Genomic DNA, 112,112 nt, shown 5'->3' with positions numbered 1-112,112 from the left:
CTGCTGGGCCCGGAAGCCCCCGAAGCCCCAGCAGAGCCGAAGGGGGGCGCGGCAGCCTCCGCAGCCCCGGCAGAACCGACAGGTGCGGCAGCCCCCTCAGCACCGAAAGGACCGGCTGGCCCAGGCCCGACAGCTCCCGCACTCACCCCCGCCTCGCCGGCGCCGGCAGGCCCCGGCACGCGCACGTGCCCCTCCCCGTCCGGCGTCGTGTCCACCCGGCCCCCCGGCCCCCCGGCGGGAGCCAGCCGCAGGGCCGATTCGCCGATCCGGAGCAGCGCCCCGGGGGCGAAACGGACCGCCCGGTCGCCCACGCGCGTGCCGTCCAGCGTCGTGCCGTTCGTGGAGTCGAGGTCGGCGACCGAGACGCGGCCGTCGGCGCTCACCGTCACCGCGCAGTGCAGCCGGGAGACGTCCGGGTCGTCGAGTGGTACGTCGGCGTCGGCGGAGCGGCCGATGCGGATCTCGCCGCCGTGCAGGATGTGGACGCCGCCGGCGTCGGGGCCGGCGATCACCTGGAGCTGGGCCGGGGCGTCGTCCAGCTCGGGATGCGGCTCCGGCTCGCCCGGCGCGCCGACGGACAGCACGGCACCGTCGGTCAGCGGGGGCTCGCCGAGCGTGCAGCGCTGGGCGTCGAGCCGCTGCTCCCCGGCGTACAGCACCGGGGTGCCCGAGCCGTCACCGCCGAGGACCACCTGGGCGAGCCCGGAGGCCACCGCCGCGAGCGCCGTCCCGGCGGGTGCAGTGACCAGCACGTCGCAGCGCGCGGCGCGGTCCCGGGCCGGAGCCGCCAGGCCCTGCGGGTCTACGACGGTCAGCCGGATCTGCATCGCCGTCAGCGGTCCCTTCTGCCCGGGCGCGGAGTCCCCCCACCCCGCCCCAGCACGTCGGCCAGTACTGCACGCATCCTCGCACCTGCCACTGACACCGCGCCCCTCGCTCCGGAAGAAGTGATCTTGATTGGTCGGCTCTGCCCGCAAAAGTGCCTGACAGATGACCCACTGACGATCACTTGAGATCGGTCACGCTCACTCTCGGCAACCCCGAGACCGAGGTGAGCGTCTTTCCTTCGAACGCGTGCGAGAACGCATACGTAAGACCCACAGAACGACGACACCCCGGTCCCCGGCGGCACGGCACTACAGTGGGTCGGACAGGCCAGCAGGCAAGGCAAGCACCAGGGAGCGCATGACGTGCGGCCGGTAGGCAGCAAGTACCTGCTCGAGGAGCCGCTCGGACGCGGCGCCACGGGCACCGTCTGGCGAGCCCGCCAGCGCGAGACCGCGGGCGCCGAGGCGGCCGTGCCGGGACAGCCCGGCGAGACCGTCGCGATCAAGGTCCTCAAGGAGGAGCTGGCCAGCGACCCGGACATCGTCATGCGGTTCCTCCGGGAGCGCTCCGTCCTGCTCCGGCTGACCCACCCGAACATCGTCCGGGTCCGTGACCTGGTGGTCGAGGGCGATCTGCTGGCGCTGGTCATGGACCTCGTCGAGGGCCCCGACCTGCACCGCTACCTGCGCGAGAACGGGCCCTTCAGCCCCGTCGCCGCGGCCCTGCTCACCGCCCAGATCGCCGACGCGCTCGCCGCCAGCCACGCCGACGGCGTCGTCCACCGCGACCTCAAGCCGGCGAACGTGCTGCTCCAGCAGTACGACGGGCAGATGCACCCGCTGCTGACCGACTTCGGCATCGCCCGCCTGGCCGACTCCCCGGGCCTGACCCGCACCCAGGAGTTCGTCGGCACGCCCGCGTACGTCGCGCCCGAGTCCGCCGAGGGCCGCCCGCAGACCTCCGCCGTCGACATCTACGGCGCCGGCATCCTGCTGTACGAGCTGGTCACCGGCCGCCCGCCGTTCTCCGGCGGCTCCGCCCTGGAGGTGCTGCACCAGCACCTGAGCGCCGAGCCGCGCCGCCCCTCCACGGTCCCCGACCCGCTGTGGACGATCATCGAGCGCTGTCTGCGCAAGAACCCGGACGAGCGGCCCAGCGCCGTGAACCTCGCCCGTGGCCTGCGCGTCGTCGCCGAGGGCATCGGGGTGCACGCGAACTCCGCGCAGATCGCCGCCGCCGAGGGCGTAGGCGCGCTCCTGGTGCCCGACCCGGCGCCCGCGCCCGTGCCCGACATGTCCGGCGGGGGCGACGCCGACCCCACTCAGGTCCTCCCGCAGGGCGCGGGCTCGTACGACCCGAACGCCGCGACCAGCGTCATGCCGCACACCGGCGGCCCGGCCGGCGCCGCCGACCCCACCGCCGTACTCCCGAACCGGGGCGCGGCAGACCCGACCGCCGTCATGCCGCCGGTCCCGCCGGGCTCGCCCGGCCACCCCGGTCAGCAGGGCGGTCCCGAGGACCCGCACCCCTGGCAGAACCAGCTGCGGGCGGCCCGCGACCGCAACGAACAGACGCAGGTCCAGTACCTCGACCCGAACGAGGACCCGCTGCGCCGCCGCCCCCACCGGCAGGTCCAGCAGCCCCCGCGCCGCCAGGCACCCCCGCCCGGCCCCGGCTACGGCCATCCGCAGCAGCAGCCCCAGCAGTACGCCCCCCAGCCCCAGCGGCCCCAGCCGCCGCAGCGCTACGCCCCGCCCGCACCGCCGCCCCAGCCCCAGCAGCCGCAGCGGCCCCAGCGCGAGCCCCGGCAGCCCCGGCAGCGCAGCGCCAACCCGATGCGGATCCCCGGGCTCGGCTGCCTGAAGGGCTGTCTCTTCACGATCATCATTCTGTTCGTCGCCGGCTGGCTGATCTGGGAGCTGAGCCCGCTCCAGGAGTGGATCGGCACCACCAAGGGCTACTGGGACCAGCTCACGGACTGGTTCAGCACGGTGACCGGCTGGATCGAGAAGGTCGGCGGGAGCGGTTCGGGCACGAACTGACCCGAACCACCCGGCGGGGTTGGTGATTTGTCGACACCTGGCGGGTGATTTCTGCCTCCGCAGTGAAGGTTGGCTCTCCGGACGCGTAGTTTTAGCGACAACACGCGTCGGTAGGAGCAGCCTTGGCACGGAAGATCGGCAGCCGGTACACCGCCCACCAGATCCTGGGGCGGGGCAGCGCCGGCACGGTGTGGCTGGGCGAGGGTCCCGAGGGCCCCGTCGCCATCAAGCTGCTGCGCGAGGACCTGGCGTCCGACCAGGAACTCGTCGGGCGCTTCGTGCAGGAGCGGACGGCGCTGCTCGGCCTGGAGCACCCGCACGTGGTGTCGGTGCGCGACCTGGTCGTCGACGGCAACGACCTGGCGCTGGTCATGGACCTCGTCCGGGGCACCGATCTGCGCACCCGGCTGGAGCGGGACCGGCGCCTCGCGCCCGAGGCGGCCGTCGCGATCGCGGCCGACATCGCCGACGGGCTGGCGGCCGCGCACGCCGCGGGCGTCGTGCACCGGGACGTGAAGCCGGAGAACGTCCTCCTGGACATGCAGGGCCCCCTGGGCCCGGGCGGCTCCCACCGCGCGCTGCTGACCGACTTCGGCGTGGCGAAACTCATCGACACCCCGCGCCGGACCAAGGCCACGAAGATCATCGGCACGCCCGACTACCTCGCCCCTGAGATCGTCGAGGGCCTGCCGCCCCGCGCCTCCGTCGACATCTACGCACTCGCCACGGTGCTCTACGAGCTGCTGGCCGGCTTCACCCCGTTCGGCGGCGGCCACCCGGGTGCGGTCCTGCGCCGGCACGTCACGGAGACGGTCGTCCCGCTGCCCGGCATCCCGGACGAGCTGTGGCAGCTGCTCGTGCAGTGCCTGGCCAAGGCGCCGGCCTCGCGGCTGCGGGCCTCGGAGCTCGGGGCCCGGCTGCGGGAGCTGCTGCCGATGCTGGCGGGCATGCCGCCGCTGGAGGTGGACGAGCCGGACACCGAGTCCGCCGAGGAGGCGGACCGGGAGGAGCAGCCCGCCAGGCCGGCACCGGCCGAGCGGGTCCGGCGGCGGGGCGCGGTCCCCCTGGTGCCGGGCGCGAAACCGGCCGACTCCAACCGGGACACGCACACCTCGATGCGCGTACCGGCCCCCGACGAGCTGGCCGGGGGCGCGCACGGCACGGCCCGGGCCCCGCGCGCGGCGGGCACGCCCCGGCCGGGCTCGGCCCGCAACCGCGCCCTCGCCCGGCGCCGCCGCGTGGCCCTCGGCGCGGGCGCGGTCGTCCTGGCGGCGGCGGTCGGCATAGGGGCGTGGCTGTCCACCTCGGGCGACGACGCGAGCGCACCTCCCCAGGACACGAAGAACTCGGCCCCCCAGTCCCCCTGACCCCCCGGGTCCCTTCCGATCCGCACCGGCCGGCCCGGACGCCCGGCGATGGCCGCCGGGCGGAGCCGTTACGCTGGAGGGCGTGGCAGTCGTCGATGTATCCGAAGAGCTCAAGTCCCTCTCCTCGACCATGGAGTCGATCGAGGCCGTTCTGGACCTCGACAGGCTGAGGGCAGACATCGCCGTGCTCGAGGAGCAGGCGGCCGCGCCGTCCCTGTGGGACAACCCCGATGAGGCGCAGAAGATCACCAGCAAGCTGTCCCACCTCCAGGCCGAGGTGCGCAAGGCGGAGGCGCTGCGCGGTCGTATCGACGACCTCGCCGTTCTCTTCGAGATGGCCGAGGAGGAGGACGACCCGGACACCCGCGCCGAGGCCGAGTCCGAGCTCGTCGCCGTCAAGAAGGCGCTGGACGAGATGGAGGTCCGCACGCTCCTGTCCGGCGAGTACGACGCCCGTGAGGCCCTGGTGAACATCCGGGCCGAGGCCGGCGGCGTCGACGCCGCCGACTTCGCCGAGAAGCTCCAGCGCATGTACCTGCGGTGGGCCGAGCAGCGCGGCTACAAGACCGAGATCTACGAGACGTCGTACGCGGAGGAGGCCGGCATCAAGTCGACCACCTTCGCCGTCCAGGCGCCCTACGCGTACGGCACGCTCTCCGTCGAGCAGGGCACGCACCGGCTGGTGCGCATCTCGCCCTTCGACAACCAGGGCCGGCGGCAGACCTCCTTCGCGGGCGTGGAGATCCTGCCCGTGGTCGAGCAGTCCGACCACGTCGACATCGACGAGAGCGAACTGCGCATCGACGTCTACCGGTCCTCGGGCCCCGGTGGCCAGGGCGTGAACACCACCGACTCCGCGGTGCGCATCACCCACATCCCCACCGGCATCGTCGTCTCCTGCCAGAACGAGCGCTCGCAGATCCAGAACAAGGCGACGGCCATGAACGTGCTCCAGGCCAAGCTGCTGGAGCGGCGCCGCCAGGAGGAGCAGGCCAAGATGGACGCCCTCAAGGGCGACGGCGGCAACTCCTGGGGCAACCAGATGCGTTCGTACGTGCTGCACCCGTACCAGATGGTCAAGGACCTGCGCACCGACTTCGAGGTCGGCAATCCCGAGGCAGTTTTCAACGGTGAGATCGACGGTTTCCTCGAAGCCGGAATTCGCTGGCGCAAGCAGCAGGAGAAGTAAGTTTGTCGACAAGGCAACTGCCGTCCTCGGTGCGGCAGTTGCCTTGTCCGTGCCCGCTTCTGTGCCCTCATGTCTGGGTTTTACATCACACTCACAGGGTCAGACTCCCGGCATTACCCCCGTACTTGGACATGGCGCCCGCAAACGCCCTTGACGTGCCTTTGAAAAATGGGAAGGGTAAAGCGCGGCATGCGTGTCTCTGGGGCGCATGTGAACCGGGGGGCTCTTTCACTGCAGCTACCCCCGTCGAGCACAGCTCCAAACGCTGCCTAATGACGATGAGCTACTGGGGGTAGCAACCACATGACGAAGAAGACGCGGATCCGTGTCGCGCGGATAGCGGCCGGTGCCGTGATCGCCGCCGGCGCCTCGCTGACCGCCGCCGGTGCCGCATCCGCCGCGGAGACCGACAACTGCCTGCTGGGCATCCTGTGCGCCGACGAGTCGCCGGCCCCGACCCCGACCCCGCCGGTTCCCACCGAGCTCCCCACCGACCCGCCGACGGACCTCCCGACGGACCCGCCGTCGACCGAGGAGCCCACCGACGAGCCGACCGAGCCCACGGACGAGCCCACCGAGCCGACCGAGGACCCGACGACCCAGCCGACCGCCCCGGGCAACGGGAACGGCGGCGGGAACGGCAACGGCGGCGGCAACGGCAACGGCAACGCCAACGGTGGCGCCAACGGTGGCGGCAACGCCGCCGACCCCGACGGCGGCACCTCGCCGCAGGAGGAGGGCTCCTCCTCCCTCACCGACACCGGCTCGGACGCCACCCCGGCGGCGCCGCAGGCCCAGGGCAACGGCCAGGAGCTCGCCGAGACGGGTGCCGCGCAGACCACCTTCCTGGTGATCGGCGCCGCCACCATGATCGCCGGCGGTGTCGGCTTCCGCGTCCTGCCGCGCCTCATGGGCGGCCGCGGCGGGGCTGCCGCCTGACGGTAGCCGCGTCCGCACGGACGGTAGGCACAGCGCAGCGCCGAGGGCCCGGAGCGAAACGCTCCGGGCCCTCGGCCGTGTCTTCGTGTTTCCCGGTCTTTCAGACCGCCGAATACGTCGCTAGGCGGTTTGGTGCGCCAGTAGTGCTACCGCGGCGATCAGCACCGTGAGCAGGGCGATCAGCGCCATCGGGTTCAGACCCGCGAGGAAGTTTTCCTGTTGCAGCCGCTCGCGGTTCGCACGGCACACGGGGCACCGGCCCTCGCTCACGGGCGCCGCGCAGTTCGCGCACACCAGCCGGTCGTACGTCATGCGCTCGCCCTCCTTGCGCCGGTTCCTTGTGTGTAACGCTCGCGGTGGTGCGAACGTTCCCTCTCCACTGTGCCAGGTTCCTCCGGAGGGTGCGCGGGTCGCTCCCAGAGGGGTGGTTGCTATTGTCGCGCGGCTGCGGGCCGCATGTGGCTCGTCGCGCAGTTCCCCGCGCCCCTTGAGGGGCGTGGTACTCACCGGCAGAAAAAGGCACAAGTCCTCCACAAGCACCACCGGTGACTGCGGTCTGCTGCCCGGTTCGCGTATGGTCACGCTCATCTACCCCCGGCGACCCGTGGTGCATCCGTGATCCGATTCGACAACGTCTCCAAGGTCTACCCCAAGCAGACCCGCCCCGCCCTCAGGGATGTCTCCCTGGAGGTCGAGAAGGGCGAGTTCGTCTTCCTCGTGGGGTCCTCCGGCTCCGGAAAGTCCACCTTCCTGCGGCTGATTCTCCGCGAGGAGCGGTGCAGTCACGGGCAGGTGCACGTTCTGGGCAAGGACCTCGCGCGCCTGTCCAACTGGAAGGTTCCGCAGATGCGGCGCCAGCTGGGGACGGTGTTCCAGGACTTCCGCCTGCTGCCGAACAAGACGGTCGGCGAGAACGTCGCCTTCGCGCAGGAGGTCATCGGCAAGTCGCGCGGCGAGATCCGCAAGTCCGTGCCGCAGGTGCTCGACCTCGTCGGGCTCGGCGGCAAGGAGGACCGGATGCCCGGCGAGCTGTCCGGTGGTGAGCAGCAGCGTGTGGCCATTGCCAGGGCCTTCGTCAACCGGCCCAAGCTGCTCATCGCCGACGAGCCCACCGGCAACCTCGACCCGCAGACCTCCGTCGGCATCATGAAGCTGCTCGACCGCATCAACCGGACGGGCACGACCGTGGTGATGGCCACGCACGACCAGAACATCGTGGACCAGATGCGCAAGCGCGTCATCGAACTGGAGAAGGGCCGCCTCGTCCGCGACCAGGCCCGCGGTGTCTACGGCTACCAGCACTGAGACCGCACCAGAGAGTCACGGAAAGGCATAACCCCTCGCCATGCGCGCCCAGTTCGTCCTGTCGGAGATCGGCGTAGGTCTCCGCCGCAATCTGACGATGACCTTCGCGGTCGTCGTCTCCGTCGCCCTGTCGCTCGCCCTGTTCGGCGGGTCGCTCCTGATGAGCGACCAGGTCAACACCATGAAGGGCTACTGGTACGACAAGGTCAACGTCTCGATCTTCCTCTGCAACAAGAGCGACGCCGAGTCCGACCCCAACTGCGCCAAGGGCGCGGTGACGGACGACCAGAAGAAGCAGATCAAGTCCGACCTCGACAAGATGAACGTCGTCCAGGCGGTCACCTACGAGTCGCAGGACCAGGCGTACAAGCACTACAAGGAGCAGTTCGGCGACTCCCCGCTGGCCAGCTCCCTCACGCCGGACCAGATGCAGGAGTCGTACCGCATCAAGCTGAAGGACCCGCAGAAGTACCAGGTCATCGCCACCGCCTTCAACGGCCGGGACGGCGTGCAGTCCGTCCAGGACCAGAAGGGCATCCTGGACAACCTCTTCAAGCTGCTGAACGGCATGAACTGGGCCGCGCGGGCGGTGATGGCGCTGATGCTGGTCGTCGCGCTGATGCTGATCGTCAACACCGTGCGCGTCTCGGCGTTCAGCCGCCGGCGCGAGACCGGCATCATGCGCCTGGTCGGCGCCTCGGGCTTCTACATCCAGGCGCCGTTCATCATGGAGGCCGCGGTCGCCGGGCTGATCGGCGGCACGCTCGCGTGCGGCTTCCTGCTGATCGCCCGGTACTTCCTCATCGACCACGGACTGGCCCTGGCCGACCAGTTGACACTGATCAACTTCATCGGCTGGGACGCCGTCCTGACGAAGCTGCCGCTCATCCTCGCGACGAGTCTGCTGATGCCGGCGTTGGCCGCGTTCTTCGCGCTGCGCAAGTACTTGAAGGTGTGACGCATAACAAGAGGGGCCGTGCGGTCAACAAGCCGTACGGCCCTTTCCCTTGTCCTAGACTCACCGCCATGTCAGGTCGTGACCCGTTCTGTCAGCCCCGTCGCACGCGCCGCGGGGCCGCCCTGACATTGATGTTCGCGAGCGTGCTCGTCGCGGGCGCGGCCACGGGATCCCTCCCGCAGGCCGACCGGAAGTCGGCGGCGGACGAGGTGCGTTCGGCCGCCCCGGCAGGGCACCACGCGGACGTCACCAGGGCGGCCGAGGAGGCCATGGCGGACGGCAAGTCCGCGGTGGAGGCCGCGAAGCGCGCCGTCAGCCGCAGCGGGGACCGCTGGGGCGCCGTCTACTCCCAGGGCGAGTACGAGGAGTTCGAGGAAACCCTCGACGGCCAGTACACCGGCGTCGGCCTGTGGGCGCGCAGCGCACGCGACGGCCGTATCGAGGTGACGAAGGTGCGCGCCGGCTCGCCCGCGGCCACCGCCGGGATCCGCCCCGGAGACCTGCTGCGCAGCGTCGACGGCGAGAAGACCGACGGGCGGCCCGTCACCGAGGTCGTGGCCATGCTCCGCGGGGACGCCACCGACGCCCCCGCCGGCACCACCGTCCGCCTCGGCCTGGAGCGGGGCACGCGCGCGTGGACCGAGACCGTGCGCCGGGCCCAGCTGTCCACGGACTCGGTCGCCGTTCGAAAAGCCGCCGGCTCGGTCACCGTCATCCGGGTCGACACCTTCACCAAGGGCTCCGGCGACCAGGTCCGCGAGGCCGTCCGGCAGGCCCCGCCCGGCGCCGGGATCGTCCTCGACCTGCGCGGCAACTCCGGCGGCCTGGTCACCGAGGCCGTCACCGCGGCCTCCGCGTTCCTCGACGGCGGCCTGGTCGCCACGTACGACGTCGACGGCGAGCAGCGCGCCCTGCACGCCGAGCCCGATGGTGACACGACGAGACCGCTGGTCACGCTCGTGGACGGCGGGACGATGAGCGCGGCCGAACTCCTCACCGGCGCCGTCCAGGACCGCGGACGCGCGCTCGTCGTGGGGTCCCGGACCTTCGGCAAGGGCTCGGTCCAGATGCCGAGCCGGCTGCCCGACGGCTCCGTCGCGGAGCTGACCGTCGGGCACTACCGCACCCCTTCCGGCCGCGCGGTCGACGGCCGGGGCATCACGCCCGACCTGGACGCCGACGAGGGCGCCCTCCAGCGGGCGGAGACCGTACTGCGCGGTCTGGCCGGTCCCTCGTAATCGACTTCCCGCGAGCCCCCTCCGTAGTGCGAAAATGGGCGGCACTATGGCTAAGGAAAAAGGGCGCAAGCTGATCGCGCAGAACAAGAAGGCGCGGCACGACTACCTCATCATCGACACCTACGAGGCCGGTCTGGTCCTCACCGGCACCGAGGTGAAGTCGCTGCGCCAGGGACGGGCGTCGCTGGTCGACGGCTTCGTACAGATGGACGGGCACGAGGCGTGGCTGTACAACGTGCACGTGCCCGAGTACAGCCAGGGCACGTGGACCAACCACAGCGCGCGGCGCAAGCGGAAGCTGCTGCTGCACCGCGAGGAGATCGACAAGCTGGAGTCGAAGTCGCAGGAGACGGGTCACACCATCGTGCCCCTCGCCCTGTACTTCAAGGACGGCCGTGCCAAGGTCGAGATCGCGCTGGCGAAGGGCAAGAAGGAGTACGACAAGCGCCAGACGCTCCGCGAGAAGCAGGACCGGCGCGAGGCCGAGCGGGTGATCTCGGCGGTGCGGCGCAAGCAGCGGGCGTAGGCCCCCGGGGGCCCCTGGGAATACGCTGGCATCGACCCGCGTTGGTCACGTACGATGGCACCTGCGCCTCACAGCGGGTGCAAGCCCCTCTCGCGGGGGCGACGATTGAAAAATCAACATGGGGATGATCGGTTTCGACAGCGGCTGTCGAAGCAGGGGAAGCGTGTCGAGGAAGCGGCCATGATCTCGTAAACCACAGGCCGAAAAAAATAATCGCCAATTCCAAGCGATCCATCTCCCAGGGCGAGCTCGCCCTCGCTGCCTGATCTTCAGGTAGCGAGCAGCGGCTCCCCTACTTAAGGGAGTGTCAGCCCGGGGGTGTTCCCGACCCGGATCCTGGCATCATTTAGGGAACTAAACCTTGATCCCGGTCACGGGGTGAAGAGGGAAACCACACAGTGACTGGGCCCGTCGGAGACTTGTCGGCGTGATCTCCGGGGCCGAGAAAAGCACAGCCGACTGCACACGGAGAAGCCCTGATTCCACACCGTTGGACGCGGGTTCGATTCCCGCCATCTCCACTCATCCCATGTGGGCACAGGCCCCGTCGCTTCGAGCGGCGGGGCTTTTGTCATGCGCGGATGTCATGCGCGGGTGTCCCGCGCGGACACGGAAGACCGGGTGGTCCGCCGGGTCGGCACTGCCGTCCGCACTCACCCTAGTGTGAGCCCCATGCGCGCCCGGCCCGTTGTGGTGTGCCGCCCCATATCGAGGCGCCGTTCACGCTTCTACGGTCCGTCGGCATGACACACACCAGGACCCACACAGGGACACGCACCAGAGCCGCACGCCGTCCTCTCCTCCTCGCGACCCTCCTGGTCGCCCTCCTCGCCGCTTTACTCACGCCGGGCCGAGCGGAGGCCGCCTCCCTGCAGGAGGTCACCGGGTTCGGGACCGATCCCGGTGCCCTTCGCATGTTCCGGTACGTGCCTGACGGCCTGCCCGCCGGGCGGCCCGTCGTCGTCGCGCTGCACGGATGCACGCAGAACGCCTCCGGCTACGGCACCGGCAGCGGCTGGATCCAGCTCGCCGACCGCTGGGGCTTCTCCGTCGTGCTGCCGCAGCAGCAGACCGCCAACAACGCGTCGAGTTGCTTCGACTGGTTCCAGAGCGGGGACATGCAGCGCGGGCAGGGCGAGGCCGCCTCGATCGCGCAGATGGTCGACCGGCAGCTCGCCGACGTCACCGGTGACGCCTCGCGCGTGTACGTCACCGGGCTGTCCGCCGGGGGCGGTATGACCGCCGTGATGATGGCGGCGTACCCGGAGAAGTTCGCCGCCGGCGGCGTCGTCGCGGGACTGCCGTACGGATGCGCGCAGGCCGCCGGGTCGCCGTACGTCTGCATGTATGTCGGCGCCACCCAGACCGCGCGGCAGTGGGGCGACCGGGTGCGGGCCGCCCGGCCCGGGTACGGCGGCCCCTGGCCCACGCTGACCGTGTTCCAGGGCACGGCCGACTACACCGTGAAGCCCGTCAACATGACCGATCTGGCCAAGCAGTGGACCGACGTCCACGGGGCCGACCAGACGGCCGACGTCAGCGACACCGTGGCCGGGTATCCCCACCAGGTCTTCGAGGACGCCGATGGGCACGCCGTCGTGGAGACGTACAGCATCAGCGGCATGGGACACGGGCAGCCCGTCGATCCCGGGAGCGGGAGCGAGCAGTGCGGGACGGCGGGGGCGTACATCCTCGACGTGAACCTGTGCGCCGCCTACCGGCTCGGACGGGCCTGGGGCCTCGGCTGAACCGAGCACGGCGCCGCGTGTCAGGCGTCGCGCGGCGCCGTGCTCGCCCGTTCCGTCAGCCGCGGTGCCAGCAGGGTCGCCTCCGGTACGTCCGTGTCGCCGCCCAGTTTCCGCATCAGCAGCTCCACCGCCCGCGTGCCCACCTCCGCCGACGGCAGGGCGACCGAGGTGACGGGAGGAGCAGGACGTCGTGGTCGTAGCCGCGCGCTGTCGTCACGACCGACACCGCGAACCGCATGACCACCGGGACGTGGATGCCGGCTCTCAACGGCACCACCAGCGCCAGCACGTTCGCCTTGCTGCCGGCCAGCGCACGGGCGCCCGCGTGCACGCACGGGCGCCCGGCAGCCCGAAGAGACGGCGGTACGCGGTGAGTTGCGGCATGCGCCCACCGTCACCCGGAGGCGACCGGGCGGTCCAACACCTGTTCCGTGCGGAATCACGCACCCGGGTTGTAGGACTGGCGGTAAATGTTCGCTGCCTGTTCTTCATACAGCGATATGGAGAGTCCTTAATCGCGCATGGAAAAGATGCTCAACGGGGAAATCCTTCACTCTTTTGCCGCGCATCCGCCGAAGTGGGCCGACGTTAGTCGGTACATGACCGAGGCGACCAGGAAAGAAGGCTGGGCGGTAACGCTCGGCCCCTACACCTACATTCCCGCTCCAGCACACTCGTCGGCCACCGTCAACGGCACGCTCACCAAGGGCGGTTGCCCGGTCGCGCTCCAGGTGACCGAGCCGGTTCTGCGCGCTTTCATCGACACCATGAGCGTGCTGGAAAAGGATCTCGCCCGGCGGTGGATCAGTGCGACGGAATGGCCCGCTTTCGCGCTCGCCGAATAGTCGGGCCGCGCTATGTACGACAAAGGTTTCGAGGGCACCGGCCGGCACCGGGCGCCCACCCGGGACTTCGTGACCCCGCTGACGCCCCCGGATCCGACCTGGGACCCGGCGGAGGAACTGGCGTTCATCCTCGAGGAGGCGCTCGGGGAGCAGGAGGCGAGGATCCCCGCCCCGCGTGACGCGGCACCGGCCGCCCCCGCGGACCCGGCCCCGGGCGAGCGCATGCAGCGGCTCCAGGACATCACCGAGGAACTGCCGCCCGTGCGGGAGGTGCACCGGCGGCACCGCAAGGTCCGGACCCGCAGAGCCCCCCGCGTGCTCCGCACGACCAGCTTCCTCATCGCCGCCCTGACGGCCGTCATCGCCTCCGCGGTGGGCCTCCTGAGCGGCATGGTCGCCTACGACCCGCTGCGCCTGGTCGCCGCGTCCCCCGCGGAGCGCAGCCTGCGCACCTGGTGGCCCCTGCTGGTGTACGGGCCCTGGCTGGTGGCCTCCCTGTCCGTCCTGCGGGCCGCGCTGCACCAGCGCCGTGCCGTGCACTCCTGGTGTGTGGTGCTGGTCTTCTCGTGTGTCGCCGTGCTGCTGTGCGTCGTCCAGGCGCCGAGGACCGTCCTCGGTACCGCGGCCGCTGCCCTGCCCGGACTGGCGGCGCTGGCGTGCTTCCAGCAGGTCGTCCGCCAGATCACGCTGACGCGCCCGCCTGTGCGTACGGTGCCCCGGCATCGGCTGGGGCAGGTGCCGTCGAGGGAATGTCGCGGTGGGGACGGCCCGGGGGGTCAGGTGGCCGGGGCGGGCCAGTGTGCGGGTGAGGGCGACGGCGAGGGGCCCGATAAGGCCGCCGGGGGCTGCGGGGGCACGTCGCCGCTGTAGGTTCACGGCATGTCCGGCCACCTCGATCCCCGACTCCTGCGTGCCTTCGTCACCGTCGCCGAGGAACTGCACTTCACCCGTGCCGCGGTGCGTCTCCACACGGCCCAGCAGGCGCTGAGCCGGGACGTGTGACGGCTGGAGCGGGAGCTGGGCGCCGAGTTGTTCGTGCGGACCACCCGGCGGGTGACGCTCACGCCCGACGGAGAGCGGCTGCTGCCGTACGCCCGCCGCGTGCTCCAGGCGCAGGAGGAGCTGCTCGGCGCCTTCGACCAGGCCCGGCCCCTGCTGGTGGACCTCGACTCGCCGGGGCTGGCCACACCGCGCCGCGTGCTGCACCGGGCCCGTGAACTCGCCCCCGGGCACGAGCTGATGGCCCGCTACGAGAGCGGCCTGACCGGGGCCGCCGGGGAGTTGCTCGCGGGCCGGCTGGACGCGTCGTTCGGACGGTTCGCCGGACTGGACCCGGTGCTGCGGGCCGGGCTCGACCACCAGCCCGTGCGGTACGAGCCGATGGCGGTCGTGCTGCCGGAGGACCACCGGCTGGCGTCGCTGGCTCGGGTGCCGCTCGCCGAGCTGGCCGGCGAGACCGTCTACGCGGGCGCCGGCAATCCCCGCACGCCGGAGTGGACCGGCCTCGCTCGGCTGCTGTTCGAGGGACGGGGCATCGAAATCGCGCCACCGGCGCCACTGGCCGTCGGGGAGGAGGAGTTCCAGCGGATCATGGCCCGTACGCGTCACCCGGTCCTGGCCGTCGTGGGCTTCCCGGCCCTGCCGGCGACGGTGTCACGTCCCCTGGTCGATCCCGTTCCGCTCTCTCCCGTGTCGCTGGTGTGGCGCAGAGGTTTGAGGCACCCCGGGCTCGACGCGCTGCGGCGGGCGGCGGCGCGGCTCGCGGCGGAGGAGGGGTGGCTGCAAAGGCCCGTCGGAGGGTGGGTTCCGGCCACCGATGATGTCCTCATGGTGTCTCGCGACTGACACGATTCGGCACGCCGTCAACACACAACCTCCGCGTGCGCTACATTCGACGTCTGGGCACGGTGTGGTAATGGGGGCGCTTGGGACGGGTTGGGGACCCGGTCCGAACGACGGGTGCTCAGGTCGCAAGCGCACCTGAACCATCCCGTGGGGGGAAGTGCGTGCGTGTGGAACCGTGGCGAGAAGACGCCCAACCCGAATGGCCCGAGGTCGCAGCGGCGACCGGTGAACTCCTCGCGGACGGCAGAGCCCGGGACCGGAGAGCCACCCAGGTCTTCTCCGGCGGCGACGTCCAGATGACGGGCACGCGCCCGTCCGCCGGCACGGACGTGACGGAGATACTGCGCGGCATTCCCCGGCAGAGCGAGGGCGAGGCCGACTCGTACGCTGCGGGTCCCGGTACCCGGCCGGCCGTCCGCGACCCCTGGCAGGAGGACGTCGGCCCGGTCGGGCACGCCCGGGCCGGGCATGCTCACGACCCGCACGAGGTCACCGTCCAGCTCGACGCCGTCCAGCTCGGGGACGGGTTCGTACGGCAAGCCAAGGAAGGCACCGGTGCGGGCACCGCCGACCGGCCCGTCTTCGTGGACGAGTCCGGTCGCCGCAGCCGTCGCCTCCGCCGGATCGGCATAGCCATCGCCCTGGTCTGCGGGGTCTACGCCGTCGTCATCGTCGCCACGGTGCTGTCGGGCAACTCCAACGCCCCCTGGCTGCCCGTGCCGGGCCAGCGGGAAGGCCGGCCGGCCGGGCAGGTCGACACCCCGCCGCAGCCCACGGAGTCGGCCCCGGCCGGTGACACGGGCGTCACCGTCCCGGGCAGCGCGCCGGCGACCGACGAGGCCACGGCACCTGCGTCCGGCCCCAGCGCCCTCGAACCCGCGGCCTCCGCGGGCCCGGGCCGTTCCGGCACGACCGCCAGGCCCTCGCCGACGGCGACCCCGACCGCACCGGCCCCGGGGAAGGGCGTGACCGACCCGACCCCGACCAAGCCGGCGGACCCGCCGACCACGCCGACGACCGACCCGACGCCGACGGTCGAGCCCACGCCGGAACCGACCGAGCCCACGGGCGCCGGCGACGGCGGCGGCACCGACACGGTCGCCGAAGGCCCGCCCGAGACGCCGCCCGTCGCCCAGCCACCCGTCGCGGAGCCGCCCGCCGCGGAGCCGCCCGCCGCCTAGAGGGTGTCCGCAAAGCCCCGCCTGCCCTGCGACGCCCGGCACGCTCCCCCAAGCTTTTCGCGCAACAGGGGGTATCCCCAGAGCACGCACCGAACGCCGCAGGGCCCGCCCTCCGGGCGGACGACGGGACTTCGCGGACACCCCATGGGCCCGGCGCGAGGCCGGCGTCCGCCGCGTCCGCCCTCAGGGGAGATCCGGGGGAAGGGCGCTCCGGCGCCCCAGATCTCAGGCCCAGAGCTCCTGGTCCCGCTGGAGCGGAGGGACCTGATGACGCCGCTGAGCATGCCGGCACCGTCCCCGCACCACCCCGTCCCCGCAGCACTTCGTCCCCGCAACACCCCGGAGTACCACCACCCATGGCATCCCATACCCGCCGTTCCGGGCCCGCGCCGCGAGCCCGTGGCGGCTCCAGGCGCCGCCTGCCCCTGCGCCTGCTGCTACCCCTGCTCGTCCTCGTCGCGCTGATGGCCATGCTCATGCTGCGCGGTTACGTGCACAGCGAGATCCTCGCCGACCACCGGGTCCGGCCGCCCGCCGCCACCGACCAGGTGCCGGAGAAGATCATGAACGGCGGCCCGGTCATCGATACCCGCAGCGGCCGCACGGAGAGCCTGCGCGTGCCCGACCGCCGTCTGGTCCTCACCTTCGACGACGGCCCGGACCCGATCTGGACGCCGAAGGTCCTGGACGTACTGAAGGAGCACGACGCGCACGCCGTCTTCTTCGTCACCGGCACCATGGCCTCGCGCTACCCGGACCTGGTCCGGCGCATCGTCGAGGAAGGCCACGAGGTCGGTCTGCACACCTTCAACCACCCCGACCTGTCCTACCAGTCCAAGAAGCGCATCGACTGGGAGCTGTCCCAGAACCAACTCGCCCTCTCGGGCGCGGCGGGCATCCGCACCTCCCTCTTCCGGCCGCCGTACTCCTCCTTCGCCGACGCCATGGACAACAGGTCCTGGCCGGTGACCGAGTACATCGGCCGCCGCGGCTACATCACCGTCGTCAACAACACCGACAGCGAGGACTGGCGCAAGCCCGGCGTCGCCGAGATCGTCCGCCGTGCCACGCCCAAGGGCGGCAAGGGCGCGATCGTCCTGATGCACGACTCCGGCGGCGACCGGCACCAGACCGTCGCGGCACTGGACCGCATGCTGCCCGACCTGCGCGAGCAGGGTTACGCGTTCGACAACCTCACCGAGGCCCTCGACGCCCCGAGCGCGCACTCCCAGGTCACCGGCCTCGACCAGTGGAAGGGCACGGCGTGGATCTTCCTGGTCCAGGCCTCGGAGCACCTCACCGACGGGCTGGTCGTCGGCCTCGCGATCGTCGGCACCCTCGTCATCGGCCGCTTCGTGTTGATGCTGCTGCTCTCCGGGGTGCACGCACGCCGGGTGCGCCGCCGCGGCTTCCGCTGGGGAGCGCCGGTCACCGAACCGGTGTCGGTCCTGGTCCCGGCGTACAACGAGGCCAAGTGCATCGAGAACACGGTCCGTTCCCTCGCCGCCAGTGACCACCCCATCGAGGTCCTCGTCATCGACGACGGCTCCTCCGACGGCACGGCACGGATCGTAGAGGCCATGGGCCTGCCCAACGTCCGGGTGGTCCGCCAGCTCAACGCGGGCAAGCCGGCCGCGCTCAACCGCGGTGTGGCCAACGCCCGCTACGACCTGATCGTGATGATGGACGGCGACACGGTCTTCGAACCGTCCACCGTGCGTGAACTGGTGCAGCCCTTCGGCGACCCGCGGGTGGGCGCGGTAGCGGGCAACGCCAAGGTCGGCAACAAGGACACCCTCATCGGCGCCTGGCAGCACATCGAGTACGTGATGGGCTTCAACCTCGACCGCCGCATGTACGACGTCCTGCGCTGCATGCCGACGATCCCCGGCGCGGTCGGGGCGTTCCGCCGCAGCGCGCTGGAACGGGTCGGCGGCATGAGCGACGACACGCTCGCCGAGGACACCGACATCACGATGGCCCTGCACCGCGACGGCTGGCGCGTGGTCTACGCGGAGAACGCCCGTGCCTGGACCGAGGCGCCGGAGACGGTCCAGCAGCTGTGGTCCCAGCGCTACCGCTGGTCGTACGGCACCATGCAGGCCATCTGGAAGCACCGCCGGGCCCTGGTCGACAAGGGCCCCTCGGGCCGCTTCGGCCGTGTCGGCCTGCCGCTGGTGTCCCTCTTCATGGTCGTGGCGCCCCTGCTGGCCCCGCTGATCGACGTGTTCCTCGTCTACGGCCTCGTGTTCGGCCCCACCCAGAAGACGATCACGGCGTGGCTCGGCGTCCTGGCGATCCAGGCGGTCTGCGCGGCCTACGCCTTCCGACTAGATCGTGAGCGCATGACCCACCTCGTCTCCCTGCCCTTGCAGCAGATCCTCTACCGACAGCTCATGTATGTCGTCCTGCTCCAGTCCTGGATCACCGCCCTCACCGGCGGCCGGCTGCGCTGGCAGAAGCTGCGGCGCACCGGTGTCGTCGACGCGCCCGGCGGCGGCCCCGTGCCGCGCCAGCGGTCCCAGAGCAGCGGCGAGCGGAGGCCGGTGGCATGACCCACGGAAACTCGATCCCCACGTCATCGGCGGCGTCCGGCATGCCGGGGCCGCCGTCGTACGGCATCCCGCAGCAGCGCACGACGGATCCCGCGGCCACGGGCGAAACTGCCCCGGACACGGCGCCGCGCCAGGGCGGCGGCCGTGACCGCTACCTGGACCTGCTGCGCTCGATCGCCCTGGTCCGTGTCGTCGTCTACCACCTGTTCGGCTGGGCGTGGCTGACGGTGCTGTTCCCCTCGATGGGCGTGATGTTCGCGCTGGCGGGCTCCCTGATGGCGCGCTCGCTGAAGCGCCCGGCGCTCGGAGTGATCCGGGGCCGGATCCGTCGGCTCCTGCCCCCGCTCTGGGCGTTCGGCGTGGTGGTGCTGGCGATGATGTTCGCGGGCGGCTGGAACCCGCTGAAGGACCCGGACCACGGAGGCACCTGGGGCCTGATCGACCTGGTCAACTACGTCTTCCCTGTCGGCGCCCCGCCCTTCCCCTGGCACCTCGGCGCCAAGTCCGGCCTGCTGGAGGACACCTGGGCGGTGCAGGCGGCCGGTCCGCTGTGGTACCTGCGGGCCTACCTGTGGTTCGTCATCGCCTCCCCGCTGCTGCTGTGGGCGTTCCGCCGGGCACCGTGGCCGACGCTGCTGGCGCCCCTGGGCCTCACGGCGGTCGTCGGCACGGGCCTGGTGAAGATCCCCGGCGAGACGGGCAACGCGGTGACGGACTTCGCGGTCTACGGCGGCTGCTGGGTCCTGGGCTTCGCCCACCACGAGGGCCTGCTCAAGCAGATCCCCCGCTACCTGTCGATCTCCTGCGCGGCCCTGCTGATGGCCTTCGGCCTGTGGTGGGCCTCCGGCCACCTGGGCCCCGACGGCTGGGACCTGAACGACATCCCCCTGGCCCAGGCAGCCTGGTCCTTCGGCTTCGTGGTCGTCCTGCTCCAGTACTCCCCGTCCTGGCGCGCACTCCCGGGCCGCCTCGCCAGGTGGGACGGACTCGTGACCCTCTCCAACAACCGGGCCGTCACGATCTACCTCTGGCACAACCTCCTCATCATGGCCACGGTCCCGATCCTCGACCTCCTCTACGAACTGCCGTTCCTCCAGGGCGATGGCGCGGTCTCCGCCCTGGACACCACGTACACGATCTGGATGTTCGTCCTGGTCTGGCCCCTGATCGGCGCGGCGACCCTCGCGTTCGGCTGGGTCGAGGACGTCGCGGCGAAGCGGAAACCCCGGTTGTGGCCGAAAAGTGAGCCTCGGGTGAGGGTTCGTGGCAGCCGGAGGCGCTCGGCATCCGGAAGCTAAGCTGACCCGTCATCGGCGGGGGCGGACGATGAGCGGCCCTTTCCGAGGGGTTCCTTTTCGGTCCAGGTGAGAGAACGACAGTGACACAGGCACGGACAGCACAACCGGCCGGACCGCGCGCGCCGGTCTTCGGGCTGATCACGCCCGAGGACTGGTACCGCATTCCGCTCCTGCCCGCCGACCGCCGCGAGGCGTCCGTGAGCGCCCTGGTCAAGCGGCAGTTCGCGGGCGTCGACGACCAGCCCGTACTGCGCCGCAAGGCCGAGGAGCAGCTGCTCGGCACGGCCGACGCCGCCGTCCAGCAGGGCGGCGTGGTGCTGTACCTGTCGTTCCTGGAGGCCGGTGGCATCCCGCTGTCGGCGTCCCTGCTGGTCTCCCGCCTGTACGAGAGGTTCGACGGCCTCGACGCCGTCGCCGCCCTGGCCGGCTCCGGCGAGGTCACGCTGGAGACGCTGCCCGCCGTGGGGCGCGTGGCCCGGCTGCGGCGGCAGGAGCGGACGAAGCAGTCGCGCAAGCTGGGCTCCGAGTTCGAGGACACCGTCGTCGAGTACTTCGTGCCGGTCCCGGACCGCGACGAGGTGCTGATGCTGACGTTCAGCACACCGCTGGAGCCGATCGCGGACGCCATGGTGGAGTTGTTCGACGCGGTGGCCGGAACCTTGCGCTGGCAGCACCGCCAGGAGGAGCGGACGGGGGAGGAGCGGGAGTGAGCGGGAAGCTCAGGGTCTCGACCCAGGATCTCGAGACGGCCGGAACCGGCCTGCGGACGGTGGCGACCGAGCTGGAAGGGCTCGACAAGCTCATGGACGCCTACGACCGCCGCACGGTCGGCCACCAGGGGCTGCACGACCGGCTGCAGGAGTTCTCCGACGGCTGGGACGACAACCGCAAGAAGATGATCGAGGAGATCCAGGGGCTCGGGACGATGGCCAAGGAGGCCGGGAAGGCGTACACCGCGCTCGACACCGCGCTGTACGACGCGCTCACGGGCAAGGGGAAGAAGAAGTGACCCGCCCCGCCGACCACCGGTGGGAGGTGCTGGGCGAGAGCGGTGACCCCGTGCCCGGCGACGTCACCGACATGAAGGCCCTCGCCCGCCGGTTCACGGCCACCGCCGAGACCATCACCAAGACCGCCGACGCGCTGCGCCGGATCGGCAACCTGGAGAGCTGGGACTCCGAGGCCGGCCGCGCCTTCGCCGAGAAGGCGAACGACACCGCCAAGACCGTGAGCAAGGCCTACGACCGCTACGCGGACGCCGGAGTCGCCCTCAAGGACTACTCCACCGACCTGGAGACCATCCAGGAGGAGGCGGACAAACTCCTCAGCCAGGCGGAGACCAAGCACAACAGCCTCTCCACCGCCAAGTCCAAGGCGGACAACCCGCCGAAGGGCACCGACGACGCCGGGCAGGGCAAGCTCGACAAGGCCGTCACCGACCTCCAGGAGGGGCTGGACGGGCTGCGCGGCCAGCTCGACAAGCTGAAGACCCGTCACAAGGAGGCCGGCGACAAGGCCGCCAAGCGCATCCACGACACCACCGAGGGCGACGGCCTCAACGACGGCTGGCTGGACGACCTGCGCGACACCCTGAAGATGGTCAGCGACATCGCGGGAGCCATCGCCGCCGTCTGCGGGGTGCTGTCCCTGCTCGTCGGCTGGATCCCCGTCATCGGACAGGCCCTGGCCGGAGTGCTCGGCACCATCGCCCTGGTCATGACGGCGGTCTCCCTGGTCTGCCATGTGCTGCTCGCCATCAACGGCGACGGCTCCTGGGGCGACGTGGCGATCGACGCGCTGGGCCTCGCCACGTTCGGCATCGGGCGCGTCTTCTCCGCGGGCGGCAAGGCCGCCGCCACCGTCGGCCGCAGCCGCGTCTGGACGGCGGCCACGCAGTACGTGCGCGGCTGGAACCCGGGCATGAGTTCGGCCGCGCGCCGCGCGCTCGTCGAGTCCATGGTCGGGGCACGGGCCGGAGCACGCCCCGGGGCGGCCCTGCCCGACGTGGGCCTGCGGGCGGCCTTCCGCGGCCTGCCGAGCTCCTTCGCGGACGACCTGGCGAGCATCCGGGGCAACTGGCGGGACCTGTTCAAGGTCGGCGACAACCTCTCGGCGGCCCGCGACGCCTACAACGCCGCCGGAGCCCGCGGCCTGGCGAGCATGTACGCGGGGCCGGGCATGGTCGACGAACTCGCGCGCATCAAGAACATCGACCCGGCGGACCTGCGGTTCATCGGCACGCCCGACGCGTTCAAGCAGGCCATGGCCTACAACGCCATCGGTCTCGGCGGCACCGGGACGGGCGCGGCCTCCGACACCAACAGCTTCGTCGGCCTGTTCGGCGGCGAGCCGGAGATCGACGTCACCGGCCCGGACGCGTCCCTGGCCGGACGGTGAGCCCGGCCATGACGAACCCGGCGGACTGGCGGGAGTGCCGGGTGGCTCTGCCCCGCCCACCAGAACTGGCTGGTCCTGGACCTGCGCAGCGAGGAGCCCGAGACGTGGGCGCGCACCCTGGCCGAACAGCACCTCGGCGGTGACGTCCCCGAGCCGTGGCGGGAGGCCTTCGCGGCGGACCTGCTCTGGTACTGGGGCGCGGCGGTGCGGCAGGGCGCCCTGTGCGCGGCGGTCCTGGCACCCCAGGACGGACCCGTCGTCGCCGGTTGCACGGTGCGGGAGCTGACCGTCCCGGCGGAATCGCGGACCGTGGCCGCCTTCCGGGCCGAGGCGGAACGCGCGGAAGGCCCGTACTTCGGCGGGGAGCAGATCCTCACCGAGGTGGAACTGCCCCTGGGACCGGCCCTGCGCGTGCACCGCCAGGAGCCGACGGAGCCGGACGCGGACAGCGGAACCATCGTGGAGGGAGTGGCCCACTACGTCCTGCCGCGGCAGCACCCCACCGCGCTGGAATGCCGGCTGCTGTGGACGTCCCTGGGGCTCGGCGCGGAACTCGTCAAGGTCGCCGACGAACTGGCGGGCTCACTCCGCCTGGCGTGACGGGGCGGAACCCCGGCGCCTGCCGAACACATCCCCCAGCCCGAACCGCTCCCAGGGGACCATCGCCAGCGGCATCCAGCTGAACCCGACGGCGAACACGGCCACGACGGTGGTGAGCTGAGCCGGGAGGAACCACCCCAGCTGGGCGACGAGCAACGCCACGACCAGCAGGCAGACGTCGAACGCCAGCACGGCCAGCACCTTGCGTGCCGCGGCTCCCGGGCCGACCCGGGGCGTGTCCTCGTTCCCCCGCACCATGCCGAAGAGGATCACCGGCAGCATCAGCCCGGTCAGCCCGCCGCTCGCGATGCCTCCTACGACCAGGGCGTTGTTCCCGTCGTCGGGCACGATGCTCGACAGCGGGGCCGCGTCCACCGCCCCGCCCAGCAGGGCCACGGCCGCGAACGCGCCGAGCGTCGCCGTCGCCAGCACGAGGAGCATGCCCGCTCCGAAGGCCACGTTTGCGGCAAAGGAGCGCTGCGGACGCCGCGCCTCAGGCCGTTCGGCCCCCGACTCAGCGGACATGGACTCTCCCCTTCCCGTGTGGGGTCCGCTAGAGGATAACGGGGCCCCGTTCCGCGGGCTTTCCCGGTGTGGAAAACTGCCCGGGTTGCGCATGTGAACAACTGTGCCCAGTGGGCGGTGGGGGAGCGGTGAGATGAGTAAGCGGCAGACACAGAAGATGCTGCGGCTGATGGCGAGCGGAGAACCGGTCGAGCTCACCAGCCCGATGGCGTCCGTGAAGAAGCTCGCCCGGCTGGCCTTCGTCGCCCAGCAGTTCGGCTACGAGTACGCGGATGTCCGGCAGAGCAGCGGCCGCAACGGCGCGCTCACCATGCTGATCCTGCCCGACCCCAGCCCGCAGGCCCGGGCCCGGGCCGCACAGAACTGGGCGCAGTACCCCAATGCGTCCGACGGCGTCTCCCTTCCGCCGCTCGTGCCGGACGCCTTCGAACTCCTCAAGGCCCGCATCAACTTCGACCTCACCGGCAAGAACGCCGAGAAGCGCATGGGCTACGGGGCGCTCGGCGTCACGATCGGCTGCGTGGTCCTCGCCTTCCGGTCCGGCGGTGAGTCCTTCGATTTCATCGCGGCGGGTGTGGTGTGGCTCGTGATCATGGCGATCCTCGGCATCGGGCTGCTGGTCACGCGCAAGCGCAACACCAAGTTCGCCGCGCGCCTGCAGGCGGCCGGCTTCATGCCGGTGACCGAGGAGAACGGACGGGTGCGGTACCTGCCGCCCGGGGCGCAGACGCCCGGGCACGGCAATCCGTTCGGGGGAGGGCCGTACGGCGGCGGGCAGGCGGCCGGGACGCCGGGGTACGCGGGTGCGCCGGGGCAGCCGGGCGGGATGCCTGCTCCGGCCGCGGGCGCCCCCGCGGGTTACGGACAGCAGGCGCCGGGGCCGTATGCCCAGCCGGCGCCGGGCCCGTACCCCGGGCAGCCGGCCCCCGGCCCATACCCCGGGCAGCATGCCCCCGGCCCGTACGGAGGTCAGCCCGCCGCGGGGCCGTACCCCGGGCAGCATGCCCCCGGTCCGTACGGAGGTCAGCCCGCCGCGGGCCCGTACCCCGGGCAGCCCGCCCAGGGCCCGTACCCCGCGCAGCCCGCCCCCGGCCCATACCCCGGGCAGCCGGCGCCGGGCCCGTACGGAGGCCCGCCGGCCCCCGGCCCGTACGCCCAGCCCTACCCCCAGCAGCAACCGCCTCACAGCGGGCAGAATCCTCCCGGGCAGCCCCCGCAACGCTGACAGACGCCACCGAACCTCTCATCCCGCCCCAGGCCGGGGTGAGAGCAAAGTTCCCTCGCGGTCACCCGCTGGCACAGTCACGAAACGCGTCCTCCCTACCTTCGGGATTCAGCACTCACAGAACGACCGAGTCCCGGAGCAAGTGGAGGCGTCATGACAGGCCCTGGCACGGCACCCGCACCCCCGAACAGGGGCGGACGCTGGATCCAGCACTGGGATCCGGAAAACGAGACCTTCTGGAAGGAGACGGGCGAGAAGATCGCCCGCCGGAACCTCTTCTTCTCCGTGCTCTCCGAGCACATCGGGTTCTCGATCTGGACCCTGTGGTCCGTTCTGGTCCTCTTCATGGGCCCGGAGTACGGGCTGACCCCCGCCGACAAGTTCATGCTGACCTCGATGGTCACGCTCGTCGGCGCCGTCGTCCGCGTCCCCTACACCTTCGCCGTCGCGATCTTCGGCGGCCGGAACTGGACGATCATCTCCGCCGGCCTCCTCCTCGTCCCGAGCGTCGCCGCGTTCATGGTGATGGAGCCGGGCACCTCCTTCTCCACCTTCCTCCTCGTCGGCCTGCTCGCGGGCATCGGCGGCGGCAACTTCGCCTCCTCGATGACCAACATCAACGCCTTCTTCCCGCTGCGGAAGAAGGGCTGGGCCCTCGGCCTGAACGCGGGCGGCGGCAACATCGGCGTACCGGTGATCCAGCTGGCCGCGCTCGCGATCATCGGGGCCGGCGGCGGGCCGCGCGTGCTGCTCGGGATCTACATCCCGCTGATCCTCGTCGCCGCCGTCATGGCCGCGCTCTTCATGGACAACCTCGAGAACGTGAAGAACGACACCGGTGCCGCCAAGGACGCCGCGCGGGACGCCCACACGTGGATCATGTCCTTCCTCTACATCGGCACCTTCGGCTCGTTCATCGGATACAGCTTCGCTTTCGGGCAGGTCCTGCAGAACCAGTTCGGACGCACCCCGCTGGAGGCGGCGTACGTCACCTTCATCGGTCCGCTCCTCGGCTCGCTGATCCGGCCCCTGGGCGGCTGGATGGCCGACAAGTACGGCGGCGCGAAGATCAGCCTGTGGAACTACGTCGGCATGGGCGTCGCCACGGCGGTCCTGATCGGTGCCTCGATGCAGAAGTCGCTGGCGCTGTTCACCACGGCGTTCGTGGTGCTGTTCGTGCTCAGCGGGCTCGGCAACGGCTCGACGTTCAAGATGATCCCGGGCATCTTCCAGAACAAGGCCCTCGCCAAGGGACTGCAGGGCGAGGCGGCCGCGGCCTACGGACGCCGCCTCTCCGGCGCCTCCATGGGACTCATCGGCGCGGTGGGCGCGCTCGGCGGCGTCGGCATCAACCTCGCCTTCCGCCAGTCCTTCCTCTCCTACGGTTCCGGCACCGGGGCGTTCGTCGCCTTCCTCGCCTTCTACGCGGTCTGCTTCGCGGTCACCTGGTCCGTATACCTTCGCCGTACGACCCCCCTGGTACCCGCCACGACGGCGACCTCGGACGCGGAGCCGCAGCTCAGCTACGCCAAGGTCTGACGCTGTGCTGACCCGGGGGACAACCCCCGGACCCCCGGCCGAAGCCCGCAGCCGTCGATCCGGCGGAGAGCGGCATCGGTAACACCGTCGACATCATGCCGATCCGAGCCTGTCACGAGCCGTTGACAGGCTCGATCGGCATGTAGGTACGCCGTACCCACGAAGTACGACGACTCGAGTGCGGGACGAGAGCCATGTACGAGGAAGAACAGCGACCGGACCACGGGCCCCTGGCGGGTTTCACCGTGGGTGTGACGGCCGCGCGCCGGGCCGATGAGCTGGGGACGCTGCTCCAGCGGCGCGGTGCCGCCGTCATGCACGCCCCTGCCCTGCGGATCGTGCAGCTCGCCGACGACAGTGAACTGCTGGGCGCGACGAAGGAGCTCATCCGCCAGGTGCCGGACATCGTGGTCGCCACGACCGCGATCGGCTTCCGGGGCTGGGTCGAGGCCGCCGACGGCTGGGGGCTCGGCGACGATCTGCTGTCACGGCTCGGCGGCGTGCGGATCCTCGCGCGCGGGCCCAAGGTGAAGGGCGCGGTCCGGGCCGCCGGGCTGACGGAGGAGTGGTCGCCGTCGTCGGAGTCCATGGCCGAGGTGCTCGACCGGCTGCTGGAGGAGGGCGTCGACGGGCGGCGCATCGCGATCCAGCTGCACGGTGAGCCGCTGCCCGGGTTCGTGGAGGCGCTGCGCGAGGGCGGGGCCGAGGTCGTGGGCGTGCCCGTCTACCGGTGGATGCCGCCGGAGGACATCGCCCCGGTGGACCGCCTGCTGGACGCGGCGGTCTCCCGGGGCGTGGACGCCCTGACCTTCACCAGCGCCCCGGCCGCGGCCTCCCTGCTCTCCCGGGCGGAGGAGCGCGGGATGCTCCCCGAGGTGCTGGAGGCCCTGAGCCACGACGTGCTGTCGGCCTGCGTGGGCCCGGTCACCGCCCTGCCGCTGCAGTCCCGCGGCATCGACACGATCCAGCCCGAGCGCTTCCGGCTCGGCCCCCTGGTCCAGCTCCTGTGCAAGGAACTGCCCGGCCGGGCCCGCGCGCTGCCGATCGCCGGGCACCGGGTGGAGATCCGCGGCCACGCCGTCCTGGTCGACGGCGACCTCAAGCCCGTGCCGCCCGCCGGCATGTCCCTGCTCCGCGCCCTCTCCCGCCGCCCCGGCTGGGTGGTCGCCCGCGCGGAACTCCTGCGCGCCCTGCCCGGCTCCGGCCGCGACGAGCACGCGGTCGAGACGGCCATGGCCCGTCTGCGCACGGCCCTCGGCACCCCGAAACTGATCCAGACGGTGGTCAAACGGGGGTACCGCCTCGCCCTGGACCCGGCGGCGGACACGAAGTACGCGGACGCGTGAGCGCGTCCGCGGGTTGAGCGGGATACCGCCACGCGAAGCCGTCCCTGACACGAGCGGCCCGTGCGAGGGGTTTCCGGCGCGGGAGTGGGCAGGCACTGTAAGAGGGAACGGTTTCCCAGCCCTCTCACTGGCACCTCACCGAACCCTCGCGACCGGGGTGCACCCCTAGGCGGTGACAGGCACATGGCACTGGGTACGGCCACGGCCCCGTACGAGCTGCGCTTCGATGCCGGACGGATCTGCCTCGACCTGCTCTCCACCACGCATCCGGAGGAACGGCTCGGCTCCGTGGACGTGCTGCGCGCCTGGATCACCGGCTCCGGGCTGGTCCCGGCGGACACCGCCCTGGCCCACGCCGACGCCGCCTGGCTGGTCGCCTTCCGCGAACTGCGCGGCCAGGTCGACCGGTTGGTGCGCGGCTGGCCCGGATCCGGAGCCCGGGCCTACGACTTCGCGCTCGCGCGCGTCAACGACCTCGCCCGTACCGCGCCGCCCGCCCCGCGCGCGGTCCGCGGGGGAGACGGCGAACTCGTACGGCGGTTGGACGGCCCGCCCGGTTGCCCCGCCCTGCTCGCGGCCGTCGCCCGGGACGCCGTGGACCTGCTGACCGACCCCGTCGCCCGCGCGGCCCTGCGCCAGTGCGAGGGCGACAACTGCCCGATCGTGTACCTCGACACCTCCCGGGGGCGCAGGAGGCGCTGGTGCTCCAGCGAGGTCTGCGGGAACCGCGAACGGGTCGCCCGGCATCGCCGCCGCGCGGCACTCACTCGCGCTTAAGTCCCTTTTGCCCCTCGGATCAAGACCATTGGGTGGTCGCCGCCCCCAATTCCCCTGTCCTAAATGCGACTTCCGTGGACGCGCTGTCGAAGTGATTTCGATTACATGCCGTTTACCTACGCACCCGTAGGGAAAGCCTGGCTTGATCTCGTCGATGTGGCGGAAATGTAAAGAATGCGGGGTGGGAATGTGCTCCCATGTCCCCCTCGTCACGTCACTTCGAAGAAATCTGTCACGCCACTTTGAACGCTCAACACCTCGCGTCCGTACGGCATGGGGAGCGACCGACTGGGGGAACCCCCGGACACCGGAGGTGGGCGTGCGCAAGGATTCCGTCGTGGCCAATGAACGTGCACCGAGGGCCCGACATCGCATGTCCCAGCCCTCGGAACCCGACGAGGAGCTGATGCGTGCGCTCTACCGCGAACACGCCGGACCCCTGCTTGCGTATGTCCTGCGCCTGGTCGCCGGAGACCGGCAGCGCGCCGAGGACGTCGTGCAGGAGACGCTCATCCGTGCCTGGAAGAACGCCGGTCAGCTCAATCGGGCGACCGGATCGGTACGCCCCTGGCTGGTGACGGTCGCCCGGCGCATCGTCATCGACGGCCACCGCAGCCGGCAGGCCCGGCCGCAGGAGGTCGACCCGTCGCCGCTGGAGGTCATCCCCGCGGAGGACGAGATCGACAAGGCGCTGTGGCTGATGACTCTGTCGGACGCACTCGACGACCTGACCCCCGCCCACCGGGAGGTGCTCGTCGAGACGTACTTCAAGGGGCGTACCGTCAATGAGGCGGCCGAAACCCTGGGCATACCCAGCGGAACCGTCCGCTCCAGGGTGTTCTACGCCCTGCGTTCGATGAAGCTGGCACTGGAGGAGCGGGGGGTGACGGCGTGATGAGTGTTTACGGGGGTAACCAGGGGTTCGGTACGGGAGGCATGGGTATGTCTGGACCCATGCAGGGATCTCCGGTGCCGAACGAGCACGAGACCGTCGGCGCCTACGCTCTCGGCATCCTCGACGACGCCGAAGCAACCGCTTTCGAAGCCCACCTCGCGACCTGTGAATGGTGCGCCCAGCAGCTCGACGAGCTGGCCGGCATGGAGCCGATGCTCGCCGCCCTCGCCGACCTCCCCGGTTCCGGCAGCACACCCGCGATCGGCGAGTCGCTGTCCGCGAAGCCCCGGCCGCGCCTGGTGGAGAAGCTGGTCGACGAGGTCGCCGACCGCCGCGCCCAGAAGCGCCGCCGCAGTTTCTACATGGTGGCCGCGGCCGGCGCGCTGATCATCGGCGGCCCCTTCGTCGCGGTCGCGACGAACAGCGGCGGTGACGGCGGCGGCGCGGAGAACCGCCCCCTCGCGGCCAGCCCCGCCAAGGAAGCTTTCGACGGCATCTCCGACAAGATCTCGGCCACCGACCCGAGCACCAAGGTCACCGCGACGGTCGCCCTCCAGAAGAAGGACTGGGGGACGGGCGTGGTCACGGAGCTGAAGAACGTCAAGGGCCCGCTGAAGTGCGCCCTCGTCGCGGTCGGCAAGAACGGCGAGCGGGAGACCCTGTCCTCCTGGTCCGTCCCGGAATGGGGCTACGGTCTGCCGGACGCCAAGTCCGAGAAGGCCAAGGAGCCCCTGTACGTCCAGGGCGGCGCCGCCTTCGAGCCGAACGAGATCGATCATTTCGAGGTAGTGACCTTCGACGGCAAGCGGCTGGTCGAGGTCGACGCGTAGCCTTACCGGGTCCCCTTCGCGTACGGTGGACGGCTGCCCAGCACGTCAGAAGGGGGCCCGGTGGCCGCTCAGGCTCAACAGGAAACCGCGCTCGACTCCCTGAGAGACAGAGAGATCAGCGTCGAACAGGAACACCTGGACCGGGTGTACCGGCGCCTCGAGGAGAAGATCCACGAGGCCGAGTTCCTCATGAACGACGCGGCCCAGCGCGGCCAGGTCGGCACGCCCGGCGCGCTCGCCGAGCGGGACGCCCAGGTCTTCCGGGCCGGCATACACCTCAGCCGGCTGAACAACGAGTTTGAGGACTTCCTCTTCGGCCGCATCGACCTGCTGCGCGGCAAGGACGGCAAGAAGGGCCCCGACGGCGCGTACACCGCCGTGGAGCCCGCCGAGGGCGCGGTCCGGGAGGACAACACCGCCGACATCGCCGAGACGCTGCACATCGGCCGCATCGGCGTCCTCGACCAGGACTACGCCCCGCTGGTCATCGACTGGCGGGCCCCGGCCGCCGCCCCCTTCTACCGGTCGACGCCCGTCGACCCCGGCCGGGTCGTCCGCCGCCGGGTCATCCGCTCCAAGGGCCGCAAGGTGCTCGGCGTCGAGGACGACCTGATGCGCCCCGAGCTGACGGCCTTCCTCGACGGCGACGAACTGCCCGTCATCGGCGACGGTGCCCTGATGGCCGCGCTCGGCCAGGCCCGCAGCCACACCATGCGCGACATCGTCGCCTCCATCCAGGCCGAGCAGGACCTGGTCATCCGCGCCCCCGCCGCCTCCGTGACGTACGTCGAGGGCGGCCCCGGCACCGGCAAGACCGCCGTCGCCCTGCACCGCGCGGCCTACCTCCTCTACCAGGACCGGCGCCGGTACGCGGGCGGCATCCTGATCGTCTCGCCGACCCCGCTGCTCGTCGCCTACACCGAGGGCGTGCTGCCCTCCCTCGGCGAGGAGGGCCAGGTCGCCATCCGCGCCATCGGTTCACTCGTCGACGGCGCCGAGGCCACGCTCTACGACTCCCCGTCCGTGGCCCGCGCCAAGGGCTCGTCCCGCATGCTCAAGGTGCTGCGCAAGGCCGCGCGCGGAGCCCTGGAGCTGAACGATTCACCGGCCCGGCTGCGCGTGGTCGCCTTCGGCCGCCGCCTGGAGCTGGAGGCCGAGCAGCTGGCGGACATCCGCCGCGCCGCCCTCGGCGGCACCGCCCCCGTCAACCTGCTGCGTCCCCGCGCCCGCAAGCTCCTCCTGGACGCCCTGTGGGAGCAGTCCGGCGCGGCCGGCCGGCACACCGACCCGGAGCTCGCCGCCGAGCTGCGCTCCTCCTTCGACGAGGACATCACCTCCGAGGACGCCTTCATCGCCTTCCTCGACGCCTGGTGGCCGGAGCTGACCCCGGCGGCCGTCCTGGACGCCATGGCCGACGAGCGGCGCCTCGGCCGCTGGGCCCGGCGGATCCTCAACCCCGGCGAGATCCGCAAGGTCGCCCGCTCCCTCAGGCGCGACGGCCACTCGGTGCACGACATCGCGATGCTCGACGAACTCCAGGCCGTCCTCGGGGCCCCGGCCCGGCCCCGGAAGAGGCGCGAACTCGACCCGCTCGACCAGCTCACCGGCCTGGAGGAGCTGATGCCGGTGCGCGAGGAGTCGCAGCGCGAGCGTGCCGAGCGCCTCGCGCAGGAGCGCACCGAGTACGCGCACGTCATCGTCGACGAGGCCCAGGACCTCACCCCGATGCAGTGGCGCATGGTCGGCCGCCGCGGCCGGCACGCCACCTGGACGGTCGTCGGCGACCCGGCCCAGTCCTCCTGGTCCGACCCGGACGAGGCCGCCGAGGCCCGCGACGAGGCCCTCGGTACCCGCCCGCGCCGCCGCTTCGAACTCACCGTGAACTACCGCAACCCGGCCGAGATCGCCGAGCTCGCCTCGAAGGTGCTGGCCCTGGCCATGCCCGGCTCCCCGTCCCCGAAGGCGGTCCGCTCCACCGGCGTCGAGCCGCGCTTCACGGTCGTACGCGACACCTTGGCCGAAACCGTCCGTGCCGAGGCGGCCCGGCTGCTGGAGCGCGTCGACGGCACGGTCGGCGTGGTCGTCGCCATGCAGCGCCGCGAGGAGGCCCGGCGCTGGCTCGCCGGGCTCGGCGACCGGGTGGTGGCACTCGGCAGCCTGGAGGCCAAGGGCCTGGAGTACGACGCGACGGTCGTGGTCTCCCCGGCGGAGATCGCCGACGAGTCCCCGGCCGGTCTGCGTGTGCTCTACGTCGCACTGACCCGGGCCACCCAGCAGCTCACGGTCGTCTCGGCGGACCGGGACGAGCCGGACGCGGCGGGAGTACCGGACCTGCTCAGGGACTGATCCGCCCGTCCGGCGGGACCGCGCCCCGATACCCAGTTGCCGGCGAAATGAACTCCCGGTACGGGAATGGCCTTACGGGATCTGTTTGTTAGCCTGGACGTGGCACCGGCCCGATCCAAGCCCCCGGGCCCAACCATCGTCGCTACGAGCGACCACTTGCCGCGAGGCGAGCATGGCGGGTCGGTGCCACCTGACTTCCGAAGAGACCCACGTCCATATGTGACGTGGGTCTCTTTTTGCTGGCCTGTTCCGCGAACAAAACGTTCGCAATCGAGGGTGGCTACCTGCTACTCAGCGGTAGGTGCGACGATCGGACGGCACAACTCAGCGTCAGGTGAAAGCAGAGGAAGTCGGCCATGGCAACGGCGCCCAGCGTCTCCTACTCGATGACGGTCCGGCTGGAGGTGCCCGCGAGCGGAACCGCCGTCTCGCAGCTCACCACCGCCGTGGAGTCCTCCGGAGGCTCGGTGACCGGCCTCGACGTCACCGCATCCGGTCACGAGAAGCTCCGTATCGACGTCACCATCGCGGCCTCGTCGACCGCGCACGCGGACGAGATCGTCGAGGAACTCCGCGGCATCGAGGGCGTCACGCTGGGCAAGGTCTCGGACCGGACCTTCCTCATGCACCTCGGCGGCAAGATCGAGATGGCGTCGAAGCACCCCATCCGCAACCGTGACGACCTGTCCATGGTCTACACGCCGGGCGTGGCCCGCGTCTGCATGGCGATCGCCGAGAACCCCGAGGACGCCCGCCGCCTCACCATCAAGCGCAACTCCGTTGCGGTCGTGACGGACGGCTCGGCCGTGCTGGGCCTGGGCAACATCGGCCCGAAGGCGGCCCTGCCGGTCATGGAGGGCAAGGCGGCCCTCTTCAAGCGGTTCGCCGGCATCGACGCCTGGCCGATCTGCCTCGACACCCAGGACACCGACGCGATCGTCGAGATCGTCAAGGCGATCGCCCCGGGCTTCGCGGGCATCAACCTGGAGGACATCTCCGCCCCCCGCTGCTTCGAGATCGAGGCCCGGCTGCGCGAGGCCCTCGACATCCCCGTCTTCCACGACGACCAGCACGGCACCGCGATCGTCGTCCTCGCCGCCCTCACGAACGCCCTGCGCGTCACGGGCAAGGCGATCGAGAACATCCGGGTCGTCATGTCCGGCGCCGGCGCGGCCGGTACGGCCATCCTGAAGCTGCTGCTGGCCGCGGGCGTCAAGAACGCCGTCGTCGCCGACATCCACGGCGTCGTGCACGCCGGCCGCGAGGACCTGGTGGACGCCGCCCCGGACTCGGCGCTGCGCTGGATCGCCGACAACACCAACCCCGAGGGCCTCACCGGCACGCTCAAGGAGGCCGTGCGCGGCGCCGACGTCTTCATCGGCGTCTCGGCCCCGAACGTCCTGGACGGCGACGACGTGGCCGCCATGGCCGACGGCGCCATCGTGTTCGCGCTCGCGAACCCGGACCCCGAGGTCGACCCGGCAATCGCCCGTCAGACCGCGGCTGTTGTGGCCACCGGCCGTTCCGACTTCCCGAACCAGATCAACAACGTGCTGGTCTTCCCGGGTGTCTTCCGCGGTCTGCTGGACGCCCAGTCCCGCACGGTCAACACCGAGATGATGCTGGCCGCCGCGACCGCCCTGGCGGACGTGGTGACCGAGGACGAGCTGAACCCGAACTACATCATCCCGAGCGTCTTCAACGACAAGGTCGCGGGCGCGGTCGCCGGAGCGGTCCGGGAGGCCGCGAAGGCGGTCGGCGCGGCGGCGACGACCTCGCAGCCGTAGGGCGACAGCCCTGCGGCCGCTGTGAGGATTGCCACGACTGGCCTGGCAACGGCGCGTCGGGGAACCCGACCCCTTGGGCCGCCCTCTATCGTGTCGGCCAGGCTCAGGCCCTCTTCGTGTGACTCCCAAGGGTGTTCTCACGACTCCTGCGGGTGCCGGATTGGCTTTCCCGCCGCAGGTAGAGGCAGGATGCGTCCCTGGGCGCGAGGGTCTGGCGACGGACCCGGGTCCGGGGACTCACGGAGGACCCTGGCAGCATCGGCTTCGATCTGACGCCTCAACGGCAAGATGAACACGGGAGTAACAACATGAACCGCAGTGAGCTGGTGGCCGCGCTGGCCGACCGCGCCGAGGTGACCCGCAAGGACGCCGACGCCGTGCTGGCCGCGTTCGCCGACGTGGTCGGCGACATCGTCTCCAAGGGGGACGAGAAGGTCACCATCCCCGGCTTCCTGACCTTCGAGCGCACCCACCGTGCCGCTCGCACCGCCCGCAACCCGCAGACCGGCGAGCCCATCCAGATCCCCGCCGGTTACAGCGTGAAGGTCTCCGCGGGCTCGAAGCTCAAGGAAGCCGCGAAGGGCAAGTAACCCTGCCGTTCGTACGCCCATGGTGTGCGAACCACAGTGAGTGACATCAAAGGGGCGGCCACCCGAACCGGGTGGCCGCCCCTTTGGCGTCACTGCCTGCGCCGCTACCCGAGCGCCTTGCCCGGCAGCTCGACCTTCGCACCGAGCTCCACGAGCTTCTCCATGAAGTTCTCGTAGCCGCGGTTGATCAGGCCGATGCCGTGGACGCGGGACGTGCCCTGGGCCGCCAGCGCCGCGATGAGGTACGAGAAGCCGCCGCGGAGGTCGGGGATGACCAGATCGGCGCCCTGGAGCTTGGTGGGGCCGGAGACGACGGCCGAGTGCAGGAAGTTGCGCTGGCCGAAGCGGCAGTTCGAGCCGCCCAGGCACTCGCGGTAGAGCTGGATGTGCGCGCCCATCTGGTTCAGGGCGGAGGTGAAGCCGAGGCGGGACTCGTAGACCGTCTCGTGGATGATGGACAGGCCCGTGGCCTGGGTCAGGGCCACCACCAGCGGCTGCTGCCAGTCGGTCTGGAAGCCGGGGTGGACGTCCGTCTCCAGCGCGATGGACTTCAGCTGGCCGCCGGGGTGCCAGAAGCGGATGCCCTCGTCGTCGATCTCGAAGGCCCCGCCCACCTTCCGGTAGGTGTTCAGGAACGTCATCATCGAGCGCTGCTGGGCGCCGCGGACGTAGATGTCGCCCTCGGTCGCCAGCGCGGCGGACGCCCAGGACGCGGCCTCCAGGCGGTCGGACAGGGCGCGGTGGTTGTAGCCGCCGAGCTGGTCCACACCGGTGATGCGGATCGTCCGGTCGGTGTCCATCGCGATGATGGCGCCCATCTTCTGAAGGACGCAGATCAGGTCCTCGATCTCCGGCTCGACAGCCGCGTTCGAGAGCTCGGTGACGCCCTCGGCGAGCACCGCCGTCAGCAGCACCTGCTCGGTCGCGCCGACGGACGGGTACGGCAGCCGGATCTTCGTGCCCCGCAGGCGCTGCGGGGCCTCCAGGTACTGCCCGTCCGCCCGCTTCTCGATCCGCGCACCGAACTGCCGCAGCACGTCGAAGTGGAAGTCGATGGGCCGGCCGCCGATGTCGCAGCCGCCGAGACCCGGGATGAACGCGTGGCCGAGGCGGTGCAGGAGCGGGCCGCAGAAGAGGATCGGAATCCGGCTCGAACCCGCGTGGGCATCGATGTCAGCGACGTTCGCGCTCTCCACGCGCGTCGGATCCATCACCAGTTCGCCGGGTTCGTCCCCCGGACGGACCGTCACGCCGTGCAGCTGCAACAGACCCCGTACGACCCGTACGTCACGGATGTCCGGAACATTGCGGAGGCGGCTCGGGGCGCTGCCCAGCAGCGCTGCCACCATTGCCTTCGGTACGAGGTTCTTCGCACCGCGGACACGGATCTCGCCCTCCAGCGGGGTTCCGCCGTGGACAAGCAGGACATCGTCGTTGACGGTCATGAATCTCGCGTTCCGTGGAGTCGGGCAGGGGCCAGGAGGGAAAGGGTAATCGCCCTCCACCCCCCTTCCGTAAGCCTGAGTCAGACCCAGCCACGTCATAGCTCTGTCACAACACGAACGGTTCCGTGCCGGGCACGTGGGGTCACGGTCACGTCCGTGCGCCCGGGACGCATCGGTGTGCCCCTGAGCTGCGTTCACCCGCGCCCCCGCATTGGCTCCCCAGAGGGAGGGAAGATGCGGGATCATGTCTGGCATGACCGAGGTGTCCTCGCTCACAGGGCGGCTGCTCGTGGCCACGCCCGCCCTGGCGGACCCGAACTTCGACCGCGCGGTGGTGCTGCTCCTCGACCACGACGAGGAGGGCTCTCTCGGTGTCGTCCTCAATCGCCCCACTCCGGTGGACGTGGACGACATCCTGGAGGGCTGGGGGGATCTCGCCGGCGAGCCCGGCGTCGTGTTCCAGGGCGGCCCGGTGTCGCTGGACTCGGCCCTCGGGGTCGCCGTCGTCCCCGGCGGGGCGTCCGGGGAGGCCGCGCCGCTGGGCTGGCGCCGGGTGCACGGCGCGATCGGGCTGGTCGATCTGGAGGCCCCGCCGGAACTGCTGGCCTCTGCCCTCGGCTCCCTGCGGATCTTCGCCGGATACGCCGGCTGGGGCCCCGGTCAGCTGGAGGACGAGCTGGTGGACGGCGCGTGGTACGTCGTCGAGTCCGAGCCCGGCGACGTGTCCTCGCCGTCCCCGGAGAGACTCTGGCGCGAGGTGCTGCGCCGCCAGCGCAACGAGCTGGCGATGGTGGCGACGTACCCGGACGACCCTTCGCTCAACTGATGGCTGTGACCTTCAGTACCCTTGGGCCTATGAGCACTCTCGAGCCCGAGCGCGGGACTGGTACGGGGACCCTCGTAGAGCCGACGCCGCAGACCTCCCACGGTGACGGTGACCACGAGCGCTTCGCCCACTACGTCCAGAAGGACAAGATCATGGCGAGCGCCCTCGACGGCACCCCCGTCGTGGCGCTGTGCGGCAAGGTCTGGGTGCCGGGCCGCGACCCGAAGAAGTACCCGGTGTGTCCCATGTGCAAGGAGATCTACGAGTCCATGGGCTCCGGCGACGACGACAAGGGCAAGGGCGACAAGTAGGCCCGGCCCGCGTGGCGTAAGCCTCCAGGGTGTGTTTCGCGCGCCCTGGGGGCTTTTGTGCTGTTCATGCAGACCCTAGAAGGACTGACATGACCGAACTGATTCCGAAGCCCCGCGGCGTCGTCGCCGCCACCGGCGAGGTGCGGCTGACGGCGCACTCCCGGCTCTGCGCCTGCACCGGGACGCAGGGCGTCGGCCACTGGCTGAGCACCGTTCTCCGGCAGGCCACCGGCCTGCCGTTGCGCGAGGGGCGGGAACTCGACGACGCCGGCGGCATCGGGCTCCGGCTCGCCCCCGGGCTCGGTCCCGAGGAGTACCGCCTCGTCAGCGACCGGAACGGCGTCCTCATCGAGGGCGGCAGCGCGGCCGGTGTCTTCTGGGGCGCCCAGACGCTGCGGCAGCTTCTCGGCCCCGACGCGTACCGCAGGGCCCCGATCAGTCGCGACCGCGCCTGGGCCGTGCCGTACCTCACGATCGAGGACGCCCCCCGATTCCGCTGGCGCGGCCTGATGCTCGACGTCGCCCGGCACTTCATGCCCAAGGAAGGCGTCCTGCGCTCTCTCGATCTGATGGCGGCGCACAAACTCAACGTCTTCCACTTCCATCTGACGGACGACCAGGGCTGGCGCATCCAGATCGAGCGGCATCCACGGCTGACCGAGATCGGCTCCTGGCGGGCGCGGACGAAAACCGGCCATCGGGCCTCACCCCTGTGGGACGAGAAGCCGCACGGCGGCTACTACACCCAGGACGACATCCGGGAGATCGTCGCCTACGCCGCCGAGCGGCATATCACCGTCGTCCCCGAAATCGACGTGCCCGGCCACTCGCAGGCCGCCATCGCCGCGTACCCGGAACTCGGCAACACCGACGTCATCGACACCAGCACCCTCTCCGTATGGGACACCTGGGGGATCAACCCGAACGTACTCGCCCCCACTGACAGCACCCTGCGCTTCTACGAGGGCGTCTTCGAGGAAGTACTGGAGCTGTTCCCGTCGGAGTTCGTCCATGTCGGCGGCGACGAATGCCCCAAGGACCAGTGGCGGCGGTCCGCGACCGCCCAGGCGCGCATCAGGGAACTCGGGCTCGCCGACGAGGACGAGCTCCAGTCCTGGTTCATCGGGCACTTCGGCAACTGGCTCTCCGCGCGCGGGCGCCGGCTGATCGGCTGGGACGAGATCCTTCAGGGCGGCCTGGCCGACGGCGCGGCCGTGTCCTCCTGGCGGGGCTACGCCGGGGGCATCGCCGCCGCCCGGGCCGGCCACGACGTCGTCATGTGCCCCGAGCAGCAGGTGTATCTGGACCACCGTCAGGACCCGGGCCCCGACGAGCCGGTACCGATCGGGTGGGTGCGCACCCTGGAGGACGTCTACCGGTTCGAGCCCGTGCCGCCGGAGTTGACGCCCGAGGAGGCCCGGCACGTGCTCGGCACCCAGGCCAACGTGTGGACCGAGGTGATGGAGGACCACGCACGCGTGGACTACCAGACGTTCCCCCGGCTCGCGGCCTTCGCCGAGGTCGCGTGGAGCGCCCTGCCCGCCCCGGCGGAACGGGACTTCGCCGATTTCGAGCGCCGCATGACCGCCCACTACCGGCGGCTCGACGCCCTCGGCGTCGCCTACCGGCCACCCGCGGGTCCGCTGCCCTGGCAGCGGCGTCCAGGGGTGCTGGGCCGCCCGAAGGACGGCCCGCCGCCCAGCCGGTAGCACCGGGCCGCCGCTACCGAACAGCTCGAACAGGCCACGGAAAAAGCGCACAAGAGTCACCGAAAGTGCCAATCGGAACGCACTGGTGAACCCGTGAGAAAACGGACCATCTCGCCGGTGAGGTGGGCGAATGCCTCCTAGCGGACCCGTGTCCTCGGCTCTCGCCAAGATGTGCCAGAGTTGCCACGTCCGCCCTGTCAGCACGTACCGTACGGCAGCACAGGTGGGACCAGGTGGGGCAGCGGGAAGGGGCAGCCGGTTTGACCACGCACACACCGCAGGCGGCGCAGGCCGTCACGCTGCCCACGACGCTGGACGAGGCCGTCGCGGCACTCACCGCCGTGCCCGCCGCCGTGCCCGTCGCGGGCGGCACCGACCTGATGGCCGCCGTCAACTCCGGGCAGCTCAGGCCCGCCGCCCTGGTGGGACTCGGCAAGATCAGCGAGATCCGCGGCTGGCAGTACCTCGACGGACACGCGCTGCTCGGCGCGGGCCTCACGCACGCGCGCATGGGCCGCCCCGACTTCGCGGCCCTGATCCCGGCGCTCGCCGCCGCCGCGCGCGCCGCGGGCCCGCCGCACATCCGCAACGCGGGCACCCTGGGCGGCAACATCGCCTCGGCCGCCCCCACCGGGGACGCGCTGCCGGTGCTGGCCGCCCTGGAGGCGACCCTGATCATCGCGGGCCCGGGCGGGGCCCGCCGGGAGATCCCGGTGTCGCACCTGCTGGCCGGGATGGACATGCTGCGCGCCGGCGAACTCATCGGCTACGTGCGCGTGCCGCTGCTGCACGCCCCGCAGGTCTTCCTGAAGGCGACCGGCCGTACCGGCCCGGGGCGCGCGGTGGCGTCCGTGGCCCTGGTCCTGGACCCCGCGCGCCGGGGAGTGCGCTGCGCGGTGGGCGCCATAGCGCCGATGCCGCTGCGGCCCCTGGAGGCCGAGCAGTGGGTCGGCCGGCTCATCGACTGGGACAACAACCGCGCGCTCGTGCCGGAGGCGCTGAGCGCCTTCGGGGAGTACGTCGCCGCGGCCTGCATCCCCGACGCGGCCCCGGCCGAGGACGGCTCCGTACCGCAGCTCCCGCCCGCCGTACTGCACCTGCGGCGCACCGTCGCCGCGCTGGCCCGACGAGCACTGGGGAGGGCGCTGTCGTGACCGACGACCAGCACGGAGAGGGCACGCCCCGGGGCGGGAGCCGCTGGGACCCGCTGCCCCAGGGCGAGTACGACGACGGCGCCACCGCCTTCGTCGAACTCCCCGAGGGGGGCGTCGACGCCCTGCTGGCCGCCCACAGTCCCCTCGCCGCGCCCGGCCACGGCTACGTACCGCCGCAGATTGCGGTCGATCCCGCCACGACCGCCGGAACCGACCCGGCAGCGGCCCCCGGCGCGTGGCCGGTGCCCGGCGCGCCCGTCGACGGCGCCCAGTGGCACGACCCGCACGGCGCCCACCAGCAGCCCGGGCACGACACGGGGGAGCAGTCGTACGGCTCACAGGCGCCGTACGGATCCGGCACGCCCTACGGCTCCGACGCGCAAGCAGGGCGGCACGGCGCGAACGACCGCTTCACGTACAACCCGGGCGCCACCGGGCAGTGGAACTTCGAGGAGGCCGCGGCGGCGGAGACCGCGCCCGGCCATGACGTGACCGGGCAGTGGTCCATCCCCGTCGCCGGGGGCGACCTCCCGGACGAGTCGGGCGAGTTCACCACGTCCTCGCTGGTCGAGCAGTGGGGCGGCACCCCACCGCCGACGCTGCCGGGCGGCGCGCCCGCACCGTGGGCGACCCAGGCGGCGGGCCGGCCGTGGGGCCGGCAGGTCCCGCAGGACACGGCGGGGCAGGAGCAGACCGGCCCGGGCTATCCGCACGAGCAGGGCGGCGGGCACGGTTCCGGAAACGAGCAGGGACACGGGCAGGGACACGGGCAGCCGGGTGCTGCCGGACCGGCCTCCGAGTACGCACCGGTTCCGGGCGCGCGCAGCGCCCACGCCACGGAGCAGCAGCCCGCCGGGCCCATGCCGCAGGAGGCGGACCCGACGGCCGGCCACGCCCCGGGAGCGACCGACGGCACCGGTCACGCGCCGCAGCGGCCGGAGGTTGCAGGGCAGACGCCGGAGGCGTCCGGCTTCGACGGCCACGGGCGGGAACCGTCCGGGTTCGACGGCCATGGGCAGGAGCCGTCCGGGTTCGACGGTCACGCGCAGGAGTCGTCCGGGTTCGACGGCCATGGGCGGGAGTCGTCCGGGTTCGGCGGTCACGGGCAGGCAGCGGCCGGGTCGGGTGGTCATGGACCGGAGCTGTCCGGGGCGGGCGGCCACGGGTCGGAGATGCCCGGTGCCGGTCACGCACCCCAGCCGTCCGACGGCGCCGATCACGCGGCGGAACAGCCGGAGTTTGCCGACCACGGGTCGGATCCGTCCGCCTTCGCCGGCCACCGCCCGGAGCAGCCGGCTTTCACCGACCACGGTTCGGACCCGCACGGCTTCACGGAGCACGGCCCGGAGCCGCACGGCGTGCCCGGTCAGGACCCGGAGTCGCAGGGTGTGGCCGGCCACGGCTCGGATCCGCACGGTGCAACCGGCCACGGCTCGGACCAGTCCGCCTACGCGGACCACGGTTCGCAGCCGTCCGCGTTCGCCGACCACCGCCCGGAGCAGCCGGCATTCGCCGACCACGGGTCGGACCCGCACGGCGTGCCCGGCCACGGCCCGGAGTCGCACGGGGTGCCCGGCCACGGGTCGGAGGCCTCCGGCCCACCCGGACGCGGTCCGGAGTCGCAGGGCGCAACCGGCCACGGGCCGGACCAGTCCGCCTTCGCGGACCACGGCTCGGAGCAGTCCGCCTTCGCGGACCACGGCTCCGAGTCGTCCGACTTCGCCGAACACCGCCCGCAGCCGCACGCCTTCACCGACCACCACGGTCCCGAGCCCTCCGGCTCCCCCGGCCACGGCCCGGACCAGTCGGGCGCGCCCACCCCCGGCCCCGAGCCCTCCGGCCCGCCCGGACACGCACCGCAGCCCCCGGGCCCTGTCGGTGAGCCGACCGAGCACCACCCCGGGGCAGCCGCGAACAATCCCGAACGGTCCGCCTCCCCCCAGCCGTACGCCGAGGCCCCGGAAGAGACCTCCGGAGAGCCCGCGCACGACGAGGCGCACGCGGATGCCGCCGCGCACCCGCAGACCGCCCAGGAAGCCTCACAGGACGCTCCCGGCGCCGGTGAGGCCGCAGAGGGCGCTGACGCCCCTGCCGAGCCGTCCGCCGGGACCCTCCCGGCCGAGGCGGACCCGGAGGCCGCCGACGGCGAGACCCCGAACGACCCGGCGCCGCAGGACCCGTCAGCCCTCTCGCAGGACCCGCACGACGCGGGCGACACCGAGGGCGAGGCGTCCCAGGACGCGCCCTCCACCGTCCCGCAGGAGGAACACCCCCTCGCCTCTTTCGTCCTGCGCGTCAACGGCACCGACCGCCCCGTCACCGACGCGTGGATCGGCGAGTCCCTGCTGTACGTGCTGCGTGAGCGGCTCGGACTCGCGGGGGCCAAGGACGGCTGCTCGCAGGGCGAGTGCGGCGCGTGCAACGTCCAGGTCGACGGGCGGCTCGTCGCGTCCTGCCTGGTCCCGGCCGTGACCGCCGCCGGCAGCGAGGTCCGTACCGTCGAGGGCCTGGCCGCCGACGGCCGGCCGTCGGACGTGCAGCGGGCGCTCGCGCGCTGCGGCGCCGTGCAGTGCGGCTTCTGCGTACCCGGCATGGCGATGACCGTGCACGACCTCCTGGAGGGCAACCCGGCGCCCAGCGAGCTGGAGACCCGCCAGGCGCTGTGCGGCAACCTGTGCCGCTGCTCCGGCTACCGGGGCGTGGTGGACGCCGTGAAGGAGGTCGTCGCCGAGCGCCAGGCACACAGCGCGCCCGCCGACGGCGACCCGGACCAGGCCCGTATCCCGCACCAGGCGGGCCCGGGCGCCGGCGGCGTCAACGCGTCGGCCTTCGGCTCGCCCCCGGAACCGCACGCTCCCGATCCGCACGCTCCCGATCCGCACGCCCCGAACCCGCACGCTCCGGACCCGCACACCCCAGACCCTCATGACCAGCCCTACGGCCAGGACGGAGGCCCCGCGTGAGCAACGAAGCAGCCACCGCGCAGGCCGCACAGGCCGCGGAGGCCGCCCCCGCCCCCGAACCGCTGCCGCACGGCCTGGGCGCCTCCCTCCCGGCCGCCGACGCCCGCGCCAAGACGGAGGGCACCTTCCCCTACGCCGCCGACCTGTGGGCCGAGGGCCTGCTGTGGGCGGCCGTGCTGCGCTCACCGCACCCGCACGCGCGCATCGTGTCCATCGACACCTCCCACGCGCGCGAGATGCCCGGCGTCCGCGCCGTCGTCACCCACGAGGACGTTCCCGGCAGCCCGCTGCACGGCCGCGGCACGGCCGACCGCCCGGTCTTCGCCTCCGAGGTCGTGCGCCACCACGGCGAGCCCATCGCCGCCGTCGCCGCCGACCACCCGGACACCGCGCGGATGGCCGCCGCCGCCGTCATCGTCGAGTACGAGGTGCTCGACCCGGTGACCGACCCGGAACAGGCCTTCGAGGCGGAGCCGTTGCACCCCGACGGCAACCTGATCCGGCACATCCCGCTGCGCCACGGCGACCCGGAGGCGGCCGGCGAGATCGTCGTCGAGGGCCTGTACCGCATCGGCCGCCAGGACCCCGCGCCCATCGGCGCCGAGGCGGGCCTGGCCGTACCGCGCCCCGACGGCGGTGTGGAGCTGTACCTCGCCTCCACCGACCCGCACGCCGACCGCGACACGGCCGCCGCCGCCTTCGCCCTGGAACCCGAGCGCGTCAAGGTCGTCGTCACCGGTGTCCCCGGCGCCACGGCCGACCGCGAGGACCAGGGCTTCCAGCTCCCGCTCGGCCTGCTGGCGCTGCGCACCGGCTGTCCGGTGAAACTCACGGCCACGCGCGAGGAGTCCTTCCTCGGCCACACCCATCGGCACCCCACCCTGCTGCGCTACCGCCACCACGCCGACGCCGAGGGCAGACTCGTGAAGGTGGAGGCGCAGATCCTGCTCGACGCGGGCGCCTACGCCGACACCTCCGCCGACGCCCTGGCCGCCGCCGTCGCGTTCGCCTGCGGCCCGTACGTCGTCCCGAACGCCTTCATCGAGGGCTGGGCCGTACGCACCAACAACCCCCCGTCCGGCCATGTGCGCGGCGAGGGCGCCATGCAGGTCTGCGCCGCCTACGAGGCGCAGATGGACAAGATCGCCAAGAAGCTCGGCATCGACCCGGCCGAGGTGCGGCTGCGCAACGCCATGGCGACGGGCGACGTGCTGCCGACCGGCCAGACCGTGACCTGCCCGGCCCCCGTCGCCGAACTGCTCCAGGCCGTGCGGGACTTCCCGCTCCCGCCGCTGCCCAAGGACACGCCCGAGGAGGAGTGGCTGCTGCCCGGCGGCCCCGAGGGCGCGGGCGAACCGGGCGCGGTGCGCCGGGGCGTGGGCTACGGCGTGGGCATGGTGCACATGCTCGGCGCCGAGGGCGCGGACGAGGTCTCCACGGCGACCGTGAAGGTCCACGACGGTGTGGCGACGGTGCTGTGCGCGGCCGTCGAGACCGGCCAGGGCTTCACGACCCTGGCCCGGCAGATCGTGCAGGAGACGCTCGGCATAGACGAGGTGCACGTGGCGCCGGTCGACACCGACCAGCCCCCGGCGGGCGCGGCATGCCACGGCCGGCACACCTGGGTGTCGGGCGGCGCGGTGGAGCGCGCGGCCAAGATGGTCCGTACGCAGCTCCTCCAGCCGCTCGCCCACAAGTTCGGCATGTCCACGGAGCTGCTCCAGATCACCGACGGCAAGATCACGTCGTACGACGGCGTCCTGTCGACGACCGTCACCGAGGCGCTGGACGGCAAGGAACTGTGGGCCACCGCCCAGTGCCGCCCGCACCCGACCGAGCCGCTGAACGAGGCCGGCCAGGGCGACGCGTTCGTCGGCATGTCCTTCTGCGCGATCCGCGCGGTGGTGGACGTCGACATCGAGATCGGTTCCGTACGGGTCGTGGAACTGGCCGTCGCCCAGGACGTGGGGCGGGTCCTGAACCCGGCCCAGCTGGCCGCCCGGATCGAGGCGGGCGTGACCCAGGGCCTGGGCATCGCGCTGACCGAGAACCTGCGCACCCCGCGCGGCCTGATCCGCCACCCGGACCTGACCGGTTACGCCCTCCCGACGGCCCTCGACGCGCCCGACATCCGCATCGTCAGGCTGGTCGAGGAGCGGGACGTCGTCGCCCCCTTCGGGGCGAAGGCGGTCAGCGCGGTGCCGGTGGTGACGTCCCCGGCGGCCATCGCGTCCGCCGTACGGGCCGCCACGGGCCGCCCCGTGAACCGGCTGCCGATCCGCCCGCAGGCGGCGGTGGTCACGGAACGGGCCTGACGCCCGTGCTCGACGGAGTCGTCCTGGTCACCGGGGTGATGGCGGCCGGCAAGTCGACGGTCGCCCAGGCGCTGGCGGAGACCCTGCCGCGAGCGGTGCACGTCAGGGGTGACCTGTTCCGGCGCATGATCGTGTCCGGGCGCGAGGAGTACGCCCCCGGCGCCGGGGACGAGGCCCGGGCCCAACTCCGGCTCCGGTACCGCCTGTCGGCGGCGACGGCGGACGCGTACGCCGAGGCCGGGTTCACGGCCGTCGTGCAGGACGTGGTGCTGGGCGAGGACCTGAGGACCTACGTCGGTCTGGTGCGCACCCGCCCCCTGTACGTGGTCGTCCTGGCGCCGCGCATCGAGGCCGTGGCCGCCCGGGAGGCGGAACGGGGGAAGACCGGGTACGGCGGCGCCTGGACGATCGAGGCGCTGGACGAGGCACTGCACGCTCAAACCCCTCGCATCGGACTCTGGCTCGACACCACGGAACTGACGGTGCGCCGGACGGTGGAGGAGATTCTGGCGGAAAGGCAACGCGCGAGGGTGCTCTGAGCGTCCTGTGGGGTGGACGCGTGTGGTCGCCGGGCGCGCGTCGCTGTTCCGGGGCGTTGTCAGTGGTGGGGCGTACTGTTCTGGGCAGTGGGGGACGGCTGCCGGGCCTGGCCGGGCGGACTGCCGTGCTCCGCCAGGGGACGGTGAGCAAGCACATGCGGGGGAGCCCATGAGTACGACCGACGCCGGTTCCGCGGTGATCACCCTGACCGAGTCCGAGCTGGATCCGTGGGTGACGCACGCGTCGACGCGGCACTGGCTGACCGGGCCCGGCCTGCCGGGCGACAGCGGCGTGCTGAGCTTCGCGGAGCTGGGCCGGGAGGGTCTGCGCACGGTGGCGGACTCGACGGGCGACCCGGACGACCGCATCTCGCCGGAGCTGCGCGAGCAGCTCGTGATAGGCGGACTGCTCGGCCCCGGAGGCCTGGAGACGGAGTCGGTCCTGCTGGACGGCGCGACGGGCGAGATCTCGACGACGTATGTCCTGCACGACCGCCCCGACCTGATGGACCGCCGCCCCCTGGCGCCCTCCCTGCGGACGCTGGTGCGCTTCGCCGAGGCGACGGACGAACTGGCGGGCCTGCGCGGCCAATTCGCCTCCTACGCGGGCCGCTTCGGCCCGAAGGCGGTGGCGGAGGCCTCCCAGCACCTGCTGGCGGTGTTCCGGGACGGGGCGGACGGCGAACCGGCCCCGTTCTGGAAGATGGCGGCGCTGATCCGTCCGCTGTCCCTGGTCGCGGGCCGGGGCGGCACGTCCGGCCTGTCCCTGGACCTCCCGCACCGGCTCCTGGACCAGGAGTTCGGCCCCGGCAAGGTGGCCCGCTTCGAGGACGTCGACTTCCCCGCGACGCTCACGCACGAGCCGACCCGCCGCTTCCTGCGCGAGGTGGGCCTGCCGGAGGAGGCCCACGTCTTCTCCCTGGACACGGACGTCCCGCTGGCAACGCTGGCCGAGTACCACGCCGACACCGACGCCCCGGCGGAACGGCCCGCCGGGGCCCACCGCCTGATACGCCTCGGCCATCTCGTCGAGGACAACAGCCTGGTCGTCGACGGCGCGACGGGCGCGGTCCTGAACTGGAGCGAGCCCGAGGCGACGCTGTCCCCGCTGAACACGGACGTGTCGACCCTGGCCTTCACCCTCTGGCTCCTGCACCGCGAGCGGGCGCTCGACGCCCAGTCGGACCACGAGCTGACGACCGACACGTACGACCAGCTGGCCATGACGATGCTCCAGGTCCTGTCGGCCGTGGACCCGACGGGCGTGACCGCGGGCGGACCGGGCCGCCACTACTGGACGGACGCGTTCCAGGACGAGGCGGGCGGGGTGCTCTGACGGCGCTGCCGTCAGGCGGATCCGGCGGCGCCGCGGCGGCGTACGACGAAGACCAGGCCGCCACCGATCACCGCGGCGGCGGCCGCGACACCGGCGACGAGCGGGGTGCCGTCGGAGCCGGTGGAGGCGAGGTTGCCGCCGGTGGTGCTGCCGCTCGTGGTGCCGCCCGAACCACCCGTCGAGGTGCCGGTCGAGGCCGACGCCGAGGGGGAGGCCGTGGCACCCGTGCCGCCGGCGGCCTGGCCCTCCGGGTCGTTGCCGTTGCCGCCGCTGCCGTTCCCGCCGTTGCCGGAGCCGCCGTCGGCGCCGTCCGAGGGGCTCGGCCCGGGCTCGTTGTCGCTCGGCAGGTCGATGCGAATCAGGGCGGTGTTGTTGGCGCGGTTCGTGTCGTACTCGGGGGCGATGTCGTAGACGGACGACGCCTTGACCTCGCCCTCGGTGTCCTGCGCCGACTTCTCGATCTTCAGCATGAAGGTGTACGCCAGGGACTGGCCCGCGTCGAGGGTCCCGTCCTGCGGCCAGCAGACGTACTCGGGCTTGCCGGTGGTCCCCTGCGGTCCGCTCGGTCCGTCGATCCCGAACGGCGCGCAGTCCTTCGGCACGCCGACGGCGACGGTGCCCGGCGGGATCTGCACCAGCAGGGCCGGGAGGTCGTCGCTCTCCTGGTTCTGCACCCAGCCGGGGCCGTCGTTGCGCAGGGTCGCCGTGACCGACTGCTCCCCGCCGGGCAGTGCCTCGGTGTCCTCGCCGACCGCGACGAGGTCGGCGGTGTTGTCCGCGGTCAGGGTGAGCCGCCGGTAGCTGTCGTCGTACCCCTCGCCCGGCGCCTCACCGGTCGCGCTCGTGCCGTACTCGACGGCCTCCATCAGGGCGTTGTCCAGCGCCTTGAACCGGACGGGGGTGGTGACGGAGGCGCCGGGCTCGATGACCGTGTCGAGCTCGCAGAGCGCCTGCCGCACCTGGTCCTTGACGGTCGAGTAGGTACAGCCCTGCACCTGCTCGGGGAAGTCCAGCCCGCGTGTGAGGCGGACCCGGAAGGTGACTCCGTCCGCGGCGGCCGTGCCCTTGTTGGTGAGGGTGACGGACTTGTCGTACACCTCACCGGGCTTGGGAGTCGCGGCGGGCAGGGCCGACACGACCAGCTCGGGCGCGCCCTCCTCGGCCTGCGCCAGGGGTGCGGCGACAGCGGGACCGGCGACGGCGATCACGGCAGCGGCCAGGACGGCTGCCGAGGGGCGGAGGTGCACGGTGGTTCTCCTCGTCGAAACAGTGGGCGGGACGACCGGAACGTCGGCTACCGGTCATGCCCTGGACACGTGAGAGGCGCTGGGGGTTGTGCGCGACTTCACGAAGCCACGCCCTGAGCTGTGCGCCGAGCCCTGACGCCCGGCGGATTGCCCCGTTGCGCCCTGAACGCGCCCTTCCCCGGTCCCCGACCCGCGCACATGCTCGGGCCATGGGGGAGATAGACGAGTCGAGCATCATCCCGTTACCCGACCCCGACGGACACCGGCAGCGGCCACCGGACGCCCCGCGGCCGTGGGAGAGGACCGACCGGGCCCAGGCCGTGACGGAAGGCGCCACGGGCCCCGAGCCGCCCGCTCCCCCCGAGTGCCCCGACTGCGGACTGGTCGGTGAGCGGCGTGTCACCTACTACGGCGCCCATGTCCTCCTGGAACCGGACATGCGGGTACCCGCACACATGGTGCCCGCCTGGCACCGCTGGTACGTGGACTTGAACGGGACGGCCTGGAACAGCCGCGAGGACGAGCCCGCGCCCGGTGCGGTGTGCCGCGTACCGCATCGCATCGCCTGTCCCGGGCTGAGGATCGAGGAGGTCGGCCTCTGGCGGTGGCTGGACGCCGTACGCGCGCAGAACGCGCGCCGGGCGCGGCGAAAGGCCGACGAGGACACCGGCCCGGCGGCACTTCCCGATGCCGGCTGACGCTTGACGCCTGTGGAGGTCGTGGCGGGATTCGAACCCGCGTAACTCGCTTTGCAGGCGAGCCCCTGAACCACTCGGGCACACGACCGTGTCTGAACTCGGTGCAGTGACCGTAGGCCGGGGCGGGGCGAGGGCTCAAGGGCATCGGGCGGGCTGCAACGCGACTGCCATACGCCGTTCATGAAGGGGGTGGCCGAGAGGAGGGGCGTACGACCAAGGTCCCACGGGGGGACCGTCTCGCGACAGGGGCCAAAGCGCCGCGTGGCCCTTACTCTGACGGTCATGACCGCTCCGAAGCCGCGTGACGCAGATGTCGTGGAAGCCGATGGCCTGACCTCCGTCCCCGCGACGGAAGAGACCGTGCTGGGTCGGACGTATCGGGCGCTGAGCTTCGGCATCGTCTCCGTGGTGCTGCTCATCGCCTTCGAGGCGACGGCGGTCGGTACGGCGATGCCCGTCGCGGCACGGGAGTTGGACGGGGTGCCGCTGTACGCGTTCGCGTTCTCCGGGTACTTCACCACGAGTCTGTTCGGGATGGTGCTCTCCGGCCAGTGGTCGGACCGGCGCGGACCCCTCGGGCCGTTGACGACGGGCATCGCCTCCTTCGGGGCAGGGCTGTTGCTGTCGGGGACGGCCGGGGCGATGTGGGTGTTCATCCTGGGGCGGGCCGTGCAGGGGCTCGGCGGCGGGCTGGTGATCGTCGCGCTGTACGTCGTCGTCGGGCGGGCTTATCCGGAGCGGCTGCGGCCGGCCATCATGGCCGCGTTCGCCGCGGGCTGGATCCTGCCGTCGATCGTCGGCCCGCTCGCCGCCGGCACGGTGACCGAGCACCTCGGGTGGCGGTGGGTGTTCATCGGGATACCCGTGCTCGTCGTCTTCCCGCTCGCGCTCGCACTGCCGCAGATACGCCGCCGCGCCTCCGGACCGGTGCCGACGCCGGATTCGGATCCCTCCGGCCGGCCCCCCTCCCTCAACCGCCGCCGCATCCGCCTGGCCCTGGCCATCTCCCTCGGCGCCGGCCTCCTCCAGTACGCCGCCCAGGACCTGCGCCCGCTCTCGCTTCTGCCGGGCGCGGCCGGACTGGCCCTGCTGGTGCCCGCCGTGCTCGGGCTGCTCCCGCGCGGCACCTACCGGGCCGCTCGCGGGCTGCCCTCCGTCGTGCTGCTGCGCGGCGTCGCGGCGGGGTCCTTCATCGCCGCGGAATCCTTCGTGCCGCTGATGCTGGTGACGCAGCGCGGGCTCAGTCCGACGCTGGCCGGATTCTCGCTCGCCGCGGGCGGTGGGACGTGGGCGCTGGGCTCGTGGGTGCAGTCGCGGTCGCGGTTCGAGCCCTACCGGGAGCGGTTGACGACCGTCGGGATGCTGCTGGTGGCGGCGGCCATCGCCACCGCGCCGAGTGTGCTGCTGGACTCCGTGCCCGTCTGGACCCTGGCCGTCGCCTGGGCCTTCGGCTGCTTCGGCATGGGTCTCGTCATCTCCTCCACGAGCGTGCTCCTGCTCAAGCTCTCCGCCCCCGAGGAGGCCGGCACCAACTCCGCCGCCCTGCAGATCTCCGACGGTCTCTCCAACGTCGTCCTGCTCTCCGCCGGCGGCGCCGCCTTCGCCGCCCTCGGCGGCGGCACGGTCACCCACACCACGACCGGCACCACGGCCTCCCACCCGGCCGCCTTCACCGCCGTGTTCCTGCCGATGGCGGTGGTCGCGCTGGTGGGGGCCTGGGTGACCACCCGGCTGCGGGAGCGGTGAGAAGCCCTGCCGGGCTGTGACGTGGATCCCACCCTGGCATGACCCGGGCTCATCCGCGCATGAGCAGTGGCAGGGCGCCGGTAGGGTGGCCCGGTTGTCATACGTAGCCGAGCCGTCAGGCTCCCTCGAACGAGCCGCCCGACCCCCAACGGAGACCGTGACTACCACCGCCGGCACCAGCTCTGCCTCGCACCACCTGTCCCCGGCGTTCCCCGGCCGCGCCCCCTGGGGTACCGCCAGCAAGCTGCGCGCCTGGCAGCAGGGCGCGATGGAGAAGTACATCCAGGAGCAGCCGCGGGACTTCCTGGCGGTCGCCACCCCCGGCGCCGGCAAGACGACCTTCGCGCTGACGCTGGCGTCCTGGCTGCTGCACCACCATGTCGTGCAGCAGGTCACCGTGGTGGCCCCGACCGAGCACCTGAAGAAGCAGTGGGCCGAGGCCGCGGCCCGGATAGGCATCAAGCTCGACCCGGAGTACAGCGCCGGGCCGCTCGGCCGGGAGTACCACGGGGTCGCCGTGACGTACGCGGGTGTCGGCGTGCGGCCGATGCTCCACCGCAACCGGGTCGAGCAGCGCAAGACCCTCGTGATCCTCGACGAGATCCACCACGCCGGTGACAGCAAGTCCTGGGGCGAGGCGTGTCTGGAGGCGTTCGAGCCCGCCACCCGCCGGCTGGCCCTGACCGGTACGCCCTTCCGGTCCGACACCAACCCCATCCCCTTCGTGACGTACGAGGAGGGGAACGACGGGATCCGGCGGTCCGCCGCCGACTACACCTACGGCTACGGCAACGCCCTCGCCGACAACGTCGTCCGGCCCGTCATCTTCCTGTCCTACAGCGGCAACATGCGCTGGCGCACCAAGGCCGGTGACGAGGTCGCCGCGCGGCTCGGCGAGCCCATGACCAAGGACGCCATCAGCCAGGCCTGGCGCACCGCCCTCGATCCGCGCGGTGAGTGGATGCCCGCCGTGCTGCGCGCCGCCGACCAGCGGCTGACCGAGGTGCGCAAGGCCATCCCGGACGCCGGTGCGCTCGTCATCGCCTCCGACCAGGACTCGGCGCGCGCGTACGCCAAGCTGATCCGCGAGATCACGGGCAGCAAGGCGACCCTCGTGCTGTCCGACGACGCCGGCGCCTCCGAGCGGATCGACGAGTTCAGCGCGAACACCGACCGGTGGATGGTCGCCGTGCGGATGGTGTCCGAGGGCGTCGACGTGCCCCGGCTCGCGGTCGGCGTGTACGCCACCACCATCTCCACTCCGCTCTTCTTCGCGCAGGCCGTCGGACGTTTCGTACGGTCCCGGCGGCGCGGCGAGACGGCCTCCGTGTTCCTGCCGACCGTGCCGGACCTGCTCTCCTTCGCCAACGAGATGGAGCGCGAGCGCGACCACGTCCTGGACAAGCCCAAGAAGGAGGGCGAGGAGGACCCGTACGCCGAATCCGAGAAGGAGATGGAGGAGGCGAACAAGGAGCAGGACGAGGACACCGGCGAACAGGACATGCTGCCCTTCGAGGCGCTGGAGTCCGACGCGGTCTTCGACCGGGTCATGTACAACGGCGCCGAGTTCGGCATGCAGGCCCACCCGGGCAGCGAGGAGGAGCAGGACTACCTCGGCATCCCGGGGCTGCTGGAGCCCGACCAGGTCCAGCTGCTGCTCCAGAAGCGGCAGGCCCGGCAGATCGCGCACAGCCGCAAGAAGCCGGACGAGGAGGCCGACCTGCTCGAAGTGCCCGCCGAGCGGCGGCCGGTCGTCTCGCACAAGGAGATGATGGAGCTGCGGCGGCAGCTCAACACGATGGTCGGCGCGTACGTCCACCAGAGCGGCAAGCCGCACGGCGTGATCCACACGGAGCTGCGGCGCGTGTGCGGGGGGCCTCCGGCGGCGGAGGCGACGGCGGGGCAGCTACGGCAGCGGATCGCCAAGGTGCAGGAGTGGGCTACGCGCATGAAGTGACGCATGCGTCGTACGTATGCGGACAAAGGGCGCCAGTCGGTCTGAGGCGGTGCCCGGATTCTGGACGGAGCCTTCCGCTCAGCGAACTCCCTTCGCTACTGTCCGGCTACGCACACGCCCCGTGGCAGCGCCGCCGCGGAGCGCAGCCGTGAAGCGACGCGGTCCGGACAGGCCGGGCCGCCGGCCGATCGGCGGCCTCTGAAGCGCGTCGCCGACGGGACTCGGTGACGCAACCGCCGACCAGGGGGCCGTCGACCTCACCACTAAGGAGTGGGCGTCGTGACCGCGGAGACCTCCCAGACGCTCGACAGGGGACTAAGGGTCCTCAAGCTGCTCGCCGACACGGACCACGGGCTGACCGTGACCGAGCTCTCCCTCAAACTGGGCGTCAACCGGACCGTGGTGTACCGGTTGCTCGCCACCTTGGAACAGCACGCGCTCATACGCCGTGACCTGGGCGGACGTGCCCGGGTGGGGCTCGGCGTGCTGCGTCTGGGCCGGCAGGTCCATCCCCTGGTGCGCGAGGCCGCGATGCCGGCGCTGCGGTCGCTGGCCGAGGACATCGGCGCGACGGCGCACCTGACCCTGGTGGACGGGGCGGACGCGCTCGCCGTGGCCGTGGTCGAGCCGACCTGGACGGACTACCACGTCGCCTACCGGGCCGGTTTCCGCCACCCCCTGGACCGGGGCGCCGCGGGCAAGGCGATCCTCGCGGCCCGGCAGCACCCGATGACGGACCCGGGCTTCACCCTGACCCACGGGGAGCTGGAGGCCGGCGCGTGCGGGGCGGCGGCTCCACTGCTGGGCGTGACGGGCGTCGAGGGCAGCGTGGGTGTGGTGATGCTGGCGGACGTGGTGCCGGAGCGGGTGGGGGAGAGGGTCGTCGAGGCGGCACGAGAGGTCGCGGACGCGCTGCGCTGACGTGTGCGGCGCGCTGCGCCGGCGTCCTCGGCTGCCTCCTGCCGGGCCCCGGGCGACCTGGGCCTGGCACGATTCCGTGCCCGAGTTAGATTGATCCCGTGTTCTCTCGCCTCACGCGCCCCCAGGCCATCGCCGTCTGTGCCCTGCCCGTCGTGGCTCTGCTCGCCACGGCGGTGTTCGCGCCGCTGCCGTTCTCGGTGGCGCAGCCCGGGCAGACGACGAACGTGCTCGGGAAGAACAAGGGCGCCCCGGTGATCACCATCAAGGGCGCGCCGACCCGGGACACCCCTGGCCAGCTGCGCATGACCACCATCGTGGCGACCTCACCGGACACCCGGGTCTCGCTCCCGGACGTCATCGACAGCTGGTTCCGCACGGACCGGGCGGTCATGCCGCGCGACGCGATCTACCCGAGCGGCGACACCGTCCAGGAGATCGAGCGGCACAACGAGAAGCAGATGAAGGAGTCCCAGGACGCGGCGACGCAGGCCGCGCTGAACTATCTCGGCCTCGACGACAAGGACGTCAAGGTCGGCCTGCGGCTCGCGGACGTGGGCGGGCCCAGCGCCGGGCTGCTGTTCTCTCTGGGGATCGTCGACAAGCTCGACGGCGACGGAACCGGTGGTGATCTCACCGGCGGCCGTGTCATCGCGGGCACCGGCACGATCGCCGCCGACGGCACGGTCGGGGCGGTGGGCGGCGTCGCCCTCAAGACCCAGGCCGCCAAGCGGGACGGGGCGACGGTGTTCCTCGTCCCGAAGGCGGAGTGCACGGACGCGCGGGCCGAACTGCCGAAGGGCCTGCGGCTGATTCCGGTGACCACGCTGAAGAGCACGGTCAGTTCACTGCTGGCCCTGGAGACGGGCAAGGGGTCCGTACCCAGCTGTTAGTGGACGGCGGCGACCGTCCCCGGCCGGGTGGCGAGCCTTAATCCGACCTCTACGAGGGTCCAGCCGAGGCGGGTACGGAGGCCATGTCTGTTCCGGGCGGTGGGGCGCGGGACGCCGGCTTCGGCACGGAGTTCGGCGGCGCGGGCGTGGTGCAGGGCGAGGTGGATGTCGGGGTGCATCTCAGTCCGTCCTGATCGGGAAGGCGTGGGTGTGGAGGCGGACCTGCTCGGCGCCGGGGGTGTCCTCGGTGGCCGCGCGGTCGCGGTACGTATCGACCAGCGCGTGCATCTTCTCGACGAGCTCCCGTGTCAGTTCGGGCGTCAGTCGCAGGGTCGCGCTGCTCATGTCCCAGGAGCGGCTCCACTCCTCGGGCCATGAGTCGCGGTTGCCCAGCCACGTCGACAGGTCCCGGGTCTGCGTGGTGGCGACCTCGTGGAGGTACATGTCCGCCGCGCCGCGCACGGTCGGGTCCGAGTCGTTGAGCAGGGCGTCGTCGAAGCGCAGGCCGCGGTGGACCGCCTGCCACCATCGCTCGCGCCCCTTGCCCCGCTCGGGGGCGTCCTCGACGAAGCCGTACTCCGCGAGTTGGCGCAGGTGGTAGCTGGTGGCGCCGCTGGACTCGCCCAGCTTCGCGGCCAGTTGTGAGGCGGTGGCCGGGCCGCCGAAGCGCAGGGTGTCGAGCAGCTGCATCCGCAAGGGGTGCGCGAGTCCCCGTAGGGATCGAGCGTCGAGTTGCCGCACTTGTGGGTTCTGGGGTTCGGTCACGATGCAAAGCTATCCTTGCAAAGGAAACCTTGCAAGGGTTTCTTTGCAACTCTCTCCACTCGCGCTGGTCACCCCTCCCTGACCAACCCCTCCGCCACCATCCACTCCAGCGCCACCTGATGCGGATCCTCCCCCTCCACATCCACCTTCGCGTTCAGCCGCCGCGCCACCGTGTTGTTCAGCCTCGCCGTCACCGGGTCCAGGACACCCGCGATCGCCGGCCACCGTTCGAGGGTCCTCGCGTTGATCATCGGCGCGGCGTTGTAGTCGGGGAAGAACTTCCTGTCGTCCGCCATGACCGCGAGGTTCATGGAGTTGATGCGCCCGTCGGTGGTGAACACCTCCCCGTACGGGCAACTCCCCTTCGACGTCTGGGTGTAGATGATCCCCGTGTCCATCTGCGTGACGTTCCGCGCCGGCAGCTCCATCCCGTACGCCCGCTGCATGCCCGGCAACCCGTCCGCCCGGTTCGCGAACTCGACCTCCACGCACAGCTTCACCGCCCCCGGGTCGGACTCCGCCAGCTTCGCCACGTCCGACAGGGTCTTCGTGCCGTACCTCTTCGCGTTCTCCTGGTTCATCGCCAGCGCGTACGTGTTGTTCAGGGACGACGGCCGCAGCCAGGCCAGCCCGTTCGCCGCGTCGGCCTTCTTCACCGCCTCCCACTGCGCGCGCGGATCGGTGACCGGCTCGCTGTTCCCCAGGTACGTGATCCAGGCCGTGCCCGTGTACTCGTACCCGGCGTCGGCGTCGCCCTTGCGGACGGCCTCGCGGCTGCCGATGGAACCCTGGATGCCCGTGCGGTCGAGTACCTCCGCCCCGGCCGCCTCCAGGGCGATGCCCATGATCGCGCCGAGGATCAGGCCCTCGGTGAACGACTTGGACGTCACCGTCAGGCTCGCGCCCTTCAGCGGCTCGCCCCGCCCGACCGACCCGGGCCGCACGTCGTCCGCCATGGGGGAGCCGCTGGTCAGTCCGCAGCCCGCGACCGGCAGTCCCGCGACCAGCAGGCCCGCTGCCGTCAGGCACATGCGCCGTCTCACGGCTGGAGCCCCCGGGGCCGCAGGAGCACTTCCGCCAGCGAGGCCAGCCAGTCCACCAGCAGCGCCAGGACCACCGTGAGGACCGAGCCCAGCACCAGCACCGGCATCCGCTGGTTGGTGATCCCGGTCGTGATCAGCACGCCCAGTCCGCCGCCCCCGCCGAAGACCGCCAGGGTCGCCGTGCCGACGTTCAGGACGAGGGCCGTGCGGACACCCGCCAGGATCAGCGGGACCGCCAGCGGCAGTTCGACCCGGGTCAGCACTCCCGCCGGTGACATGCCGATGCCCCGGGCCGCCTCCAGCAGCGTCGGGTCGTTCGCCTTCAGGCCGGCGATCGTGTTCGACAGCACGGGCAGCACGGCGTAGGCGATGATGCCGATCAGGGCGGCTCTGCGGCCGATGCCCAGCCAGATGACCAGGAGCGCCAGCAGGCCGATCGCGGGCGTCGCCTGGCCCGTGTTGGCGAACGCCATCGCCACCGGAGCGGCCCTGCGGAACGCCCCGCGGGTCAGCAGGATCCCCAGCGGGATCGCGATGATCAGCACGAAGAACGTGGAGATCGCGGTCAGTTGGATGTGCTGCCACAGGGCCTTGGAGACCTGGCCGCCGGACAGGGCGTTGCGGGTCAGCGTGTCCAGGTCGGCCTGCCGGAACCAGAGCCAGGTGGCGAGCAGTACGGCCACCAGGACGGCGGGCAGCACGGTCAGCTTCTGCCAGCCGATCTGCCGGGGCGGCGGGCCGGGCGCCGTCCGGGGCGCCTCGGCTTCCCCCTCGTCCGCCGCCGGCCCGGGGGCGGTTCGCAGCGGCCCGCCAGCGGTCACCGCGTCCCTCCGAAGCCGCCCACGCCCGTGACGCCCCGGTCGCCCTCCTGCTCGGCGTGCGTCTGCGCCGCGCGCAGCTCCTCCAACTCGTGCTGATGTTCCAGCGCGTCCAGCCGGTCGGCCTCCAGCATGCCGTGCACGGAGTTGAGGAGCGTCTCCATGTCGACGACGCCGGTGTACTCACCGTGCCGTCCCGTGACCGCCACCCGCCCGGTGTTGTCGGTGAGCACCGCCTCCAGCGCGTCCCGCAGGGTCGCGTCCCGGGTGACCGTGTCGTGCACCAGCGTCCCGGCGCGGGCCAGCGAGCCCCGGGCCCGCATCAGGTCGCCGCGCCTGAGCCACTTGTAGGGGCGGCCGCGCCGGTCGAGCAGCAGGACCTCGTTGGTGCCGCCGGCCCGCAGCCGGTTGAAGATCTGCTGCAACGGGTCGTCGATCATCACGGTCGGGTAGTCGGTGATCTCCACGTCCCGTACCCGGGTCAGGTTCAGCCGCTTCAGCGCGGCCCCGGCGCCGACGAACCCGGACACGAAGTCGTCCGCCGGGTTGGTGAGGATCGCCTCCGGGGTGTCGAACTGCGCGATGTGGGAGCGTTCGCGCAGGACGGCGATCCGGTCGCCGATCTTGATCGCCTCGTCGAAGTCGTGCGTGACGAAGACGATCGTCTTGTGCAGCTCGTGCTGGAGCCGGATCAGCTCGTCCTGGAGGTGGTCGCGGGTGATCGGGTCCACCGCCCCGAACGGCTCGTCCATCAGCAGCACCGGGGGATCGGCGGCGAGGGCCCGGGCCACGCCCACGCGCTGTTGCTGGCCGCCGGAGAGCCGGCGCGGGTAGCGGTCGTGGAACTCGCCGGGGTCCAGGCCGACGAGGTCGAGCAGTTCCTCGGTCCGCGCCCTGATCCGGGCCTTCGGCCAGCCGATCATCCTCGGTACGAGCGCGATGTTCTGCGCGACCGTCATGTGCGGGAAGAGCCCGGCGGACTGGATCGCGTAACCGACCTTGCGGCGCAGCCCGACGGGATCGATGTCGGTGACGTCCTCACCGCCCATGCGGATACGGCCACCGGTCGGCTCGATCAACCTGTTGATCATCTTGAGCAGGGTCGACTTGCCGCAGCCCGAGGGGCCGACGAGGACGACGACCTCGCCCGCCTTGATCTCCATGCTCACGTTGTCCACGGCCGGCTGCGCAACTCCCGGGTACCGCTTGGTCAGGCTCTCCAGCTCGATGGAGGCCCCGTGGTCGCCGGTCTCAGGCACGGATCCCCCCGGGAATGGTCAGCCGCCCGATCAGGACGTAGGCGGCGTCGAACAGCAGCGCCAGGACGATGATGCCGAGCGTGCCCGCGAGGACCTGGTTGAGCGCGTTGGCGCTGCCGAGTGAGGCGAGGCCGCGGAAGATGACGTTGCCGAGGCCGGGGCCGGAGGCGTACGCAGCGATGGCCGCGATGCCCATCAGCATCTGGGTCGCGACCCGGATGCCGGTCAGGATCGGCGGCCAGGCCAGCGGCAGCTCGATCCGCAGCAGCCGGGCCGGGCGGGACATGCCGATGCCCGTGGCCGCGTCCACCAGCGCCGGGTCGACCCCGCGCAGCCCGACGATCGCGTTGCGCACGACCGGCAGCAGTCCGTACAGCGTCAGCGCGATCACGGTCGGCGGTACGCCCAGGCCCACGACCGGGATGAGCAGACCGATCAGGGCGAGCGCCGGCACGGTCAGGACGGTGGCGGTGGTCGTGGTCGCGAGGTTCCCGGCCCACTCGCTGCGGTAGGTGGCGACGCCGATCAGGACGCCGAGCACGGTCGCGACGACCATGCACTGGAAGACGGCGCTGGCGTGCTGGTAGGCGTCCGTGAGCAGTTGCTGGTGCCGGCCCGCCACGTACTCCCAGAAGTTCACACGCGCTCACCCCTAGACTTCAGGTCTCCTCCGCGGCCTGCTCCACCAGCGGGATGATCCGCAGCGGAACGGGGTTCTCCATGACGATCGCCGTGGAGGCCCGGACGATGCCATCAAAACCGACGACCAGGTCGATCACACGCTGGAGATCGGCGTTCGAGCGGGCCACCAGCCGGCACAGCATGTCCCCGCTGCCGGTGGTGGTGTGCAGCTCCAGCACCTCGGGCACGGTCGCCAAGTGGGCCCGTACGTCGGCGCCTTGGCCCTGCCGGATCTGGAGCGTCGCGAACGCCGTGACCGGGTAGCCGAGCGCGGCCGGGTCCACCTCGGGACCGAAGCCGCGGATGACTCCGTTCGACTGAAGCCGGTCCAGCCGCGCCTGCACGGTGCCCCGGGCCACGCCGAGCCGGCGGGACATCTCCAGCACCCCGATCCGCGGCTCCCGGGCCAGCAGCAGGATGATCCGGCCGTCCAGATGATCGATCGCCACAGCAGCCTCCCGGCATGGTCATCCTGTACAGAAGGGCCGCCGATACGGCCGAATTGCTGAACAGATTGTCCAGCAGAATCACAAACTATTGCGCACCTTGCCGGTCGGGGAGACCCTGCGGCTATGACGCAGACCACACACCACACTCCCGACACCGCCCGGCAGGCCGACCCCTTCCCGGTCAAGGGAATGGACGCGGTCGTCTTCGCCGTGGGCAACGCCAAGCAGGCGGCGCACTACTACTCCACGGCCTTCGGCATGAAGCTGGTCGCCTACTCCGGACCGGAGAACGGCAGCCGCGAGACCGCTGCCTACGTCCTGGAGAACGGCTCCGCCCGCTTCGTCCTCACCTCGGTCATCAAGCCGTCCAGCGACTGGGGCCACTTCCTCGCCCGGCACGTGGCCGAGCACGGCGACGGCGTCGTCGACCTCGCCATCGAGGTACCGGACGCGCGCGCCGCCTATGCGTACGCACTGGAACACGGTGCCCGCTCGGTGGCCGAGCCGTACGAGAGGAAGGACGAGCACGGCACGGTCGTCCTGGCCGCCATCGCCACCTACGGCGAGACCCGCCACACCCTGGTCGAGCGCTCCGGCTACGACGGCCCGTACCTGCCCGGCTTCGTGGCGGCCCAGCCGATCGTCGAGCCGCCCGCCCAGCGCACCTTCCAGGCGATCGACCACTGCGTCGGCAACGTCGAGCTCGGCCGGATGAACGAGTGGGTCGGCTTCTACAACAAGGTGATGGGCTTCACGAACATGAAGGAGTTCGTGGGCGACGACATCGCCACCGAGTACAGCGCGCTGATGTCGAAGGTCGTCGCCGACGGCACGCTCAAGGTCAAGTTCCCGATCAACGAGCCGGCCGTCGCCAAGAAGAAGTCCCAGATCGACGAGTACCTGGAGTTCTACGGCGGCGCGGGCGTCCAGCACATCGCGCTCAACACCAACGACATCGTCCAGACGGTCCGCACCATGCGCGCGGCCGGCGTGGAGTTCCTCAACACGCCCGACTCGTACTACGACACGCTGGGGGAGTGGGTCGGCGAGACCCGGGTCCCGATCGACACCCTGCGCGAGCTGAAGATCCTCGCCGACCGCGACGAGGACGGCTACCTGCTGCAGATCTTCACCAAGCCGGTCCAGGACCGCCCGACCGTCTTCTTCGAGATCATCGAACGCCACGGCTCGATGGGCTTCGGCAAGGGCAACTTCAAGGCCCTGTTCGAGGCGATCGAACGAGAGCAGGCCCGCCGCGGCAACCTGTGACCCGGCCACCCCTCCGAGCTCGTGCGGGTGTCACGGGGCACCCGCACGACCTCACTCCCCGTCCATCTCCGGCAGCTCGTCGTCCGGCGGCTCGCCCAGTGCCTCCAGCGCCGTCCGCGCCGCAGGCGCATGCAGGGGCGAGAAGTACGGGTTGATCCGCAGTGCCTCCGCCAGGTGGCGTCGTGCGGCGCCGTAGCGGTCCAGCTCCCGTTCGATCATGCCGCGGTGATACATGTACACCGCGCTGCGCACCCCGCCCCCGCGCTCCGCCTCCGTCGCCCGCGCCGCGAAGCGCAACGCCTTCTGCGGCTCCCCGGCCCGGTGCAGTGCCCAGCCGAGCGCGTCGGCGACCTCGGTCCCCGGCTGGCGGTGCCACTCCGCCCGCAACAGCCGTACCGCCTCCCGCGGGTCACCGTGGTCCGACTCGAACTGGCCCAGCACCAGCTCCTCGTCGGCCCCGCCCGCCGCGGCGGCCCGGACCCGTTCCCGCAGCAGGCCGTACTGCGCCCGGGCGGCCTCAGGCATCCCCAGCGACTCGTACAACTCGCCCAGCTCCAGGGCGTACCGGGGACAGGGCTGCTTGGTGAGGGCCACCCGGTACGCGTTCAGCGCCTCCGTCGTCCGGCCCAGGGCCGCCAGCGCCCGGCCCTGCCCGGCCTGCGCCGCCCACTGGTCGGGGTCGAGGCGCACCGCCTCCTGGAAGTGCCGCAGCGCGTCCTGGAGGTCCCCGCGTTCCCAGGCCAACTGCCCGGCCCGCTCCAGATAGGCAGCCCGCTCGGGCGGTGTCCGCGCGCCCGCCGCCGCGTCCGCCAGCGAGGCCGCCGCGTCCTCCCGCCAGCCCCGGTCCCGGTAGACGGCCGCGGCCCGCGCCAGCACGGCGGGCCCCGAGCGCAACGCCGTCAGCCGGTCCAGCGTCCGCTTGGCCGCCGCGTGCTCGCCGAGCCCGGTGTAGGCGTCGATGAGCAGCGGATACGTCGTCCACCGCCGGGGCTCCAGCGTCAGCGCCGCCTCGCCCCAGCGGCGCGCGGCGGGGAAGTCCCGCCGCGCGGTGGCCAGCGCGGCCAGCCCGGCCAGGGCCCGCGTGTTCCGCTCCGGCCGCACCTTCAGCGACGTACGCAAAGCCTTCTCCGCACGCGGGTAGTACGCCGGGTCCGCCAGCCGCCGCCCCTGCTCCACGTAGGCCGCCCCGAGCACCGCCCAGGACCGCGCGTCCCGCGGACGGGCCCGCAGCCGCTTCTCCCGCTCGTCGATCAGCTCCGCCAGATCGGGCAGCGCGGCCGGCTCCCCGGCGGTGACCGCCGCCATGGCCACCGCCCCCGGCGACGGCGGGGCGGGTCCGGCCGGCCGCCCCGACGGCAGCAGCACCAGCGCCCCGCCGAGCACGGCACAGCCCGCGACGGAGGCGAGCACCACCCGCCGGGTGCGGAAGCGGCCCTCAGGGGGCTCCTGCTGGTTCTCCATGGCGCTCACTGTGCGTCAGTACGACGACCACACCCGGGCAGCCGAAGGGTGCCGCCGACGGGTTCACACCGATGGCCCCGGGTGCGAACCTGTGATCATGAGCCGTATCGAAGCGCCCAGCGACGAAACGACCGGCAACCTTCTCGACCTGCTGCGCAGCGGCCTGCCCGCCGAGGCGGTCCTCACCGACCCCGACGTCACGGCCTCCTACGCCCACGACATGGCCAGCTTCTGCCCGGCCGGCGCCCCGGCCGTGGTCGTCCTGCCCCGCACGGCCGAACAGGTCCAGCACGTGATGCGCACCGCCACCGCCCTGCGCGTCCCGGTCGTCCCGCAGGGCGCCCGCACCGGACTGTCCGGCGCCGCGAACGCCTCCGACGGCTGCATCGTGCTCTCCCTGACCAAGATGGACCGGATCCTGGAGATCAACCCGGTCGACCGCGTCGCCGTCGTCGAGCCCGGCGTGATCAACGCCGCCCTCTCCCGGGCCGTCGGCGAACACGGCCTGTACTACCCGCCGGACCCCTCCAGCTGGGAGATGTGCACCATCGGCGGCAACATCGGCACGGCCTCGGGCGGCCTGTGCTGCGTGAAGTACGGGGTCACCGCCGAGTACGTCCTCGGACTGGACGTGGTGCTGGCCGACGGGCGGCTCATGTCCACCGGCCGCCGCACCGCCAAAGGCGTCGCCGGGTACGACCTGACCCGGCTGTTCGTCGGCTCCGAGGGCTCGCTCGGCATCGTCGTACGGGCCGTGCTCGGGCTGCGTCCCAAGCCGCCCGAGCAGCTCGTGCTGGCCGCCGAGTTCGCCTCCGGGGCCGCCGCATGCGACGCCGTGTGCCGCATCATGGAGGGCGGCCACGTCCCGTCACTCCTCGAACTCATGGACCGTACGACGGTCAAGGCCGTCAACGACCTGGCGCAGATGCGCCTCCCCGAGAGCACCGAGGCCCTGCTGCTCGCCGCCTTCGACACCACCGACCCGGCCGCCGACCTCGCCGCCGTCGGCGCCCTGTGCGAGGCCGCCGGCGCCACCCAGGTCGTACCGGCCGACGACGCGGCCGAGTCCGAACTGCTCCTCCAGGCGCGCCGGCTGTCGCTCACCGCTCTGGAGGCGGTCAAGGGCGTGACGATGATCGACGACGTGTGCGTGCCCCGCTCCCGGCTCGCCGAGATGCTGGAAGGGGTCGACCGGATCGCCGAGAAGTACCAGCTCACCATCGGGGTCGTCGCCCATGCGGGGGACGGCAACACCCACCCGACGGTGTGTTTCGACCCGGCCGACCCCGACGAGTCCCGGCGCGCCCGCGAGTCCTTCGACGAAATCATGGCCCTCGGCCTGGAACTCGGCGGCACCATCACCGGCGAGCACGGCGTCGGCGTGCTGAAGAAGGAGTGGCTGGCGCGCGAGATCGGCCCCGTCGGGATGGAGCTGCAGCGGGCCGTCAAGCAGGCCTTCGACCCGCTGAACATCCTCAACCCGGGCAAGCTGTTCTGAAGGTCGCGCGTCCTCACCGGGCGAGCAGCTCGGCCAGCTCGTCGTCGAGACCGAGCTGCTCACCCTCCGTCCCCGGCGGGACCACCCGCAGCGTGCGCTCCAGCCAGGCCGACACCGGCGCCGCCGGTGCCTCCAGCAGGGCCTCCCCGTCGGGTGAACTCAGCGCCACCAGCACGACGCCGCGCCCCTCGGCCTTCGCCGGCCACACCCGCACATCGCCCCGCCCGCACGGCCGGAACACGCCCTCCACCAGCAGGTCCCGGGCGAACGTCCAGTGCACCGGGTGCGCCGAGTCGATGTGGAAGGTGACGTGGACGGCGTACGGATCGTCGGTGACGTACCCGAGCCGGGCCGGCACCGGGATCCGGCGCTCGGGCGACAGGACGAGGTTCAGCTCCAGTTCGCGTTCCACCACGGTGCGCATGGCGGTCTTCCCTTCTCTGCACGGCTGCCCGTGAGGGCCGGTCGGCAGGAGAGAGCGGGCGGGGGCGGCGGCATTACGCGTTTCCGGAAGTTTTTTCGCAGGGGGAGGCGCCGGGCCGCGCGATGCGTAGCACATCGGTGCTCGAAAGGGGTGGGTCCGGTGGGAGCGGCGGTGGGGGTTGCGCACGTCTGATAGATGTGGAGGCCCCCATTTGGCCCTCGAGCAGATACGGGACGACGGAGATGAGCGCCCCAACCCCGGCCCCCGGTGACGACAGGCCCCGCGAAGGTTATTACCCGGACCCGTCCATTCCTGGATATGTCCGGTACTGGAACGGTGCCTCCTGGGTACCGGGCACCAGCCGTCCCGCACCCAAGGACGGCGAGACGCTCGCGCCGCCGCCCGGCGCGGAGCAGTCCGGCGCCGCCGGCTCCGCTTCCGCCTCGGCCTCCGGCTCGGTCGAGGAGACCGGTCCGCACTTCTTCGACGAGGACCCGGCCGACGAGCCGTCCCCAGCCGACGCCCAGCACGGCAGCCGTCCCGAACCCGCGTCCGCCTGGGGCGCCGACCGCTCCCGACAGTCCGGCTTCGGCGGCGACCAGGACCGCCGTGTCTCGTGGGGCGCACCACAGGGAGCGCAGGGAGCGGCCCAGCAGGGAGCGGCTCAGCAGGGTGCCGACCCGAGGGTGGCGCACGCCGACCGGCAGCCGGCCGGCGAGTCCGCCCCCCAGGGCGAACCACCGTCACCCGCCGACCGGGAGGCGAACGCCGCGGCCGCCGGCAGCACGTTCGTCTTCCGTCGCCCGACGGGGAAGGCCGGGGGAGGGGCGCCCTCCGCCGACGTCCCCGACGAGGGCACGATGATGTTCCGCGCGGTGCCGCCGCGTCAGGGCCCGGCGGGTTCTGCGGGCTCGGGCGGTTCTGGCAGTGGCCCGGCGGGGTCCGGGTTCGGTGCGCCGGGCGGCCCGGGCGGCCCGGGCGGCCCGGGCGGCTCCGGCGGCAACCCGGCGGGGCCTGGTTTCGGCCCGCAGGGAGCGGCAGCGGGTCCGGTGGGGTCCGGTTTCGGGGCCCAGGCCGGTCCGGGTGCCAGCCCGGCGGGACCCGCCCTCGGTGCGCAGGGCGGCACCGCCGCCTCCGGTGACGCCTCGAACCGCCCCGGTTTCGCTGCCGGGAAGGCCGCCGCCGCCCGGGCCGCCGCGCAGGCCGACCCCGGCGCCCAGGCCTCCGCGGCCGCCCCTACGGCGCTGTCCGGGCCCCAGGCGGCGCCCACCGTCCCCCCGCAGTCCGGCGGGCCCCAGCCCGGCCCCGCCGCCGCCGCCGCGCCCCTCAGCGCGGGCCCCGGCGGCGGTCAGTCCTCCTGGGCGCAGCAGGTGCACCGGCTGGCCGGAGCGGGCGGCGACGAGCAGCCCGTCGCGCCCTGGAAGCCGCCGACCGAGGACATCTTCCAGGCGGCCGCGCGGCGCCAGGCGTCGGCCCGCCCCGCGGGGCTCGGCAAGCGGCTGGTCGCCCGGCTGCTGGACACCCTCGTCCTCGCCGGCGTCACCGCCGGAGCCGCCGTACCGCTCGGCATCAAGGCGGTGGACCACGTCAACGAGAAGATCGACGCGGCCAAGCTCTCCGGCGAGACCGTCACGGTCTGGCTGCTCGACGGCACCACGTCGGTGTACCTCGGCATCGTCCTGGCCGTCCTGCTGCTCGTCGGCGTCGTCTCCGAGGTGCTCCCCACCGCCAAGTGGGGCCGCACCCTCGGCAAGAAGCTGATGGGTCTCGACGTGCGGGACATCGAGGGCCACGACACCCCGGAGTTCGGCGCGGCCCTGCGCCGCTGGCTGGTCTACAGCGTGCCCGGACTCCTCGTCGTCGGGATCGTCGGCATCGCCTGGTGCCTGTTCGACAAGCCGTGGCGCCAGTGCTGGCACGACAAGGCCGCGCACACGTTCGTGGCCGGCTGAGCAGCACACCTGCGCCCGGCACGGGACGGCGGCGTGCTGCTGGGCACCAGGTGAATCCGTAGCTCGGACGGCCGTCTGCCGGATGCGGAGCCGGGGGGTTCGCGGTCGACTCGGGCCATGAGCAGTGAACCGCCCCCCGGCTCCGGGCAGCAGCCCCCGGAAGACGATCCGTTCAGGAAGCGGCCCCCGGGCGAGCAGCCCGGCGAGGGCGCGGGCTCGCCCTACGACCCGAGATACCCGGGTGGCGGCCCCGGCGGCGGCCCCGGCGGCGGTCCTCCCGGCGGCGGCCCGTACGGCGGCCCTCCCGGCGGCGGCCAGGGCGGTGGCCCCTACGGCGGCGGCTCCTACCCCACCGACCCCCTCGCCGGCATGCCCCCGCTCGCCGACAGCGGCAAGCGCATCCTCGCCCGCATCATCGACATCATCCTGGTGGGTGTCGTCGCCGTCCTGCTCACCTGGGGCTTCGGCATCAACGAGTACGACGTGGACAGCGACCGCATCGAGGCCGGCAAGTCCCTCTGGCAGTCGGTGGTCGCCACCGTCCTCTACGTCGCCTACGACACCTTCCTCACCGCGCGGACCGGCCAGACCCTCGGCAAGAAACTGCTGCACATGCGCGTGGCCAACCTCGACAACGGCGCCACGCCCTCCGCGCAGAACGCGTTGATGCGCTCGGCGGTGCTGTGGATCCCGTGCTTCTTCTGCTGCTTCTGCGTCTGGCTCGTGATCTCGGGCGGCTGGAGCTTCTTCGACCGGCCCTACAAGCAGGGCCTGCACGACAAGGCGGCCAAAACGGTCGTGGTCAGCACCAATTGAGGCACAGACCCATCAACCGGAGGTAAGGAAAAGGAAGGAACAGTCGGCGGTCAGGAGATCGCCCGTTCCCGCACCGGCTCCGGGGCCGGCGCGGCGACCGAGGCCCGTACGGGTTCCTCGGGCGCGGGCTGTTCCATCGCGGCCGGGCGCTTCCCGGGCAGCGGCACCGTCATGGCGACCAGCAGCCCGAGGGCGAGCGCCGCGACGGCGATGATCGCGATCCCCACGCCCGAACTCGTCTGTGACAGCAGCAGCATGGCGAGGGTCGAGAGGATCACGGTGCAGGAACCGTAGGCGAGCTGTGCGGCAGTCGGACGGGGCATGGCCATCATGTCCTCGAAAGTGGGGGTCCACGGGGGTGTCAGCCTGGCATTCCGCCGGCTTCCGGACGTTCCGCCAAGCGACTCTAACCGGCAGGGTGCCCGACTGGAACGAGCGGTAAGCGTGACCTAATCAACAGGGTCGGAGCACAGGGGGCGCACGGAGTCATGGCGTCCAGGTAGTGGACATATGCGCGCGCCCACCGGACGGTGGCACGTGCCTGCCCGACGTCGGAAGATGCCTGCCGGGCACCGGATCGGTTGTCCGTAAAACGAACGTCGACTCCGCATAGTGCACTTGACCTGTCCAAGTCAAGGTCTGTCTTTTCTTCTAAACCTCTAGTCAAATGTCGTCACTTGACTACACGCGTTGATCACGCGCGCGCGGACCTTCCACGACCAGGACCCCTTCCTTCCGCGCGCTCGAACGCGGGGGAGGAACTCAAGTGACCAGTAGACCCTGGACGTTCAGAGCCGCCGCCATAGGCGTGGCGCTCGCGGCGGCCGCAGCCACCGGCTCCGCATACGCCGTGGCCCAGGCCGACGACACCTCCGCTCCCAGGTCCACCACCGTGGACCGGCACGACCCGGCGGACCGCCACCAAGGCGAGCACGACCTCGCAGGCCCGCTGAGCAAGACCCAGGAGGCCCAGCGGCAGGAGGCCCTGAAGCAGGTCATATCCGGCAAGTCCACGGTGAAGAACCGTGACGGCTCGAAGGTCGTCCAGCTCAAGAGCAAGAAGGGCGACAACAAGTACGTCGAGCTCGGCCGCGAGAAGACCGACAAGATCTTCACCATCCTGGTCGAGTTCGGCGACAAGACCAGCGAGTTCGGCGGCACGCCCGGCCCGCTGCACAACCAGATAGCCAAGCCGGACCGCAAGAAGGACAACTCCACGGCCTGGCGGGCGGACTACGACCAGAAGTACTTCGAGAACCTCTACTTCGGCACCGGCAAGAAGACCGAGTCGGTGAAGAAGTACTACGAGAAGCAGTCCTCCGGCCGCTACTCGGTCGAGGGCGAGGTCTCCGACTGGGTCAAGGTCCCCTACAACGAGGCCCGTTACGGCAACAACGCGTGCGGTGACACCAACTGCCCGAGCGTGTGGAACGTCGTCAGCGACGGTCTGAACGCGTGGGTCTCCCAGCAGAAGGCGGCTGGGAAGACCGACGCCGAGATCAAGGCGGACGTCAAGCAGTACGACCAGTGGGACCGCTACGACTTCGACGGCGACGGCGACTTCAACGAGTCCGACGGCTACATCGACCACTTCCAGGTCGTGCACGCCGGTGAGGACGAGTCCGCGGGCGGCGGCGCGCAGGGCGAGGACGCGATCTGGGCCCACCGCTGGTACGCCTTCGGCACCGACGCCGGCGCCACCGGTCCCGAGGACAACAAGCTCGGCGGCGCGAAGATCGGCGACACCGGCATCTGGGTCGGCGACTACACCGTCCAGCCGGAGAACGGCGGACTCGGCGTCTACGCCCACGAGTACGGCCACGACCTCGGCCTGCCGGACCACTACGACACCACCGGCGGCGGCGACAACTCCACCGGCTTCTGGACCCTGATGTCCTCCGGCTCCTGGCTGGGCACCGGCAAGAACGAGATCGGTGACCTGCCCGGCGACATGACCGCCTGGGACAAGCTCCAGCTGGGCTGGCTCAAGTACGACACCGCGAAGGCCGCGACGAACTCGTGGCACAAGCTGGGCGTCGCCGAGTACAACACGAAGCACAAGCAGGGCCTCGTGGTCGAGCTGCCCAAGAAGAAGGTCACCACGGAGATCGTGGCGCCCGCGCAGGGCGCGCACCAGTGGTGGAGCGGCAGCGGCGACAACCTCAAGAACACGCTGGCCCGTTCGGTCGACCTCACCGGCAAGAAGTCGGCGTCCCTGACGCTCGACGGCTGGTACGACATCGAGGCCAACTACGACTACCTCTACACCGAGGTGTCGACCGACGGCGGCGCCAACTTCACTCCGCTCGACGGCACGGTGGACGGCCAGCCGCTCCCGCGTGACGGCAGCGACAAGCCGGTCCTGACCGGCACGTCCGGCGCGTACAAGAAGCTGGCGTTCCCGCTGGACGCCTACGCGGGCAAGAAGATCGACCTGCGCTTCCGCTACCAGACCGACGGCGGCGTGGCCCAGAAGGGCTTCACGGCCGACCGCATCACGGTGACCGCCGACGGCGCCGCGGTCTTCTCCGACGACGCCGAGTCCGCGGACGCGGCCTGGAAGAGCAACGGCTTCTCCCGCATGGGCGCGTCCTTCACCAAGGACTACGCGCAGTACTACCTCGCGGAGAACCGCCAGTACGTGTCGTACGACAAGACCCTCAAGGTCGGCCCGTACAACTTCGGCTTCTCCAAGACCCGTCCGGACTGGGTGGAGCACTACCCGTACCAGAACGGCCTGTTGATCTGGAAGTGGGACACCTCCCAGGCGGACAACAACACCAGCGTCCACCCGGGCACGGGTCTGCTGCTGCCGGTCGACTCGCACCCGAAGGCGCTGAAGTGGACCGACGGCACGCTGATGCGCAACCGCATCCAGGCCTACGACTCGCCGTTCAGCCTGTACCGCACGGACGGCATCACGCTGCACAACGCGGACGTCGCGACGCACATCCCGTCGTCGAAGGGAGTATCGGTCTTCAACGACCGCACCAACACCTACTACGACGAGTCGAACAAGACCGGCGGCGTCAAGATCACTGACACCAACACCAAGATCAAGATCATCAAGGAGGCCAAGGACGGCTCGACGATCGAGCTCGAAGTAGGCCCCGCCGCGAAGTAAAACGCATTTCCCCAGGTCAGAGCATGATCGGCGGTGACCCCCTGGCGGGTCACCGCCGATCCGTGTTTAGGTGCGTCCTGTGGTTCTCTTATTGACACCGGTCGGCACGCCGACCGACACACCGACCGACACGGGGGTATGACCGCATGGCCGCAGGAGGCTTCTGCAAGCTGCCGAACGGCACCGTGGTGGTGGCGCTGAACCTGCCCAGCCCCGCCGCCGACGGCCCCGGCTCCGTCCGCGTACTCATCCACGCGGCGAACCGCTCCCGAGCCCTGACCAGGCTCCGCAACCTGGGCCTGCGCGCGGTCTACCTGCGCGGCAACGCCGCCCCGCCGTCCCCCGACGAGATCACGGCCGTCCTGCACCACCCCGACGGCCTGATATGGCGCACGGCCCCTGACAACGGTGTCGTGGCGAGCCCGGACCTCGCCTTCGAACTGTGGCGCCCGATCAGAGCCCTGCTGCGCCGCCCGACGGCCCAGACCTGACCCCCGGGCGCTGCCGGGCTACCGGGTCACTGGACGACCGGCTTGCCGGAAAGCTCCACGCCCGCTTCCCGCAGCTCCTCCAGGGCCCGCTCGGTGGTCCCCTGGGCCACGCCCGCCGTGAGGTCGAGGAGGACGTGGGTGCGGAAGCCCTCCTTCGCGGCGTCCAGGGCCGTGGCGCGCACGCAGTGGTCCGTGGCGATGCCGACCACGTCGACCTCGGTGACCTCGCGGGAGCGGAGCCAGTCGGCCAGGGGCGTGCCGTTCTCGTCCGCGCCCTCGAAGCCGCTGTACGCCGCCGCGTACGCCCCCTTGTCGAAGACGGCGTCGACGGAGCCGGACGCGACGGCGGGGGCGAAGTTCGGGTGGAAGCCGACGCCTTCCGTGCCGGCGACGCAGTGCGCGGGCCAGGAGCGGACGAAGTCGGGGTTGGTGGAGAAGTGGCCGCCGGGGGCGATGTGGTGGTCGCGGGTGGCCACGACGTGCTGGTAGCCGGAGCCGGCCGCCTGGCCGATCAGCTCGGTGACGGCGGCAGCCACATCGGCACCGCCGGCCACCGCGAGGCTGCCCCCCTCGCAGAAGTCGTTCTGCACGTCTACGACGATCAAGGCGCGGCGCATGGTCGGTGTCCTTCGGCTATGAGGTCGGCAAGCCCGGCCGGTGAACTTCCGAGCCTATTGACATGGGGCAGGAGACGGGAGGGGGCACGGGTCGGCGCATCGCCGCACACCCCCCTAGCTACCCGAGGCGTCGTGCGCGTACTCCGTCGGAATGACGGGCTCCCCGCGCGAGAGTTGCGTGGCCGACATCGGGAGCCCCGCGCGCGCCGCCGCGTGCCGGTCCCGCGCCGCGTCCAGCGGCTCCCGGGCGACGACCTCGCCGCCCTTGACCAGCTCCACCAGCAGCTGCCGGTCCGCGAGCTCCGCCGGCACCGGCCCGGTGCCGATCACCTCGGCCTCGGCGACCCCGTAGGAGTCCAGCCGCCGCGCGGCCCACTTGCGCCCGCCCACGGACGTCTTGCCCCCGGTGGACTTCTTCGCCACCGGCACCAGCGGCGCGTCCGGCTCCGCGGACTCGGCCCGGGCGACCAGCTTGTAGACCATCGAGGACGTCGGGTGCCCGGACCCGGTCACCAACTGCGTGCCGACGCCGTACGCGTCCACGGGCGCCGCCGCCAGCGAGGCGATCGCGTACTCGTCGAGGTCCGAGGTCACGATGATCTTCGTGTCGGTCGCGCCCAGCTCGTCCAGCTGCTGCCGTACCCGGTGGGCCACCAGCAGCAGGTCGCCGGAGTCGATCCGCACGGCCCCGAGCCCGGGTCCGGCGACCTCCACGGCCGTACGGACCGCCTCGGCGACGTCGTACGTGTCCACCAGCAGCGTCGTGCCCCGCCCGAGCGTGTTCACCTGGGCCTGGAAGGCGTCCCGCTCGCTGTCGTGCAGCAGGGTGAAGGCGTGGGCGGAGGTGCCGACGGTGGGGATGCCGTAGCGGAACCCGGCGGCCAGGTCCGAGGTGGTCGCGAAACCGCCCACGTAGGCGGCCCGGGACGCCGCCACCGCGGCCAGCTCGTGCGTGCGCCGGGCGCCCATCTCGATCAGCGGCCGGTCCCCGGCGGCCGACGACATGCGCGAGGCCGCCGCGGCGATCGCCGAGTCGTGGTTGAGGATCGACAGGATCACGGTCTCCAGCAGCACGCACTCGGCGAAGGTGCCCTCGACCCGCATGATCGGCGAGCCCGGGAAGTACACCTCGCCCTCGGGGTAGCCCCAGATGTCCCCGCTGAAGCGGTAGCCGGCGAGCCATTCGAGGGTCTGACCGCCGACGATCTCGCGCTCGCGCAGGAAGTCGAGGACGCCCGCGTCGAAGCGGAAGTTCTCCACCGCGTCCAGCACCCGCCCGGTGCCCGCCACGACGCCGTAGCGGCGCCCGTTCGGCAGGCGCCGGGTGAAGACCTCGAACACGCTCCGCCGCTCGGCCGTGCCCGCTTCCAGGGCGGCCCGCAGCATCGTCAGCTCGTACTGGTCCGTGAAGAGCGCCGTCGAGGGAACAGCCACCGGCAGCCCAAGGTCCGCTGTGTTCATGAGCGGGATCGTACCCCCATTTCGTCAGTTTGACGATTTGCAGCAAGGCCCCCGGTTTCCAGGCCCATTTGTGCGACTACCCCCCTCGGGTGGCAGCATGGGCAGTGTGACGTCACCCGCGCCCCTGGAGATCGAACGGACCGAGTCGGCGGAGGAGGTATTCGCCGTACCGGAGCCGGACCTCCCCTGGGTCACCATCGTCCACAACGACCCGGTCAACCTCATGAGCTACGTGACGTACGTCTTCCAGACGTACTTCGGCTACTCCAAGGACAAGGCCACCAAGCTCATGCTCGACGTCCACCACAAGGGCCGGGCGGTCGTCTCCAGCGGCAGCCGCGAGGAGATGGAACGCGACGTGCAGGCCATGCACGGCTACGGCCTGTGGGCCACCCTCCAGCAGGACCGCAAGTAGGCCAGCTCTCCGCCCAGCAGCGAAAAGGCGTTCATGCCCGGAACCTTCGAACCGCTTCCCGGCGGCGGCGCTGCCGTCGCCCTCGACGACGTCGAGATCTCCATCATCCGGTCGCTGGCCGTCCAGCTCCTGGAGCTCATCGGCCCCGGCCCGGCCGAGGACGCCCCCGACGACCCGCTCGCCGAGCTGTTCGCGGAAGGCCCGAGCGAGCCGCCCGCCGACCCGGTGCTCAGGCGCCTCTTCCCGGACGCCTACAGCGACCCCGAGCAGCCCGCCTCGCCCCGGGACGCGGAGGAGCAGCGGGCGTACTCCGCCGAGTTCCGCCGCTACACGGAGAACGACCTGCGGGCCGGCAAGCGGGACAACGCCCTCGCGGTGATCCGCTCCCTGGACGCGCTCTCCTCGGCCTCGGCCGGCGAGGGCGGCGCGGTGCTGAAGCTGTCGGTGGAGGAGTCCCAGCGGTGGCTGTCGGCCCTGAACGACCTGCGGCTCGCGATCGGCTCGCGGCTGGAGATCACCGACGAGGAGGACACCGACCTCCTCTACCGCCTCCCGGACGAGGACCCGCGCAAGCCGATGGTGATGGCCTACCTATGGCTGGGCGGACTCCAGGAGACGCTGGTCGGAACCCTTATGCCCTGATCCGTGCAGGTTCTGTGACCGCCGGGTGACCGCTCGGTGTTCGCTCAGAGGACGCTCAAATCCGGATAACGATCGCGTCACCGTGCTCGCCTTCTATGCCGCGGTGGGCTGCGTTTTGTCCGGTTTCCCTGTGTGATGCGTCACAATCCCCCCGGGTGATCAGTGGTGCGGCCGTGATAAATCTTCACGACCGCCCGGCCGACACCACCCGAATGTCCGGCCGGGTGCGCCACCGAGCCGACGACCGTCGGCCAGGCACCGCTCCATTTATCCGGGGGGATCGAGACCCGATCCGAGGCCGACGAAGGTCCGGGTCGGCATGGAGAAAGGCGCACCACACATGACCTCTGCGCAGGTCGACACGGAAAACGTCCCCGAAGAGGGGTACGAGCGCGGACTCGGCAGTCGCCAGGTCCAGATGATCGCGATCGGCGGCGCCATCGGCGTCGGCCTGTTCATGGGTGCCGGAGCGAACATCGCCAAGGCCGGCCCCAGCATCATCCTCATGTACGCCCTCGCGGGCGTAGTCATCTTCTTCATCATGCGGGCGCTGGGCGAACTGCTCCTCTACCGGCCCGTCTCCGGCTCCTTCGCCGAGTACGCCCGCGAGTTCCTCGGCCCGTTCTTCGGGTTCGTCACGGGCTGGACGTACTGGCTGATGTGGGTGGTCACCGGTATGGCCGAACTGACGGCCGCCGCGATCTACATCAACTTCTGGTTCCCGGAGATCCCGCAGTGGGTCAGCGCCCTGGTGTTCCTGGTGGTGCTCTTCGGCGTCAACCTGATCTCCGTCAAGATCTTCGGCGAGGTCGAGTTCTGGTTCTCGATGATCAAGGTCACGGCCATCATCGGCATGATCGTCATCGGTCTCGGCGTGCTCACCCTCGGCTTCTCCGACGCCGGTGACACCGCCACCGTCTCCAACCTCTGGTCGCACGACGGCTTCTTCCCGAACGGCATCGGCTCCAGCCTGATGACGCTCCAGGGCGTCATGTTCGCCTACCTCGCCGTCGAGCTCGTCGGCGTCACCGCGGGCGAGTCGGAGAACCCCGAGAAGACCCTGCCCAAGGCCATCAACACCCTGCCCTGGCGCATCATCGTCTTCTACGTCGGCGCGCTGCTGGTGATCCTCTCCGTGGTCAAGTGGACCGAGTTCTCCGCCGGCGAGAGCCCGTTCGTCCACGCCTTCGGCGAGATCGGCATCCCGCTCGCCGCGGGCATCGTCAACTTCGTGGTGCTCACCGCGGCCCTGTCGTCCTGTAACTCGGGCATGTACTCGACCGGCCGGATGCTGCGCGACCTGGCCGCCAACAGCGAGGCGCCGCAGGCGTTCGGCAAGCTCAACGCCCGCAAGACGCCCGCCGTCGGCATCACGGTCTCCGTGGCGCTCATGGGCATCGGCGTCGTCCTGAACTACGTCGTCCCGGAGAAGGCGTTCCTCTACGTCACCTCCGTCGCCACCGCGGCCGGCATCTGGACCTGGATGATGATCCTCGTCAGCCACATCCGCTACCGCGCCGCGGTCGACGCGGGCCGGCTGCGCGCCTCGGCCTTCCCCGCCCCCGGCGGGGCTCTCTTCAGCTGGGTCGCGCTCCTCTTCCTCGTCGGCGTGACCTGCATGATCGCGTACGACAAGGACGCGCGGGTCTGCCTGTACGTCGCGGCCGGCTGGGCCGTCGCCCTCGGCATCGGCTGGGCGGTCCTCAAGAGCCGCAACCCGCAGATCGCCGAGCGCCGCGACCCGGAGTTCGAGAAGGTCGGCTGACCACCCCGCCAGGACGTCCAGCCGCCGGGAGTACTCGTGGCACCCCTGGCGGCTGCCGCTCAGGGCGTCCGGCATATGGGCCGTTCCGTACCATCCATCGGTACGGAACGGCCCTTCTGCTTATCCTGACGAACATGCTGACCATCACCCAGGCCCTCGTCGACCAGATCGTCGCCCACGCGCGCAAGGACCACCCCGACGAGGCGTGCGGCGTGATCGCGGGCCCCGCGGGCTCGGACCGCCCCGAGCGCTTCATCCCCATGCTCAACGCGGCCATGTCACCCACGTTCTACGAATTCGACTCCGGCGACCTGCTCAAGCTCTACCGCGAGATGGACGACCGTGATGAGGAGCCGGTGGTGATCTACCACTCCCACACGGCGACCGAGGCCTATCCCTCCCGTACCGACATCTCGTACGCCAACGAGCCCGGCGCGCACTACGTCCTCGTCTCCACGGCCGACACCGACGGGGCCGGAGAGTTCCAGTTCCGCTCCTTCCGGATCGTGGAGGGCGAGGTCACGGAGGAGAAGGTCGAGATCGTCGAGGCGTACTGAGCCGATATGGACGGGGCTGAACAGGCCGGTCTCACTCTCCGGCCCGAAATCGTCCGCGATGTGGGATCACATTCCAGAACCCGGACCGGGAATCGATACGATGAGCCCATGGTTTTCCACGACGTGAGCGACAAGACGCCGGGCACGCTGCTCGTTGCGCGGCTGCACGTCGACCTGTGCAGGCTCGCCAGCGCCATCTGTTGACGCCGGCCCCTGCCGCCGTACGGCCGTGAGCCGCGGCGCTGCACACACGCACCACCCCGCTGTTCCTGCGCTGCCGCGCGCCCGACTGACTACTCCCGACAGGAGCCCTGAGCCATGGCCATCGAGGTCCGCATCCCGACCATCCTCCGCCAGTACACCGACGGTCAGAAGGCGGTGGAGGGCAGCGGTGACACCCTCGCCGAGCTGTTCGCCGACCTCGAGTCGCGGCACGCGGGCATCCAGGCCCGCATCGTCGAAGGCGACCAGCTGCGCCGTTTCGTCAACGTCTACCTGAACGACGAGGACGTGCGCTTCCTCGACGGCATCAACACCAAGCTGACGGACGGCGACAACATCACGATTCTGCCGGCCGTCGCCGGCGGCATGGTCTGATCACCGATGCGATACGACTCACCCCTGGCCGCGGTCGGCAACACCCCCCTGGTGCGCCTGCCGCGGCTGTCGCCGTCCGCCGACGTCCGTATCTGGGCGAAGCTGGAGGACCGCAACCCGACCGGGTCGGTCAAGGACCGCCCCGCCCTGCACATGATCGAGCAGGCGGAGAAGGACGGCCGCCTGACCCCGGGTTGCACCATCCTGGAGCCGACGTCCGGCAACACCGGCATCTCGCTCGCCATGGCGGCGAAGCTCAAGGGCTACCGCATCGTGTGCGTGATGCCGGAGAACACCTCGCAGGAACGGCGCGACCTGCTGGCCATGTGGGGCGCCGAGATCATCTCCTCCCCGGCCGCGGGCGGCTCCAACACCGCCGTGCGCGTCGCCAAGGAGCTCTCGGCCGAGCACCCGGACTGGGTGATGCTCTACCAGTACGGCAACCCGGACAACGCGGGCGCCCACTACGCGACGACGGGCCCCGAGATCCTCGCGGACCTGCCCTCCGTCACCCACTTCGTGGCGGGCCTCGGCACCACCGGCACGCTCATGGGAGTGGGCCGCTACCTGCGCGAACACAAGCCGGACGTCCAGATCGTCGCCGCCGAACCGCGCTACGACGACCTCGTCTACGGCCTGCGCAACCTCGACGAGGGCTTCGTCCCCGAGCTGTACGACGCGTCGGTCCTCACCAGCCGCTTCTCGGTCGGCTCGGCGGACGCGGTCACCCGCACCCGCGAACTGCTCCAGCAGGAGGGCATCTTCGCCGGCGTCTCCACGGGCGCCGCGCTGCACGCCGCGCTCGGCGTGGGCAAGAAGGCCGTCAAGGCCGGCGAACAGGCCGACATCGTCTTCGTCGTCGCCGACGGCGGCTGGAAGTACCTGTCGACGGGCGTCTACACGGCGACCACGACGGAAGAGGCCATCGAAACGCTCCAGGGCCAGCTCTGGGCGTAACCCGACGGCAGACCACCCAAGGAAGGGCCGGAGTGAGAACTCCGGCCCTTGTGCGTGTCACCCGGCCAGATACCGCACCTGGTCCCACAACGCCGGGTCCACCACCCCGATCCGTCGCCGGAAGCCCCACACCGGGACCTCCCGCAACTCGTCCGTCTCCAGAAAGCTCGTCCGGCCCTGGGAGTCGCCGACCGAGCCCGGAGGGAGGGGGATCACGCCGGTGCGCTCGTGCCGGAACCGGGTGGTGATCTTCGCGACCGTCGCCCGCTCCCCGCGCACCGCCAGCACCAGGCACGGCCGGTCCTTCGTGCGCGCCTCGTCCTCGTAGGGGACGTCCGCCCACCAGATCTCCGCCGGCTGCGGCAACCCCGCCACCGCTGCGGCCGCGGCCGCCGTCCGGCCCCGCCGCGCCGACGACCGCCGCCCCCAGCCGTCGACGAGCGTGGCGACGAGCGCGAGCAGTACCACCGCGGCGAGCGCCAGCCACCAGGACGTGTCCATACTGAGACGTTACCGGCGCCATCCCTCCCCCGCGCCCCTCTCCCGAGGATCACCCCCCGGCGGTGCCAGCCGAACCGGTGACACCACAGGTGAGTTCGCCCACAACAGCCCTTGGCGGAGGAGCGACCGGAGGTTTTGCGCCTTACGCTCGACGCACCGCACGACCCCCGACGCCCCTCTCAGACATTTCCCGCCAGCGGAGGTTTCTGCTTCATGAAGCTCACCGTCGTCGGCTGCTCGGGGTCGTTCCCGTCCGCGGAATCGGCCTGCTCGAGCTACCTCGTCGAGGCCGACGGCTTCCGGCTGCTCCTCGACATGGGCAACGGTGCCCTGGGCGAGTTGCAGCGCCACTGCGGTCTCTACGACCTCGACGCGATCTTCCTCAGCCATCTGCACGCCGACCACTGCATCGACATGTGCGCGTACTTCGTCGCGCGCTACTACCGCCACGACGGCGGCCGCTGCGATCCGCTCCCCGTCTACGGACCGGAAGGCACGGAACACCGGCTGACCACCGCCTACGCGGACACCCCCTCCGCCTCCTCCATGAGCGAGGTCTTCGACTTCCACACGGTCAAGCCGTCCACCTTCGAGATCGGCCCCTTCACGGTGCACACCGAGCGGGTGGCCCACCCCGTGGAGGCGTACGGCATCCGCGTCGAACACGACGGCAAGGTCCTGACGTACTCCGGTGACACCGGCGTGAGCCCCGCGCTGGACGAACTCGCCCGGGACGCCGACCTGTTCCTGTGCGAGGCGGCGTTCACGCACGGCAAGGAGAACATCCCCGACCTGCACCTCAACGGCCGCGAGGCGGGCGAGACGGCGGCCCGGGCAGGTGCCCGGCGCCTGGTCCTCACCCACATCCCGCCGTGGACGGACCCGCAGGCCAACCTGGCCGACGCACGCGCGGTGTACGACGGCCCGGTGGCCCTCGCGGCGCCCCGGCAGACGTACGAACTCTGAGCACCCGAGCACGACGAGGCCCCGGAACCGAAGCGGTTCCGGGGCCTTCAGCGTGTGCGGCGTGTGCGGGCTACTTCGCCTCCGCCTTCTGCAGCTCGGCGAGTTCCTCGTCGGACTCGCGGCCCGGCGTCGGCAGGTTGAACCTGGTGATCGCGAAGCGGAAGACCACGTAGTAGACCGCCGCGAAGCACAGGCCCACCAGGGCCAGGCCCCACGGGTTGGTCGCGATGCCCAGGTTGAGGAAGAAGTCCACCGCGCCGGCCGAGAAGCCGAAGCCGTCCTTCATCCCCAGGGCCCAGGTCAGCGCCATCGAGACACCGGTGAGCACGGCGTGGATCGCGTACAGCACCGGGGCGATGAACATGAAGGTGAACTCGATCGGCTCGGTGACGCCCGTGACGAACGAGGTCAGCGCGAGGGAGATCATCATGCCGCCGACGACCTTGCGGCGCTCGGGCCGGGCGCAGTGCACGATCGCGAGGCAGGCGGCCGGCAGGGCGAACATCATGATCGGGAAGAAGCCGGTCATGAACTGTCCGGCGCTCGGGTCGCCCGCCAGGAACCGGGCGATGTCGCCGCTCTTGCCCTCGTAGGTGCCGGCCTGGAACCAGGGGAAGGAGTTGAGCAGGTGGTGCATGCCGATCGGGATCAGCGCGCGGTTGGCGACACCGAAGATGCCCGCGCCGACGGCTCCGGAGCCGACCAGCCACTCGCCGAGGTTGTGCAGGGCCGTGCCGAGGACCGGCCATATGTAGCCGAAGACGATGCCGATGACCAGGCCCGCGAAGGCCGACAGGATCGGCACCAGGCGGCGGCCGCCGAAGAAGCCCGCCCAGTCGGGCAGCTTGGTGCGGTAGAAGCGCTGGTAGAGCAGGGCGACGACGAGGCCCATCACCACACCGCCGAGCACCTTGGCGTCCACCGGCGCGTCCGTCATGACGACCTTGCCGTCGACCGCCGTCGCCACCTTGGGCAGGTTCGGGTCGGTGAACGTGGCCAGCACGTTCTTGAAGACCAGGTAGCCGACGACGGCGGCGAGAGCGGTCGAGCCGTCCGACTTCTTCGCGAAGCCGATCGCGATGCCCACGGCGAACAGCAGCGGCATGTTGTCGAGGATCGCGTTGCCGCCCGCGGTCATGAAGCCCGCGATCTTGGTGATGAACTCCGGGAACGACTCCCGCCCCAGCATGTCGGTGTTGCCGAGGCGGACCAGGAGCGCGGCGGCGGGCAGCACGGCGACGGGCAGCATGAGGCTGCGGCCGATACGCTGCAGGACCGCCATCACCGCAGACCCCTTCTTCGGGCTCGCGGGCGCGGCTGTGGCTGTGGACATGAACTTCCTCCATGGGGCACGGCGCCGCCCAGGAAGAGTTCGACGGGGGACGGCGGCGTCTCAAAAGGGGAACGCGGTCTCCACCGCGCGACCTCCACCAGTGAGTGGTGTAGACCAGTTGTAGCACGGTAGGCCGAACGAGTGGAACCCGCGAATTTCCGCCCGCTGCGACGCACCGGAGGCCGCGGCCCCCGGCCCCTTTGTGGAGAGGCGGGCTCGTGGTGTAGACCTGTTGCGCCCACTGTGGGTTACTGCTACAAAGCGGTTCGATCAGGGAGAACGAACATGGCCACCAAGGCTGAGAAGATCGTTGCCGGGCTCGGCGGCATCGACAACATCGAAGAGGTCGAAGGCTGCATCACCCGCCTGCGGACCGAGGTCGTGGACCCCTCCAAGGTCGACGAGACCGCCCTGAAGGCCGCCGGCGCCCACGGCGTCGTCAAGATGGGCACCGCCATCCAGGTCGTCATCGGCACCGACGCCGACCCCATCGCCGCGGAGATCGAAGACCTGATGTGAAGCGCGGGGATCGTCCCGGGCTTCACCCCCTGACAGACCCCCGAGGCCGACCGTACGGGCCCCTCCCCACCGCGGGAGGGGCCCCTTCCGCAGGTACGGATAGGCTCAGCGGCATGTCTCGAATCGACGGCCGCACTCCCCAGCAACTCCGCCCGATCACCATCGAACGCGGCTGGAGCAAGCACGCCGAAGGCTCCGTCCTCGTCTCCTTCGGCGACACCAAAGTCCTCTGCACCGCCTCCGTCACCGAAGGCGTCCCGCGCTGGCGCAAGGGCAGCGGCGAAGGCTGGGTCACCGCCGAGTACTCCATGCTGCCCCGCGCCACCAACACCCGCGGCGATCGCGAGTCCGTCAAGGGCCGCATCGGCGGCCGCACCCACGAGATCAGCCGCCTCATCGGCCGCTCGCTCCGCGCCGTCGTCGACTACAAGGCACTCGGCGAGAACACCATCGTCCTCGACTGCGACGTCCTCCAGGCCGACGGCGGCACACGCACGGCGGCCATCACGGGCGCCTACGTCGCACTGGCGGACGCCGTCGCCTGGGCCCAGCGCAAGAAGCTGATCAAGACCGGCCGCCAGCCCCTCACCGGCACCGTCAGCGCCGTCTCCGTCGGCATCGTCGGCGGCGTCCCCCTCCTCGACCTCTGCTACGAGGAAGACGTCAAGGCCGACACCGACATGAACGTCGTCTGCACCGGCGACGGCCGCTTCGTCGAGGTCCAGGGCACCGCCGAGGCCGAACCCTTCGCCCGCGACGAACTGGGCGCCCTCCTCGACCTCGCCGTCGCCGGCTGCACGGAACTCGCCGCCCACCAGCGCACCGCGCTTGATACCGTCCTCGAAAAGTAAAGGGCGCACCAAGACAGGTGCTCGGCGCGGGCAACCGCGCCGAGCACACTCGCGTCTGAAGGAGTACGGGCGCACGGCTCATCCCTGTGCGTCCGGCCAGCCACACGGGCCGCCCGGCCCGACCGACGAGAGGGACCGTTCCATGGCCGCGAGCCGCCGACGCCGCACCGCAGCCGTCGCCGCCACCCTGGCGGCCGTCGCGCTGACCGCCGGACTCACCACCGGCTGCGCCGCCGTCGACAAGGCGCTGGACTGCGTCCAGACCGCCGACGCCATCGCCGACAGCGTCACGGAACTCCAGCAGGCCGTGGACAACGCCGCGAACGACCCGACGCAGCTCGACGATTCCCTCGACTCCATCGACAAGAACCTGGACAAGATCGGCGACAAGACCGACAACGCGGACGTCAACAAGGCCGTCGACGACCTCAACCAGGCTGTCGGCAACGTCCGTACGGCGGTCAAGAACGGCGACGAGACGCCCGACATCAGCCCGGTCACGGACGCCGCGGGCGAACTGACCAAGGTCTGCACGCCGTAACCTTGCGCCGGCTGGGCCGGGCTGCTCGTCTGCCGGGTTTCGGCGGTGGGTGGGTGCGGGGCCGTGGTGGCTGGTCGCGCAGTTCCCCGCGCCCCTGACGGGGCGCGGCTGCCGCAATACTGGGGCCATGACGCGCTTGATCCTCGCCACTCGCAACGCCGGAAAGATCACCGAGCTCCGGGCGATCCTCGCCGAAGCCGGCCTCCCGCACGAACTCGTCGGTGCCGACGCCTACCCGGACATCCCCGACGTCAAGGAAACCGGCGTCACCTTCGCGGAGAACGCGCTGCTGAAGGCCCACGCCCTGGCCCGGGCGACGGGCCTCCCGGCCGTCGCCGACGACTCGGGCCTCTGCGTCGACGTCCTCAACGGCGCCCCCGGCATCTTCTCCGCCCGCTGGTCGGGCCGCCACGGCGACGACAAGGCCAACCTGGACCTCCTCCTCGCCCAGCTCTCCGACATCGCGGAAGAACACCGAGGAGCCCACTTCGCCTGCGCGGCGGCACTGGCCCTGCCCGACGGCACGGAGAGGGTGGTGGAGGGCCGACTGCGCGGAGTCCTCCGCCACGAGCCGACCGGCACGAACGGCTTCGGCTACGACCCGATCCTCCAGCCGGAGGGCGAGACCCGGACCTGCGCGGAATTGACCCCCGAGGAGAAGAACGCGATCAGCCACCGGGGCAAGGCGTTCCGGGCGTTGGTGCCGGTGGTGCGGGAGCTGCTCGGCTGAGAGATCAGCCCCGGGCCTTCGACTCGAAGGCCCGGGGCTGATTCTCTGTGTACGCCCGGTCGGATTCGAACCGACAGACACGACCACCTAAAGATCGCCGCTCAGCCGTTGGCGTACGGGCGCCCGACAGATTTCTACTCTACTGGGCGAGATTATGTCGTCGCTGCCCGCCTCGACACCAGGTCCTCGTGATGGGGTGGCAGTTGGGACACAACAACCGCAGGTTCTCCAGCCGGTCGTCGCTCCAGTCCCCGTTGATGTGATCCACCTCCAGCGTCATGGGCTTGCCGAGCCACTCGGGGCCGACCCCGCAGTTCGCGCACTCGTCAGGTACGCCCATCGCGTGGAGTGCCCTACGCAGCACGACCGTGCGGGTCCGACGCGCGCCGTCGTGCTTGACCAGGATGTCCTCAGGACGTCTGGCCAGGGCCGGGCGGGGCTTCCCGCGCTGGTGGGCCTGGCCTAGGAAGTGCTCGGTAGAGAGCCGGTCCTCGGCGATCCACCGGTGCAGATGCGCCCGCTGGGTGCCGCTGCCCTGGCGGCCCAGGCGGCGAAGCACCTCGGCGATGGAGACGGACTCGGCGACCGCGACGCGCAGTTCCTCGGGAGTGGGCCGGGCTCGCCGCCTGCTCATGAGGCACGCTCCTTCGCGCGTCCCTTGCCCCGCCCTCTGTAACTGTCCGTTGTGGAATGGCAGTTGGGGCAGAGCAAGCGCAGGTTGTCGATGCGGTTGTTGCGCCAGTCGCTGTCGATGTGATCGACCTCGAGCGGCAGTGGTTCGCCGCGCCACACCGCCTCGACCCCGCAGAGGGAGCAGCGTTCTTCCACTCCCTGCCCGAGCATTGCCCGTTTCAGTCGACTACTCGCAATGCGCCGGGCGCTGTCGGATGGTTGCTTGACGAGCAGATTTCCTGGCCTCCGTCGAGGCTTACCGCGCCCCGTCACCTGGAAGTGCGACGTGTCGATCCCGTACGCCTTGATTTTGCGGCTGATGTGCGTGTGATGCCCCCCGACCACCTCCAGCCCGAGGTGCCGCAGGACCTCGCCCATGTTGGTCGACGCCGCCACGGCCCGCTCAAGGACGTCCCTCGTCCACTTCACCCCCTCCCGCTCGAACCGTGACACGTCCACCCCCAGCTTCTTCATCCGCTCGTGCACATACCGCCGCGTCGAACTCTTCGGATCCACCCCCAACCGCGCCAACGCCTCCGACAGCGTCCGCGCCCCCCGAGCCGCCTCCTCCAGCCGCTCCCTGGTGTACGCACTCGCCCCCATCGCGCCCCTCCGTCACTCCATCCCTCGACCACCCATTCGTGATCTCGCACGGAGTAACGAACCGTTTATCGGACAGTCACGCCCGAAATGCGGAACGGCTCGTACCGGGCCACCCCGGTACGAGCCGTTCCACAGCGGAGACGGAGGACTCAGATCCCCAGATCCTTGATGATCTTGGCCACGTGACCCGTCGCCCGGACGTTGTACAGCGCGCGCTCGACCTTGCCCTCCTCGTCCACGACGATCGTGGAGCGGATGACGCCCATGTAGGTCTTGCCGTAGTTCTTCTTCTCGCCGAAGGCGCCGTAGGCGTCCAGGACCTGCTTGTCCGGGTCGGCCAGCAGCGTGACCTTCAGGGACTCCTTGTCGCGGAACTTGGCCAGCTTCTCGGGCTTGTCGGGGGAGATGCCGATCACCTCGTAGCCCGCGCCGGCCAGCAGCTCCAGGTTGTCCGTGAAGTCGCAGGCCTGCTTGGTGCAGCCGGGGGTGAGGGCGGCCGGGTAGAAGTACACGATGACCTTGCGGCCCTTGTGGTCCGACAGGGACACCTCGGTGCCGTCGGCGTCGGGCAGGGTGAAGGCGGGGGCCACGTCCCCCGGCTGGAGTCGCTCGCTCATCGGACCAGCCTAACCGGGGGTCGGGACAGTGCTATGAGCCGTGGAGCTGACAGACTGTCCGGCACAGGCTTCACACCGACTTCGGAGGCGACACGGTGGCGGACACGGCGGACACCAGGACCCCGGCGCAGATCGAGGCGGACATCAGGCGCCGCCGCGCGACCCTGGCCGAGACCCTCGACGAGATCGGGGTGCGGGTGCACCCGAAGACCATCGTCGGGGACGCCAAGGCCAAGGTCGCGTCCAATATCGATCACACCCTCGGGCGGGCGTACGTGGAGGTCAACCGGGCCGTCACGGACGTGCGCGCCCAGTTCGTGGACGAGGACGGGGCGCCGCGGCTGGAGCGGGTCGTGCCCCTCGCGCTCGTCGTCGTCGGCGTGGTCGGGCTGCTGGCCGTCAGCACGCGGCGGCGCAAGGGCTGACCCGACCGCGTACGTCCACGGGGAAGACAGGTAGGTTTCAGGGCGTGAGCGCCAAGAGAAACGAGCACAGCACCCATCCCGACAAGCTGCCCATCCGGATGCTGCACGACCGCGTACTCGTGCGGCAGGACACCAGCGAGGGCGAGCGGCGTTCCGGCGGCGGCATCCTGATCCCCGCCACGGCGGCGGTCGGCCGGCGGCTGGCCTGGGCCGAGGTCGTCGCGGTGGGGCAGAACGTACGGACCGTGGAGCCGGGCGACCGGGTTCTGTTCGACCCGGAGGACCGCGCCGAGGTCGAGGTGCGCGGTATCGCGTACGTGCTCATGCGCGAGCGTGATCTGCACGCCGTGGCCGCGGACCGGTTCGAGGGCTCGGAGGACTCGACGGGCCTGTATCTGTAGTTCCGGCGGGAGCAGAGCAGCGGCAGAAGAAGAAGGGGCCGGTGGCCAGGGTCACCGGCCCCTTCTGTGCTGCTTTGCTGAAGTACACCGACGGGTTCACGCGCCCGCTGCCCAGCGTTCTCACCGGCGCCGGCATCGTCGCCGGCATGCTGCTGCTGTCCCAGGCCGCCAGGACCCTGCCCGTCGGTACCGCCTACGGCGTGTGGGTGGGCATCGGGGCGGCCGGGGCGGCGGTGTTCGGCATGGCCGTGCTGGGGGAGCCGGCCACCGCCGCCCGGATCTTCTTCGTGTGCCTGCTGCTGGTCGCCGTGGTGGGGCTGAAGGCGACCTCGGGTCACTGATCCGACTATTCGCGGCGCGTGCCCTGCGGGACCACGCCCCAGCCGGGGCCCGTCGGGCCGCCCGTCGCGCCGCCGTCGGTCGCGTCGCCGCCGCCGTCCGTCGTGCCGCCGTCGGTCGTGCCGCCGTCGGTCGTGCCGCCGTCGCCGGTCCCGCCGTCCGCGGTGCCGCCGCCGGTCGGGGACTCGCCGCCCGTGCCGCCGTCGGTGGTGCCGCCGTCGGTCTGGCCCTCGGTCTGTCCCTCGGGCGCGCTCGGGGACTGGCCGGGCGTCTCGGTGCCGGTCTCCTGGCCGCCGGTGGAGGTGCTGCCGCCGTCGGTGGTGCCCGTGGTCGGGTCGGCCGGGGGCTCGGTGCCGGGGGCCTGGGAGACGTCGGCGCCGGGCTGGAGCCTGAGGTCGAAGTCCTTGACGGGCTTGCCCTTGAGGGCGTCCTGGGTGAACTGCGTCCAGATCTCCGCGGGCGGCCCGCCGCCGTTGACGCGGTCCAGGCCCATCGCTCCGTACAGCGACTTGTGGTCGGCGGTGACCGGGTCCTGGCCCATGACGGAGACGACCGTGGCGAGGTCGGGGGTGTAGCCCGCGAACCAGGCCGCCGTGTCCTCCTCGGCGGTGCCGGTCTTGCCGGCGACGGGGCGGCCCGCGCCCTGCGCGGCGGAGGCCGTGCCGTTCTGGACGACGCTCTGCAGCATCGAGGTGGTGGTGTCGGCGGCCTCGCGGCTCACGGCCTGCCGGGTGCGCCGCTCGGGCAGCTCGACCGGCGCGCCCTCCTTGGTGACCTTCTTGACCATCGTGTACGTGCCGTGCCGGCCGTGGTTGGCGAGCGTGGCGTACGCCTCCGCCATGTCGAGGACGCTGGCGGTGGCCGTGCCGAGCGCGATGGCGGGGCCGTCGGCGAGGTCGGGGGTGTTCTCGGGGATGCCGAGGTCGATCGCGGTCTGCTTGACCTCCGGAGGGCCGACGTCGGCCGCCATCTGCGCGTACACCGAGTTCACGGAGCTGTCGGTGGCCTCGGTGACGGTGATGTCGCCGTAGGAGTGCTGGTCCTCGTTCTCGGGGGCGTAGGGGTCGCCGGTCCAGCCCTGGACGGGGCGCTTGTTGGTGCCGTCGTAGATCGTGTTCGGGGTGATCATGCGGCCGTCCTGGGTCTCCGAGTGGTTCTCGACGGCGGCGGTGAACACGAACGGCTTGAAGGTGGAGCCGACCTGGAAGTCCCTGCGGGTGGCGTTCGGGGTGTACTGCTTGACGTAGTCGACGCCGTTGTACATCGCCACGACCTCGCCGGTCTTGGGGTCGACGGAGGCGCCGCCCGCGCGGACGTAGCGGTCGACCTTGTTGTTCTTCTTGTCCAGCTTGTCCATCAGCTTGTCGTTGACGGCCTTCACGAACGCGTCCTGCCGGGGCTTCTGGAGCGTCGTGGTGATGCGGTAGCCGCCCGCGTCGAGCCGCCTCTCGTCGATGATCTTGTTCTGGGTGAGGTAGTCCTTGACGGTCCGTACGATGTAGCCGCGCTGTCCCGACATGCCGGTGGACAGGGTGGACTCCTTCGGCACGGGGAACTTCATGCCGGCCCGCTTCGACTCGCTGAGCCAGCCCTTCTTGACCATGCCGTCCAGGACGTAGTTCCAGCGGGCCTCGGCGGCCTTGCGGTTCTCGGGATGGGCGACGACGTCGTACTGGCTGGGCGCGTTGACGAGCGCGGCGAGGTAGGCGGCGCGGGCCGGGTCGAGGTCCGTGGCGTCCGTGCCGTAGTAGGCCTGGGCGGCTGCCTGGATGCCGTAGGCGTTGCGGCCGAAGTAGCTGGTGTTGAGGTAGCCCTCGAGGATGTGGTCCTTGCTGACCTCGCGGTCCAGCTTGATCGCGATGAAGAATTCCTTGGCCTTGCGCGTGAGGGTCTGGTCCTGGCGCAGGTAGTAGTTCTTCACGTACTGCTGCGTGATCGTGGAGCCGGACTGCTTGCCCTTGCCGAGGGCCGTGTTCCAGGCCGCGCGGAGCATGGCCTTGGGGTCGACGGCGGACTCGGTGTAGAAGTCGCGGTCCTCGGCGGCCAGGATCGCGTGCTGGGCGTCCTTGGAGATCCGCGGGAGTGTGACGTTCTCCCGGTTGATCTCGCCGTCGCGGGCGATCACCGAGCCGTCCGCGTACAGGTAGACGTTGGCCTGCTTGGTGGCGAGCGCGTTGGCCGGAGGGATCTGCACCAGTGAGTAGCCGAGGAAGAAGCCGCCGACCAGCAGCAGGGCGACGATGATGAAGGCGCCGAGCGTCATGCGCCAGGTCGGGATGATCCGGCGCCAGCCGGTGCGCTTGGGTTTCCCGGCAGGCGTGGCCTGCGGCGTGGCCGGGTCGCCGTCCGCCTGCGGCTCTCTCGGCGCCCAGCCCGGTGTCGGCTGCTGCGGCTGCGGCTCGTCACTCATGTCGTGCACGGACTCCTGTTTCGCGTCGTACGTCGTTCCCGTACGTCTCTGCTCGCTCTGCGCCTCTGTGATGAAGACTGTCCCATCCGGCGATCAGTTCCCTGACCGAGGGCCGTGTCGTGAGCCGGGCGGCAGGGCGGGCCGTGTGCGGGGCGGGCACGCGGGCGGGTGCAGGGCGAACCATGCCATTTCGCGCGCTTGCCCGAATCGCGATCTCGCCCGCGCGACATTCGCCCGAAGGGGGACACCACCGCGGACGCGACGGCTCGTACGCTCCGCCCCGGCCGGCACCGCCGCCATGCTGCTCGCGCTGGCCACGGGCGCCTCGGCCCACGCTGACGCAACGGATCGTACCGTCTGGGCCGGTGCGCACTCGCCCCGCGGCGCCTGAGCCGGTCCTCGAAAATGCGTGGCACGCGTGATCGCCGGTCCACTAGGCTCCTGCGCTTCGGTGCCCGGCGGCGAGGAGGGCTGTGGATGTGGGCTCGGGACGGTTGTACCTGGCCGTCGCCGCGGGGGGTTTCAGGCGGTACGCGACGTACCGGGCGGCCACGGTGGCCGGGGTGTTCACCAACACGGCCTTCGGCGTCATCCTCGTCTACACCTACCTGGCGCTGTGGGACGAGAAGCCGCATCTGGGAGGGTACGACCAGGCGCAGGCCGTGACCTATGTGTGGCTGGGGCAGTGCCTCTACGCGACCCTCGCCATCCAGGGCGGCGGCGCCGAGAAGGACCTGATGGAGCGCATCCGCACCGGCGAGATCGCCGTCGACCTGTACCGGCCGGCCGATCTGCAGCTGTGGTGGCTGGCGGGCGACGTGGGGCGGGCGCTGTTCCAGATGCTGGGGCGGGGCGTCGTCCCCTTCGCGTTCGGCGCGGTCTTCTTCCCCATGGCGCTGCCGACGTCGGTCACCCCCTGGGCGGCCTTCGTGGTCACGCTCCTGCTGGCGGCGGTCGTCAGCTTCGCGCTCCGCTACCTGGTGGCCCTGAGCGTGTTCTGGCTGATGGACGGCATGGGCGTCAACCAGGTGCTGATGATCACGGGCATCTTCTTCTCCGGCATGGTGCTGCCGCTGAACGCCTTCCCGGGCGTGCTCGGCGACATCGTGCGGGTGCTGCCGTGGGCGGCGCAGATCCAGATGCCGGCGGACGTGCTGATGGGGGAGACCGACCCGCTCGGGGCGTTCGCCTTCCAGGCGGCGTGGGCGGTGGCACTGCTCGCGGCGGGGCGGCTGCTGCAGTCGGCCGCGACGCGGCGGGTGGTGGTGCAGGGTGGCTGAGCGGAGTGCCCTGCTGGAGGGGCTGCGGGCCTACCGGCTGATCGCCGGGATGTGGATGCGCTCCAGCATGACCTACCGCACCTCCTTCGTCGTCACGGTGTTCGGCAACCTGCTGGTGACCGGCCTGGACTTCGTGGGGATCCTGCTGATGTTCTCGCAGGTCGACTCGCTGGGCGGCTGGTCACTGCCCGAGATCGCCTTCCTGTACGGGCTGTCGGTGACGGCGTTCGGGATCGCCGACCTGGTGCTCGGCTCGATGGACGTCCTGGGTGCCCGGATGCGCGACGGCTCGTTCGACATCCTGCTCGTGCGTCCCGCGCCGGTGCTCGCCCAGGTCGGCGCCGACCGCTTCGCGCTGCGCCGCCTGGGCCGGATCACGCAGGGCGCGGTGGTCCTGGGCTGGGCCCTGGTCTCGGTCGACGTCGACTGGAGCGCGCCCAAGGCGCTGCTGGTGCCGGTGATGGTGGTCAGCGGCGCGGCGATCTTCTCGGCGGTGTTCGTGGCGGGCGCGGCCTTCCAGATCTTCGCCCAGGACGCCGCCGAGGTGCAGAACGCGTTCACGTACGGCGGGACCACGCTGCTGCAGTATCCGCCGAGCGTGTTCGGGAAGGACCTGGTGCGCGGCGTGACCTTCATGCTGCCGCTCGCCTTCGTCAACTGGGTCCCCGCCGCCTACGTGCTGGGCCGCCCGTACCCGATCGAGCTGCCCCAGGGGGCGGCCTTCGCGTCGCCGCTGGTGGCGGTGGCCTGCTGTGTGCTGGCGGGGATGGCGTGGCGGGTGGGGCTTCGTTCCTACCGGAGTACAGGGAGTTGACGGCGTTGGACAGCGTGGACGGTGTGGACGGCGGGTTCATCGAACTCGACGGCGTCGAGAAGGTCTTCGACGTGCGCAAGAAGACCGGCTTCATGAAGCGGGAACGGCGCCAGGTCCGGGCCGTCGACTCGATCTCCTTCCGGGTGGACCGCGGCGAGATGGTCGGCTACATCGGCCCCAACGGCGCCGGCAAGTCGACCACGATCAAGATGCTGACCGGCATCCTCACCCCGAGCGCCGGCCGGCTCCGGGTCGCCGGCATCGACCCCTCCCGCGAACGCACCCGGCTCGCGCACCGCATCGGCGTGGTGTTCGGGCAGCGTACGACGCTGTGGTGGGACCTGCCGCTGGTCGACTCCTACCGGCTGATGCACCGCATGTACCGGATCCCGGACGCCCGTTACCGCGAGAACCTCGACCGTCTGGTCGAACTCCTCGACCTGGGCGACCTGCTGGACGTGCCGGTACGGCAGCTCTCGCTCGGGCAGCGGATGCGCGGCGACATCGCGGCGGCACTGCTGCACGACCCGGAGGTGCTGTACCTCGACGAGCCGACCATCGGCCTCGACGTCGTCTCCAAGTCCAAGGTGCGGGAGTTCCTGCGGGAGTTGAACGCCGAGCACGGCACCACGGTGCTGCTGACCACGCACGACCTCCAGGACATCGAGCAGTTGTGCAAGCGGGTGATGGTCATCGACCACGGGTGCCTGATGTACGACGGCCCGCTCGCCGGGCTGCACGAGGCGGGGGAGAGCGAGCGGACGCTGGTGGTGGACCTGGAGCGGGAACTGCCGCCGATCGACGCCCCGGCGCCCGCCCGGGTCGTCCGGGTGGACGGTCCGCGCCAGTGGCTGGCGTTCCCGGCGGCTCAGTCCGCGGCACCGCTCGTCGCGCGGATCGCGGCGGAGTACCCGCTGGTGGACCTGTCGGTGCGGGAGCCGGACATCGAGGCGGTGATCGCGAAGATGTACGCGGAACAGGCCGAGCGGGCGATCTCGTAGCCCCCGGCGGGGTGAACTCGTAATCTGCTGTGTATGACCGACGACTCAGTCCCGGACCTCCGCGCCTCCGACGCCGACCGTGAACGGGTCGCCGAGATCCTGCGGGACGCCCTCGCGGAGGGCCGTCTCGACATGGCGGAGTTCGAGGAGCGGCTGGACGCGACGTATCAGGCGCGGACCTACGGCGAACTGGCGCCGATCACCCGGGACCTGCCGGCCGCGGGCGTCACGGCGCCTTCCGTGTCACTGACCAAGGAGCCCGCCGCCGGCCCGGACGGCTCGCACTGGTCCGGGCGGATCGTCGGCGGGGAGGGTTCCTCGCCGTGGGCCGTGGCGGTGATGTCCGGCTTCCAGCGCAAGGGGCGCTGGACGATGCCCCGCCGGTTCACCTGCCTCGCCCTCTGCGGCGGCGGGGAGATCGACCTGCGCGAGGCGAACTTCGCGGACCGCGAGGTCGAGATCAACGCGATCGCGATCATGGGCGGGGTGGAGGTCATCGTCCCGCCCGGCGTCGAGGTCGTCGTCCGCGGCATCGGCATCATGGGCGGCTTCGACCACCGGGAGGAGGGCGTCCCCCGCGCCCCCGGCGCACCCCGCGTCGTCATCACCGGCTTCGCCTTCTGGGGCGGCGTCGGGGTCCAGCGAAAGCTGACCCGTGCGGAGAAACAACGCCTCCGCGAGCAACGCCGCCGCCAGCTGGACGGCTAGCCGCCGCCTGCGGACAGTCGTGCGGCACCAGCCGACCTCAGCTCTACAGCTCCGCCGGCACAGACCCCTTCAGGCTCTCCAGATCGAACACCTCGGCCATCCGCGCATACCCCGCGTCACTGGGATGCAGATGGTCCCCCGAGTCGTACTCGGCCCGCAGCCGCCGCGGGTCGTAAGGATCACGCAGCCCCTTGTCGAAGTCGACCACCGCGTCGAACACCCGCCCCGCACGAATCTCCGCGTTGATCTGCTGCCGCACGGCTTCCCGAGCCTCCGAGTACCCCCGGTGCCCGCCGAACGGCATCAGCGTCGCCCCCACGACCTTCAGCCCCCGCGCATGCGCCTGCCCGACCATCGTGCGCAGCCCGCCGAGCACCGCGTTCGGATCCGCGAGCCGCGGATTGCGCAGGATGTCGTTGACCCCGAGGTCGATGACGACGACCTTGGCGTTCGTCCGCTCCAGCACGTCCCGCGCGAAGCGGTTCAGCCCGCTGGGGTTGTCCGCCGGCCGGCCCAGCCCGTCCGTGAGGACCCGGTTCCCGCTGATGCCCTGGTTGACGACGCTGTAGCGGGGCAGGTCCCGCCCGGCGGCGATCTCCGCGCGTAGCCTGTCGGACAGGACGTCGGTCCACCGGTTGTTGGCACCGGCGGAGGAGGTGATCCCGTCGGTGATCGAGTCGCCGAGGACGACGACCGTCCCGTCGGACTCGTTGCTCAGCACGTCCAGCGCGGTCAGGTAACGCCAGTACATGCTCTGCTCGGTGTACGGCGCGCCCGTCGCGTCAGCGGTGTGGTCGCCCTGGGCGACGTAGGAGATCTGCCGGGCGTGCCGGTGGTACGTCACCGAGCCGGAGCTGGTCGGCGTGTACGTGGTGATCAGGACGTCCGCGTCGCGCGGGATGACGATGCGCACGGCGTCGCTCATCACCTGCCGGCCGGGCGGGATGACGACCGCCGGCCCGCCGTTGAAGGTCAGCTGCCGCAGGGTGTCCGAGAGCGCGGCGGCTGTGCCGCTCCCGGCGGCGACGGCGATCGAGGCGCGCGTGATGCTCAGCGGCGCCTGGCCGTAGAGATTGGACAGCGTCACGCGGGCACTCGTACCGCCGACGCTGGTGTGGACGACGTTGCGCACCGAGCGGTCCGCCATGCCGGTCGTCTCCGTGCCCGGCTCGGCCGCGGCCGGAGAAGCGGACCAGGTGCCGACCCAGGTGCCGGTGGAGGCGGGGGCGGCGGAGTTGTTCGGGAGGCGGTCGTCGGCGAGAGCGTTGCGCGCCGGCGTACCTCTGTCGGACGCCACCCCGACGTATATGGCGGTGGAAAGGGCCACGATCGCTGCGACAACGACGGCCAATAGGGCGTAACCACGACCCCGGGTCATGCTGTGTAGTTCTCCTCGGGCGATGGGAGCCCAAGGCTCCGATCTGATATGCCCATGATGCGTCATGGGCCGGGGGAAGCTCACACGGACCCCGTGGCATTACCCCCTCCCGACAGACGCCGGGAACTCCTGTTCCGTTCCAGGAGTCGGTCAGGAAGGGACAATGTGTGCGGGATCACCAAGCGGGTGGAGCGGATGGAACGGACGAAAGTAGAAGAAAAGGGCGGCGTCGGAGGGCAGCATGCCCGCCCCGGCGTCGCCACGAACCGTGCGATGGCCACCTTCAGCCCCGCGGACGAGGAGAAGCAGCGTGGCGTACGCCGCATGAAACTCACCGCCACCGGGCTCCTGCTGTTCGTGGCCGTGGTCTACATCCTCGCCAAGTGGGCCCAGAACTCCGGCGCGGGCCCCTGGGCGAGCTATGTCGCCGCGGCCTCCGAGGCGGGCATGGTCGGCGCGCTCGCCGACTGGTTCGCCGTCACCGCCCTCTTCCGCCACCCCCTCGGCATCCCCATCCCGCACACCGCGATCATCCCCACCAAGAAGGACCAGCTCGGCGTCACCCTCGGCGAGTTCGTCGGGGAGAACTTCCTCTCCGAGGACGTCGTACGGCAGCGGCTGCGCGCCGTCGGCATCGGCAGCCGTCTCGGCGCCTGGCTCGCCGTCCCCGAACACGCCGACCGGGTCACGGCGGAGCTGTCCACCGCCCTGCGCGGCGCCCTGACGGTCCTGCGCGACTCCGACGTCCAGGCCGTCGTCGGCGAGGCCATCACGCGCCGCGCCAACGCCCAGGAGATCGGGCCCGGCATCGGCAAGATGCTGGAGAAAATCGTCGCCGACGGCGGCCACAAACGGATCGTCGACCTCGTCGTCACCCGCGCGCACGACTGGCTGGTGCTGCACCGCGACGAGGTCATGGACGCCGTGGAGGGCGGCGCCCCCGGCTGGACGCCGAGGTTCGTCGACCGCAAGGTCGGCGAGCGCGTCTACAAGGAACTCCTGCGCTTCGCCACGGAGATGCGCGACATGCCCGCCCACCCCGCGCGCGGCGCCCTCGACCGCTTCCTCACCGACTTCGCCTCCGACCTCCAGTCCGACACCGACACCCGCGCCCGCGTCGAGCGCCTCAAGGGCGAGGTGCTGGGCCGCGGCGAGGTCCAGGACCTCATCGCCAGCGCCTGGACGGCCGTACGGTCCATGATCGTCGCGGCGGCGGAGGACGAGCGCAGCGAACTGCGGCTGCGCGTACGGGCCTCCCTGCTGTCGCTCGGATCCCGGATGGCGGGCGAGCGCAAGGTGCAGGACAAGGTCGACAAGTGGGTGGAGGACGCGGCCGTCTACGTCGTCACCACCTACCGCAAGGAGATCACCTCCCTGATCACGGACACGGTGGCGAGCTGGGACGCCGAGCACACCACGCGGAAGATCGAGGCGAACATCGGCCGCGACCTGCAGTTCATCCGGATCAACGGCACGGTGGTCGGTTCGCTGGCCGGCCTGCTGATCTACACGGTGTCGCACGCGCTCGGGGCGTGACGGGGTGCCCGGCGGGGCGTGACGCGCGGGTGGCGTCAGGTGTCAGGGCGTAAGCAAAGCGGCTCAGGGCACTCGGCCCGGGTTCTTCTCGATGAGGAGGGAGCCCATGACCACCGCACAGGCCGGGACCGGCCGAACCGTGACCACCGACATCCCCGCCCGCCTCGACCGCCTCCCGTGGTCACGCTGGCACTGGACGATCGTCATCGGACTCGGCACCGTGTGGATCCTCGACGGTCTCGAAGTCACCGTCGTAGGCAACATCGCCAGCCGCCTGTCGGAACCCGGCAGCGGCCTGCCCATCACCTCCGCCGAGGTCACCGGCCTGGCGGCCGCCCTGTACGTGGCGGGCGCCTGCTCCGGCGCGCTCTTCTGGGGCCGGCTGACCGACAAGTGGGGCCGTAAAAAACTTTTCATGATCACGCTGGCGGTCTACCTCGGCGCCACTGCCCTGACCGCGATCGCCTTCGACACCTGGTGGTTCCTGCTCTTCCGCTTCCTCACCGGCTTCGGCATCGGCGGCGAGTACGCGGCCATCAACTCCGCGATCGACGAACTGATCCCCAAGGAGTACCGCGGCCGCGTCGACCTGATGATCAACGGCAGCTTCTGGCTGGGCGCGGTCGGCGGCTCCCTCCTCTCGATCGTCGCGCTGGACACGGACCTCTTCGCGGCGAACGTCGGCTGGCGCCTCACGTTCGCACTCGGCGCGGTCCTGGCCCTGGTGATCCTGCTGGTCCGCCGGCACGTCCCGGAGAGCCCCCGCTGGCTGCTGATCCACGGCCGCGACGACGAAGCGGAACGCATCGTCTCCTCGATCGAGCGCAGGATCGAGCAGGAGCAGGGCGAGCCGCTGCCGCGCGCGGAGGGCGAGATCACCATCCACCAGCGCCGCAGCGTCTCCTTCCTGGAGATCGGCCGCACGGTCTTCTCCGACTACCGCCGCCGCGCCATCCTCGGCTTCTCCCTCTTCATCGGCCAGGCCTTCCTCTACAACGCCATCACCTTCGGCTTCGGCGCGATCCTGACGACGTTCTTCGACGTCCCGAGCGGCAGCACCGGCTACTACTTCGCGGTCATCGCGCTCGGCAACTTCTGCGGACCGCTGCTCCTGGGCAAGCTCTTCGACACGGTCGGCCGCCGCGTGATGATCTCCGGCACGTACCTGCTGTCCGGCCTGCTCCTCTTCGGCACGGCCTGGCTCTTCGACCTGGGCTCGCTCAGCGCGACCACGCTGACCGCCTGCTGGTGCGCGGTGCTGTTCTTCGCCTCGGCGGGCGCGTCCAGCGCCTACCTGACGGTCTCCGAGGTCTTCCCGATGGAGACCCGCGCCATGTCCATCGCCTTCTTCTACGCCATCGGCACGGCAGCCGGCGGCATCAGCGGCCCGCTCCTCTTCGCCGACCTCACCGGCACGGGCAAGGTCGGCGACACGGTCCTCGCCTTCCAGATCGGCGCGACCCTGATGTGCCTGGCGGGCCTGGCGGCAGCGCTCCTCGCGGTGCGGGCGGAACGGCGTTCGCTGGAGGACATCGCCACGCCGTTGACGGCGATGGAGGGCAAGGCAGACAGCGACTCCACCGCTGCCTCCGGCTCGACGGGGTCGAGGACGGCGACGGCGTAGGGCCCTGGGCAGCCGGCTTAGCTGCGGGCAGTCGTGCCTCCCCCAGTGCCTCAAGGGCCTGGGAGGTACCCCCAGGGCGGCACGGGTGGGCGCAGCGGCACCCCGCCAGCGCGGGCGAGCTGCCCCACCCGCGCCCGGGCCACACCGCCGGCGCCCTCCCAACGCACCAGAGGCTACTCAGCCCCACCCCGCCGCACCCGATCCCGCCGCCGCAGCAACAGCAACCCACCCGCGACAGCGGAAACCCCCGCCGCGGCGGCCCAGCCGACCATGTCCTCGGCCCCGGTAGCAGCCAGGTCACGCCCCGCGGTAGGCGAGGCCGAGTCGCTCACGGCCCCCTGCGGCCGCGCATCCCCACCGGAGGCAGCCCCAGACGGACTCACACTCGGCGTCACCTCCACCGGACCCGGATCCCGAGTAAACGCCAGCGTCCCAAAACCAAGCTGGTCGTAACCCCCACTGTTGGGCCCGTAATCCCCACCCCCACCCTCAGGCGCAGCCTTGACGGCCGCACGCGTCACATACGACGCCGACAACCCCCGCCGCTTGGTGTAGTGATTGGCGATCATCGCCCAGATGGGACGCGTCATGGCCGGATCCACACCCGCGGCCTCGGCCGCGGTCTCACTCCCCGACCACCCCCCGATCGCCCCCTTCCTCCGCGTGTTGGCCGTATACGGCACATCCCCGCCCAGGCTCCACTTCGCCACGTACTGCGCCCCCTTGAGGAAGCGGCTGTCGTCATAGCCGTAGAGATCGATGCCCTGGTTCCAAGCCATCTCGCAGACCGTGCCCATCAGCCCGACCCCGAGCAGCGCATGCCCCTGGTCCCGCCCCGACTCGACCCACTCGGCCAGCCCGTCCTCGTGCACGACGGGAATGGCGTGCCTGACGGACCCCATGCCGTCCCCGTGCTTGAAGTACTCGACGGCCCGGTCGACCACGGCACGGTCGTCGCAGAAGATGCCCGTGGCGAGCACACAGGCGATGGCCGTCAGATCCCAGTTGGGCCAGTAGTTGGTGACGACGGCACCGTTGTGATCGCGCAGGAAACTGTCGCTGACCGGATGGAACACGTTCCGCATCACCTCCTGCGCCCGCCCGAGCTCGAAGTCACCGTGATCGCGCACGAGTTCGGCGGCGTTGGCGAACTGGTAGCCGTACAGCCCGGCGGCCAGGAACCGGTCGGCCGAGCCCTGGATCGACGTCAGCTTCCCCGACCAGGCGTTGAGGATCGCCACCGCGGTGTCGGCATGCGCGGTCTCGCCGCTGACGTGGTACCGCAGGGCGTTCTGGTAGGCGGCGTGGATGTCGTTGTAGAGCACCGCGTAGTTCTGGGGCGAACCCGCTCCCCGGTACACCGTGGCCTGCGGATTGGCCCGCCAGCCGCTCTGCGCGTGCCGGTTGGCGGTGAGCTTGGCGAACCCGGCCGTATAGGGTCTGGCACCCGCCTTCACCTTGGCCGCCATACGGTCCAGGTCGGTACGGGTGTGCAGCAGCCCGGGGTGGGCGAAAGCGGAGCCGGCGGCGACGGCCGGGCTCGCGAGCGCGCTCGTAGCGACCCCGGCGCCGACGACACCGATGCCGGCGGCTCCGGCTGCCGTGCCCGCGGCCCTCAACATGCTCCGGCGGCTGATCTGTCGTGTCACGTTGTCGTACCTCAACGTCGTAAGTCGCGTTCCTGCGGGGGACGGTGAGGAGACGGCCGGACGGCGAAGGCGATAACAAAAACTGCGCTATAGTTGATCTGCGCCCGCTCGCCGGAACTCCGGCAGACGGACGATGCGTTGGTGGTCCAAGGAAAGACGTCCCGCTTCCTGCGGGGAGATGCAGGTGCAAGGCCTGCCCGGCGCTCCAGACGAGAACCCCGGCCCTGGTTTCAGGGCCGGGGTTCTTCGCTGTGCGCGCTGCTCAACCGCGCCGGTCGTACTCAACCGCGCCGGTCGGCGACCACCCAGGACGCGACGGCCACGGCCCCCGCCACCCCGAACACGGCAGGCCAGGCACCCACCTTCTTGGCCAGCGGATGAGACCCGGCGAAGGCGGCGACATACGCGGCCGACAACGCCCCCGCGGCCACCCCACCGGCCTGCTGCCGCCACTGCCGCGCGGCCGCGGCCCCGGCGACGGCGAGCACGGCCCCGCCGAGCGGCCGCTGCCGAGTCCAGCGGGCGACGCCGTACCCGCCCACGAGCCCGCTCGCGGCGATCACCGCACTGGGAACCTTCGCCATCCCTGCCTCCTGCTTCTGCTCTGCTCCTGCTGCTCCTGCCCCGCTCGCGATCACCGAGGCTAACTCCCCAGGTCGGGGGCGCACGCGCCGGGGCGCACGAAGGCGCGTTCCCACAGGCCACAGGCCACACGAACATGAGTCGAGGCTTGTCAAGTTTCCCGCTCCGAGTTATATAAGAAGGCGAAGAACGTAGGGCATCGCAGCGGCAGCGCCTGAAGAGAGGAGTGACCAGTGATGCTCATGCGCACGGACCCCTTCCGTGAACTCGACCGGCTCACCCAGCAGGTCTTGGGCCCCGCCACGCGCCCGTCGGCGATGGCGATGGATGCCTACCGCTCCGGGGACGAGTTCTTCGTCCACTTCGACCTCCCCGGCATCGACCCCGAGACGATCGAGCTGGACGTCGAACGCAACGTCCTGAACGTCCGAGCCGAACGCAGGTCCCCCGCCCCCGAGGACGCGGAACTGCTCGTCGCCGAACGGCCCACCGGCACCTTCACGCGCCAGCTCTTCCTCGGCGACACGCTGGACACGGAGCGCATCGACGCCTCGTACGAGGCCGGCGTCCTGACCCTGCGCATCCCGGTGGCCGAGCAGGCCAAGCCGCGCCGCATCCAGATCACGGGCGGCGACAAGCCCAAGCAGCTCAGCGGCTGACGGCACGGCACTCACGTACCCACGAGGGCTGTCCCGAGGGCGTCCCACCCACGGGACAGCCCGCCCCCCCCAACCCAACCCCCACCCGCGCCGCCGGAGCCCCACCCCGGCGGCGCGACGCAGCACCGGATCCGGAGGAAGACCCACACATGAGCGTGACGACGGTGCCCAGTGTGACGACTGCTCTCACGACGCCGAAGACCCTGATCCCCGCTCCGCAGCGCACCCACCCCACCCAAGGCGACGACAACGCCTGGACCCGACTGATCGAAGCGGTACGGGAATCGGGCCAGTACCCCACCAGGCCGGAGGCGGAGCGAGTCACCCGTATCGTCCTGTCCGCCCTCGGCGGTCATGTGATCGGCGACGAACGGGTCGACCTCGCCCGCGCCCTGCCCGAGGAGGCCGCCAGGGTCGTCGCCTCCCAGATCCCGGCCACGCGCCGGCTGACCGCCGCCGAGTTCGTCGACTCCGTCGCGGCCCGTATCGAGGGAGCGACCCCCGCCACGGCCCGCTGGGACGTCAGCTCGGTCCTGAGCGTGCTGCCGCCCCTGGTCGGCGACGACCTGATCACCCGCATCCTGGCCCAGCTTCCCTCCGGCTACGCCCTCCTGTTCGGCCGAGCGGACCTGAGTCCGGCGTCGTAGGCTCCTGAACCGCGCACGACGGCCACCTCTTGGACGGACGGAAGGTGGCCGTCGGTCAGGCGGCCAAGCCACCGACAGGAGCCGGCACTTGACCCGTACGAGGTCCGAGACCCTCACCACCCCCGACGGCACGCACCTCGCCCACAGGGATCACCACCCCCCTGGGGAACCCACGGCCACGTTCCTCCTCCTGCACGGCCTGGCAGGCCACCAGGGCGAGTGGGACACCCTCGCCGCGCAACTGTCGGCCGACGGCCACCGCGTGGTGACCTACGACGCCCGAGGCCACGGCGCCAGCACCCGCACCCCGGCGACCACGACTCGCGCGGCCCACGTCCAGGACGCCATAGCCCTGATCGAGGAACTGGACCTGGCCCCCGTCACTCTCCTGGGCCAGTCCCTCGGCGGCCACACGGCCCTGCTCCTGGCCGCGGCCCACCCCCACCTGGTGAAGTCCCTGATCCTGATCGAAGCGGGCCCGGCCGGCCCGTCCCCGGACCTCCCCGCGCAGATCGCGACCTGGCTGGACAGCTGGCCGATCCCCTTCAAGTCCTTCGACGAGGCGGAGGCGTTCCTGGGCCACGAGGCCTGGGCGAGGAGCCTGGAGAAACGAGAAGACGGCTGGCACCCGAGATGGGACCGCACCACGATCATCGAAACGATCGCCGAACTGGCGACCACGGCCTACTGGCCCGAATGGTCCCGCATCACCTGCCCCACCCTCCTCATCCAGGGCGAACACGGCACGATGCGCCCCGACGAACCGGCGGAGATGCTCACCCACCGCCCGCACGCCCACCACACCCGCATCCCCGACGCGGCCCACGACGTCCACCTGGACCAGCCGGACCGCCTCTACGAAGCGATCAGGACCTTCATCGCCTGACCCCGAACCCCGACCCTCACCCGGGCGGCAGCGAAAACCCTCCAGAGGACACCAAACAGTTCGACAGGACCCCGTCTCCCCGCCCATCCTGCGGTGGCGCACCGACGCACCGGCGCGCCCAACCGGACTGAGGGAGACGACCGTTGAACCCCACCATCCGTCACATCACCTTCGACTGCACGGGAGAGCCCTACGAACTGGCCTGCTTCTGGTCGGAGTTGCTCGGCCACCCGATCTCCGACGAGGACAAGCCCGGCGATCCCGAGGTGCTGATCGAGCTCCCGAACGGCGCCCCCGGCCTCCTCTTCGTCAGCGTCGAGGAAGGCAAAACAACCAAGAACCGCATCCACTTCGACCTCCGGCCAACAGGCCGAACCCGTTCCGAGGAGGTAGAACGCGCCGTAACCCTCGGCGCCCGCATCCTGACGGACCGCACCCTCCCGAACGGCAGAGGCTGGGTCGTCATGGCCGACCCCGAGGGCAACGAGTTCTGCGTCGAACGGGGGGAACGGGATCGGGTGGAGGACTGACGTCAGGACGCACTGGCTCCGGGGGATAGATCCATTATCGCGGCCCGCGGAGGCCCCTGTCACCGTTCTCCAGAATGATCTTTACACCCGATATGCGCCCCTAGGCTTGCGGGGGACAGGCACAACACCCCTCACCGAAACGGGAGTTGAGAGTGGCGCACGACGTTGCCGCGCTGGCGGAGGAACTCACGGCCATGGCTGCGGCCGATCACCAGTCCTCGGTCCACGCGAACAGCGATGACCCCGCCGAGCAGCTGGCATGGCGCCGGCTGACCGCACGGCACGGTGACCGGCTCAGCGAGATCATGGACGAGTACGGCTGGCCGACGGCGGACCTGGTCGGCGAGGAGGCCGCCCGCGCAGCATGGCTGATCGCCCAGCACGCCGACCGCCAACTCGACGTCCAGCGCCGCGCCCTCCACCTCATGCAGCAGGCGGTGTCGGCAGGCTCGGCCGGCCCCCGCGAACTGGCCTTCCTCCGAGACCGCACGCTGGTCAACGAGGGCCGCAAACAGCTCTACGGGACACAGATCGCCGGCGTGAAGGACGGGTCACCGATCCCGTGGCCCTGCGAGGAGCCCGAGCGCATGGACGAACTCCGCGCGGAGGTGGGCATCGAGCCCTTCGACGAATACGTTGCCAAGTTCTCGATGACCTGACGCCGGTCGCGTCCTGAACTCCGACGCCCCATCCGCGCCCAACCGGCCCGCCCACTCACCGGCGACCCGGCGACGGCCCGGCGCCCTATCCCCACCGCCCCCGCCGCCCCACCCCCGGAACCGTCAACCTCGGAAGAACCGGGCGGCCGTGAGTGCTACCTGGCCAACTAGCTGTGCCGTCTCATGACATTGGTTCCTCGCTGTCAGGCTTGGCGGGCGTAGGACGTGAGGCGATCGGCGAGCGCGATGACGAGGTCGCGTAGTTCATCGGGGCGCTCGATGACGAACGGCCGGTCGAGTGAGGCGAGTATCCGAGGCAACCAGTCGAGCTGCTGCGCCCGTAGCTCGACGCGCAGCCAGTGCTCGGCCGCCGGGTCCTGGCCGGCCGCGGGCTCGTGCTCCTCCAGGCTCGCGACGCTGGCGGGGAGGTACGCGCGGATCTGCTCAACTGTCCCGTGGATCCGCAAGGTCACCTCATGCCGGTACTCGGCCGTGGCGAATCCTGACAACACGCGCTGTGCCGGACCGGGACCCACGGGCATTTCGAATGAGCCGGGCAGGGCCCTCGCGGCTGCGATGCGATCGAGCCGGAAGGTTCGGTCCTCGCCGACCTGGGCGTCCTTGCCCGTCACGTACCACCGGCCCGCATGGGCGACGATCCCGTACGCGTGCAGTGTGCGTTCGCTGCGCCGTCCGTCGCGGTCGGTGTAGCGGATCGAGACCGGTCGGCGGTGGCGCACCGCATCGGCGATGGTGAGCAGGAGCCCGGCGTCCGGGGTGTCGAACTCTCCGGGCTGTTCCGTGAAGGCGAGAGCTTCCAGGAGTGTGTCGAGCCGGCGAGCGATGTGCTTGGGCAGCACCCGCCGGATCTTCGCTGACGCCGTCTCGCTTGCCGTGCGCTCCGTCGTCGTCAGCCCTGCCCGGCGGCCGGCGACCAGGCCGAGCAGCACGGCCAGCGCCTCGTCGTCGCTGAGCATGAGCGGAGGCAAGCGGTACCCGGGAGCCAGCCGGTACCCGCCGTAGCGGCCGCGCACCGACTCCACGGGCACGTCCAGCTCGATCAGCTGGTCCACATACCGCCGCACAGTGCGCCCTTCGACGCCGAGACGGTCGGCGAGCTCGGCCACAGTCCGGGTGCCGCCCGACTGCAGTAGCTCCAGGAGTGTCAGCACGCGGCCGGTGGGTCGTGGCATGTTCGCAGCCTAACGCGAATAGAGGACCGATTCTGTCCACTATTTCTCCTAGCCTGCGACGTGCACGCCTCCAGCACAGCCAAGGAGATTCCCATGGACTTCGTCTCGATCCGCATCATCACCAGCGACGTCGCACGCCTCGTCGAGTTCTACGAGCGAGCTACAGGGATGCAGGCGATACGGGTCACCGAGGACTTCGCCGAACTCAAGACCGCGGGCGCAACCCTCGCGATCGCCAGCACCCGTACCGTCCCGCTGTTCGCCCCGGGCTCTGCCCGCCCGGCGGACAACCACAGCGTGATCACCGAGTTCCTCGTCAACGACGTGGACCGCGTTCACCAGACCCTGACCGGCTTCGTCACCGACTTCGTCAACGAGCCCACCACGATGCCCTGGGGCAACCGGTCGCTGTTGTTCCGCGACCCCGACGGCAACCTCGTCAACTTCTTCACCCCCGTCACCCCGGAGGCCATCGAAAAGTTCGCACGCTGACGCCACGCACAGCCGCTCACGCGGGAGCCCCGAGATCCCAGGGTTCCCGGTGAACGCGGCCGCCGAGTCCAGGAGCGCCACCAGCAGGGGACATCGGAACGCACCGCTGACCCCCGAAGGACGTCTGCGCTTGTGCCTGCGGGCCGATGTCGGACGTCCGATCGCACACGTCGCTGCGGAAGCAGGAATCTCCCGCCGCTGCATGGCCAAGTGGTACGCCCGCTGGCTCGCCCACGCCGAGGACGGCCTGATGGATCGTTCCTCGCGGCCCATCGCCAGCCCCAACCGCACGAGCCAGGACATCGCCGATCTGGTAGAGGCGCTGCGGCGCCAGACCAAGTACGGGCCCGCCCGGCTCGCCGCCGAACTGGAGAGGCTGCACGGCACCACCGTGGCACCGGCCACGGTGCACCGAGTCCTCGTCCGGCGAGGGCTCAGCCGCCTGCGCGACCTCGATCTGCCCACCGGCGAGCAACTGCGCGAAGTCGTCCGCTACGAGCACGACCGCGTCGGCGACCTGGTCCACGTCGACGTCAAGAAGCTCGGTCGCATGCCCGCCGGTGGTGGTTGGCGGATGCACGACCGCGGCACCGAAGCCGCACGGGCCTCCAAGCGCACCGGTCCCGGCACCGCCCGAACTCCGCGCTCGGAGGCCGGCCACCCATCAACCGGACCTCCGGCAGCGACTACCGCATCGTGTTCGACCAGCCACCGAAGCCGCTCGGCACGATCCCGCAGCAGCTCACCTTCGAGGACGCCGTGGAACCAACGTCCTGAGACGCCACAACTAGCAGTCCATCGTCTAGAAAGGCGTCGCCCGGCCGCTGCTCCAGGAGGTGAGAGTCCTACCGAACAGCTTCTTGGCAGCGTCTCTGTGACAAGCGGCATCAGCTTGATCGTGTGCACCACTCAGTGCACCTATAAAACGACCCCACGCCTCGCTACCGATGGAAACGATAGGCCCCCGGTGGTCGTACTTGGAGTCGCGTATGAGCGCGCCGTGAACCACGTTGGCACACTCCAGGCACTCGGTGGCGTTGCCGCCGCTGTAAGACGACTTGAACCACCGCGGCTCGGAGGCGGTCTGGGGGCTGGCGGGCATTCAAAGCTCCTTGCGGGCGCGATGGATCAGGGCGGAGGAAGCCTCCATGTCCAACGCTTGTGCGCGCAGGTACTCGAACGCAAGTCTGTATCGCTCCAGTTCCTCTTCCTTCTCCAGGAAGAGGGAGCCCGTGTGGAAGTCGACGTACACGACGTCGAGGGCCGGTTCGGGGCCGCCGATGATGACGAAACTGCCCAGGGCGGCAGCGTGGGCCCCCTTGGAGAACGGCAGTACCTGGAGGGTGATGTGAGGGGACTCGTTGGCTTCGAGGAGCCGGTCGAGCTGCTCCCTCATGACCGCCGGCGAGCCGACCACGCGGCGGATCACCGATTCATCGAGGATCGCCCACAGGTGCAACGGCTTCGGGCGGGTCAGGATCTCCTGCCGCTTCATGCGGATGTCGACGAGCCGCTCGATCTCTGCCGACTCCAAGGGAACTTCGTTCGCCTTCTGGAGCGCTGTGCTGTAGTCGCGTGTCTGTAGGAGTCCAGGGACGTAGACGCAGCAGAAGTGGTTCTCACGAACTGCTTCGTCCTCAAGGGTGAGCAGCAGGTTCATGCTCTCCGGGATCGAGTCGGCGAAAGAGCTCCACCAGCCCTGCTCCTTGGCGCTCTTGGCGAGGTTGACCACTGCTCGCCGCTCAGCGTCGGTTGCTCCGTACTCACGGCAGAGCGCGTCGACGACGATCCACTTGACCGGTCCGGCCGTGGTCTCGTACCGGCTGACGGTCGCTTTCGATACACCGACCAGGCGCCCGGCTTCCTCAAGCGTCAACCCCGTGCGGGAGCGCAACTTGCGCATGGTGGCGCCCAGTTGGCGGCGTCGTGTCGTGCTCCGTTCGGGCATGAGGCTCCTTCGCCATGTGCCGGGCCTCAGCCCGGAGGACGCCCATCAGGCTAGGCAGCGGTGAAGTCGGCTCACCACCAGGTTCACCCGATAGATTCTCATGAGAAGTTACACAGTGAGATTTCTCTGTGCCATGCTCGTTCCCGGTCGCTACGCAGCGCAGCCGTACGGATACGGCGTGATCAAGCGTGTTGCGTGGCTAGGGAGGGAGGACAGGTATGCCTGGCTACGAGGTCACGGAGTCGCGACTGCGCTGCGTACTGCCCTTCGAAGCGGCGCCGGCGGAGGTGCGCCTGCTGAGGAGAGCAGCCGTCCAGCAGCTCAGCCGGTGGGGGATGCCGGTCGTCGCTGACGAAGCAGAACTCCTCGTTGCGGAGCTGGCCACCAATGTCGTTAAGCACGTTGGTGAAGGGACGTCGGCGACCTTGATCCTTGAGAGGAGGGCGGAGTGCCTACGCCTCGAAGTCCACGACAAGAGCTCGGTCATCCCCGTCATCAGGGAGGCGGGATGCGGTGATGAGTGCGGCCGTGGCCTGCATCTGCTTGCGGCGATGGCAGTGGCCTGGGGCACCGTAGTAACTGCGGCAGGCAAGGCCGTCTGGTGCGAGATTCCCCTTAACGGCGGGCGTAGCTGCCGCCGTATCGAGCGGGCTGTGGAGGCACTCGAAAACTACGAGGGTGCCGCGCGCGGGCTAGGCCAGCACGGGCGAGGCCGAGAGGTGAGCCTTGTCGAGTCAGCGGTCGAGCTGATCGCTGATCTGCTCCACTGGACCAGCGCCCGCGGTCACGATCCGGACGACATTCTCGATCGTGCTCAAATGCATTACGAGGCCGAGTCGGAGGCTGCCTGATGCAGGCACGTGGATTGCGGGCGCCACCTGTACTGGTAGTTGAGGACGACGTTCATCGCAGAGCGTTGTTGAACTGGTTCACACAGTGCGGGAGTTCGGTGAGACTCTCGATACGGAAGGTCGGTAGTTCCAAGGCCTCGGCACTGTTCCACTGAATGGTGGCCCAGGGCCCGCGACGCACAAGCGCCGTGTGCATACCCGCATGTCCCGCAGGCCGGATGTCGTTGTCGCACCGGTCACCGACATACAGGATCTCGCCGACCTCGAACGGCACGGCGCCGGCGACCCGCTTGAAGAACTCCGGGTCAGGCTTGCTGGCGCCCCAGTCGTCGGACGTGCCGATCAAGTCGACGTCGTCGGCGAACAGCGCCCGCAAGATCCCCCCGGCGCGGACAGTCTGGTTGCCGGCGATGCCGAGCCAGAGCCCGTTGGCCCGGAGCTGCCGAAGAGCTGGGCGGACGTCCTCGTACAGATCCTCTTCGCCAAGGCTCTCCGGCTGTCCGGCAGCGGCCCGTTTCTCCCGCTCCTCGTAAAGATCGAAGCCGGGCCGGAACTCCTGGAACGTCTCCCGGTAGTCGCGGCCCTGGGCGATCACGGCCCCGAACATTGCGTGGAAGGTATGCCGCGGTACACCCAGCCAGTCGGCCCAAGTCCCGTACTCCCGGGTCTCGTCCACGAGGCACTCCCCGACGTCGAAGACCACTGCGCGAATCATGTGAGAAGGCTATCCAAGGCGCGACAAGACCTCGGCTGGGCCTGGCGGCCTGACACCTGGGCACGCTCCCACCAGAACGGCACGGTATGACCTGTGGGATGCCGGCGGACTACCTCAGAGCGGCCCGCAGTACGGAGCCGGCGTCGTCCGCCGCTCCTTCCTCATGCAGCTTCAGTGCGACTGCCATGACGTGCCTGTCCTCTTGGTCTCGGCCATAGACGTGGATCAGGTTGTCGGCCAGGTGATCCCGCTCCTGCTGCCTCAGCTCCACTATGACCAGCGCGGTCTCGGTCGGACTCAGCAGCTCTGTCGTGCCCTGCCGGAGAATGGTCAGTGCTGCGTCCTGCTTCCCAGCGCTATCCAAGTCCCCCGCCTGTGCCGCCAACTGGCGCGCGACGGCCACTTCCTTCTTGCTCCGCTGCCGGTCCCTCTGCCGATGGGGGACCGGCAGCGGAGTTCTGGAAGCTTTGGCCATAGCCAGACTCGCTCGAAGGTCGGCTTCGGTGGTCTGCATCGCCTGTATCGCGGCCCGGAGGGTCGTTACTTCACCTTTGCGGGCCGCAAGCTGGGCGGCGTTCTCTTCCCGTTCCTGCTGGTAGGCCGTGCACGCCGGGCAGGGGGCGCTGAGCTGGTGGGTGAGGGAATCGATTCGCACGCCCAGCTCTACGCAGCCTTTGCAGCCCCGTTTCTCGCCGTCGGCGCTGGCACGGAGAGCTTGCAACGCAGCAAGACTGAGGCCGACCTCTTGGCCGCTGGCGGCGGCATCCGCGCTAGCCGCCTTGTGTAAGTCCTCAAGAAAGCGCGGGTTGGGAACCCTGGGATGGTGAGGGCTTACGAAGCGCGACAGGGAGGTTGCATTGCTGTGCAGGCGTTTCGCTACTTCTGCCTGACTCGGCGGCCCCTCGCCGGACTTAGCCGGGTCTTCGGCCCTCAGTATCCGGCACAGGGACCGGATGGCCAGCGCCAGCTCCCGTTTTCGTGGGCGGCTGCTGTCGTTGAGCGGTCTGTCCAGCCAGCCGCCGTTGGGCTGACGGCCTCCCCCTGATGTCATGCGGTTCTGCCCTCCTGGGCTGCGTCTGTGCCAAGCAATCCAAGCCCCAAGGCCTGTTTCCCGTCTGGCAATTGTGCCTGACAGCCCCCGCCCGCAACACCCTCGTTTCTCTTGCTTTCTGACGGGCCGACTTGCCACTTTCTGAGCAAGTCAGCAGCCAGGCACTTGCTTTACCCGAGCAAGCAGGAAAGGGGCTGGACTTTCCTCCGGGTCATGGTGTGAGCTGCTGGAGGAGCCGCAGTGGAGCGGGGGATTTCGGAGTTCAAGTGCGCACTGCTAGTAACTGATGCTGCACACTCCAAAACTGACTGACAGCGTGTCTCGTGGGGCGGGCTGGCGAGTTCACGGAGGCCATTAATGGTAGAAATCCCGTCTTATCGGGACGAGAAGTTCGGGAGCATGGTGCGGGCCGCGCTGTGGCTGGTCACCGAGGTGGGGGAGAACAAGATCTTCACCAAGGCTCAGCTGCGTGAGGCCTTCCCCGACGTCGCGCAAATCGACCGCAGGCTACGGGACCTGCGCGATCACGGCTGGCGGATCGACACGAGTCGTGATGACCCCTCCCTGCTCCAGCAGGAACAGCGGTTCGTGACCAGAGGGGCCGATGTCTGGATCCCCGGCAAGTCGAAGACGCCGAAGCACAAGACCAGCCTTACCGCCGCCCAGCGCGCGAAGGTTCTTCAGGACGACAACCACCTGTGCCGGTCGTGCGGTATCGGGGCCGGCGAGGCGTACGAAGATGGCGGCGGGATCGAGCTTGCGAAGCTCAACGTATCCCGCCGCAAGGTGTTCCACTCGGAGGGGACCGTCGAGCACCAGCTCGTCACCGAGTGCAAGAGGTGCGGGACGGGGGGCGGCCCCGACCGGGAGGTCGACCTCGGGGCGGTGCTGGAACTCGTAGAAGCTCTTGCCCCGCTGGAGCAGCGCCTCTTCGCCAAGTGGATCGAGGCCGACCAGCGGTCGTTCAGCCCGCTTGAGAGGCTCTGGGGCATCTACCGGACGCTGCCCCAGGAGTCGCGTGCCGCGGTGGCGCAGGCTATCGATGACATGACCGGTTGATCGAAACTGACCGGCAAAAGCAGCTGACAGGACCGGCGACAGAAAGGGACGGGGAAAGACATGGTGCGGGTGTTCCCGCCGCCGCCGCGCGCGGAACAGTTCAGTGAACTGATCAAGAAGAGGGTCGAGGAGGCGAAGGCCGCTGGAGGCACCCGGGAAACCGTGACGGTTGACCGGAACGGGCAGCAGATACATGTCGACGTGATCGACCTCCCGTTGAGCGATCTCTACCTCAACCCTGGTACGCACAGGATCCGCGCCCAGCGCAGCCACAAGCCGGATCAGGACCAGAACTTGGATAAGGACCCCTACGGGGAGGCTGGCCAGGACTATCTGCGCAGCTTGCTCCAAGCGATGCCCTCCGACCCTGACCTGAGGGATCCTGCCTTCGACAAGTTGAAGGAAGACCTGCGGGAGTTCGGCCAAAATGAACCCGGGCTGGTCACCCATCACGGTGTACTGGTAAACGGGAACACGCGCGCCGTCGCCCTGCGGGAGCTCGGTAAGCAGTCGATGAGGGTTGGCGTACTTCCCCCGTCGTTCACCCAGGCCGACATCGATGCCGTAGAGCTGGCGCTTCAGCTCCGCCAGGACCAGCGGCGCGACTACTCGTATGTCAACCGGCTGATCGCCATGGAGGAGCAGGCGGCGCTGGGGCGGACTCCCGAGCAAATCGCCAAGGAATTCCGGATCCGGCCGGCGACGTACCACCAGGAGCGGTGGATCCTCAGCGTGATCAAGGAGCTGAACGACCGCAGCGCGAGCGGCGGTGGTGTCGCGCTGCGGCTGGTGGACTGGGAGGGAGCGCAGGAGCGTCTCAAGGAACTCCAGCGGCTCTACGTGAAGCTGGAGAACCTGGACCGGGACCAGGCCGAGATCCTTAAGGAGCGACGTCTGGCGGCGATCCTGCTGAACTTCTCAAAGACGGACGTGCGTCACATCGACGAAGTGTTCCTGGAAGAGGGGTACCTGGAGGAGGTGCTGCCGGCGGAACTGGCGGACAGCGGCACTGCTGCGCAGCCCGAGTCGGTGTCCATCCCCGGGCTGGACCTGGACGTGCCGGCCGCCTCGTCGGCCGTGTCGGCGGCCCGTGCCCTGAACGACCGCATCCTCCGGGCGGCGGCGACTGTCCGCAATACCACGGCGGGAGTGCCTGACAGCGAGAAGGCTTCGGCCCAGGCGCTGCTCGACCAGGCCACGGAAGCCTTCGATAAGGCGATCGACAAACACGGCCGCGACGCCCGGGTCCGCAAGCGTAAGCAGCTCGCGCCTGCCCGGCTGGCGGACGCGTGCGCCAACATCGACCAGTGCGTCATCGAGCTGGTCCAGGCCCGTACCTCGAACAGCCTGGACGAGGAGGCCTTCGACGAGGCTGTGCTCAAGCTGCAGGGCAGCCTGCGCAAGCTCGCCCAGCAGGCCGGGCGCGGCATCCCGAACCCTGGTGACGGCGTTTCTTGGCTCCTCGCCGCCGTCACCGCGGAGGGCACCACGTGACGGAAACGTCCCTGCACCTCGAGTTCGACGATTCGCGTACCTGTGTGGTCCTGCGGACCACCGACCAATACCGGCAGGACCTCGTCCAGTTGGTTGCCCGGTTCCGTACCGGCGGCCAGCTGGGCCCGCTCTCCGCCTCAGTGGCGCTGGACGAACTCCTCGCGAACCTGCCCGTCCTCAGCAGCTGGCCTGACCCGGCCGGGGTTGAGTGGTCTACGGACCTCCGGAACCTTGTATCCGGAGTAGTCAAGGACGCCAGGTTGGTCGAGGAGCGGCTGGCCGACTCCGGAGCACTCCCGGAGGTCGCCGCCGACGACGTGCTGAGCCTCCTTGGAGACACTTGGCAGGAAGACCTCAACTCCTTCCAGCGCAGGGACATCGCCAAGCTGCTTTCGCTCGGGCATGGGGCGAACTTCAGCGTGCCTGGGGCCGGCAAGACCCGCGTGGCGCTCGCCGTATACGCCGCCCAGCGGGCTCAAGGTGCCGCGAGCAGGTTGTTGGTCGTCTGTCCCAAGTCGGCCTACGAGTCCTGGCGTTACGAGACTGCCGTCTGCTTCAGTTACCCGCTGCGCACCCACGTCCTCGATGGATCCCTCGACCAGTGGGCAG

At 70.8% G+C, this 112,112-nt stretch carries 109 protein-coding genes, 2 tRNA genes, 1 other RNA gene and 2 pseudogenes (2 of these 114 running past the window's edge); 80 read left to right on the top strand and 34 right to left on the bottom strand.

Annotation, left to right across the window (positions count from 1 at the left end):
• On the bottom strand, window positions 1–827 hold the 5' end (the start) of the coding sequence (locus QF034_RS15445; RefSeq protein WP_307175510.1) for an FHA domain-containing protein. The gene continues 3,775 nt to the left of window position 1, outside the view; the window shows 827 of its 4,602 coding nt (coding positions 1–827); it begins with the start codon at window positions 825–827; its stop codon lies off the left edge, out of view.
• 363 nt (window positions 828–1,190) lie between these two features.
• On the opposite strand from QF034_RS15445, the gene QF034_RS15440 reads away from it, so the two are divergent.
• The 4 genes from QF034_RS15440 (at window position 1,191) to QF034_RS15425 (ending at window position 6,365) form a co-directional block, all read left to right on the top strand.
• The gene (locus tag QF034_RS15440) at window positions 1,191–2,870 is read left to right on the top strand and encodes a serine/threonine-protein kinase (RefSeq protein ID WP_307175509.1); all 1,680 of its coding nucleotides are present in this window, start codon (window positions 1,191–1,193) and stop codon (window positions 2,868–2,870) included.
• Between the two features lie 122 nt (window positions 2,871–2,992).
• A complete protein-coding gene (locus QF034_RS15435; protein WP_307175508.1) occupies window positions 2,993–4,237 on the top strand; it encodes a serine/threonine-protein kinase in 1,245 nt (414 codons plus the stop codon).
• Window positions 4,238–4,319: 82 nt separating this feature from the next.
• Window positions 4,320–5,426: a peptide chain release factor 2 gene (gene prfB / locus QF034_RS15430; RefSeq protein ID WP_307175507.1), complete on the top strand. Its 1,107-nt coding sequence runs from the start codon at window positions 4,320–4,322 to the stop codon at window positions 5,424–5,426.
• Between the two features lie 303 nt (window positions 5,427–5,729).
• Window positions 5,730–6,365, top strand: coding sequence for an LPXTG cell wall anchor domain-containing protein (locus tag QF034_RS15425; RefSeq protein WP_307175506.1), 636 nt, complete (start codon window positions 5,730–5,732; stop codon window positions 6,363–6,365).
• Window positions 6,366–6,485: 120 nt separating this feature from the next.
• On the opposite strand, the gene QF034_RS15420 is transcribed toward QF034_RS15425, so the two are convergent.
• Entirely contained in the window at window positions 6,486–6,677 is a 192-nt protein-coding gene (locus tag QF034_RS15420) for a hypothetical protein (protein ID WP_306966631.1), read from the bottom strand.
• A 303-nt stretch (window positions 6,678–6,980) separates the two neighbouring features.
• Between QF034_RS15420 and ftsE the strand changes: the two genes are divergently transcribed.
• The 6 genes from ftsE to QF034_RS15390 all read left to right on the top strand — a co-directional run bounded on the left by ftsE (window position 6,981) and on the right by QF034_RS15390 (window position 12,140).
• On the top strand, window positions 6,981–7,670 hold the full coding sequence (gene ftsE / locus QF034_RS15415; RefSeq protein WP_003990615.1) for a cell division ATP-binding protein FtsE: 690 nt from the start codon (window positions 6,981–6,983) through the stop codon (window positions 7,668–7,670).
• A 40-nt stretch (window positions 7,671–7,710) separates the two neighbouring features.
• The gene (ftsX, locus tag QF034_RS15410; protein ID WP_307175505.1) at window positions 7,711–8,628 is read left to right on the top strand and encodes a permease-like cell division protein FtsX; all 918 of its coding nucleotides are present in this window, start codon (window positions 7,711–7,713) and stop codon (window positions 8,626–8,628) included.
• A gap of 68 nt (window positions 8,629–8,696) precedes the next feature.
• On the top strand, window positions 8,697–9,866 hold the full coding sequence (locus QF034_RS15405; RefSeq protein WP_307175504.1) for a S41 family peptidase: 1,170 nt from the start codon (window positions 8,697–8,699) through the stop codon (window positions 9,864–9,866).
• 46 nt (window positions 9,867–9,912) lie between these two features.
• Window positions 9,913–10,392, top strand: a complete 480-nt coding sequence (gene smpB / locus QF034_RS15400; RefSeq protein ID WP_010039871.1) for an SsrA-binding protein SmpB — start codon at window positions 9,913–9,915, stop codon at window positions 10,390–10,392.
• A gap of 120 nt (window positions 10,393–10,512) precedes the next feature.
• Window positions 10,513–10,916: a transfer-messenger RNA gene (gene ssrA, locus QF034_RS15395) on the top strand.
• A gap of 219 nt (window positions 10,917–11,135) precedes the next feature.
• Complete coding sequence (locus QF034_RS15390; protein ID WP_307175503.1) at window positions 11,136–12,140, top strand: extracellular catalytic domain type 1 short-chain-length polyhydroxyalkanoate depolymerase; 1,005 nt, start codon at window positions 11,136–11,138, stop codon at window positions 12,138–12,140.
• A gap of 20 nt (window positions 12,141–12,160) precedes the next feature.
• Here the strand turns inward: QF034_RS15390 and QF034_RS15385 are convergent, their stop codons facing one another.
• On the bottom strand, window positions 12,161–12,298 hold the full coding sequence (locus QF034_RS15385) for a hypothetical protein (RefSeq protein WP_370880946.1): 138 nt from the start codon (window positions 12,296–12,298) through the stop codon (window positions 12,161–12,163).
• Between the two features lie 363 nt (window positions 12,299–12,661).
• On the opposite strand from QF034_RS15385, the gene QF034_RS15375 reads away from it, so the two are divergent.
• From QF034_RS15375 to QF034_RS15330, 10 genes and pseudogenes are all read left to right on the top strand, one after another.
• Window positions 12,662–12,985: a hypothetical protein gene (locus tag QF034_RS15375; protein ID WP_307175502.1), complete on the top strand. Its 324-nt coding sequence runs from the start codon at window positions 12,662–12,664 to the stop codon at window positions 12,983–12,985.
• A gap of 12 nt (window positions 12,986–12,997) precedes the next feature.
• Window positions 12,998–13,855 carry a hypothetical protein gene (locus QF034_RS15370; protein WP_307175501.1) on the top strand — a complete coding sequence of 286 codons (858 nt, stop codon included), beginning with the start codon at window positions 12,998–13,000 and terminating at the stop codon, window positions 13,853–13,855.
• 9 nt (window positions 13,856–13,864) lie between these two features.
• A pseudogene (locus tag QF034_RS15365) lies at window positions 13,865–14,830 on the top strand (LysR family transcriptional regulator).
• A gap of 161 nt (window positions 14,831–14,991) precedes the next feature.
• Window positions 14,992–16,011 carry a hypothetical protein gene (locus QF034_RS15360; RefSeq protein WP_307175500.1) on the top strand — a complete coding sequence of 340 codons (1,020 nt, stop codon included), beginning with the start codon at window positions 14,992–14,994 and terminating at the stop codon, window positions 16,009–16,011.
• A gap of 356 nt (window positions 16,012–16,367) precedes the next feature.
• On the top strand, window positions 16,368–18,566 hold the full coding sequence (locus QF034_RS15355) for a bifunctional polysaccharide deacetylase/glycosyltransferase family 2 protein (protein WP_307175499.1): 2,199 nt from the start codon (window positions 16,368–16,370) through the stop codon (window positions 18,564–18,566).
• Window positions 18,563–19,864 carry an acyltransferase family protein gene (locus QF034_RS15350; RefSeq protein ID WP_307175498.1) on the top strand — a complete coding sequence of 434 codons (1,302 nt, stop codon included), beginning with the start codon at window positions 18,563–18,565 and terminating at the stop codon, window positions 19,862–19,864. Before QF034_RS15355 ends, QF034_RS15350 begins: the two co-directional genes overlap by 4 nt.
• An 80-nt stretch (window positions 19,865–19,944) precedes the next feature.
• The gene (locus tag QF034_RS15345; RefSeq protein WP_307175497.1) at window positions 19,945–20,574 is read left to right on the top strand and encodes a hypothetical protein; all 630 of its coding nucleotides are present in this window, start codon (window positions 19,945–19,947) and stop codon (window positions 20,572–20,574) included.
• A complete protein-coding gene (locus QF034_RS15340) occupies window positions 20,571–20,873 on the top strand; it encodes a DUF6317 family protein (protein WP_307175496.1) in 303 nt (100 codons plus the stop codon). Before QF034_RS15345 ends, QF034_RS15340 begins: the two co-directional genes overlap by 4 nt.
• Window positions 20,870–22,261, top strand: a complete 1,392-nt coding sequence (locus tag QF034_RS15335) for a hypothetical protein (RefSeq protein WP_307175495.1) — start codon at window positions 20,870–20,872, stop codon at window positions 22,259–22,261. Before QF034_RS15340 ends, QF034_RS15335 begins: the two co-directional genes overlap by 4 nt.
• A 204-nt stretch (window positions 22,262–22,465) precedes the next feature.
• A complete protein-coding gene (locus QF034_RS15330) occupies window positions 22,466–22,861 on the top strand; it encodes a hypothetical protein (RefSeq protein ID WP_307175494.1) in 396 nt (131 codons plus the stop codon).
• Here QF034_RS15330 and QF034_RS15325 read toward each other — a convergent pair.
• Entirely contained in the window at window positions 22,844–23,386 is a 543-nt protein-coding gene (locus tag QF034_RS15325) for a hypothetical protein (RefSeq protein WP_307175493.1), read from the bottom strand. The genes QF034_RS15330 and QF034_RS15325 overlap by 18 nt on opposite strands.
• Before the next feature lie 133 nt (window positions 23,387–23,519).
• Here QF034_RS15325 and QF034_RS15320 point away from each other — a divergent pair, with 133 nt between their 5' ends.
• The 9 genes from QF034_RS15320 to QF034_RS15280 all read left to right on the top strand — a co-directional run bounded on the left by QF034_RS15320 (window position 23,520) and on the right by QF034_RS15280 (window position 34,721).
• Window positions 23,520–24,611: a hypothetical protein gene (locus QF034_RS15320; protein ID WP_307175492.1), complete on the top strand. Its 1,092-nt coding sequence runs from the start codon at window positions 23,520–23,522 to the stop codon at window positions 24,609–24,611.
• 153 nt (window positions 24,612–24,764) lie between these two features.
• Window positions 24,765–26,150: a nitrate/nitrite transporter gene (locus tag QF034_RS15315; protein ID WP_307175491.1), complete on the top strand. Its 1,386-nt coding sequence runs from the start codon at window positions 24,765–24,767 to the stop codon at window positions 26,148–26,150.
• Window positions 26,151–26,344: 194 nt separating this feature from the next.
• A complete protein-coding gene (locus tag QF034_RS15310) occupies window positions 26,345–27,496 on the top strand; it encodes a uroporphyrinogen-III synthase (protein WP_307175490.1) in 1,152 nt (383 codons plus the stop codon).
• A gap of 183 nt (window positions 27,497–27,679) precedes the next feature.
• Window positions 27,680–28,273 carry a CGNR zinc finger domain-containing protein gene (locus QF034_RS15305; protein WP_307175489.1) on the top strand — a complete coding sequence of 198 codons (594 nt, stop codon included), beginning with the start codon at window positions 27,680–27,682 and terminating at the stop codon, window positions 28,271–28,273.
• A 373-nt stretch (window positions 28,274–28,646) separates the two neighbouring features.
• Entirely contained in the window at window positions 28,647–29,168 is a 522-nt protein-coding gene (locus tag QF034_RS15300; protein ID WP_010039908.1) for a sigma-70 family RNA polymerase sigma factor, read from the top strand.
• Window positions 29,168–29,998 (top strand): anti-sigma factor family protein, encoded by an 831-nt coding sequence (locus QF034_RS15295; RefSeq protein WP_307175488.1) that lies wholly within the window; start codon window positions 29,168–29,170, stop codon window positions 29,996–29,998. The genes QF034_RS15300 and QF034_RS15295 overlap by 1 nt, the downstream gene beginning before the upstream one ends.
• 60 nt (window positions 29,999–30,058) lie before the next feature.
• Window positions 30,059–32,344 (top strand): HelD family protein, encoded by a 2,286-nt coding sequence (locus tag QF034_RS15290; RefSeq protein WP_307175487.1) that lies wholly within the window; start codon window positions 30,059–30,061, stop codon window positions 32,342–32,344.
• Between the two features lie 356 nt (window positions 32,345–32,700).
• A complete protein-coding gene (locus tag QF034_RS15285; protein ID WP_010039911.1) occupies window positions 32,701–34,131 on the top strand; it encodes an NAD-dependent malic enzyme in 1,431 nt (476 codons plus the stop codon).
• A 308-nt stretch (window positions 34,132–34,439) separates the two neighbouring features.
• Complete coding sequence (locus QF034_RS15280) at window positions 34,440–34,721, top strand: HU family DNA-binding protein (protein WP_003990598.1); 282 nt, start codon at window positions 34,440–34,442, stop codon at window positions 34,719–34,721.
• A 104-nt stretch (window positions 34,722–34,825) separates the two neighbouring features.
• On the opposite strand, the gene murA is transcribed toward QF034_RS15280, so the two are convergent.
• Window positions 34,826–36,166: a UDP-N-acetylglucosamine 1-carboxyvinyltransferase gene (murA, locus tag QF034_RS15275; RefSeq protein ID WP_086561623.1), complete on the bottom strand. Its 1,341-nt coding sequence runs from the start codon at window positions 36,164–36,166 to the stop codon at window positions 34,826–34,828.
• Between the two features lie 253 nt (window positions 36,167–36,419).
• On the opposite strand from murA, the gene QF034_RS15270 reads away from it, so the two are divergent.
• The 8 genes from QF034_RS15270 (at window position 36,420) to QF034_RS15235 (ending at window position 47,319) form a co-directional block, all read left to right on the top strand.
• Complete coding sequence (locus QF034_RS15270; protein ID WP_307175486.1) at window positions 36,420–36,992, top strand: YqgE/AlgH family protein; 573 nt, start codon at window positions 36,420–36,422, stop codon at window positions 36,990–36,992.
• A 29-nt stretch (window positions 36,993–37,021) separates the two neighbouring features.
• Window positions 37,022–37,303: a DUF3039 domain-containing protein gene (locus QF034_RS15265; protein ID WP_010039914.1), complete on the top strand. Its 282-nt coding sequence runs from the start codon at window positions 37,022–37,024 to the stop codon at window positions 37,301–37,303.
• Between the two features lie 89 nt (window positions 37,304–37,392).
• Complete coding sequence (locus tag QF034_RS15260; RefSeq protein WP_307175485.1) at window positions 37,393–39,012, top strand: beta-N-acetylhexosaminidase; 1,620 nt, start codon at window positions 37,393–37,395, stop codon at window positions 39,010–39,012.
• A 260-nt stretch (window positions 39,013–39,272) separates the two neighbouring features.
• Window positions 39,273–40,166 carry an FAD binding domain-containing protein gene (locus tag QF034_RS15255; RefSeq protein ID WP_307175484.1) on the top strand — a complete coding sequence of 298 codons (894 nt, stop codon included), beginning with the start codon at window positions 39,273–39,275 and terminating at the stop codon, window positions 40,164–40,166.
• On the top strand, window positions 40,163–43,129 hold the full coding sequence (locus QF034_RS15250) for a 2Fe-2S iron-sulfur cluster-binding protein (protein ID WP_307175483.1): 2,967 nt from the start codon (window positions 40,163–40,165) through the stop codon (window positions 43,127–43,129). Before QF034_RS15255 ends, QF034_RS15250 begins: the two co-directional genes overlap by 4 nt.
• A complete protein-coding gene (locus QF034_RS15245; RefSeq protein WP_307175482.1) occupies window positions 43,126–45,444 on the top strand; it encodes a xanthine dehydrogenase family protein molybdopterin-binding subunit in 2,319 nt (772 codons plus the stop codon). The genes QF034_RS15250 and QF034_RS15245 overlap by 4 nt, the downstream gene beginning before the upstream one ends.
• A 5-nt stretch (window positions 45,445–45,449) precedes the next feature.
• On the top strand, window positions 45,450–45,983 hold the full coding sequence (locus QF034_RS15240; RefSeq protein WP_307175481.1) for an AAA family ATPase: 534 nt from the start codon (window positions 45,450–45,452) through the stop codon (window positions 45,981–45,983).
• 169 nt (window positions 45,984–46,152) lie between these two features.
• Entirely contained in the window at window positions 46,153–47,319 is a 1,167-nt protein-coding gene (locus tag QF034_RS15235) for an SUKH-4 family immunity protein (RefSeq protein ID WP_307175480.1), read from the top strand.
• Window positions 47,320–47,330: 11 nt separating this feature from the next.
• Here QF034_RS15235 and QF034_RS15230 read toward each other — a convergent pair whose 3' ends face one another.
• Window positions 47,331–48,566 (bottom strand): LAETG motif-containing sortase-dependent surface protein, encoded by a 1,236-nt coding sequence (locus QF034_RS15230; protein ID WP_307175479.1) that lies wholly within the window; start codon window positions 48,564–48,566, stop codon window positions 47,331–47,333.
• Window positions 48,567–48,775: 209 nt separating this feature from the next.
• Between QF034_RS15230 and QF034_RS15225 the strand changes: the two genes are divergently transcribed.
• The gene (locus tag QF034_RS15225; RefSeq protein ID WP_307175478.1) at window positions 48,776–49,264 is read left to right on the top strand and encodes a DUF6083 domain-containing protein; all 489 of its coding nucleotides are present in this window, start codon (window positions 48,776–48,778) and stop codon (window positions 49,262–49,264) included.
• Between the two features lie 13 nt (window positions 49,265–49,277).
• Here QF034_RS15225 and QF034_RS15220 read toward each other — a convergent pair.
• A tRNA-Cys gene (locus QF034_RS15220) sits at window positions 49,278–49,352 on the bottom strand.
• 194 nt (window positions 49,353–49,546) lie between these two features.
• On the opposite strand from QF034_RS15220, the gene QF034_RS15215 reads away from it, so the two are divergent.
• The 4 genes from QF034_RS15215 (at window position 49,547) to QF034_RS15200 (ending at window position 54,778) form a co-directional block, all read left to right on the top strand.
• Window positions 49,547–51,010, top strand: coding sequence for an MFS transporter (locus QF034_RS15215; RefSeq protein ID WP_307175477.1), 1,464 nt, complete (start codon window positions 49,547–49,549; stop codon window positions 51,008–51,010).
• A 157-nt stretch (window positions 51,011–51,167) separates the two neighbouring features.
• Window positions 51,168–52,967 (top strand): DEAD/DEAH box helicase, encoded by a 1,800-nt coding sequence (locus tag QF034_RS15210; RefSeq protein ID WP_020277706.1) that lies wholly within the window; start codon window positions 51,168–51,170, stop codon window positions 52,965–52,967.
• Window positions 52,968–53,246: 279 nt separating this feature from the next.
• A complete protein-coding gene (locus tag QF034_RS15205; RefSeq protein ID WP_307175476.1) occupies window positions 53,247–53,888 on the top strand; it encodes an IclR family transcriptional regulator in 642 nt (213 codons plus the stop codon).
• Window positions 53,889–53,986: 98 nt separating this feature from the next.
• Window positions 53,987–54,778, top strand: a complete 792-nt coding sequence (locus QF034_RS15200; RefSeq protein ID WP_307175475.1) for a S16 family serine protease — start codon at window positions 53,987–53,989, stop codon at window positions 54,776–54,778.
• Here the strand turns inward: QF034_RS15200 and QF034_RS15195 are convergent.
• From QF034_RS15195 to QF034_RS15165, 7 genes are all read right to left on the bottom strand, one after another.
• Window positions 54,775–54,957, bottom strand: a complete 183-nt coding sequence (locus QF034_RS15195) for a hypothetical protein (RefSeq protein ID WP_307175474.1) — start codon at window positions 54,955–54,957, stop codon at window positions 54,775–54,777. The two genes, QF034_RS15200 and QF034_RS15195, sit on opposite strands and share 4 nt — an antisense overlap.
• Window position 54,958: 1 nt before the next feature.
• Window positions 54,959–55,543: an ArsR/SmtB family transcription factor gene (locus tag QF034_RS15190; protein ID WP_307175473.1), complete on the bottom strand. Its 585-nt coding sequence runs from the start codon at window positions 55,541–55,543 to the stop codon at window positions 54,959–54,961.
• A gap of 68 nt (window positions 55,544–55,611) precedes the next feature.
• On the bottom strand, window positions 55,612–56,586 hold the full coding sequence (locus QF034_RS15185) for a glycine betaine ABC transporter substrate-binding protein (RefSeq protein WP_370880802.1): 975 nt from the start codon (window positions 56,584–56,586) through the stop codon (window positions 55,612–55,614).
• Complete coding sequence (locus QF034_RS15180) at window positions 56,583–57,407, bottom strand: ABC transporter permease (protein WP_307175471.1); 825 nt, start codon at window positions 57,405–57,407, stop codon at window positions 56,583–56,585. Before QF034_RS15180 ends, QF034_RS15185 begins: the two co-directional genes overlap by 4 nt.
• On the bottom strand, window positions 57,404–58,663 hold the full coding sequence (locus QF034_RS15175; RefSeq protein WP_307175470.1) for a betaine/proline/choline family ABC transporter ATP-binding protein: 1,260 nt from the start codon (window positions 58,661–58,663) through the stop codon (window positions 57,404–57,406). Before QF034_RS15175 ends, QF034_RS15180 begins: the two co-directional genes overlap by 4 nt.
• Window positions 58,656–59,303 carry an ABC transporter permease gene (locus tag QF034_RS15170; protein WP_307175469.1) on the bottom strand — a complete coding sequence of 216 codons (648 nt, stop codon included), beginning with the start codon at window positions 59,301–59,303 and terminating at the stop codon, window positions 58,656–58,658. Before QF034_RS15170 ends, QF034_RS15175 begins: the two co-directional genes overlap by 8 nt.
• A 19-nt stretch (window positions 59,304–59,322) precedes the next feature.
• Window positions 59,323–59,793, bottom strand: coding sequence for an Lrp/AsnC family transcriptional regulator (locus QF034_RS15165; RefSeq protein ID WP_307175468.1), 471 nt, complete (start codon window positions 59,791–59,793; stop codon window positions 59,323–59,325).
• A 123-nt stretch (window positions 59,794–59,916) separates the two neighbouring features.
• Between QF034_RS15165 and hppD the strand changes: the two genes are divergently transcribed.
• Window positions 59,917–61,062, top strand: a complete 1,146-nt coding sequence (gene hppD / locus QF034_RS15160; protein WP_307175467.1) for a 4-hydroxyphenylpyruvate dioxygenase — start codon at window positions 59,917–59,919, stop codon at window positions 61,060–61,062.
• Between the two features lie 51 nt (window positions 61,063–61,113).
• Here the strand turns inward: hppD and QF034_RS15155 are convergent, their stop codons facing one another.
• Complete coding sequence (locus tag QF034_RS15155; RefSeq protein WP_307175466.1) at window positions 61,114–62,523, bottom strand: tetratricopeptide repeat protein; 1,410 nt, start codon at window positions 62,521–62,523, stop codon at window positions 61,114–61,116.
• 91 nt (window positions 62,524–62,614) lie between these two features.
• Between QF034_RS15155 and QF034_RS15150 the strand changes: the two genes are divergently transcribed.
• Window positions 62,615–64,021 carry an FAD-binding oxidoreductase gene (locus tag QF034_RS15150; RefSeq protein WP_307175465.1) on the top strand — a complete coding sequence of 469 codons (1,407 nt, stop codon included), beginning with the start codon at window positions 62,615–62,617 and terminating at the stop codon, window positions 64,019–64,021.
• A gap of 13 nt (window positions 64,022–64,034) precedes the next feature.
• On the opposite strand, the gene QF034_RS15145 is transcribed toward QF034_RS15150, so the two are convergent.
• Complete coding sequence (locus tag QF034_RS15145; protein ID WP_307175464.1) at window positions 64,035–64,445, bottom strand: SsgA family sporulation/cell division regulator; 411 nt, start codon at window positions 64,443–64,445, stop codon at window positions 64,035–64,037.
• Window positions 64,446–64,687: 242 nt separating this feature from the next.
• Between QF034_RS15145 and QF034_RS15140 the strand changes: the two genes are divergently transcribed.
• Window positions 64,688–66,397 carry an RDD family protein gene (locus QF034_RS15140; RefSeq protein WP_307175463.1) on the top strand — a complete coding sequence of 570 codons (1,710 nt, stop codon included), beginning with the start codon at window positions 64,688–64,690 and terminating at the stop codon, window positions 66,395–66,397.
• A gap of 117 nt (window positions 66,398–66,514) precedes the next feature.
• Window positions 66,515–67,213, top strand: a complete 699-nt coding sequence (locus QF034_RS15135) for an RDD family protein (RefSeq protein WP_307175462.1) — start codon at window positions 66,515–66,517, stop codon at window positions 67,211–67,213.
• Window positions 67,214–67,263: 50 nt separating this feature from the next.
• Here QF034_RS15135 and QF034_RS15130 read toward each other — a convergent pair whose 3' ends face one another.
• Window positions 67,264–67,542: a hypothetical protein gene (locus tag QF034_RS15130; RefSeq protein ID WP_307179882.1), complete on the bottom strand. Its 279-nt coding sequence runs from the start codon at window positions 67,540–67,542 to the stop codon at window positions 67,264–67,266.
• Between the two features lie 437 nt (window positions 67,543–67,979).
• Here QF034_RS15130 and QF034_RS15125 point away from each other — a divergent pair, with 437 nt between their 5' ends.
• Both QF034_RS15125 and QF034_RS15120 read left to right on the top strand, forming a co-directional pair.
• On the top strand, window positions 67,980–70,337 hold the full coding sequence (locus QF034_RS15125) for an immune inhibitor A domain-containing protein (RefSeq protein ID WP_307175461.1): 2,358 nt from the start codon (window positions 67,980–67,982) through the stop codon (window positions 70,335–70,337).
• A gap of 146 nt (window positions 70,338–70,483) precedes the next feature.
• The gene (locus QF034_RS15120) at window positions 70,484–70,828 is read left to right on the top strand and encodes a hypothetical protein (RefSeq protein ID WP_307175460.1); all 345 of its coding nucleotides are present in this window, start codon (window positions 70,484–70,486) and stop codon (window positions 70,826–70,828) included.
• A gap of 26 nt (window positions 70,829–70,854) precedes the next feature.
• On the opposite strand, the gene QF034_RS15115 is transcribed toward QF034_RS15120, so the two are convergent.
• Together QF034_RS15115 and QF034_RS15110 are read right to left on the bottom strand one after the other, a co-directional pair.
• A complete protein-coding gene (locus QF034_RS15115; protein WP_307175459.1) occupies window positions 70,855–71,445 on the bottom strand; it encodes an isochorismatase family protein in 591 nt (196 codons plus the stop codon).
• Window positions 71,446–71,559: 114 nt separating this feature from the next.
• Entirely contained in the window at window positions 71,560–72,906 is a 1,347-nt protein-coding gene (locus tag QF034_RS15110; protein ID WP_307175458.1) for a nicotinate phosphoribosyltransferase, read from the bottom strand.
• Window positions 72,907–73,003: 97 nt separating this feature from the next.
• Between QF034_RS15110 and clpS the strand changes: the two genes are divergently transcribed.
• The 7 genes from clpS (at window position 73,004) to QF034_RS15080 (ending at window position 77,839) form a co-directional block, all read left to right on the top strand.
• Window positions 73,004–73,321, top strand: a complete 318-nt coding sequence (gene clpS, locus QF034_RS15105) for an ATP-dependent Clp protease adapter ClpS (protein WP_020270284.1) — start codon at window positions 73,004–73,006, stop codon at window positions 73,319–73,321.
• 33 nt (window positions 73,322–73,354) lie between these two features.
• Window positions 73,355–73,963, top strand: coding sequence for a DUF2017 domain-containing protein (locus QF034_RS15100; protein WP_307175457.1), 609 nt, complete (start codon window positions 73,355–73,357; stop codon window positions 73,961–73,963).
• Window positions 73,964–74,303: 340 nt separating this feature from the next.
• Entirely contained in the window at window positions 74,304–75,728 is a 1,425-nt protein-coding gene (locus QF034_RS15095) for an amino acid permease (protein WP_307175456.1), read from the top strand.
• A 134-nt stretch (window positions 75,729–75,862) separates the two neighbouring features.
• Window positions 75,863–76,285 (top strand): M67 family metallopeptidase, encoded by a 423-nt coding sequence (locus QF034_RS15090; protein ID WP_307175455.1) that lies wholly within the window; start codon window positions 75,863–75,865, stop codon window positions 76,283–76,285.
• A gap of 108 nt (window positions 76,286–76,393) precedes the next feature.
• A complete protein-coding gene (locus QF034_RS41510) occupies window positions 76,394–76,489 on the top strand; it encodes a putative leader peptide (RefSeq protein ID WP_317926516.1) in 96 nt (31 codons plus the stop codon).
• Between the two features lie 114 nt (window positions 76,490–76,603).
• A complete protein-coding gene (locus QF034_RS15085) occupies window positions 76,604–76,882 on the top strand; it encodes a MoaD/ThiS family protein (RefSeq protein WP_307175454.1) in 279 nt (92 codons plus the stop codon).
• A gap of 6 nt (window positions 76,883–76,888) precedes the next feature.
• A complete protein-coding gene (locus QF034_RS15080; protein ID WP_307175453.1) occupies window positions 76,889–77,839 on the top strand; it encodes a PLP-dependent cysteine synthase family protein in 951 nt (316 codons plus the stop codon).
• Window positions 77,840–77,896: 57 nt separating this feature from the next.
• On the opposite strand, the gene QF034_RS15075 is transcribed toward QF034_RS15080, so the two are convergent.
• Window positions 77,897–78,340, bottom strand: coding sequence for a type II toxin-antitoxin system PemK/MazF family toxin (locus QF034_RS15075; RefSeq protein WP_307175452.1), 444 nt, complete (start codon window positions 78,338–78,340; stop codon window positions 77,897–77,899).
• 213 nt (window positions 78,341–78,553) lie between these two features.
• Here QF034_RS15075 and QF034_RS15070 point away from each other — a divergent pair, with 213 nt between their 5' ends.
• Complete coding sequence (locus QF034_RS15070; RefSeq protein WP_307175451.1) at window positions 78,554–79,306, top strand: MBL fold metallo-hydrolase; 753 nt, start codon at window positions 78,554–78,556, stop codon at window positions 79,304–79,306.
• Between the two features lie 70 nt (window positions 79,307–79,376).
• Here QF034_RS15070 and QF034_RS15065 read toward each other — a convergent pair whose 3' ends face one another.
• The gene (locus tag QF034_RS15065; RefSeq protein WP_307175450.1) at window positions 79,377–80,639 is read right to left on the bottom strand and encodes a PTS transporter subunit EIIC; all 1,263 of its coding nucleotides are present in this window, start codon (window positions 80,637–80,639) and stop codon (window positions 79,377–79,379) included.
• Window positions 80,640–80,924: 285 nt separating this feature from the next.
• On the opposite strand from QF034_RS15065, the gene QF034_RS15060 reads away from it, so the two are divergent.
• The 4 genes from QF034_RS15060 (at window position 80,925) to rdgB (ending at window position 83,280) form a co-directional block, all read left to right on the top strand.
• Window positions 80,925–81,158 carry a PTS sugar transporter subunit IIB gene (locus tag QF034_RS15060; protein ID WP_086562173.1) on the top strand — a complete coding sequence of 78 codons (234 nt, stop codon included), beginning with the start codon at window positions 80,925–80,927 and terminating at the stop codon, window positions 81,156–81,158.
• 113 nt (window positions 81,159–81,271) lie between these two features.
• Window positions 81,272–82,009 carry a ribonuclease PH gene (gene rph, locus QF034_RS15055; RefSeq protein ID WP_307175449.1) on the top strand — a complete coding sequence of 246 codons (738 nt, stop codon included), beginning with the start codon at window positions 81,272–81,274 and terminating at the stop codon, window positions 82,007–82,009.
• 142 nt (window positions 82,010–82,151) lie between these two features.
• Window positions 82,152–82,550: a hypothetical protein gene (locus QF034_RS15050; RefSeq protein ID WP_307175448.1), complete on the top strand. Its 399-nt coding sequence runs from the start codon at window positions 82,152–82,154 to the stop codon at window positions 82,548–82,550.
• Between the two features lie 127 nt (window positions 82,551–82,677).
• Complete coding sequence (rdgB, locus tag QF034_RS15045) at window positions 82,678–83,280, top strand: RdgB/HAM1 family non-canonical purine NTP pyrophosphatase (RefSeq protein WP_307175447.1); 603 nt, start codon at window positions 82,678–82,680, stop codon at window positions 83,278–83,280.
• A gap of 50 nt (window positions 83,281–83,330) precedes the next feature.
• Here the strand turns inward: rdgB and QF034_RS15040 are convergent.
• The 4 genes from QF034_RS15040 to bcp form a co-directional block, all read right to left on the bottom strand.
• A tRNA-Leu gene (locus QF034_RS15040) sits at window positions 83,331–83,403 on the bottom strand.
• A gap of 16 nt (window positions 83,404–83,419) precedes the next feature.
• Window positions 83,420–83,914, bottom strand: a complete 495-nt coding sequence (locus QF034_RS15035; protein WP_307175446.1) for an HNH endonuclease signature motif containing protein — start codon at window positions 83,912–83,914, stop codon at window positions 83,420–83,422.
• Window positions 83,911–84,555, bottom strand: a complete 645-nt coding sequence (locus QF034_RS15030) for an HNH endonuclease signature motif containing protein (RefSeq protein ID WP_307175445.1) — start codon at window positions 84,553–84,555, stop codon at window positions 83,911–83,913. Before QF034_RS15030 ends, QF034_RS15035 begins: the two co-directional genes overlap by 4 nt.
• A gap of 149 nt (window positions 84,556–84,704) precedes the next feature.
• Window positions 84,705–85,172, bottom strand: coding sequence for a thioredoxin-dependent thiol peroxidase (gene bcp, locus QF034_RS15025; RefSeq protein WP_037669081.1), 468 nt, complete (start codon window positions 85,170–85,172; stop codon window positions 84,705–84,707).
• Between the two features lie 95 nt (window positions 85,173–85,267).
• Between bcp and QF034_RS15020 the strand changes: the two genes are divergently transcribed.
• Genes QF034_RS15020 through QF034_RS15010 form a run of 3 tightly spaced genes read left to right on the top strand, consistent with a single transcriptional unit; the run spans window position 85,268 to window position 86,339 of the window.
• Complete coding sequence (locus QF034_RS15020) at window positions 85,268–85,597, top strand: DUF3618 domain-containing protein (RefSeq protein WP_307175444.1); 330 nt, start codon at window positions 85,268–85,270, stop codon at window positions 85,595–85,597.
• A gap of 44 nt (window positions 85,598–85,641) precedes the next feature.
• Window positions 85,642–85,998 carry a GroES family chaperonin gene (locus QF034_RS15015; RefSeq protein ID WP_010040015.1) on the top strand — a complete coding sequence of 119 codons (357 nt, stop codon included), beginning with the start codon at window positions 85,642–85,644 and terminating at the stop codon, window positions 85,996–85,998.
• A gap of 41 nt (window positions 85,999–86,039) precedes the next feature.
• On the top strand, window positions 86,040–86,339 hold the full coding sequence (locus QF034_RS15010) for a DMT family transporter (protein WP_307175443.1): 300 nt from the start codon (window positions 86,040–86,042) through the stop codon (window positions 86,337–86,339).
• 5 nt (window positions 86,340–86,344) lie between these two features.
• Here QF034_RS15010 and QF034_RS15005 read toward each other — a convergent pair whose 3' ends face one another.
• Window positions 86,345–88,747 (bottom strand): transglycosylase domain-containing protein, encoded by a 2,403-nt coding sequence (locus QF034_RS15005; protein ID WP_307175442.1) that lies wholly within the window; start codon window positions 88,745–88,747, stop codon window positions 86,345–86,347.
• Between the two features lie 479 nt (window positions 88,748–89,226).
• On the opposite strand from QF034_RS15005, the gene QF034_RS15000 reads away from it, so the two are divergent.
• The 4 genes from QF034_RS15000 to QF034_RS14985 are packed head-to-tail and all read left to right on the top strand — an operon-like array spanning window position 89,227 to window position 92,550.
• Window positions 89,227–90,027, top strand: a complete 801-nt coding sequence (locus QF034_RS15000; protein ID WP_307179881.1) for an ABC transporter permease — start codon at window positions 89,227–89,229, stop codon at window positions 90,025–90,027.
• A complete protein-coding gene (locus tag QF034_RS14995; protein ID WP_307175441.1) occupies window positions 90,020–90,841 on the top strand; it encodes an ABC transporter permease in 822 nt (273 codons plus the stop codon). The genes QF034_RS15000 and QF034_RS14995 overlap by 8 nt, the downstream gene beginning before the upstream one ends.
• 5 nt (window positions 90,842–90,846) lie before the next feature.
• Window positions 90,847–91,842, top strand: a complete 996-nt coding sequence (locus QF034_RS14990) for an ABC transporter ATP-binding protein (protein WP_307175440.1) — start codon at window positions 90,847–90,849, stop codon at window positions 91,840–91,842.
• A 33-nt stretch (window positions 91,843–91,875) separates the two neighbouring features.
• On the top strand, window positions 91,876–92,550 hold the full coding sequence (locus QF034_RS14985; protein ID WP_307175439.1) for a DUF1707 SHOCT-like domain-containing protein: 675 nt from the start codon (window positions 91,876–91,878) through the stop codon (window positions 92,548–92,550).
• 43 nt (window positions 92,551–92,593) lie between these two features.
• On the opposite strand, the gene QF034_RS14980 is transcribed toward QF034_RS14985, so the two are convergent.
• Window positions 92,594–93,928 (bottom strand): SGNH/GDSL hydrolase family protein, encoded by a 1,335-nt coding sequence (locus tag QF034_RS14980; RefSeq protein ID WP_307175438.1) that lies wholly within the window; start codon window positions 93,926–93,928, stop codon window positions 92,594–92,596.
• Window positions 93,929–94,123: 195 nt separating this feature from the next.
• On the opposite strand from QF034_RS14980, the gene QF034_RS14975 reads away from it, so the two are divergent.
• Window positions 94,124–95,464 (top strand): DUF445 domain-containing protein, encoded by a 1,341-nt coding sequence (locus tag QF034_RS14975; protein ID WP_370880800.1) that lies wholly within the window; start codon window positions 94,124–94,126, stop codon window positions 95,462–95,464.
• A 106-nt stretch (window positions 95,465–95,570) separates the two neighbouring features.
• Window positions 95,571–97,088, top strand: a complete 1,518-nt coding sequence (locus tag QF034_RS14970; protein ID WP_307175436.1) for an MFS transporter — start codon at window positions 95,571–95,573, stop codon at window positions 97,086–97,088.
• A gap of 173 nt (window positions 97,089–97,261) precedes the next feature.
• On the opposite strand, the gene QF034_RS14965 is transcribed toward QF034_RS14970, so the two are convergent.
• Window positions 97,262–98,710 (bottom strand): alginate lyase family protein, encoded by a 1,449-nt coding sequence (locus tag QF034_RS14965; RefSeq protein WP_307179880.1) that lies wholly within the window; start codon window positions 98,708–98,710, stop codon window positions 97,262–97,264.
• Window positions 98,711–99,018: 308 nt separating this feature from the next.
• Complete coding sequence (locus QF034_RS14960) at window positions 99,019–99,321, bottom strand: hypothetical protein (RefSeq protein ID WP_020272524.1); 303 nt, start codon at window positions 99,319–99,321, stop codon at window positions 99,019–99,021.
• 234 nt (window positions 99,322–99,555) lie between these two features.
• On the opposite strand from QF034_RS14960, the gene QF034_RS14955 reads away from it, so the two are divergent.
• From QF034_RS14955 to QF034_RS14935, 5 genes are all read left to right on the top strand, one after another.
• Window positions 99,556–99,978, top strand: coding sequence for an Hsp20/alpha crystallin family protein (locus tag QF034_RS14955; RefSeq protein ID WP_208641719.1), 423 nt, complete (start codon window positions 99,556–99,558; stop codon window positions 99,976–99,978).
• A gap of 149 nt (window positions 99,979–100,127) precedes the next feature.
• Window positions 100,128–100,625: a DUF2267 domain-containing protein gene (locus tag QF034_RS14950; RefSeq protein WP_307175435.1), complete on the top strand. Its 498-nt coding sequence runs from the start codon at window positions 100,128–100,130 to the stop codon at window positions 100,623–100,625.
• Between the two features lie 88 nt (window positions 100,626–100,713).
• Window positions 100,714–101,511, top strand: a complete 798-nt coding sequence (locus tag QF034_RS14945) for an alpha/beta fold hydrolase (protein WP_307175434.1) — start codon at window positions 100,714–100,716, stop codon at window positions 101,509–101,511.
• A gap of 143 nt (window positions 101,512–101,654) precedes the next feature.
• Window positions 101,655–102,041 carry a VOC family protein gene (locus tag QF034_RS14940; protein WP_307175433.1) on the top strand — a complete coding sequence of 129 codons (387 nt, stop codon included), beginning with the start codon at window positions 101,655–101,657 and terminating at the stop codon, window positions 102,039–102,041.
• 152 nt (window positions 102,042–102,193) lie between these two features.
• A complete protein-coding gene (locus QF034_RS14935) occupies window positions 102,194–102,700 on the top strand; it encodes a DUF6624 domain-containing protein (protein ID WP_307175432.1) in 507 nt (168 codons plus the stop codon).
• A gap of 203 nt (window positions 102,701–102,903) precedes the next feature.
• Here the strand turns inward: QF034_RS14935 and QF034_RS14930 are convergent, their stop codons facing one another.
• The gene (locus tag QF034_RS14930; RefSeq protein WP_307175431.1) at window positions 102,904–103,893 is read right to left on the bottom strand and encodes a helix-turn-helix transcriptional regulator; all 990 of its coding nucleotides are present in this window, start codon (window positions 103,891–103,893) and stop codon (window positions 102,904–102,906) included.
• 93 nt (window positions 103,894–103,986) lie between these two features.
• On the opposite strand from QF034_RS14930, the gene QF034_RS14925 reads away from it, so the two are divergent.
• Both QF034_RS14925 and QF034_RS41505 read left to right on the top strand, forming a co-directional pair.
• Entirely contained in the window at window positions 103,987–104,385 is a 399-nt protein-coding gene (locus QF034_RS14925) for a VOC family protein (protein ID WP_307175430.1), read from the top strand.
• 49 nt (window positions 104,386–104,434) lie between these two features.
• A pseudogene (locus tag QF034_RS41505) lies at window positions 104,435–104,794 on the top strand (helix-turn-helix domain-containing protein); the annotation flags it as partial.
• A gap of 393 nt (window positions 104,795–105,187) precedes the next feature.
• Here QF034_RS41505 and QF034_RS14920 read toward each other — a convergent pair.
• Together QF034_RS14920 and QF034_RS14915 are read right to left on the bottom strand one after the other, a co-directional pair.
• Entirely contained in the window at window positions 105,188–105,487 is a 300-nt protein-coding gene (locus QF034_RS14920) for a DUF397 domain-containing protein (RefSeq protein WP_307175429.1), read from the bottom strand.
• Complete coding sequence (locus tag QF034_RS14915) at window positions 105,488–106,333, bottom strand: helix-turn-helix domain-containing protein (RefSeq protein ID WP_307175428.1); 846 nt, start codon at window positions 106,331–106,333, stop codon at window positions 105,488–105,490.
• A 218-nt stretch (window positions 106,334–106,551) separates the two neighbouring features.
• Between QF034_RS14915 and QF034_RS14910 the strand changes: the two genes are divergently transcribed.
• Window positions 106,552–107,184, top strand: a complete 633-nt coding sequence (locus QF034_RS14910; RefSeq protein WP_307175427.1) for an ATP-binding protein — start codon at window positions 106,552–106,554, stop codon at window positions 107,182–107,184.
• 52 nt (window positions 107,185–107,236) lie between these two features.
• Here the strand turns inward: QF034_RS14910 and QF034_RS14905 are convergent, their stop codons facing one another.
• Together QF034_RS14905 and QF034_RS14900 are read right to left on the bottom strand one after the other, a co-directional pair.
• Complete coding sequence (locus QF034_RS14905; RefSeq protein ID WP_307175426.1) at window positions 107,237–107,899, bottom strand: HAD family hydrolase; 663 nt, start codon at window positions 107,897–107,899, stop codon at window positions 107,237–107,239.
• A 109-nt stretch (window positions 107,900–108,008) separates the two neighbouring features.
• Complete coding sequence (locus tag QF034_RS14900) at window positions 108,009–108,950, bottom strand: hypothetical protein (RefSeq protein WP_307175425.1); 942 nt, start codon at window positions 108,948–108,950, stop codon at window positions 108,009–108,011.
• 357 nt (window positions 108,951–109,307) lie between these two features.
• Here QF034_RS14900 and QF034_RS14895 point away from each other — a divergent pair, with 357 nt between their 5' ends.
• The 3 genes in view from QF034_RS14895 to QF034_RS14885 are tightly spaced (at most 60 nt apart) and all read left to right on the top strand, a layout consistent with a single transcriptional unit that may run on beyond the window.
• On the top strand, window positions 109,308–110,009 hold the full coding sequence (locus QF034_RS14895) for a KpnI family restriction enzyme N-terminal domain-containing protein (protein ID WP_307175424.1): 702 nt from the start codon (window positions 109,308–109,310) through the stop codon (window positions 110,007–110,009).
• 60 nt (window positions 110,010–110,069) lie between these two features.
• A complete protein-coding gene (locus QF034_RS14890) occupies window positions 110,070–111,503 on the top strand; it encodes a ParB N-terminal domain-containing protein (RefSeq protein WP_307175423.1) in 1,434 nt (477 codons plus the stop codon).
• Window positions 111,500–112,112, top strand: the start of a protein-coding gene (locus tag QF034_RS14885; protein ID WP_307175422.1) for a DEAD/DEAH box helicase. It continues 1,193 nt past the right edge of the window; 613 of the gene's 1,806 nt are visible here — the first part of the coding sequence; it begins with the start codon at window positions 111,500–111,502; its stop codon lies beyond the right edge, outside the window. Before QF034_RS14890 ends, QF034_RS14885 begins: the two co-directional genes overlap by 4 nt.

Origin of the sequence: Streptomyces africanus, from assembly GCF_030816955.1 — a bacterium.
Lineage (GTDB): Bacteria > Actinomycetota > Actinomycetes > Streptomycetales > Streptomycetaceae > Streptomyces > Streptomyces africanus.
The sequence above is the reverse complement of the archived record's forward strand: the minus strand, read 5'-3'. Positions and strand labels throughout refer to the sequence as shown.

Excerpts from the sequence above, each read along its gene's own strand:
- QF034_RS15425 (WP_307175506.1), top strand. The coding sequence starts at position 5,730 with ATGACGAAGAAGACGCGGATCCGTGTCGCGCGGATAGCGGCCGGTGCC.
- QF034_RS15420 (WP_306966631.1), bottom strand. The coding sequence starts at position 6,677 with ATGACGTACGACCGGCTGGTGTGCGCGAACTGCGCGGCGCCCGTGAGC.
- ftsX (WP_307175505.1), top strand. The coding sequence starts at position 7,711 with ATGCGCGCCCAGTTCGTCCTGTCGGAGATCGGCGTAGGTCTCCGCCGC.
- QF034_RS15405 (WP_307175504.1), top strand. The coding sequence starts at position 8,697 with ATGTCAGGTCGTGACCCGTTCTGTCAGCCCCGTCGCACGCGCCGCGGG.
- smpB (WP_010039871.1), top strand. The coding sequence starts at position 9,913 with ATGGCTAAGGAAAAAGGGCGCAAGCTGATCGCGCAGAACAAGAAGGCG.
- QF034_RS15390 (WP_307175503.1), top strand. The coding sequence starts at position 11,136 with ATGACACACACCAGGACCCACACAGGGACACGCACCAGAGCCGCACGC.
- QF034_RS15375 (WP_307175502.1), top strand. The coding sequence starts at position 12,662 with ATGGAAAAGATGCTCAACGGGGAAATCCTTCACTCTTTTGCCGCGCAT.
- QF034_RS15370 (WP_307175501.1), top strand. The coding sequence starts at position 12,998 with ATGTACGACAAAGGTTTCGAGGGCACCGGCCGGCACCGGGCGCCCACC.
- QF034_RS15355 (WP_307175499.1), top strand. The coding sequence starts at position 16,368 with ATGGCATCCCATACCCGCCGTTCCGGGCCCGCGCCGCGAGCCCGTGGC.
- QF034_RS15350 (WP_307175498.1), top strand. The coding sequence starts at position 18,563 with ATGACCCACGGAAACTCGATCCCCACGTCATCGGCGGCGTCCGGCATG.
- QF034_RS15325 (WP_307175493.1), bottom strand. The coding sequence starts at position 23,386 with ATGTCCGCTGAGTCGGGGGCCGAACGGCCTGAGGCGCGGCGTCCGCAG.
- QF034_RS15320 (WP_307175492.1), top strand. The coding sequence starts at position 23,520 with ATGAGTAAGCGGCAGACACAGAAGATGCTGCGGCTGATGGCGAGCGGA.
- QF034_RS15315 (WP_307175491.1), top strand. The coding sequence starts at position 24,765 with ATGACAGGCCCTGGCACGGCACCCGCACCCCCGAACAGGGGCGGACGC.
- QF034_RS15310 (WP_307175490.1), top strand. The coding sequence starts at position 26,345 with ATGTACGAGGAAGAACAGCGACCGGACCACGGGCCCCTGGCGGGTTTC.
- QF034_RS15305 (WP_307175489.1), top strand. The coding sequence starts at position 27,680 with ATGGCACTGGGTACGGCCACGGCCCCGTACGAGCTGCGCTTCGATGCC.
- QF034_RS15300 (WP_010039908.1), top strand. The coding sequence starts at position 28,647 with ATGTCCCAGCCCTCGGAACCCGACGAGGAGCTGATGCGTGCGCTCTAC.
- QF034_RS15295 (WP_307175488.1), top strand. The coding sequence starts at position 29,168 with ATGAGTGTTTACGGGGGTAACCAGGGGTTCGGTACGGGAGGCATGGGT.
- QF034_RS15285 (WP_010039911.1), top strand. The coding sequence starts at position 32,701 with ATGGCAACGGCGCCCAGCGTCTCCTACTCGATGACGGTCCGGCTGGAG.
- QF034_RS15280 (WP_003990598.1), top strand. The coding sequence starts at position 34,440 with ATGAACCGCAGTGAGCTGGTGGCCGCGCTGGCCGACCGCGCCGAGGTG.
- murA (WP_086561623.1), bottom strand. The coding sequence starts at position 36,166 with ATGACCGTCAACGACGATGTCCTGCTTGTCCACGGCGGAACCCCGCTG.
- QF034_RS15270 (WP_307175486.1), top strand. The coding sequence starts at position 36,420 with ATGACCGAGGTGTCCTCGCTCACAGGGCGGCTGCTCGTGGCCACGCCC.
- QF034_RS15265 (WP_010039914.1), top strand. The coding sequence starts at position 37,022 with ATGAGCACTCTCGAGCCCGAGCGCGGGACTGGTACGGGGACCCTCGTA.
- QF034_RS15260 (WP_307175485.1), top strand. The coding sequence starts at position 37,393 with ATGACCGAACTGATTCCGAAGCCCCGCGGCGTCGTCGCCGCCACCGGC.
- QF034_RS15235 (WP_307175480.1), top strand. The coding sequence starts at position 46,153 with ATGAGTACGACCGACGCCGGTTCCGCGGTGATCACCCTGACCGAGTCC.
- QF034_RS15225 (WP_307175478.1), top strand. The coding sequence starts at position 48,776 with ATGGGGGAGATAGACGAGTCGAGCATCATCCCGTTACCCGACCCCGAC.
- QF034_RS15215 (WP_307175477.1), top strand. The coding sequence starts at position 49,547 with ATGACCGCTCCGAAGCCGCGTGACGCAGATGTCGTGGAAGCCGATGGC.
- QF034_RS15195 (WP_307175474.1), bottom strand. The coding sequence starts at position 54,957 with ATGCACCCCGACATCCACCTCGCCCTGCACCACGCCCGCGCCGCCGAA.
- hppD (WP_307175467.1), top strand. The coding sequence starts at position 59,917 with ATGACGCAGACCACACACCACACTCCCGACACCGCCCGGCAGGCCGAC.
- QF034_RS15155 (WP_307175466.1), bottom strand. The coding sequence starts at position 62,523 with ATGGAGAACCAGCAGGAGCCCCCTGAGGGCCGCTTCCGCACCCGGCGG.
- QF034_RS15145 (WP_307175464.1), bottom strand. The coding sequence starts at position 64,445 with ATGCGCACCGTGGTGGAACGCGAACTGGAGCTGAACCTCGTCCTGTCG.
- QF034_RS15140 (WP_307175463.1), top strand. The coding sequence starts at position 64,688 with ATGAGCGCCCCAACCCCGGCCCCCGGTGACGACAGGCCCCGCGAAGGT.
- QF034_RS15135 (WP_307175462.1), top strand. The coding sequence starts at position 66,515 with ATGAGCAGTGAACCGCCCCCCGGCTCCGGGCAGCAGCCCCCGGAAGAC.
- QF034_RS15130 (WP_307179882.1), bottom strand. The coding sequence starts at position 67,542 with ATGGCCATGCCCCGTCCGACTGCCGCACAGCTCGCCTACGGTTCCTGC.
- QF034_RS15120 (WP_307175460.1), top strand. The coding sequence starts at position 70,484 with ATGGCCGCAGGAGGCTTCTGCAAGCTGCCGAACGGCACCGTGGTGGTG.
- QF034_RS15115 (WP_307175459.1), bottom strand. The coding sequence starts at position 71,445 with ATGCGCCGCGCCTTGATCGTCGTAGACGTGCAGAACGACTTCTGCGAG.
- QF034_RS15110 (WP_307175458.1), bottom strand. The coding sequence starts at position 72,906 with ATGAACACAGCGGACCTTGGGCTGCCGGTGGCTGTTCCCTCGACGGCG.
- clpS (WP_020270284.1), top strand. The coding sequence starts at position 73,004 with ATGGGCAGTGTGACGTCACCCGCGCCCCTGGAGATCGAACGGACCGAG.
- QF034_RS15100 (WP_307175457.1), top strand. The coding sequence starts at position 73,355 with ATGCCCGGAACCTTCGAACCGCTTCCCGGCGGCGGCGCTGCCGTCGCC.
- QF034_RS15095 (WP_307175456.1), top strand. The coding sequence starts at position 74,304 with ATGACCTCTGCGCAGGTCGACACGGAAAACGTCCCCGAAGAGGGGTAC.
- QF034_RS15090 (WP_307175455.1), top strand. The coding sequence starts at position 75,863 with ATGCTGACCATCACCCAGGCCCTCGTCGACCAGATCGTCGCCCACGCG.
- QF034_RS41510 (WP_317926516.1), top strand. The coding sequence starts at position 76,394 with ATGGTTTTCCACGACGTGAGCGACAAGACGCCGGGCACGCTGCTCGTT.
- QF034_RS15085 (WP_307175454.1), top strand. The coding sequence starts at position 76,604 with ATGGCCATCGAGGTCCGCATCCCGACCATCCTCCGCCAGTACACCGAC.
- QF034_RS15080 (WP_307175453.1), top strand. The coding sequence starts at position 76,889 with ATGCGATACGACTCACCCCTGGCCGCGGTCGGCAACACCCCCCTGGTG.
- QF034_RS15075 (WP_307175452.1), bottom strand. The coding sequence starts at position 78,340 with ATGGACACGTCCTGGTGGCTGGCGCTCGCCGCGGTGGTACTGCTCGCG.
- QF034_RS15070 (WP_307175451.1), top strand. The coding sequence starts at position 78,554 with ATGAAGCTCACCGTCGTCGGCTGCTCGGGGTCGTTCCCGTCCGCGGAA.
- QF034_RS15065 (WP_307175450.1), bottom strand. The coding sequence starts at position 80,639 with ATGTCCACAGCCACAGCCGCGCCCGCGAGCCCGAAGAAGGGGTCTGCG.
- QF034_RS15060 (WP_086562173.1), top strand. The coding sequence starts at position 80,925 with ATGGCCACCAAGGCTGAGAAGATCGTTGCCGGGCTCGGCGGCATCGAC.
- rph (WP_307175449.1), top strand. The coding sequence starts at position 81,272 with ATGTCTCGAATCGACGGCCGCACTCCCCAGCAACTCCGCCCGATCACC.
- QF034_RS15050 (WP_307175448.1), top strand. The coding sequence starts at position 82,152 with ATGGCCGCGAGCCGCCGACGCCGCACCGCAGCCGTCGCCGCCACCCTG.
- rdgB (WP_307175447.1), top strand. The coding sequence starts at position 82,678 with ATGACGCGCTTGATCCTCGCCACTCGCAACGCCGGAAAGATCACCGAG.
- QF034_RS15035 (WP_307175446.1), bottom strand. The coding sequence starts at position 83,914 with ATGAGCAGGCGGCGAGCCCGGCCCACTCCCGAGGAACTGCGCGTCGCG.
- QF034_RS15030 (WP_307175445.1), bottom strand. The coding sequence starts at position 84,555 with ATGGGGGCGAGTGCGTACACCAGGGAGCGGCTGGAGGAGGCGGCTCGG.
- bcp (WP_037669081.1), bottom strand. The coding sequence starts at position 85,172 with ATGAGCGAGCGACTCCAGCCGGGGGACGTGGCCCCCGCCTTCACCCTG.
- QF034_RS15005 (WP_307175442.1), bottom strand. The coding sequence starts at position 88,747 with ATGAGTGACGAGCCGCAGCCGCAGCAGCCGACACCGGGCTGGGCGCCG.
- QF034_RS14985 (WP_307175439.1), top strand. The coding sequence starts at position 91,876 with ATGACCGACGACTCAGTCCCGGACCTCCGCGCCTCCGACGCCGACCGT.
- QF034_RS14980 (WP_307175438.1), bottom strand. The coding sequence starts at position 93,928 with ATGACCCGGGGTCGTGGTTACGCCCTATTGGCCGTCGTTGTCGCAGCG.
- QF034_RS14975 (WP_370880800.1), top strand. The coding sequence starts at position 94,124 with ATGGAACGGACGAAAGTAGAAGAAAAGGGCGGCGTCGGAGGGCAGCAT.
- QF034_RS14970 (WP_307175436.1), top strand. The coding sequence starts at position 95,571 with ATGACCACCGCACAGGCCGGGACCGGCCGAACCGTGACCACCGACATC.
- QF034_RS14965 (WP_307179880.1), bottom strand. The coding sequence starts at position 98,710 with ATGTTGAGGGCCGCGGGCACGGCAGCCGGAGCCGCCGGCATCGGTGTC.
- QF034_RS14960 (WP_020272524.1), bottom strand. The coding sequence starts at position 99,321 with ATGGCGAAGGTTCCCAGTGCGGTGATCGCCGCGAGCGGGCTCGTGGGC.
- QF034_RS14955 (WP_208641719.1), top strand. The coding sequence starts at position 99,556 with ATGCTCATGCGCACGGACCCCTTCCGTGAACTCGACCGGCTCACCCAG.
- QF034_RS14950 (WP_307175435.1), top strand. The coding sequence starts at position 100,128 with ATGAGCGTGACGACGGTGCCCAGTGTGACGACTGCTCTCACGACGCCG.
- QF034_RS14930 (WP_307175431.1), bottom strand. The coding sequence starts at position 103,893 with ATGCCACGACCCACCGGCCGCGTGCTGACACTCCTGGAGCTACTGCAG.
- QF034_RS14925 (WP_307175430.1), top strand. The coding sequence starts at position 103,987 with ATGGACTTCGTCTCGATCCGCATCATCACCAGCGACGTCGCACGCCTC.
- QF034_RS14920 (WP_307175429.1), bottom strand. The coding sequence starts at position 105,487 with ATGCCCGCCAGCCCCCAGACCGCCTCCGAGCCGCGGTGGTTCAAGTCG.
- QF034_RS14915 (WP_307175428.1), bottom strand. The coding sequence starts at position 106,333 with ATGCCCGAACGGAGCACGACACGACGCCGCCAACTGGGCGCCACCATG.
- QF034_RS14910 (WP_307175427.1), top strand. The coding sequence starts at position 106,552 with ATGCCTGGCTACGAGGTCACGGAGTCGCGACTGCGCTGCGTACTGCCC.
- QF034_RS14905 (WP_307175426.1), bottom strand. The coding sequence starts at position 107,899 with ATGATTCGCGCAGTGGTCTTCGACGTCGGGGAGTGCCTCGTGGACGAG.
- QF034_RS14900 (WP_307175425.1), bottom strand. The coding sequence starts at position 108,950 with ATGACATCAGGGGGAGGCCGTCAGCCCAACGGCGGCTGGCTGGACAGA.
- QF034_RS14895 (WP_307175424.1), top strand. The coding sequence starts at position 109,308 with ATGGTAGAAATCCCGTCTTATCGGGACGAGAAGTTCGGGAGCATGGTG.
- QF034_RS14890 (WP_307175423.1), top strand. The coding sequence starts at position 110,070 with ATGGTGCGGGTGTTCCCGCCGCCGCCGCGCGCGGAACAGTTCAGTGAA.